At 45.9% G+C, this 85,661-nt stretch carries 61 protein-coding genes; 45 read left to right on the top strand and 16 right to left on the bottom strand.

Translation table 11 applies throughout. From position 1 onward, the window contains the following. Positions 1 to 192: 192 nt before the first annotated feature. Together BC792_RS14725 and BC792_RS14720 are read left to right on the top strand one after the other, a co-directional pair. Entirely contained in the window at positions 193 to 924 is a 732-nt protein-coding gene (locus BC792_RS14725; RefSeq protein WP_211357552.1) for an ATP-binding cassette domain-containing protein, read from the top strand. A gap of 6 nt (positions 925 to 930) precedes the next feature. Further along, entirely contained in the window at positions 931 to 1,851 is a 921-nt protein-coding gene (locus tag BC792_RS14720; RefSeq protein ID WP_148909778.1) for a hypothetical protein, read from the top strand. A gap of 761 nt (positions 1,852 to 2,612) precedes the next feature. Here the strand turns inward: BC792_RS14720 and BC792_RS14715 are convergent. Beyond that, positions 2,613 to 3,029, bottom strand: a complete 417-nt coding sequence (locus BC792_RS14715; protein WP_148909777.1) for a helix-turn-helix domain-containing protein — start codon at positions 3,027 to 3,029, stop codon at positions 2,613 to 2,615. An 856-nt stretch (positions 3,030 to 3,885) separates the two neighbouring features. Here BC792_RS14715 and BC792_RS14710 point away from each other — a divergent pair. The 26 genes from BC792_RS14710 (at position 3,886) to BC792_RS14585 (ending at position 33,159) form a co-directional block, all read left to right on the top strand. After that, on the top strand, positions 3,886 to 5,301 hold the full coding sequence (locus tag BC792_RS14710) for an exopolysaccharide biosynthesis polyprenyl glycosylphosphotransferase (RefSeq protein WP_148909776.1): 1,416 nt from the start codon (positions 3,886 to 3,888) through the stop codon (positions 5,299 to 5,301). Positions 5,302 to 5,329: 28 nt separating this feature from the next. Continuing rightward, the gene (locus tag BC792_RS14705; protein WP_148909775.1) at positions 5,330 to 6,070 is read left to right on the top strand and encodes a hypothetical protein; all 741 of its coding nucleotides are present in this window, start codon (positions 5,330 to 5,332) and stop codon (positions 6,068 to 6,070) included. Positions 6,071 to 6,096: 26 nt separating this feature from the next. Continuing rightward, positions 6,097 to 7,716 carry a hypothetical protein gene (locus BC792_RS14700; RefSeq protein ID WP_148909774.1) on the top strand — a complete coding sequence of 540 codons (1,620 nt, stop codon included), beginning with the start codon at positions 6,097 to 6,099 and terminating at the stop codon, positions 7,714 to 7,716. A gap of 260 nt (positions 7,717 to 7,976) precedes the next feature. Next, entirely contained in the window at positions 7,977 to 8,726 is a 750-nt protein-coding gene (locus BC792_RS14695) for a tyrosine-protein phosphatase (RefSeq protein ID WP_148909773.1), read from the top strand. 50 nt (positions 8,727 to 8,776) lie between these two features. Then, the gene (locus BC792_RS14690) at positions 8,777 to 9,571 is read left to right on the top strand and encodes a polysaccharide biosynthesis/export family protein (RefSeq protein WP_246155103.1); all 795 of its coding nucleotides are present in this window, start codon (positions 8,777 to 8,779) and stop codon (positions 9,569 to 9,571) included. Positions 9,572 to 9,583: 12 nt separating this feature from the next. After that, positions 9,584 to 11,968, top strand: a complete 2,385-nt coding sequence (locus BC792_RS14685; RefSeq protein WP_148909772.1) for a GumC family protein — start codon at positions 9,584 to 9,586, stop codon at positions 11,966 to 11,968. A 15-nt stretch (positions 11,969 to 11,983) separates the two neighbouring features. Then, the gene (locus BC792_RS14680) at positions 11,984 to 12,934 is read left to right on the top strand and encodes a GDP-L-fucose synthase family protein (RefSeq protein ID WP_148909771.1); all 951 of its coding nucleotides are present in this window, start codon (positions 11,984 to 11,986) and stop codon (positions 12,932 to 12,934) included. A 19-nt stretch (positions 12,935 to 12,953) separates the two neighbouring features. Beyond that, a complete protein-coding gene (gene gmd / locus BC792_RS14675) occupies positions 12,954 to 14,069 on the top strand; it encodes a GDP-mannose 4,6-dehydratase (protein WP_148909770.1) in 1,116 nt (371 codons plus the stop codon). Positions 14,070 to 14,075: 6 nt separating this feature from the next. Next, positions 14,076 to 15,347 carry a lipopolysaccharide biosynthesis protein gene (locus BC792_RS14670; RefSeq protein WP_148909769.1) on the top strand — a complete coding sequence of 424 codons (1,272 nt, stop codon included), beginning with the start codon at positions 14,076 to 14,078 and terminating at the stop codon, positions 15,345 to 15,347. 221 nt (positions 15,348 to 15,568) lie between these two features. After that, positions 15,569 to 16,297 (top strand): hypothetical protein, encoded by a 729-nt coding sequence (locus tag BC792_RS14665; RefSeq protein ID WP_211357551.1) that lies wholly within the window; start codon positions 15,569 to 15,571, stop codon positions 16,295 to 16,297. Beyond that, complete coding sequence (locus BC792_RS14660; RefSeq protein ID WP_148909767.1) at positions 16,272 to 17,201, top strand: glycosyltransferase family protein; 930 nt, start codon at positions 16,272 to 16,274, stop codon at positions 17,199 to 17,201. The genes BC792_RS14665 and BC792_RS14660 overlap by 26 nt, the downstream gene beginning before the upstream one ends. Positions 17,202 to 17,368: 167 nt before the next feature. Then, positions 17,369 to 18,475 carry a glycosyltransferase family protein gene (locus BC792_RS14655; protein WP_170250046.1) on the top strand — a complete coding sequence of 369 codons (1,107 nt, stop codon included), beginning with the start codon at positions 17,369 to 17,371 and terminating at the stop codon, positions 18,473 to 18,475. Further along, positions 18,468 to 19,703 carry a glycosyltransferase family 4 protein gene (locus BC792_RS14650; protein WP_148909765.1) on the top strand — a complete coding sequence of 412 codons (1,236 nt, stop codon included), beginning with the start codon at positions 18,468 to 18,470 and terminating at the stop codon, positions 19,701 to 19,703. Before BC792_RS14655 ends, BC792_RS14650 begins: the two co-directional genes overlap by 8 nt. Positions 19,704 to 19,708: 5 nt before the next feature. Continuing rightward, positions 19,709 to 21,040 (top strand): hypothetical protein, encoded by a 1,332-nt coding sequence (locus BC792_RS14645; protein ID WP_148909764.1) that lies wholly within the window; start codon positions 19,709 to 19,711, stop codon positions 21,038 to 21,040. Continuing rightward, positions 21,030 to 22,022: a glycosyltransferase family 4 protein gene (locus tag BC792_RS18740; RefSeq protein ID WP_148909763.1), complete on the top strand. Its 993-nt coding sequence runs from the start codon at positions 21,030 to 21,032 to the stop codon at positions 22,020 to 22,022. The genes BC792_RS14645 and BC792_RS18740 overlap by 11 nt, the downstream gene beginning before the upstream one ends. Further along, complete coding sequence (locus tag BC792_RS14635; RefSeq protein ID WP_211357550.1) at positions 22,015 to 23,178, top strand: glycosyltransferase; 1,164 nt, start codon at positions 22,015 to 22,017, stop codon at positions 23,176 to 23,178. The genes BC792_RS18740 and BC792_RS14635 overlap by 8 nt, the downstream gene beginning before the upstream one ends. 1 nt (position 23,179) lies before the next feature. Continuing rightward, on the top strand, positions 23,180 to 24,157 hold the full coding sequence (locus BC792_RS18810; RefSeq protein ID WP_148909761.1) for an acyltransferase family protein: 978 nt from the start codon (positions 23,180 to 23,182) through the stop codon (positions 24,155 to 24,157). An 8-nt stretch (positions 24,158 to 24,165) separates the two neighbouring features. Continuing rightward, the gene (locus tag BC792_RS14625) at positions 24,166 to 24,723 is read left to right on the top strand and encodes an LbetaH domain-containing protein (RefSeq protein WP_148909760.1); all 558 of its coding nucleotides are present in this window, start codon (positions 24,166 to 24,168) and stop codon (positions 24,721 to 24,723) included. Further along, entirely contained in the window at positions 24,720 to 25,559 is an 840-nt protein-coding gene (locus BC792_RS14620; RefSeq protein WP_148909759.1) for a glycosyltransferase family 2 protein, read from the top strand. The genes BC792_RS14625 and BC792_RS14620 overlap by 4 nt, the downstream gene beginning before the upstream one ends. Before the next feature lie 16 nt (positions 25,560 to 25,575). Beyond that, entirely contained in the window at positions 25,576 to 26,514 is a 939-nt protein-coding gene (locus BC792_RS14615; RefSeq protein ID WP_148909758.1) for a UDP-glucuronic acid decarboxylase family protein, read from the top strand. A gap of 23 nt (positions 26,515 to 26,537) precedes the next feature. Then, on the top strand, positions 26,538 to 27,782 hold the full coding sequence (locus BC792_RS14610) for a WcaI family glycosyltransferase (protein WP_148909757.1): 1,245 nt from the start codon (positions 26,538 to 26,540) through the stop codon (positions 27,780 to 27,782). A 1-nt stretch (position 27,783) separates the two neighbouring features. Continuing rightward, positions 27,784 to 29,223 (top strand): capsule assembly Wzi family protein, encoded by a 1,440-nt coding sequence (locus BC792_RS14605; RefSeq protein WP_148909756.1) that lies wholly within the window; start codon positions 27,784 to 27,786, stop codon positions 29,221 to 29,223. 81 nt (positions 29,224 to 29,304) lie between these two features. Next, positions 29,305 to 30,303: a mannose-1-phosphate guanylyltransferase gene (locus tag BC792_RS14600; protein ID WP_148909755.1), complete on the top strand. Its 999-nt coding sequence runs from the start codon at positions 29,305 to 29,307 to the stop codon at positions 30,301 to 30,303. A gap of 21 nt (positions 30,304 to 30,324) precedes the next feature. Continuing rightward, positions 30,325 to 31,197: an aldose 1-epimerase family protein gene (locus BC792_RS14595; protein WP_148909754.1), complete on the top strand. Its 873-nt coding sequence runs from the start codon at positions 30,325 to 30,327 to the stop codon at positions 31,195 to 31,197. Positions 31,198 to 31,224: 27 nt separating this feature from the next. Continuing rightward, positions 31,225 to 32,607, top strand: a complete 1,383-nt coding sequence (locus BC792_RS14590) for a nucleotide sugar dehydrogenase (RefSeq protein ID WP_148909753.1) — start codon at positions 31,225 to 31,227, stop codon at positions 32,605 to 32,607. Positions 32,608 to 32,658: 51 nt separating this feature from the next. After that, on the top strand, positions 32,659 to 33,159 hold the full coding sequence (locus BC792_RS14585; protein WP_148909752.1) for an adenylyltransferase/cytidyltransferase family protein: 501 nt from the start codon (positions 32,659 to 32,661) through the stop codon (positions 33,157 to 33,159). Positions 33,160 to 33,236: 77 nt separating this feature from the next. Here BC792_RS14585 and BC792_RS14580 read toward each other — a convergent pair whose 3' ends face one another. The 7 genes from BC792_RS14580 to BC792_RS18395 form a co-directional block, all read right to left on the bottom strand. Further along, positions 33,237 to 33,911, bottom strand: a complete 675-nt coding sequence (locus BC792_RS14580; RefSeq protein ID WP_148909751.1) for a helix-turn-helix domain-containing protein — start codon at positions 33,909 to 33,911, stop codon at positions 33,237 to 33,239. A gap of 2,097 nt (positions 33,912 to 36,008) precedes the next feature. Continuing rightward, the gene (locus BC792_RS14575; RefSeq protein WP_148909750.1) at positions 36,009 to 37,430 is read right to left on the bottom strand and encodes an efflux transporter outer membrane subunit; all 1,422 of its coding nucleotides are present in this window, start codon (positions 37,428 to 37,430) and stop codon (positions 36,009 to 36,011) included. A gap of 13 nt (positions 37,431 to 37,443) precedes the next feature. After that, positions 37,444 to 40,638 (bottom strand): efflux RND transporter permease subunit, encoded by a 3,195-nt coding sequence (locus BC792_RS14570; RefSeq protein ID WP_148909749.1) that lies wholly within the window; start codon positions 40,636 to 40,638, stop codon positions 37,444 to 37,446. A 43-nt stretch (positions 40,639 to 40,681) separates the two neighbouring features. Beyond that, entirely contained in the window at positions 40,682 to 41,863 is a 1,182-nt protein-coding gene (locus tag BC792_RS14565) for an efflux RND transporter periplasmic adaptor subunit (protein ID WP_148909748.1), read from the bottom strand. A 100-nt stretch (positions 41,864 to 41,963) separates the two neighbouring features. Then, entirely contained in the window at positions 41,964 to 42,563 is a 600-nt protein-coding gene (locus tag BC792_RS14560) for a TetR/AcrR family transcriptional regulator (RefSeq protein WP_148909747.1), read from the bottom strand. Positions 42,564 to 43,057: 494 nt separating this feature from the next. After that, positions 43,058 to 44,170, bottom strand: a complete 1,113-nt coding sequence (locus BC792_RS14555) for a sensor histidine kinase (protein ID WP_148909746.1) — start codon at positions 44,168 to 44,170, stop codon at positions 43,058 to 43,060. 808 nt (positions 44,171 to 44,978) lie between these two features. Further along, positions 44,979 to 45,119 (bottom strand): hypothetical protein, encoded by a 141-nt coding sequence (locus BC792_RS18395; protein ID WP_170250045.1) that lies wholly within the window; start codon positions 45,117 to 45,119, stop codon positions 44,979 to 44,981. A gap of 183 nt (positions 45,120 to 45,302) precedes the next feature. On the opposite strand from BC792_RS18395, the gene BC792_RS14550 reads away from it, so the two are divergent. The 5 genes from BC792_RS14550 (at position 45,303) to BC792_RS14530 (ending at position 53,531) form a co-directional block, all read left to right on the top strand. After that, positions 45,303 to 47,252: a polysaccharide biosynthesis protein gene (locus BC792_RS14550; protein ID WP_148909745.1), complete on the top strand. Its 1,950-nt coding sequence runs from the start codon at positions 45,303 to 45,305 to the stop codon at positions 47,250 to 47,252. A gap of 772 nt (positions 47,253 to 48,024) precedes the next feature. After that, a complete protein-coding gene (locus BC792_RS14545) occupies positions 48,025 to 49,410 on the top strand; it encodes a 3-keto-disaccharide hydrolase (protein ID WP_148909744.1) in 1,386 nt (461 codons plus the stop codon). Between the two features lie 22 nt (positions 49,411 to 49,432). Then, positions 49,433 to 50,848: a Gfo/Idh/MocA family oxidoreductase gene (locus tag BC792_RS14540; protein WP_148909743.1), complete on the top strand. Its 1,416-nt coding sequence runs from the start codon at positions 49,433 to 49,435 to the stop codon at positions 50,846 to 50,848. 458 nt (positions 50,849 to 51,306) lie between these two features. After that, entirely contained in the window at positions 51,307 to 51,981 is a 675-nt protein-coding gene (locus BC792_RS14535) for an HAD family hydrolase (protein WP_148909742.1), read from the top strand. Between the two features lie 734 nt (positions 51,982 to 52,715). Further along, positions 52,716 to 53,531 (top strand): ZIP family metal transporter, encoded by an 816-nt coding sequence (locus BC792_RS14530; RefSeq protein WP_148909741.1) that lies wholly within the window; start codon positions 52,716 to 52,718, stop codon positions 53,529 to 53,531. A gap of 1,435 nt (positions 53,532 to 54,966) precedes the next feature. On the opposite strand, the gene BC792_RS14525 is transcribed toward BC792_RS14530, so the two are convergent. Beyond that, positions 54,967 to 55,752, bottom strand: coding sequence for a response regulator transcription factor (locus tag BC792_RS14525; RefSeq protein WP_148909740.1), 786 nt, complete (start codon positions 55,750 to 55,752; stop codon positions 54,967 to 54,969). Continuing rightward, positions 55,745 to 58,912: a ligand-binding sensor domain-containing protein gene (locus BC792_RS14520; RefSeq protein ID WP_170250044.1), complete on the bottom strand. Its 3,168-nt coding sequence runs from the start codon at positions 58,910 to 58,912 to the stop codon at positions 55,745 to 55,747. Before BC792_RS14520 ends, BC792_RS14525 begins: the two co-directional genes overlap by 8 nt. Before the next feature lie 271 nt (positions 58,913 to 59,183). On the opposite strand from BC792_RS14520, the gene BC792_RS14515 reads away from it, so the two are divergent. From BC792_RS14515 to BC792_RS14485, 7 genes are all read left to right on the top strand, one after another. Further along, complete coding sequence (locus BC792_RS14515; protein WP_148909738.1) at positions 59,184 to 60,266, top strand: family 43 glycosylhydrolase; 1,083 nt, start codon at positions 59,184 to 59,186, stop codon at positions 60,264 to 60,266. After that, positions 60,263 to 61,354, top strand: a complete 1,092-nt coding sequence (locus BC792_RS14510; protein WP_148909737.1) for a glycoside hydrolase family 43 protein — start codon at positions 60,263 to 60,265, stop codon at positions 61,352 to 61,354. Before BC792_RS14515 ends, BC792_RS14510 begins: the two co-directional genes overlap by 4 nt. A 316-nt stretch (positions 61,355 to 61,670) precedes the next feature. Then, positions 61,671 to 64,841: a SusC/RagA family TonB-linked outer membrane protein gene (locus BC792_RS14505; RefSeq protein WP_148909736.1), complete on the top strand. Its 3,171-nt coding sequence runs from the start codon at positions 61,671 to 61,673 to the stop codon at positions 64,839 to 64,841. Between the two features lie 2 nt (positions 64,842 to 64,843). After that, positions 64,844 to 66,658 (top strand): RagB/SusD family nutrient uptake outer membrane protein, encoded by a 1,815-nt coding sequence (locus BC792_RS14500; RefSeq protein WP_148909735.1) that lies wholly within the window; start codon positions 64,844 to 64,846, stop codon positions 66,656 to 66,658. A 64-nt stretch (positions 66,659 to 66,722) separates the two neighbouring features. Then, entirely contained in the window at positions 66,723 to 67,397 is a 675-nt protein-coding gene (locus BC792_RS14495) for a DUF3823 domain-containing protein (RefSeq protein ID WP_148909734.1), read from the top strand. Between the two features lie 46 nt (positions 67,398 to 67,443). Continuing rightward, entirely contained in the window at positions 67,444 to 68,937 is a 1,494-nt protein-coding gene (locus BC792_RS14490; protein WP_148909733.1) for a sulfatase, read from the top strand. A 20-nt stretch (positions 68,938 to 68,957) separates the two neighbouring features. Continuing rightward, positions 68,958 to 70,805 (top strand): glycoside hydrolase family 2 protein, encoded by a 1,848-nt coding sequence (locus BC792_RS14485; RefSeq protein ID WP_317131719.1) that lies wholly within the window; start codon positions 68,958 to 68,960, stop codon positions 70,803 to 70,805. 72 nt (positions 70,806 to 70,877) lie between these two features. Here BC792_RS14485 and BC792_RS18390 read toward each other — a convergent pair whose 3' ends face one another. After that, a complete protein-coding gene (locus BC792_RS18390; RefSeq protein ID WP_170250043.1) occupies positions 70,878 to 71,054 on the bottom strand; it encodes a hypothetical protein in 177 nt (58 codons plus the stop codon). A 273-nt stretch (positions 71,055 to 71,327) separates the two neighbouring features. Between BC792_RS18390 and BC792_RS14480 the strand changes: the two genes are divergently transcribed. Together BC792_RS14480 and BC792_RS14475 are read left to right on the top strand one after the other, a co-directional pair. Continuing rightward, complete coding sequence (locus BC792_RS14480; RefSeq protein WP_246155099.1) at positions 71,328 to 71,954, top strand: uracil-DNA glycosylase family protein; 627 nt, start codon at positions 71,328 to 71,330, stop codon at positions 71,952 to 71,954. Positions 71,955 to 72,031: 77 nt separating this feature from the next. Next, complete coding sequence (locus BC792_RS14475; protein WP_148909731.1) at positions 72,032 to 73,291, top strand: chloride channel protein; 1,260 nt, start codon at positions 72,032 to 72,034, stop codon at positions 73,289 to 73,291. A 283-nt stretch (positions 73,292 to 73,574) separates the two neighbouring features. Here BC792_RS14475 and BC792_RS14470 read toward each other — a convergent pair whose 3' ends face one another. Together BC792_RS14470 and BC792_RS14465 are read right to left on the bottom strand one after the other, a co-directional pair. Further along, entirely contained in the window at positions 73,575 to 74,294 is a 720-nt protein-coding gene (locus BC792_RS14470) for a 3-ketoacyl-ACP reductase (protein ID WP_211357549.1), read from the bottom strand. 81 nt (positions 74,295 to 74,375) lie between these two features. Continuing rightward, a complete protein-coding gene (locus tag BC792_RS14465) occupies positions 74,376 to 75,761 on the bottom strand; it encodes an MFS transporter (protein WP_148909730.1) in 1,386 nt (461 codons plus the stop codon). A gap of 131 nt (positions 75,762 to 75,892) precedes the next feature. On the opposite strand from BC792_RS14465, the gene BC792_RS14460 reads away from it, so the two are divergent. Beyond that, positions 75,893 to 76,381 (top strand): Lrp/AsnC family transcriptional regulator, encoded by a 489-nt coding sequence (locus BC792_RS14460; protein WP_148909729.1) that lies wholly within the window; start codon positions 75,893 to 75,895, stop codon positions 76,379 to 76,381. 157 nt (positions 76,382 to 76,538) lie between these two features. On the opposite strand, the gene BC792_RS14455 is transcribed toward BC792_RS14460, so the two are convergent. The 3 genes from BC792_RS14455 to BC792_RS14445 all read right to left on the bottom strand — a co-directional run bounded on the left by BC792_RS14455 (position 76,539) and on the right by BC792_RS14445 (position 82,628). Continuing rightward, the gene (locus tag BC792_RS14455) at positions 76,539 to 77,504 is read right to left on the bottom strand and encodes a BT_3987 domain-containing protein (RefSeq protein WP_148909728.1); all 966 of its coding nucleotides are present in this window, start codon (positions 77,502 to 77,504) and stop codon (positions 76,539 to 76,541) included. A gap of 148 nt (positions 77,505 to 77,652) precedes the next feature. Next, positions 77,653 to 79,476: a RagB/SusD family nutrient uptake outer membrane protein gene (locus tag BC792_RS14450; RefSeq protein ID WP_148909727.1), complete on the bottom strand. Its 1,824-nt coding sequence runs from the start codon at positions 79,474 to 79,476 to the stop codon at positions 77,653 to 77,655. 23 nt (positions 79,477 to 79,499) lie between these two features. Continuing rightward, complete coding sequence (locus tag BC792_RS14445; RefSeq protein ID WP_148909726.1) at positions 79,500 to 82,628, bottom strand: SusC/RagA family TonB-linked outer membrane protein; 3,129 nt, start codon at positions 82,626 to 82,628, stop codon at positions 79,500 to 79,502. A gap of 210 nt (positions 82,629 to 82,838) precedes the next feature. Between BC792_RS14445 and BC792_RS14440 the strand changes: the two genes are divergently transcribed. Both BC792_RS14440 and BC792_RS14435 read left to right on the top strand, forming a co-directional pair. Further along, the gene (locus BC792_RS14440) at positions 82,839 to 83,492 is read left to right on the top strand and encodes a FadR/GntR family transcriptional regulator (RefSeq protein WP_148909725.1); all 654 of its coding nucleotides are present in this window, start codon (positions 82,839 to 82,841) and stop codon (positions 83,490 to 83,492) included. 49 nt (positions 83,493 to 83,541) lie between these two features. Beyond that, positions 83,542 to 84,771 carry an MFS transporter gene (locus BC792_RS14435; protein ID WP_148909724.1) on the top strand — a complete coding sequence of 410 codons (1,230 nt, stop codon included), beginning with the start codon at positions 83,542 to 83,544 and terminating at the stop codon, positions 84,769 to 84,771. The last annotated feature ends 890 nt before the right edge of the window (positions 84,772 to 85,661 follow it).

Here is an 85,661-nt window from a genome sequence, read left to right as displayed (position 1 = left end):
TGTTTCCATAGCTCCGTCTTTAGTTTTCACTTTGTTGACTTTAAAGTTATGTGAAACTTCTTCCCGGAGCTATACCCTTTCAAACATACAAACTATAAATTACACGCGGGGGAAATTACGTTTGGAACGCTCTCCGCTTTCTTGCAGCTCGTATCCCGGATTCAAGGTCCTGTATTGGTTTTAATGGGGTTTGTGCCCTTATTTGTCCGTTTTCGGGCGTCCCTTGATCGCTTACAGGATATTCTCGGTACGGAGGCCGAGACGGACGTACAGCCGGAACGTTTTCTCCGGGTGGAAAAGATCGTGTTACGTCATATAAGCTTCCGCTACGAAGATAAGGATGTCCTGAACGGCCTCGAAGGAGAACTTTTAAGGGGTAGGCCTACCGCTATTTTGGGGGGCAGCGGCAAGGGCAAGACCACACTCATCCGCCTGCTACTAAGCCTTCTTTCGCCTAACCACGGTACGATAGAGCTCCATGCAGACGGCAAAACCGTCTGTCTAGGGAGGGAACACCGAGTGAATTTTGCTTACGTGCCGCAGGGAGATAAGCTGTTTAGCGGTACAATCCGCGAAAACTTGCAGATAACGGCTGCGCCTATCACGGACGATCGTATACGTTGGGCATTAGAGACGGCGTGTGCATCCTTCGTGTTCGATTTGCCGGAGGGGCTAGACACGCCGGTGGGCGAGTCGGGTTATGGGCTTTCCGAGGGCCAGGCTCAGCGTATAGCGGTGGCCCGAGCCTTACTAATGGACTGTAGCGTCTGGTTGTTCGACGAGGTAACGTCGGCACTCGATCCGGCGACGGCAGCGCGGTTGACGCAGAATCTCCTTGAGGCGGGAAAAAACAAAGTACTCGTTTTTGTAACGCACGATCTGGCTTTAGCAGAGTCGTGTAGCCAAACTATTTATATAAGATAACGTATAATGGATAATCAGCAACATGTTGGAGAATATCGGCCATTTTTTTATAGGATAGCGCGTCATGTGGTGGAGATTCGCGGGGCGACAGACATTGATATAGCCCGCTGTCTTCCCTCCTTCGAGCCTTTTGCAGCGCAACCTGGCGAGGAGGACGACTCTTTGATTGCCGTCCGGCTAACCATTGAGCCGGCTCCGGAGATTGAATCGGCGAAATTGCTGAGCGACATATCGGTGATCTGGGAAGAGCGTTTCTGTTTTGAGGAGACCGATGACAGTTATATAACAACGATACAGGCAAAGGAGGGAGACCGCCCTTGGAAAATGGTCAGTTCCAAAGATTTCCGGGAGTCGGTCATCTATGCACAGGCAGACGAATTGTATAGTACGTTCAAGTGCAACTGGCTGATCATGATTGCTTTCGGACAGGCTGGCTTGCTACGTGATACACTGCTGATTCATGCTTCTGTTGTAGAGAGAGCTGGTAAAGGCTACGCCTTTCTGGGAAAAAGCGGGACAGGAAAGAGCACGCACAGCCGGCTGTGGACCGAACATATCGACGGGACAAAGTTGCTCAATGATGATAACCCGGCCATCCGGGTGTATGATGACGGCCAGGTTTCTATATACGGAACACCTTGGAGTGGAAAGACGCCGTGCTACCGGCAGGTGGAGGTGCAGCTGGGGGCGATCATACGCCTTGAGCAGGCGCCGTTTAACCGCCTGGATTGGAAGCAGGGAAAAGAGGCGTTAGTCGCGCTGTTGCCCAGCGGTTCGGCCATCCGCTGGAACCCCACGTTGTTTGCGTCGATGTTACAGATTTTGGAGGAGATATTGACACGGGTTCCGGTAGGTGTATTGCAATGTTTGCCCGATGAGGAGGCGGCCAGACTGTGCTTTGCAGAAGTATCTAGCATAAGATCGTAGAGGAAGTTAATAGATAGCTAATAGCTGATGGCAGATGGCTATTAGCCGTAAAGTTGTTGATTTGTGAAGTCGTGAAGTGAGAGGCTAATAGCTATTGGCAGATAGCTGATGGCTATTAGACGTAAAGTCGTTGATTTGTGAAGTCGCAAAGTTGCAAATCTGCAAAGTCGCTAATAGCGAATGGCTATAAGCCGTGAAGTTGTGAAGATGTAAAGTCGTGGGCCTAAGCACAACAATTGACCTCGTAGAGGTCATATTTCAATAGAAAACCGTGTATCCAATTACACGACCCTGACGGGGTCGAATAAAAAGCCTGTTGTTTTTGATAGCAACGACCGTCATCCAACCATTCTAATCCATCTAACTATTCTAACTCCTAACCCCTAACCCCTGACTTCTAATATCTAACATCTAACTTCTGATTTCTAATCATTTAAGAACGGAAGATGATCATTAATTGATGATTACGGGACGGATGGCTCCGTCCCATAAACATCTACCTATGAAATTTTTGCCTTTTTGGGAAGGCATTGCAAAGATGCAAATCTCTCCATTTACATTGCGTGTACAGAAATATCTTTAACATGTCAAAATGCTATATAGCGGATCTTATTTTTTGGGTTACACATCAGGAGGGAGCTGATTTACAACTTGTTTGGGCGGGCAAATAGGTAGAGGCATGTCGTCTGTAGCTACGGACGCTGGGTGCTTGTGTTGTTGGGAAGGTGCAGTAGTATGCGTGGAAAGTTAGGAGATAGAGCTTATCGCTGGCGGAATGTCAAAGCCGTTTTTCCCGTATGTTTTTTAAAGAACCGGCGGAAATTGCTTTCATCGGTGAACCCCAATTCGTAGGAGATCTGGGAAATGGATAGGTTTGTGTTGCGGATATAGCGGATGGCCTCTTTGATCACGATATCGGAAATAACGTCTTTTGCACTCTTTCCTAGTACATTAAAACAGATTTCAGACAGTTTCTGGTACGTCATATTCATCAGGTTGGCATAATAGGCAACGGTAGTGTTTTTCCGGTAATGTTTGTTTACGAGTACGGTAAATGTATTGACAACACCTAGATCCGAGAGTTTGCGCATATGTTCTATCTGGGTCGGAGACTCCAGTTGTTCGAACCCTTCAATCAAGAGCTCCTCTATACAATGGTGAGCTACCAGTGCGTACATCTCGACGTCTTTTTCAAACCGACGTACGCGCTCTACGATGAGTCGGCAAAAATCATCTGACGAGCTGTGGGCTTTTGTGGCTGATAGCTAATGGCTATAAGCCGTGAAGTTGTTTTTGATAGTAGCGACTGTCATCTAACCATTCTAACCCATCTAACCCATCTAACTATTCTAACTCCTAATATCTCACATCTCACTTCTGACTTCTAACCAAGGCAATTTTTCTGAAAAATACCTCATTTGTGGTATTTTTATTTAACGCAAATGACTTTAACTTAGTGGCGAAAAATGCGAATTAAACGCATAAAAATATAGAAAAACGTAATCAACCGAAATGACGCCAAACAAGTATTTTCAGCCGCATAACAGCGTAGTTCTTGCCAAAATCGGTAGGATTTCATGAGAAAAATGCAAAATGTGAATAAATTAATATAAAATTAGCCTGAATATAGTTTTTATTTTACAAAAATAGTCTATATTTGTTTCACTACAATCTACAATTACAATACTACACGCGAGGTGCGGCTTCGGTCGCAAAAGGTAAACTGGAATGTATTAACCTAATAACAGAGAAAAGCCAGACCGGTTTACTTAGCGGTAAGAAACAGAGTATTAACTTAAAAAAACAAAACAAATGACTGATCTGATTCAGTAAGTATTTCAAGCTTCAATTGAGAGTTTTTCTCTAACGAGATGCTGGCTATAAACTTGCTGCGTTTCATATGGTTTGTTGTTTTCATTTAACGAAAATGATAAACTGAGAGTTTTATGTCTTTTGTTTGAAGATTACAAATCTTATTAAGGGATAATTCATTCGTTTCTGCTGCTACAGGGTTTGAACTAAAATCATTGTGTTATGCATAGATATGTCCAAAATCGCGTGTTAGCTTGCTTAAAGATGTTACTCGTCTTTACGGACGCTGTCTGTCTAAACGTCGTGTTTCTCGCTACGTTTTCGGTGGTGACGTCCTACGGACTGGTAGACTCGCAAAAAATGGTTTCAACGAATTTTTATTCGCTTCTGACGATGTTCAATTTGGTGTCCGTGATCTCTGCCTTATACCTCCGGCTGTATGCGGACAGTACGATTGAGCGGTTGGAGAATGTGTTTCGGATGACGTTACGGACGGCATTCACGCTCCTTGCTGTTTTCGCGCTCTGCTTGCTTATTGGGCACCGGTTCAGCGGCGTATGGTACTTTTTTGCGGTTCTGGCGATTACCTTAGCTCTGTATGCCGCTATCTCCCGCTTCATCCTGACCTATGTCTACACAGTTTTGCCCCGACGGTTTGGCTGGAGTAAGCAGGTGGCGCTGATCGGTCATAACGATTATTTGCAAACCGTAGCTGGCGCGTTTGGACAGGATCATGCTTTCTATCACGTGAATACTATTCATTACAAAGATGAAGTGCAGGCAATCAGCAAAGAGGAGAAGGTCGCGCAGTTCAGGCGCTATTTTGAAAAGGTGTCGAAATTGGGCATTTACGACGTTTTTCTGGTGAGCTCTCCTGATATATCCGATTGCAGCAGGGAATTGATTATGGCAGCCGACCAGGAATGTGTGCAGCTAAATTTTGTCTCCGCGTCGGCCGCTATTCCCTACCGGGCTGCAAAAGACGGGGCCGTGGCGATGGAACTTCCTGTTCTGCGTTCGCACGAAGAGTCGCTATCCACAATGGAAAACCGTATCAAGAAGCGCATCGTTGATTTGTTTATATCGAGCGTCGTGATCGTCTTTATTTTAAGCTGGCTGGTGCCTATCATTGGACTGATTATAAAAATCCAAAGTCCGGGCCCCATATTTTTCAAGCAGCCCCGCTCCGGCAGGAATAACCAGACTTTTGCTTGTTACAAATTTAGAAGCATGGTGGTCAATAAGGAGTCGGATGCGGCGCAGGCGACAAAGGGCGATAAACGCATTACCCCTATCGGCAAGTTCCTCCGGAAAACCAATTTAGACGAATTTCCCCAGTTTATCAATGTGTTTCTGGGGCAGATGAGTGTAGTCGGGCCGCGCCCTCACATGCTATCCCATACAGAGCATTATAGCAAATTGATCCAGCATTATATGGTCCGGCATTTCGTGAAGCCGGGGATTACCGGCTGGGCGCAGGTGAACGGTTACCGCGGCGAAACGAAAGATCCTGAGCTGATGGCAAAACGGGTGGAATACGACCTGGAGTATATGAGCAATTGGTCGGCCATGTTGGATTTTAAGATTGTATGTATGACTGCGCTGAACATGGTTCGGGGCGAGAAAAACGCTTATTAAGATATTAATGAATTATATAGAACAAATTATGAAGAATAGATTTACCAAAATCGTCTGGGTGTTGCTCGGCATCTTTACCGTCGGGGCCGCCACTACAGCAGCGGCCAATGGAGACAGCCGTGACAGCATTCCCCAGTCGGCCTATACACACGGCTATCCCTATCCGTTTGCGTTAGGCGTGCACATGGGAACGACCGGTGTCGGCGTACACCTTTACCAACCGCTGGGGCAGCAGTTTGGGCTGCGGGTCGGTGTGAGCTATATGCCTTTCGCAACCGATATTGTTGGAACTTACAGTGGGTATGCCACACGCAGCGACATCCGCGCCAAGTCGGGCAACGCGTCGCTAACCTTTGGCTGGACCCCGTTTGCAAAGAATGGAGGCTTCTTCCGAAGCTTCAATGTACAGGCCGGCGGCGCTTATTTCTTCAAGCTGGACGGTGAGCTGACAACAAGGTTGCGGGATCCGTACAAATATGGCGAGATAGATGTCCATCCGGAAAAGGTAGGGACGATTACGACAAAGGTAGACTGGAAAAAGACGGTCAACCCTTACGCCGGAATTGGCTGGAGCAATATCGTGATTGACAGCCGGTTTTCGATGCATGTGGATCTCGGCTGCTACTACCTGTCTAAGCCACGGGTGTCCATGGAGGCGACGGGGCTATTGGAGGAGAACGTGAATAACGCACCTATCATCGAACGTAACATCAAAAATTACCGCTATCTACCGCGTATTGAATTCGGTTTCAGTTATAGGTTTTGGTAGGTCGTATCAATAAAAAAGAAGCAGTTATGAAGATCAGAAAACTAGCAATATATACGTTGGCCGTTGCCCTTTTGGGAAGCGCGGTCTCTTGTGAGAGTCCTTTGAAGGACTTCAACCTACAGATCAGTACGGAGGTTATCCAGCATTATGCCACGTTGAAGGTTGTCGACGCGAATGGCCAGAATATCAGTGGCGTTACTGTCACCTTGGTGTCGGGCGATACGCAGGACATATACAACATGAGCGGATACAAAGATTTTAAGCTGACCGACAATTTAATCACGTTCGGGGTGGATCCGAAGCGCACGCCGACGGCGAGCCAGCCGATCCGTTTCCGGGTACGATTTGCGGCAGCAGGTTATATTACGCAGGAAGTGCCTGTGGCTATTACGGATGTGTCCAGCGGAATACAGACCATTGTTCTCGCACGGCCTACAGAAGTGCCTGACGGCGCGGAAGAGGTAATCGAAAACGTCGACTTAAATACCGACGGTTCGACGGCAGCCGTGGCCACTATAGAAGTGCCATCGGCAGTAGGCGGGGGCGACATGACATTGACCATTCCGGCAGGAACGCAGTTCAGAGATGCTTCCGGAAATGTGATTACCGGTACGACTGTACAGATATCTGTCATGAGCATCGACGCCGACAACGGGGATGCGGTGGTGCTGTTGCCGGGTGGCGATCTAAGGGCCGACCAGGTGGTGCTGGCCGACGGATCGACCGTCGCAGGAACGTTTAGCCCAGCCGCTGTTGCGGACATCAACATGCTGGTCAACGGCATCGCGGTGAAGGAATTTAGCCAGCCGATTGCGGTGAGCATGCCGGTAAAGGCGAGCTATGTAAGTCCGATAGACGGACAAGCTCTTGCAGCAGGCAAAGTGTTCCAGATATTCAGTAGCAGCACGGACGGTATATGGCGCTTTGAGCAGAACAGCACCGTGACCGGATCGGCGGGCAGCGGGTTCCGGGTGGCCTTCCCGATCAGCCACTTGTCCTTTTACATGGCCGCTGAGTTTGGGGTAGCCTGTTCGGAGGCGAGGGTGGTTACATTTTCCGGAGACTGGATGAGTAACAGCTCGACATATCCTATTGTGGTCGAAACATTGTGGGGTGGACGGGTTATCGCTACAGGCGAGTATTCCATCAACGAAAACAATGCCAGCATCAGCCTGACGGATGTGCCGGCTACCGGAGCGTCGATTGTAATACGCAACAGCAGCGGACATATTCTCGAGCAGGCACCGTTGGCGGCCTGTGGTCAGACGACATCCGTGAGGCTGCCGAACCCAGGCGACGCGACCGGAACAACCTCTACGCTACAGCTGTACGTACGGTGTCCCGATAAAACGGATCCGATTACCTTGCTACCTACGTTCCAGATGTTCTACCGTGAATCCGGCACAGCCGAGTTTAAGTTTTTGGGTACGGTGGATAATGGATTCCTGAGAACAACCTTATTGAAAACCGACGGCACGAAGTACGACTTTAAAGCCATCTGGGGAGAACGGGTGAAGATTGTAGGGGGGCATGCTGTCCAGGAGGATAATACCGCTACGGTGGGGATAGCACCGGGCGATATCATCGGAACGAAGGCAGGAGCAACCAATCTGGCCATACTAACGGAGGAGTGTGGTAAGCTCTAGTGTTGAATAACGAGTAGATAGTTCTTCCGAAGCTAAAGGAGTGACTGGGCAGAGGATCGCCTGTTGCTCCTCCGCTCCGGGAAGAGATAAGATATAGAAGACCTCAAGTGTTAACTTGTGATTGTAGGGGAATACTCCGGCCGGGCGCGCCGGCCGGGTATTTCTTATTTACATCACCTTCGGAACGGATGTGTTAACGCACATACGGTTCACGCAGCAAGTTGACCGGAATTAACTAAAAGCAAAAATGAAAAGCAACCATGTTGTCCATTTTTAACCGAAAACCCGTACATCACGATCTGCGCTGGGTACAGGCGGATATGCATTCGCATCTACTGCCCGGAATCGACGACGGATGTGCTGCGGTGGAGGAAAGTGTACAGCTGATTGAACGTTTAGCCCTGCTTGGTCTATGGTATTTTCATTTTACGCCACACGTATTTCAGGAAATGTATCCGAACACCAGAGAGACTATTGCAGCCTCCTATCAGAAGCTGAAAGGAAAGGGGGTAGATAGCCTGCTGGGCGGATATGCAGCGGAATACATGGTGGATGCATCCTTTGAACGGACGTTCGCGCAGAACAAGAACACGTTGCTCGTGCTGCCCGGCGGTTATGTACTGGTAGAGATGTCGTACATGCAGGAGAATAGACAAATCGAGCGCATGCTATTTGATCTTCAGATCGAGGGGTATATCCCTGTTTTGGCGCATCCGGAGCGTTATGTCTACTATCATAACGATCCAAAAAAAATACAGCGGTTTCAGGACGTCGGGTGTCTGCTGCAGCTTAATCTATTGTCGGTCTTAGGTTACTATGGGGCAAGGGAAAAGAAAGTTGCCACGTACCTGCTGGAAAAGGGAATGGTGAATCTGGTCGGAACAGACGTACATCACGAGCGCCACGTCAAAGCCCTAGAGGCAGGGATGCAGCGGGAGGATTTGCGGAAACTGTTTAAGCATTGTACCATACAAAATGAAGAGCTGTTTGCCAACACAACGGGAGAATAAAAGCAAGATAGACAAATACAATACAACCTACAATTAACAAGTGTAATAACATGAAAAAATTAATGAAAAGACAAACCTTTTCGCGGATGGGATTCTTCCCACTCGTGCTATTGCTGCTAGTTAGCAGTTGCTCGGTGAAGAAGAGCATTTATTTTAACGACCTTCCGCTCGATTCTACCCGTATTTTTAAGCAAGCAGCAGCATTTACCGAACCCGTCATTCAATGTGATGATATTTTGAATATTACGATCCAGACCCTAGATCCCTCTACCGCATCCCTTGCCAACCAAGCGGCAGACATGCAAACGACAGGAGCGGGTTCTAACCAAGTTATTTCCGGTTTCTTGGTGGATAAGGAGGGATTCGTCAACATGACGTTGTTGGGCAAGGTAAAACTTTCAGGACTAACCACCTACCAGGCTCGGGAAAAGATTACTGGTTTGGCGGCACAATTTTACAAAGACCCTACGGTACAAGTTCGTTTCGCTAATTTTAAAGTAACCGTACTTGGTGAGGTTGCTCGCCCGGCGAGTTATACTGTACCAAATGAAAAAATAACGGTGCTAGACGCGTTGGGTCTAGCCGGTGATCTCACCGTATATGGAAAGCGAGATAATATTCTCCTGATAAGGGAAAATGGCTCGGAGCACAGAGAACTGGTTCGATTAGACCTGAACCGTGCAGAAACCCTATCTAGCCCTTACTTCTATCTACGGCAAAACGACGTCATCTATGTCGAGCCAACTAAGGCACGTGGTACCGTCAGGAGTGCACCTACCGTGCAAGCTATAGGTGTCATTACTTCTGTGATTTCGGTAGCGGTTTTAGCAATTTCAAGATTATAATAGTATATAGTGATGAGTAACAATCATATGGATTGGGAGGAAGAGTTCAGTTTCGAAAACAAGAAATCAGAGAGCAACGAATTTCTTCGGTTTATCGGACGTATCATGCGGAATTGGTACTGGTTTGTAATTTGCGGCTTTCTTGGCTTCTTCGGTGCTTTCTTGTATCTGCGCTATAGTATTCCGGTCTATAAAATCCATGCGAAACTATTAATTTCGGATGAGAGTAAAGGTGGAGGCTCGTTATCATCCTCAGCGCTGGGAGACCTTTCGGGTTTCGTAGGCGGAAAGAGTTCCGTTGATAACGAGGTCGAGATACTGCGAACGACCGATCTCATGCGGAAAATGGTGCTAGCGGAAAAAGCGTATATTTCCTATTTTAATAAAGGAAGAGTGCATGATGTACCGGTGTCCACAGCGCCCTTTCGCATCGATCTATTAACCGATCCCGACTCTATTGCCCGTTCTTATACTTTAGAAGTGCAATTTAAGGAGCGAGATAAGGTTCAGCTATTAGCTCCAGATACCTCCTATCAAGTAATATTAAGCCAACCTTTTACATTACCCGGTGTCGGTGTATTAACAATACAACAAACGGAAGGGGAAACATTCAAAGAGAACTATGGTTTTCGTATATCACCTGTGCGGGCTATTACAGCCTCTTTCAGCTCCCGTCTTTCCGTAAGCACCACCAATAAAAGCGTGTCGACTATAGACCTTGGTTTCGAGCATAACTCGCCAGAATATGGCGAACAACTGTTGACGACATTCATTGACAAGTATGTGGAAATGAACTTGCATGATAAAAATGTGATTGCTGATTCTACGCTAGCTTTCATCAATGTGCGATTACGTAAGATTACAGATGAATTGGCTAGGGTTGAAGACCGTATTTCCGGTTACAAGCGTAGAAATCAGTTGGCTGATATATCACAGCAGGGAAAAGTATTGATAGAGAGCTCCGTTAGTTTCACGAAAAGCTTGGCTGAGGTAGAGACACAATTGGCGGCTTTAGATGTCATTAGTGCTTATTTGCAAGATACCAACAATCCGCGTGTGGTGCCTTCGGCCGTGATGCTCCAGGACGGTGGTTTCGATGTTCTTATCCAACGCTATAATGAATTGGTTTTGCAACGAGAGCGGCTGTTACTGGCGAACACGGAAGACAACCCCTTGGTGCAAAACATCACTTCTCAGATCGCTGGCGCCCGGCAAGACATGATCGCGAATCTATCCTCTACGCGTCGCCAATTGGAACTCATTAAGCAAAGTCAACAAGGATTGGCCAATAACGTAACCTCCCAAATTACGCAGGTACCGACTATTGAACGCGGGTATATCGACCTAGCGCGCCTGCAACAAATCAAACAGGCTCAATATATCTTCTTACAGGAGAAATGGGAAGAAACTGCCATCGGCCGTACGGCAAATGTGTCCAATTCCAAAGTGATCGACTCGCCGAAAGCACAAACTTATCCGTTTCTTCCCAAGCGGAATATGGTGTACAGTATCGGTTTGTTTCTGGCTCTGCTTGTTCCTTTAGCTATAATGTTCATTAAAGAACTGTTTAATGTCCGTGTACGTGGAATGGAGGATATCGATAGGCTGAACCAGTTACCCGTCCTTGGCATGATAGCCCATTCTACAGAAAAAGAGCAGGTGGTTGTTTCTAAAACGTCCCGCTCGCCAATTGCTGAGCAGTTCCGAGCGATGCGGACGAATCTAGAATTTGCCTTAAACGGAGGCAAGCGAATACTCTTTACCTCTTCCATGTCTGGGGAAGGAAAATCCTATGTTGCGTTAAATCTAGCGGTGTCGCTGGCTTTGCTAGACAAGAAGGTGCTCTTGATGGAGCTGGATTTGCGTAAGCCGTCCGTGACAGCGAAGCTTGGTCTACCGGCAGGTAAAGGATTTTCCCACTATGTAGTTCGTTCGGAGATGAAGGTAGAAGAAATCTTGATGCCATCCGGAGTACATGAAAATGTGGATTTGTTACAGGCAGGGGCAATCCCTCCCAATCCAGCGGAGTTATTAGTTCATCCGCGGGCGGCTGAACTCATGGAAGCTTTAGCAGCGCGTTACGATTATATCCTGATGGATGCCCCGCCAGTGGGTATGGTTACAGATGCGCAACTGCTGTCCCGTTACGCCGATTGCTGCCTGTATCTGGTGCGACAAGACTATACGTACAAAGAGCAGATCCGCATCCCGAACGACCTCGCGGCTACGAACAAGATCAAACCCATACAGCTGATCATTAATGATGTGAAGGCGCGGAATGGGTATTACAGTAACTACGGTTATGGATATGGTTACGGCTACGGCTATGGCTACGGTTATGGGGAGTATGGACTCGCCTCCAGAAGGAAGTGGTGGCAGATATTTAAACGAAAATAATAAGTCAGTCAATATATGAATAAGCATCGCAAGATATTTATTGCAGGACACCGGGGAATGGTCGGTGGAGCAATTAAACGTCATCTTGAAAAGATCGGGTATGCTAACCTGTTGGTAAGGACATCTGGAGAACTAGACTTACGTAATCAGGAGCTGGTATATGATTTTTTTGCGTCGGAAAGACCTGACGTGGTTATCGACGCGGCCGCGCGCGTTGGCGGTATCTTAGCGAACAACGATTTTCCTTATCAGTTTTTGATGGAAAATATGCAGATTCAAAACAACTTGATTGATGCTTCGTTGCGGCACGATGTGGACAAGTTTATTTTCTTAGGTTCGTCCTGCATCTATCCCAAGTTTGCGCCACAACCTCTAAAAGAAGAATACCTACTCACGGATAGCTTGGAACCGACAAACGAGTGGTATGCTATCGCCAAGATCACGGGCGTAAAGGCTTGTCAGGCTATCCGGAAACAATTTGGTAAAGATTATGTCAGTTTAATGCCAACCAACTTATACGGTACACATGATAATTTCGATCTGCAAACATCGCATGTATTACCTGCGATGATCCGGAAGTTCCACGAAGCGAAAGAAAACGGTGATCTTCCTGTTACACTATGGGGATCGGGAACACCGATGCGGGAATTCTTATTCGTGGACGACTTAGCGGAGGCGGTCACGTTTGCTCTAGATAATACTTTACCAGAACACCTTTACAATGTGGGGACAGGTGAAGATTTGACGATCAGGGAACTTGCTGAGACGATACAAGCTGTTGTGGGGCATCAGGGCGAAATCGTATGGGACAGTAGCAAGCCAGATGGTACCCCGCGTAAGTTGATGGATATTTCGAAGATGCATGCTTTAGGGTGGAAACACAACGTGCTATTAAAAGAAGGAATAGAAAAAACGTATACATGGTTCCTTAAGAATCAGGATGGTTATAAAGAGGTAAAACTATAAGAATACACCATAGACGACTATGAAAACAGCATTAATAACAGGAGTGACGGGACAGGATGGATCCTACCTTGCTGAACTCCTATTGGAAAAAGGCTATATGGTACATGGGATAAAGCGTCGTGCTTCATCCTTTAACACACAACGTATAGACCATTTGTACGTGGATCAGCACGAGCAACATGTGAACTTTAAGCTTCATTATGGTGATCTAACAGACTCAACCAATCTCATCCGCATCATTCAAGAGACACAGCCCGATGAGATTTACAATCTCGGTGCCATGTCGCATGTCAAGGTTTCCTTTGATTCTCCCGAATATGTAGGCAATGTGGATGGGCTCGGCACTTTACGTATTTTGGAGGCTGTCCGTATCCTCGGCCTAGAACAAAAGACCCGTATCTATCAGGCATCGACCTCCGAATTATATGGCGGACTGGCAGAAAATAAGAATGAAAAAGGTTTTTACGACGAAAACTCACCTTTCTATCCACGTTCACCTTATGGTGTAGCCAAGATATATGGATTTTGGATTACGAAAAATTATCGCGAAGCCTATAATATGTATGCTTGTAATGGCATTCTATTTAATCATGAATCACCGAGACGAGGAGAAACCTTCGTTACACGTAAAATTACGATGGCTGCTGCTGCCATTGCCTTGGGTAAACAGGATTGTCTTTATTTGGGCAATCTGAATGCACTTCGGGACTGGGGACACGCTAAGGACTACGTGGAGGCCATGTGGCGTATCTTACAACAAGACGAGCCGGAAGATTATGTGATTGCAACCGGCGTTACGGCCTCGGTAAGAGACTTTGTGCGTTTGGCGTTCGCAGAAATAGGTGTTGCATTAGTATTCGACGGAGAACAAGAAAATGAAGTTGCACGTGTAAAATCTTGTTCAAACCCGGACTACCAGCTGGAAATTGGGAAAACTGTCGTAAAAGTGGATCCGACCTATTACCGTCCAACCGAAGTAGACCTCCTTATTGGTGATCCGACAAAGTCTAAAACGAAGTTAGGTTGGGAACCAAAATATAACTTGCAAGGGCTAGTGAAGGACATGATGGAAAGTGATCTTAAAAGTCAAATGAAGAGTTTCACACGTCCAGATATTCACGTAACCGCAGTTTAATATTCTATGCAAGCAGTACAAATAGCAAAAGCCAAACGGTGGGCGAAACAAATTTCCATTACGGGCGCCGCACAGATTATTGTGCAAGCCGTTGGCTTTCTGTCTGGTATTTTAGTAATACGTCTGCTACCAGTAGAACAATATGCCTATTATACTATCGCTAATACCATGCTCGGGACGATGACTATATTATCTGACAGCGGAATATCGTCCGGTGTGATGGCGCAAGGAGGCAAGGTCTGGCAGGATAAGAAAAAACTTGGTGCCGTACTCAATACAGGACTGTACCTCCGCAGACGCTTTGCTTGGGTAGCTTTGTCTATTACCATACCGATTTTATCTTATTTACTTTGGAAACAAGGTGCAGATTGGATTACCTGCGTACTCATAACAGCCTCTTTGATTCCAGCTTTTTTTGCAGCTTTATCCGACAATATACTGCAGATCGTGCCCAAACTGCACCAAAACATCACTCCTCTTCAACAGAACCAGGTGACTGTAGGTATAGGACGTCTATTATTAAGCGGCCTTACCCTATTTGCTTTCCCTTGGGCTTTTGTGGCTGTTTTTGCATCTGGAATACCGCGGATTTGGGGTAATGGGAAGTTGAAGAAAATTGCTGAGCCTTATATAGATCGTTCACAAAGGGCAAATACATCGGTACAAGTCGAAATTATGCGCATGGTAAAGCGCATTCTACCTAGTTCTATGTATTTTGCCCTTTCAGCAGAGATTACTGTTTGGTTATTGTCTATTTTTGGAACAACCACAGCGGTAGCTCAAATAGGAGCATTGGGACGTTTTTCATTGGTATTTTCAATAATAAGTTCCATAACATCAATAGTAGTATTGCCAAGAATAGCTAGGCTTAATCCGAAAAGCGAAAAGAAATTGTTTTTTATTGGAATGTCAATACTATCAACCTTTTTTGTTTGTCTAATTGCTGTCAGTTTACTTTCTGTTTTGTCCCCATACGTTTTATGGATATTAGGGGACAACTACTCTTCCCTAAAGCAGGAATTTGTTTTAGTGTTAATTGCGGGTGCGCTAAAAATGGTGAGCGGTCTTGTGTTTGGAATATCTACTGCACGGGGGAAGCCCACTAACTCTATGCATATAATAGCAGGCAATATAATGGCCATTACCATAGGGGCACTTTTTTTTTCCTTGAACGAATTAGCGGGCATTTTGTCTCTTTCTATCTTAATCGGTTTTACTTCTTTAATCATTAATGTTCTGAATCTATTCCTAAATCTTAAATTTTTTATCAACAATTGATCATGACCTTGGGAACTCTATATTTAAAATTAAAAAAGCATTGGAGGGCATGGCTCAAAATGTTTTACTTAAAAACTTTTGAAGGCTATTATCTAACTAGTCCTCAAAATATCAACGAAGAAATCATAATCAGTTTTACAACTATTCCGAGTAGGATTTCATCTACAGAGTTTATGCTGAGGTCAATATTGGCCGGAAGACATCTACCTAAAGTTTTCCTAATGAATGTTGATATCAAAACCTCAACGCTACTCAAAGACAACAGGTTTTTAAACGTATTGGTTGAAAGAGGACTTTTAGAGGTTAATATCGTGGACGACTTAAAGTCTTATAAGAAGCTTGTTTACTCAATGAAGAAATATCCAAATCACAATATAGTCATTTGTGATGATGATGTCTTGTACCCGAAAAATTGGTTTAAATCATTTTCTGATTATCAAATGGGCAATAGAGATTTGAAAAAAATAGTCTGTCATAGGGGGCACAATGTTAAACTTAATCAGAACGGACAGCTTGAAAGCTATAAAACCTGGGACTTTGATGTAACGACCCCTTCTAAGATTACCACAATGTTATTTCCAACTGGTACGGGCGGTGTTTATTATCCAAAAAACAGCTTACCTCCGGTTGCATTCAACTCTCGTCTTTTTACAAAATTTGCACCTCATGCAGACGACATCTGGTTTTGGCTAAGTGCAATAAGTAATAACTGTCATTTTGGCCTGTTAAAAAATAAAGTGAACTATCGAGACATGTATGAAATACCCGATTCTCAAACCTTTAACTTATGGAGTACGAACGTAAATGAAAACAAGAATGATATTCAACTAAGAAAATCGATTAAGTATTTTTTCGAAAGTAACTTGATTAATGAGAGTAACATTTATTACTCACTATTATTTCCTACCTACAATAAAATCAAAGATGATAGTTTTTACCACATTAGCTGAAAATGATTATTTCTATGGAGTAGCAGCATTATTAAACTCGATAGTGAAAAACGGAACTTATGGCGACAAAATAATCATCGGTTATAGGGGTCAGCTGCCCAAGTGGTTGCCCGTACTTTCTACAAGTAAAAATGGACTATCGTTTACCTTGAATAGCAGTTTTGAAGTAGAACTAGTAGAAGTGCGAGGCGATCTCCATATGGTCCACGAGAAACCAAAATGGTTTCGCTACCTAACGGAAGAATTAGAGCCGGACGCCGATGAATACTTTTTCTTTGATTCCGACATTATTGTCATTAATAGGATGAGCTTCTTCGGAGAATGGGTCAAACAGGGGGTGGCTTTATGTGAAGATGTTAATTATGACATGAGTGCCGATCATCCGATTCGTAAGCAATGGGGCCGTATTTTATTACAACAAGGTTTTTCTGTTGAAAATCAATTAAGTAGATATTATAATAGTGGTTTTTTGGGATGGAGAAAAGAGACTAAAGAGTTCGTGAATCTTTGGGACAAGTGTTCTCAAATATTGGAAGTGTTCAGTGGAGATATGAAAAAATTTAGGGTAAATGATAGAACATCTATCGTTTTAAGTACAAACCAGGATTCATTGAACTTAGCTACAATGGCTACTAGTCTTCCATTGTCGACTATAGGGCCCGAAGCTATGGGGTTTCATTATGGCTTTCCTTTGATGGTTCACCCATTGGGACCCAAACCATGGAAAAGAGGTTTTTTAATCGATTTTTTGAACGGAACCCCTCCAAGATATGCTGATGTTCTATTTTGGGACTTGGTTAATTCAGATATATTAAATCCTTTTTCAAAGAGTAAGATCATAAAAAAGAAAATAATTGTGAGACTTTGCAAGTTTCTGTCGAGATTTTATAAACGAAGGGAGTAAGCAAAAAATTAAACCTTGAATTTTGTGTATTGAGAAATATTTAAAACAACATATGGAAAGAACGTTAGCACGTCATTTAAGTTCAGCGTGTATGGAACGATCAAGAAGCTCCGTATTCTTATATGAATTATTGGAAGTATATCTGCAAAGAAAATAGAGAAAGAAAAATGAAAGTACTCTTTATCTGCGGTGCATTGGAAAAAGGCAAAGACGGCGTAGGCGACTATACACGCCGCCTGGCAGGAGAACTAATACGCCAAGGCCATCATGCCACGATTATAGCCTATAACGATAGGCATATTGTTTCCGAAATAAATAGCGAGCAAGAGGATGAAGGTACAACAATCTCAGTTTTACGCCTTCCTTCTATTTTAAAGACAAGAGAAAAAGTACGACTGGCGCGCAGTTACGTACGACACTTTCAACCTGATTGGATTAGTTTGCAGTTTGTGATCTACTCGTTTCACCCGAAAGGTCTGCCTTTCTTTTTGGCAGGACAGCTAAAACAGATTGGGGAGGGGTATCGGTGGCATATTATGTTTCATGAACTTTGGCTGGGAATTGACCAAGAAGCCAGTTTAAAACACAAGATATTGGGGAAGATACAGAAGAAAATTTTAGAACAACTCATTTCCCATTTGAGTCCCAAGAGGTGCCATAGTCACGCCGATATATACGTAAGCCTGCTTAATAATATTGTTCCCCGTCTTAGCAAGAAGCTGCCTTTGTTTAGTAATATTTCAAAGTATAGGGGAGACCAATGTCTTGAGATTAAGCCTGGTTTCGTGAATCTAATAATGTTTGGTTCCATTCAGCCGAATAGTTCGGTTGCCGAATTTATACTTGATCTAAAGAAGTACGAGTTACAGCACAATTTGAAATTTCAGGTTATTTTTATCGGTAAAAACGGCGTATACATTTCCGACTGGATAAAAGAGCTTATAAAATGTGATATCCTTTACAAACAACTAGGGGAATGCAAAGATTATCAGATTTCATCGGTCCTACAAAAATGTCATTGGGGTATAACAACCACTCCGCTTTATCAGATCGAGAAAAGTGGCTCAGTAGCGACTTTGTTAGATCATCAACTTCCGATTTACGTGGTTGCAAGAAAGTGGACGCCTAAATATATGTTGTCTAGACAACAACCTAATTTTATACGTCAGTTTATCCCGGGAAAATTAAATCTGGAGTTCAAGGAGCGGAACACTATTGCCTCCAACTCTTTAAGCCAAGTAGGCTCATCTTTTTTAGCGGATTTATATGAATAAAGTACTTCTCTCACACCCCACAGGCAATGCGAATGTACGAGCGGCTCTGGACGGATTGCATTCAGCCAATATGTTACATAGTTTCCATACTTCGGTAGCTACCTATCCGAATAATATTTTTGGTTTGTTAAGTAAGCTTCCGGGTGGCAAGGAGTTTTTAAAAAGATCCTACCCGGTTTATAATCAACAATTTACAAAACAATATCCCTATAAAGAGTTAGGACGTATGCTATGTAGTAAATTAAAGCTTCGTTCGCCAATCATCCATGAAAAAGGAATATTTTCCGTTGATGAAATCTATCAAAGCATTGACCGAGAGGTAGCGAACTATATCGATCGACAAAATGATATGGCAGGGATATATGCTTATGAGGACGGGGCTTTGGCCTCATTCCAGGCGGCCGGGAAAATGGGAAAAATTTGCTTATACGATCTTCCTATTGGTTATTGGCGAAGCATGCGTCGATTTTTAGAGAAGGAGAAGGAAGAAAAGCCCGAATGGGCGATGACCTTGGGAGGGTTTAAAGATAGCGAGGCAAAACTGCAACGCAAAGACCAAGAATTAGCCTTAGCCAGTCGTATCTACGTCGCGAGTTCGTTTACTAAAAAAACACTAACTGAATATCCCGGCTTATTAGCACCCGTCGAGGTAATTCCCTATGGATTTCCCATGGCAAACACCGGGAGGGAGTATATATCTCCGAGCGATCGAAAATTAAGGTTATTGTACGTAGGTGGTCTTTCTCAGAGAAAAGGTATTGCTTATCTCTTTGACGCAATCAAAGGGTTAGAAGCATATGTAGAACTGACGGTAGTAGGACGGGGCGATATTGAAAAATGTCCAGCACTACAAAAAGCGTTGTTACAACATCGATATATTTCGGCATTACCACACCAACGGATATTAGAATTGATGGCTTCACACGACGTTTTGGTGTTTCCGTCTTTATTTGAGGGATTTGGACTGGTGATTACTGAAGCAATGTCCCAAGGCACTCCAGTTATAACGACAGACCGAACTTGTGGCCCGGATATCATCCAACATGGTGAAAACGGCTGGTTAATCGATGCCGGAACTGCAAATGCAATTAGGGAGCAAATCATGTATATCTTAGAGTCACCGCAAGAAATAAAGCGTGTAGGCGAGAACGCCCTGCACACAGCAACATTACGGTCGTGGCTACAGTACGGAATAGAACTAATAAGTTCGATACAAAGAAACATGTAGTAGAAATGGCAAAGACGGAAGATACACTAGGCTGGTACAAGAAATCCATTTGGATCTATTTTATTCTTCTCCTGTTCGAAGGCGCTTTGCGCAAGTGGCTTATACCAGTGCTGGCAACACCGTTACTTTTGGTCCGCGAGCCGATCGTAATCGTAATTACAGTCATCGCTTTCAATAAGGGATTGATAAAAGTGCCGTATGTGTTGACCTTGATAATTGTATCCACGCTTTCTTTTGTTCTTAGTATTACTCTTGGCCATCAAAATCTTTTAACTGCTATATACGGTTGGCGTATTTACCTGCTGCATATTCCTTTTATATTTGTCATTGCCAAGATACTTAATCGCGGAGATATTCTCCAAATGGGGCGTTTCATGCTATATCTTTCTATACCGATGACACTACTAATTATTGCACAGTTTTATTCGCCTCAGGCCGCATGGATAAATCGGGGCGTAGGAGGCGACATGGAAGGTGCAGGTTTTTCTGGTGCGATGGGATATATGCGGCCCTCTGGGACTTTTTCTTTTACAGCAGGCTACGTTATGTACCAGCTTATAGTAGCAGTATTTCTGTTTTATTATCTTGTTAACAACCGTTTTTTACCAAAGGAAGCTCAGATAAGACCATCGCTATTATATGCCATGCTGGCTTGCTATGCATTGACTATTCCCTATTCTATATCGCGAAGTCACCTATTCCAAACTATAGTAGTCATCGCCTTTATGTTTGTCGGCGTTCTTTTGCACCCTGTGAGTTACGTTCGCATAAGGTTGTTAAAAACTCTGCCCATAGCTATACTTTCAATAGGAGTCATCATGTGGATGGGGATTGCGGGTGATAGCTTGACAGCTTTCGAAGAACGTTTTGAATCGGCCAATGAAACGGAAGGTGGCATCGAAGGTGTAGTTGGAAGCCGTTATTTCGGTAGTTTCATTAGAGGATTGGTTAATGCAGACGCTCCTTTTTTTGGATACGGGCTGGGTTTAGGCACTAACGTTGGTGCTAATCTAGCGGGAGGATCGGATGGTCTTTTTTCCTTTTTTAATGGAGAAGAAGAATGGGTACGGATGACTAGTGAATCGGGTCTGTTATTAGGATGGGTGCTAATCGGTTTGAGACTATATTTATCTGGATGGATTGCCTTCAATACCTTGCGTCGGTTGCGCCAACAAAAAGATATGCTACCCTGGATGCTAACTGCGGGGGTGCTTCTAACGCTACCCCAAGGACAAATAGGTATGCCTACAAATTTAGGCTTTATGGTGCTGTTGTCGGGCTTGGCTTTGGCAAGTTTACGATCACACAAAAAAAGGAAGTTGCAGTATGGAGATTAAATATTTCTTTCGGCATAAAAGCGTCGGATTTTCTATACAACATGTATTTGGAACATTAATGACGGAAATGGAAAAGCGCGCTACGGTGGATAAAACTCATATGCCATCCTCTCGGTCTATGCCTTGGGATGTCGTCCGAAACAGCGTCTATGCTTATAAGCATCGCAATAAAAAGGGAATTAATCATATTTCGGGGCATGTACATGAAATATTATTGGGTTTAATAAAGCAAAAAACGATACTGACGATTCACGATTTGGTGTTTATAGACAATGTACGAAATCCGGTTAAACGACTCTATAAATGGTTATTTTGGCTGTATCTACCTATTAAAATAGCAGATAAGGTAACCTGTATATCCGCACATACGAAGGAGAACGTGCTCCGACATATAAAAACAGACAAAATAACTGTAATCCACAATCCCCTTAACATAAGATATCAATACGCTCAGAAAGCTTTTCGTTTGTCTAAGCCAGTCATACTACATGTGGGTACGGGCTGGAATAAAAACTTAAAGCGCACTATCACGGCGCTGAAAGACACTCCTTGTCACCTACGTATTTTAGGAAAGATAGACGAAGATATGAAGACCTACTTACATAAGGCAAAAATAGAATTTTCTAATGTATATAATTTGAGTGATGAAGAAGTGCGCCAGGAATATATCGACTGTGATATTGTTAGCTTTCCGTCTCTATATGAGGGTTTTGGTATGCCGATTATTGAAGGGCAAGCAACGGGTCGGGTTGTTCTGACTTCGCGGATTAAGCCGCTTACAGAAATCTCGGGAAACGCGGTACAGTATGTAGATCCGACCGATGTAAATTCCATACGTATGGGGTTCGAAAAGATTATTAAAGATGAGGCGTATAGAGAGGGGCTAATTCGAATGGGACTCAAAAATATAGAGCGATTCCGCGTAAAGGAAATCGCAAAGCAGTATCTTGAAATTTATAAGGAGGTAATGAATAATGGATAGAAACGCTGTAACCGTCCTCCGCGTCATATCCAGTATGAATCCGCAAGGAGGCGGCCCTAGTCAGGGGATTCGTTATTCCATTCCGGCGTTAAGAGCTTTGGGTTGGGAAAACGAAGTAGTCTGTCTAGACAGTCCCGATGCGCCTTTTCTTGGGCAGGATAATTTCATTATACATGCTCTTGGTGCAGGACGGGGACCTTTGCATTATCATCCACAACTTATCCCTTGGTTAAAGCAACATATTGTACAGTACGATGTCCTTATTATTCACGGATTATGGTCTTTCACTAGTCATGCGGTTACTAAAGTGGTGCAACAACGGAAAGGACAAGGGTTAGCTGTCCCAAAGGTATATATCATGCCACACGGTATGTTAGACCCTTGGTTTCAGCGAGATAAATCCCGTAGATTAAAAGCATTGCGCAATGAAATCTATTGGCGGTTGATTGAAAAGAAGACGGTCAACCAGGCCGATGGCTTACTCTTTACCTGCCAACAAGAATTGCTTCTGGCAAGAGAAACTTTCAAGGGGTATAAGCCGAAGCAAGAACTCAATGTGGGCTATGGTATACAAGCTCCGCCAGCCGATACAGAGAAGTCGACGCCACCTGCATTGACGGATAAGCCTTATTGGTTATTCCTTAGCCGTATCCATCCCAAAAAAGGGGTTGACCTTCTTATTCATGCTTATAAAAAACTATGCTTGCAATACAGTAGTGTGCCCGATTTGGTCATAGCCGGTCCAAAAGATAGTGATTATGCAAGGCAGATGATAGAATTAGCAGAAAGTAAACCTAAAATTCATTTTACAGGCATGCTGCAAGGCGATGCTAAGTGGGGGGCACTTTATGGCTGCGAAGCTTTTATACTACCAAGCCATCAAGAGAATTTTGGGATCGCTGTCGTAGAGGCGTTGGCCTGTGGCAAACCTGTCTTGATATCTGATCAGGTGAATATTTGGCGGGAGATCGAAGCAGGCAAAGCAGGATTGGTTACACCTGACACAGAAGAAGGGGTTTATCAATTATTGGATGATTTCTGTACAATGCACAGTTCTGAGAAAAAGGAAATGGGCATTAAGGCCTATCAGGTCTATCACCAGCACTTCACGATAAAAGAAGCCGCTAATAAGCTGATTGAAATATTGGAAAAATAATATGAGGGACAGGAATTTAAATATAGACGTTTTAAAATCCATTTCTATTTTCGGAGTCGTTTTTATTCATGGGGGGCATCTTTTGGGATGTGAATTCGATATGACAGAAATCATGAGGCAATTATTTCGATTTGCTGTTCCCTGCTTTATAATAATATGGACCATGTTTCTCGAAAAAGGTTTACTTAACAAGAATAAGACAAATGAATTTTCCTATTTAAAAAAGAGGTTTGTCAATCTTTTTAGGGTATATTTTATCTGGTCAATATTATATTTCATAATATTAGCCGATTTTAGTAATCTCACATTAATAAAGATCGTTACTACCCACTTTTCAGGATATGGATGGGCTGGGCAATATTTTTTTGTTATTCTTTTTCAATTATTGTTTATTTACCCATTGATCAGATATTTATACACTCATAAGGTTTTCCGGCTAATTATTTTAGGGTTATCGATATTTCTTTATCTTTTATACGCTGTTTACTATGACCTCCCTATTCTATCAAAACTAGGTGATCGACCATTTGTTTTTTGGATTCTCTATGCTTTTATCGGTATTGGTTTGGCTAGAGATAGCATAAAGCCCGTAAACGTAATATGGGTATTGCTCTTATTTTTGGTGCCAATAGAATTCTACATTAAAGGTTCTTACGCGGGGTCGCCATATATTTTATTTTCATTGTTGTTATCTTCTTTATTAATAAGTATTTATTTTACAAAATCTGCCACTTTTGAAATACGCCCTACATTCTTGCAAAAGGTAATAGCAGTAGTAGGAAAAAACACAATGACCATTTTTGTTGCTAATCCGTTAGCAATACTATTGTCGGATAAAATAATTAGGCACAATGATTTAAATTGTTCTCTAATCCCAAGTATAGTCTATCCATTTTTATCAACAACGATTATTATTATAATATGTCTGACCTTGGCATATTTTCTTCGATTAACAAGGCTTACTAAAATCATTACATGAGTTTTATTATGAGGCAGAAAGAAATTCCCAAGTACATTGACACCATCCCCAAATCGGACAAGCTAAGACGTTTAGTGTGGCAAATAATGTCGTACGTGCTCTTCAAACCTTTTTCCTTGCCGTTCTTCCGGGCATGGCGGATCGCAGTTTTACGTTTTTTCGGAGCCAAACTCCACAAGACCTGTAATGTCTACGCGTCAGTCTATATTCCATCGCCATGGAATTTGGAAATGGGGGAACAGTCTACACTAGGTCCAGAAGTAAAACTACATTTGGGAAAGACGGTGATCGGACGTAAAGTGCTTGTATCACAGCGGACCTACCTTTGCAGTGCAACCCATCAAATAGATTCGCTCAATACGCCTTTAGTGATAGGGGCGATATACCTTCAGGATTTTGCTTGGATAGCCGCCGAAACATTTATTATGTCTGGCGTAACGGTTGGCGAGGGCGCAGTAGTTGGTGCAAGGGCCGCAGTATTTAAGGATGTCACACCATGGACGGTGATCGGAGGCAATCCCGCAAAACTTATCAAAAAACGAGCAATAAGGAACATTAACCTATGAATACATCCAACAAGATTCCCTTAACGGTAGTCGTGCCGGTTAAAAACGAAGAAAAAAATCTCCCGAAGTGCTTGGAGCTATTGGAAGATTTTGATGAAGTCATCATAATCGACTCCAACAGTACAGACCGTACACCCCAAATTGTAGCGGAATTCGGTTACCAGTTAGTAAACTTCAATTGGAATGGCCAATTTCCTAAAAAGAGAAACTGGCTACTACGCAATGTTCCCTTACGCAATGAATGGGTGTTGTTTCTGGATGCGGATGAGTTTGTGACCGACGATTTCAAAAATGAGGTTCGAGAACGCATACAAGATGTCAGTTATAATGGTTATTGGTTGGCCTACAATAACCATTTTATGGGTAAGAGTATGAAGCATGGTATTAAGTTCAAAAAGCTTCCGCTGTTTCGCGTAGGGACGGGCGAATATGAGTTTATAGACGAAAAAGCTTGGTCCCATCTAGATATGGAAGTCCATGAACATCCGATTATCGACGGGCAGGTAGGCGAAATTAAGTCTCCGGTGACACACCTCGATTTTAAAAACCTAGCGCATTATATCGGCAAACACAATGATTACTCCTCTTGGGAGGCGAACCGGTACTTAAAATTAAAACAAGACAAGGCGGCGTGGGCCAAATTGAATTGGAAGCAGAAAATAAAATATAGCCTGCTGGATACCTGGGGTTTTGGTTTTCTATATTTTCTAACGAATTACTTCCTATACGCAGGGTTCTTGGACGGAAAGATCGGTTATATATTTAGTGTTTACAAGATGCAATACTTCTTTAATATTAAGGCTAAAATTTACGAACTAACACAAAACAAACTTTAATCTTATCTATTTTTTTATGAATCGTAAACGTATATTGGTAACAGGAGGGGCAGGTTTTATTGGATCCCATCTATGCGAGCGATTGCTCAACGATGGACACGAAGTGATCAGCGTCGACAATTATTTCACCGGGAATAAGCAAAATATCATCCATCTTTTAGATAACCCATATTTTGAGATCGTACGGCATGATGTCATTGAACCCTATTATGCAGAGGTAGACGAAATTTATAACTTAGCCTGTCCGGCGAGCCCGATCCATTATCAATACAATCCTATTAAGACCATAAAGACCTCGGTTATGGGGGCTATCAATATGTTGGGGTTGGCTAAACGGGTAAATGCACGTATTTTACAAGCGTCTACGAGCGAGGTCTATGGCGACCCTGATGTGCATCCGCAACCGGAATCGTATTGGGGCAATGTAAACACTATTGGGATACGGTCTTGTTACGACGAAGGTAAACGCTGTGCCGAGACACTCTTTATGGATTATCACCGTCGGAACAATGTAGACATCAAGATAGTCCGTATCTTCAACACTTATGGGCCGCACATGCATCCTGCTGACGGCCGGGTGGTATCCAATTTTATTATTCAGGCGCTGAAAAATCAAGACGTCACTATTTTTGGGGATGGCACACAGACCCGGAGTTTCCAATATGTAGATGACTTGGTAGAAGGTGCAATCCGTATGATGGCTACAGAAAAAGACTTTATAGGTCCGATCAATATCGGCAACCCTAATGAGTTCACGATGTTGCAACTAGCCGAAAAGGTAATTGAACTGACGAACTCGTCTTCTAGGATCGTGTTCAAGCCTTTACCGCAGGATGACCCTAAACAACGACAGCCCGACATTTGCTTGGCAAAAGAAAAGCTTAAATGGGAGCCATCCGTCCAATTGGAAGAAGGGTTAGGAAAAACAATCGCCTATTTTGAAAAAATCTTGTGAAGCGAAGAAGGCGGTCAACGAATATGAGAATACTGATACACGGCATTAATTATGCTCCGGAACTGACGGGAATAGGTAAATATACCGGCGAGATGGCGGAATGGCTGGCGCAGCAAGGACATGACGTTCACGTGTTGACAGCACTTCCATATTACCCTGAATGGATGGTTCATGAAGGTTACCAGGGAAAAAAATGGCATACCGAGACTTTGAATAATGTCAAGGTGCATCGTGTTCCCTTATATGTGCCAAAGAAGGTCAGCTCAGCGAGTCGTATTATACATGAATTTTCCTTTCTGCTGTCGACCATACCGTTCTGGATAAAGGCGATTTTTTCGAAAAAATTTGATGTGGTTTTTTGCATTGCGCCACCGTTCCATCTCGCATTCTTTCCCTGGATATACAAGAGCCTAAGAGGAAGCGTATGGATTAATCATGTGCAGGACTTACAAGTGGATGCGGCGAAAGATTTAGGAATGATTCGGAATAAAACTTTATTGAAAGCCATGTTCGGTCTTGAGCGCTTTTTCCTTTTAAGAGGAAACCGTGTGTCTACGATTTCAATGGGGATGCAGGATAAAATTCTAAAAAAGGGGGTGGCAGTGGAGAAGATGCTATTCTTTCCGAATTGGGTGGACAGCGAGGTCGTTTTTCCCTTGCCTAAAGAGGAATCGTTACGCTTAGAGATGGGATTCTCGGCAGCAGATAAAATCGTTCTTTACAGTGGGAACTTAGGTGAAAAGCAAGGCTTGGATGCGGTTATAAAAGTAGCAAGTCGTTTCAAAACAGACAAGACGGTCAAGTTTGTTATTTGTGGTTCAGGAGGAGGTAAAGACAAGCTCGTACAATTAGCGAAACAGCACCAATTATCGAATGTTTTCTTTTTTCCATTGCAGCCCTACGAAAAATTATCGGCATTACTCGCCATGGCCGACTTACATTTGGTTCTGCAAAAATCTTCTGCAGCCGATCTCGTGATGCCGAGTAAGTTAACCGGTATCCTGGCAGCAGGGGGGTGCGCGTTGGTTACGGCGGACCAAGGAACAACATTATACGATGTCATGCACGATTTTCAAATGGGCATTCTAGTGGCTCCTGAACATGACGATGAATTGGAACGCGGAATAAGACGGGGTTTGTTTGAAGATACGACCGTTTTTAAACAACATGCCCGAGACTATGCTAAGCGGTATTTAGAAAAAGAGCATATACTTCAAAAATTTGAGCAAGATGTCGAAGCGCTCTTTTTATCGAATAAAATAACTTAATATGATGCGTTTATCTCTATTCTTTATCTTCTTCGCCACAGTGTTTGTCACAAAGGCACAAACGCGGTACACGGACTCCCTCGAGATTAGTCTCGGCTCAGAGTTTCAAGGGGCGTCCGAACGGTTTCAGCCTTTGTGGATGAAAGCGAATCGTTTTGGAATGGGCAGTAATGAGCAGTTCGATCAGCTCACGTGGATAGAAGCAAAGAATGCACATCATCTTGCTTCGCTGCGTCTTATAAGTGATACGGCGTCTTTGTTAAAACTTAGTTACGGGGCAAGACTTTTTAATGCCGAACACTATGGCCGAACCGTACTTCAGGAGGGTTTTGCGCAGCTGAAATATAAGGAATGGTTTATTCGTGGGGGACGGCACCGGGATCTGTGGGACGATATTGATCCTGAACTTTCGGTGGGATCGTTCGGAATAAGCAGCAACGCTTTGCCTATTCCGAAAGTGACGATCGGTATCGATGATTATATTAATATTCCATTTACAAATGGAAAGCTACAGTTTAAAGGAATGATAGGGCACGGTTGGTTTGGAAATAACCGATTTATGGAATCGTGGCTACATGAAAAATCATTTTACGGTCGGATAAATTTAGGCAAATGGAAGCCATATGGAGGCATACAACATTATGGAGAGTGGGGCGGCAATAGGCCGTCGGAGGGAATTTATCTAGATCGATCCTTTAGCGGATTTATGGATGTTCTCTTTGTAAAGGAAGCCAATGACGGTAGTGTACCTGATGGAAAGAGACCGAATCGAGCGGGGGATCAGCGTGGATTGGCAGAGGTCGGTTTGCATTATGAACACGAGAAATGGAAGCTCCATATCTATCATCAAACGCCTTTTGAAAGCGGTACGGGCTTGGACATCCGAAATATAGATCGTTTATTCGGCGTGCACTGGATAAATAAACGAAATGATGGGAAATTAAAAAATCTTCTATTAGAGTTTATCTATACTAAGCAAATGGAAAGTTTTGGTCGAGAAAGCCAAAGCTATTACGATAATGGAGCATATAAGACCGGATGGGAGTACGAAGGAAATGTAGTCGGGGTGCCGTTGTTCACCAATCGGAAAGAGGCGAGCAATTACCTTCCTATTCAGCCATATGATTGGAAGGGCACAGAGCCGATTCAAGGTAACACGAATATTATTAATAATAGGTTGATTGGAGGAAACCTTGCGGCTTCTCTTAGGTTCACCCCTCGTTTATCGATGAAGCTAAAAATGACACCTGTGGTAAACTTCGGTGCCCGGCACGCTGAAAAGCTCTATGGAGATGGAGAAGGCCTCTTTCAATGCTATTCTCTAGCTGGGTTGTCGTTTCGACACAACAGATGGCTTTTTAATGCAAGTTTGGCGGGCGACTTTGGCCAATTGTATAATAATATGGGGGGCAGAATAGGTTTCAATTACCAAATTAAATAAGAACGAAACAAGGTGATTAAGTAGAGATAACAAAAGAGATTTAAATATACACGAGATATAAAAAAGCCAAAAATTAACATTATGAGTAACATTACACACGTTATTTTATCAGGAGGAGTCGGAAGCCGGTTATGGCCTTTATCCCGCAAAAGCAACCCGAAGCAATATTTAAATTTATTTAAGGAAGGATCGCTTTTTGGTATGACAGTCTTACGCAACAAAGCATTGTGCGATAAGGTGACAGTGGTTGGAAACTGTGATAACTATCAATTGAGTAAAGAGGTATTGGATAGCCAAGGTGTGTCTTATACGGATATTGTGGAAGCTACGCCGCGCAATACAGCAGCGGCAATTGCTTTTGCCGCTTTCGCCGCTGACCCCGATGATATTCTCCTTATAACCCCCTCCGATCATGTTATTGTTGGAGAAGAAGCCTACGCACAGGCTATAGAGCAGGGGATTGAAAAAGCCAAGGAAGGCTACATCGTGACTTTTGGTATCCAGCCGACACGGCCAGAAACAGGATATGGCTATATTGAATATGAAGAAGATCGTGTACTTTCATTCCGCGAAAAGCCAAATCAAGATACAGCAGAAGATTTTATTGAACGCGGTAACTTTTTGTGGAACTCCGGCATGTTCTGTTTCCGTGCTGACACGCTTTTGGAAGAATTACAACAGTTTGAGCCAAAAGTCTACGCCACGGCCTTAGCAGCCTGGAAGCACCAATCAAACGGTAAACTCGACGAGGCACTTTCCAAAAAAATCCCATCCATCAGTATCGATTACGCCGTGATGGAACGCTCCAAAAAAATTCGGGTGGTCGCGACAGAATTCGAATGGTCTGATCTAGGGTCATTTGAGGCATTGTACGATTATTTAGTATCAACAGGTTACGCTGTAGATGAGCAAGGGAACATGATTATCGGATCAGAGATGTATACCGCTTTTGTTGGACTGAAGAATACCATAGTTGTATACACGGATGATGCCCTGTTATTTGTGCAAAAGGAAAAATCGCAAGATGTGAAGAAGGTTTATAATACGTTAGATAAACACCAATCTAAATTGATTGATTAAGTTAAAAATCAACAAGAAAAGATGTACGCGCTAGAAAACGGTAGGTTACGTATTGAGATTCATCCGAGAGGAGCTGAGTTGCGCAGCATGTATGACAAAAATAAGGACAGAGAGCTGATATGGCAAAGGGATACTACTTTTTGGGAAAGATCATCTCCTATATTGTTCCCTTTTGTTGGGGTGTTGAAAGAAGGGACTTACTATTACGAAGATCGAATTTTCAACATGTCAAAGCACGGTTTTGCACGGGATTGTGAGTTTGAAGTAGTGCATCATACGGAAGATGAAATTTCTTTTTTGTTGTGTTCCAATGAGTTCACGTTAGCGGTTTATCCCTTTGCGTTTAAATTGTATTTGCATTACAAGTTGCATCACACACGGCTTTCTTGTACGTACGAAGTTCGGAATGAAGGAAATCAGGAGATGCTGTTTTCTATTGGAGGCCATCCTGCTTTTCAGCTCGACTTTTCAGCTTCTAATGGTTTGCCAGACTATTATTTGGAATTCCCCGAAGACAGAATGATAATCCAGTATTCCCTTAATGAGGGATTGCTGCGTGTTCAGCCCCAAAGCGTATCACTAGAGAATGGACGGTTGTATTTAAAGGGCGATATGTTTATGAATGATGCTTGGGTATTGAAAGACCTATGTTCCACAGAAGTACATTTGAAAAATAAACATGATGATTATTATATCCGTCTTCGTTTTGTCGATTTTCCGTATCTGGCGCTTTGGGCATCCGTTGGAGCTCCTTTTTTATGCCTAGAGCCTTGGTGCGGAGTGAACGATTCAGAAACGCATACCGGAGAACTGGAGAAGAAGGAGGGAATTGTGCGTCTGCACGCATTTACATGTTGGGAAAGGACTTGGGACGTGACAATCGTAGAAAGTTAGGTTTTAAGAAAAGACAAAGAATATCAAATGAAAACAATAAAAAAAATTACATGTATCGGCGCAGGTTACGTAGGTGGTCCTACGATGTCCGTTATTGCGCAGAAGAATCCGGATGTGCAGGTGACTGTCGTCGATTTAAATCAGGCACGCATCGATGCGTGGAACGATAGCGATTTAAACAACCTGCCGGTATATGAACCCGGACTGGATGCCGTTATTGCCGAGGCGCGGGGCCGGAACCTGTTTTTCTCGACCGATGTGGAGCGGGCGATAGATGAGGCCGACATGATCTTTATTTCGGTCAATACACCCACTAAAACCTATGGTAAAGGCAAGGGACAAGCGGCCGATCTGAAGTTTATTGAGCTGTGTGCCCGTCAGATCGCTGCGGTGGCCAAGGACGATAAAATTGTTGTCGAGAAATCGACACTTCCGGTACGTACAGCCGAGGCGTTGAAAAGCATATTGGATAACACCGGTAATGGCGTGAACTTCCATATCCTCTCGAACCCCGAGTTTTTGGCGGAGGGAACAGCCGTTACGGATTTACATAACCCAGACCGCGTATTGATTGGCGGCGAGGACGAAACGGCTATTGAAGCGCTGGTGAACATCTACGCTGCATGGGTGCCGCGTGAACGTATCCTAACGACGAATCTATGGTCTTCGGAACTTTCCAAACTGGTGGCCAATGCTTTTTTAGCGCAGCGTGTTTCGAGTATCAATGCTATCTCGGAGCTGTGTGAAATGACGGGAGCCAACGTGGACGAGGTAGCCCGCGCGATCGGACAGGATTCCCGCATCGGGCCGAAGTTTTTGAAAGCATCAGTGGGCTTTGGGGGGTCGTGTTTCCAGAAGGATATTTTGAACCTGGTGTATATCGCACGCTCTTACAATTTAACTGCGGTCGCGGATTATTGGGAACAGGTGATCATCCTGAATGACCACCAGAAGACGCGCTTTGCGGAGAAGATCATCCAGACCATGTATAATACGGTTAACGGAAAACATATAGCGTTTCTGGGCTGGGCGTTTAAGAAGGATACGAACGATACCCGCGAGTCGGCGGCTATTTATGTAGCAGACCACCTGTTGGACGAGGAAGCCAATATTGTGGTGTACGATCCCAAAGTGTCAGCTGAGCAGATATACAAGGATTTGGACTACCTCGGTACGCGTACACCGGAGGAGAACCGCCGTCTTGTAAAAGTGGTGGACAACCCGTATGGGGCGCTGGATGGTGCACACGCTGCCGCTGTACTGACAGAATGGGATGAGTTCAAAACCTACGACTGGGCGAAGATCAAGAAAGGCATGAAGAAGCCGTCTTTCGTATTTGACGGACGGAAATTGTTGGATAGGAAGGAACTAAACAGATTAGGTTTTGCCTATTACGCGATTGGGGAGTAATCCATAGCTCCTCCACCGTTTACATGCAATATTGAACCAACAACAATAATTATGAAAGAAACAGTAGCAAAAAAAAGAGAAGACTACAACCCTGGGCCCCGTGTTGGCATCACTTTTTCGACATTCGACCTATTGCACGCCGGACACATTATGATGCTCGCTGAAGCGAAGCGGCAGTGCGACTACCTCATCTGCGGTCTTCAGATGGATCCCACCCTAGACCGGCCGGAAAAGAATGCACCCACTCAGACCGTAGTAGAGCGGTACATCCAATTGCGGGGGTGCCAGTACGTGGACGAAATTGTTCCTTATTCGACTGAACAGGATTTAGAAGATATCCTCCGTTCCTTCAAGCTGGATGTGCGGATCGTCGGAGACGAATACGCGAACAAAGACTTTACCGGACGAAAATATTGCGAAGAAAAAGGTATTGAGCTGTATTTCAACAGCCGCGATCACCGCTTTTCGAGCTCTGGACTCCGGAAAATTGTAGCAGAAAAAGAAGCGTCCAAGGCTAGATTGCTTAGCGAGAGTAACGGCGAAGAAAAATAAGAGGCAGGGAGGCCCCGAGACAACCGCACCGGGGTGCATGATTTCTCCGCTAGAGAAGCGGTAAATATAAACTTCTCTCAGTTTACATCGAAAAGGTCGACTAGTTGAGCCAGCTCTGAAACTTTCCTGACGTGGAGCTTCTTATAGATGTTTTTTGTGTGGGTGACTACGGTTCCGGGAGAGATAAACAGCTTGCCGGCGATTTCCTTCTTACTCAGGCCGCCTACCAGGAGGGTAAGGATCTCCCGCTCCCGGTGGGTCAATGTCGAGAAATTTTCGTAGGCTGAGGGGCGCAGTTCTCCTGCAGCTTCCTTCATCACCGTGAGCGCAACCTTAGGTTGGCCGCTTCCGTTTCGTATGATAGTTGTGGTGGAGCCAATCGTGTGTTTCCACTCGCCCTGCCCATGACGGAGTTTATATTTCAGATCAAGGTGTCCGGGCCGGTTTTTCCGGAAGAAGGCCATCGATTCAATTAATGTATGATAAGTGGATGTATGTATCGTCTTTAAGTAGTAAAAATGGTCCCACCCCGTAAGTATCGACTGTTCAAAGCCGTAGAACCTGCGCATAGGCTCGTTTATACAGATCGGGCGGAAAAACTCCACGTCGTGAACCGTGATATAATAATCCGATTGATTTATAATATTTAAAAAAGGCTGCTGCCGGCAGGCATCCAGATTAAGCACATTGGACTTCAGCAATTCGGTATACACGCGATCCAATTCCTGATATAGTTCTTGGTAATCATTCATGTGTTGTTAGGTTAGTAGGCGTCTATAGCAAATGTAACAGAAAACTACGAGACGGTCAAGGACCGACGTCGGCAAAACGTCATTCTGGGCTTTGACGGCGCTTGTACTGAACTTGCCGGAGTGCCTGTGCTGAGGTAGTCAGGTGAGGTTGGGAAAGCCGTAAAAGATGTAAAGTTGTTAATTTGTGAAGTCGTGAAGTGAGAGGCTAATAGCTAATGGCTATAAGCCGTAAAGTTGTTGATTTGTGAAGTCGTGAAGATATAAAGGCATGGGTCTAAGCGTAAAGATTGACCCTGTAGGGGTCATATATCCATAGAAAAATGTGACATCCATCAGACGACCCTGACGGGGTCGAATATATTCGCGATAGGGGGAGAGTCGTAAAGTCGTTGATTTTTGAAGCCGTGAAGTGGGAGGCTAATGGCAGATAGCAAATGGCTATAAGCTGTAAGGTGTTAATTTGTAAAATCGTAAAGTGAGAGGCTAATGGCTAATGGCAGATAGCTGATGGCAAATGGCTATAAGCTGTAAAGGTGTTAATTTGTAAAGTCGTTGAGGGAAGCTGATGGCTGATAGCAGACGGCGATAAGCCGTGAAGTTGTTTTTGATAGCAACGACCGTCATCTAACTATTCTAACTCTTAACTCCAAATTACTCATATCTCATATCTCAATACTAACTACTCACATCTAGTCTCTCACTTTTTTATAGCCCCTCAACCCGGGGCGGGGTTTTACTTGGAAGGACCCAAGTAAACAAGGTCCTCCGGCCGAGGTTCTTGATGCTACCGTGCCTTATGCTAGCCTAAACCGTTCCAAACTCACTTCGTTCAGACAAGGAACGGTTCTTCACGGCTATTATGGCGGCCCGCTGACGCAGTCGAACCGATGCCGGTCCTTTCCGACGCACAGGGCTGCCGTGGAATAGGGTTTAGGTGTAAAGTCGTAAAGGGAGAGGTTAATGGCTGATGGCAGATGGCTAATGGCAGATAGCAGATGGCTAGTGGCGGATGGCTATAAATCGTGAAGTGGTTTTTGATAGCAACGAGCGTCATCTAACCATTCTAACCCATCTAACTACTCTAACTCCTAATAATAGCTGTAAAGGTGTTGATTTGTGAAGTCGTAAAGTGAGAGGCTGATAGCAGATGGCGAATGGCAGATAGCTGATGGCTATAAGCCGTAAAGTTGTTGATTTGTGAAGCCGTGAAGATATAAAGCCGTGGGTCTAAGCGTAAAGATTGACCCTGTAGGGGTCATATATCCATAGAAAAATGTGACATCCATCAGACGACCCTGACGGGGTCGAATATATCCGCGATAGGGGGAGAATCGTAAAGTCGTTATTTGTAAAGCCGTGAAGTGGGAGGCTAATGGCAGATGGTAGCTAACCTATAGGCTAACAGCATAAACCTACACTCTCAAATCTCAAATCTCAAATCTCACATCTAGCATCTAATATCTCACTTTTTTATAGCCCCTCAACCCGGGGCGGGGTTTTACTTGGAGGGACCCAAGTAAACAAGGTCCTCCGGCCGAGGTTCTTGATGCTACCGTGCCTTATCCTAGCCTAAACCGTTCCAAACTCACTTCGTTCAGACAAGGAACGGTTCTTCACGGCTATTATGGCGGCCCGCTGACGCAGTCGAACCGATGCCGGTCCTTTCCGACGCACAGGGCTGCCGTGGAATAGGGTTTAGGTGTAAAGTCGTAAAGGGAGAGGTTAATGGCTAATGGCAGACGGCGAATGGCAGATAGCAGATGGCTAGTGGCGGATGGCTATAAATCGTGAAGTGGTTTTTGATAGCAACGAGCGTCATCTAACCATTCTAACCCATCTAACTACTCTAACTCCTAATAATAGCTGTAAGGTGTTAATTTGTAAAGTCGTAAAGTGAGAGGCTAATAGCGATGGCTAATGGCAGATGGCGTATAGCAACTATAAGCTATGGGCCATTAGCCATTAGCTAAAGCCGTAAAGATGCGTCAATGCGGGGAGGAGGGGCGACGATGACGCAATCTAATCCCTAGTTTCTCACTTCTCCATACTAACTACTCAAATCTAACTTCTCCCAATGGGCGGCGCTCTTAATACATATTACTCAGCACTCCATCCGCCACCCAGCGACCGGTATAAGTCTACCACGGAAGCCAGTTCAGCCTGCTGTATCTGTACGAGTTCGAGTTCGCTTTGCAAGGCATTACTCTGCGCGGTGATAACGTCGAGATAGGAAGCGGTTCCTGTCTCGTAGAGCAATGCGGCCTGTTGAACGGCGTTTTTAAGTCTGCTGGCCTTGTCGAAAACCAGCTTCTCCCGTTCTTTCAACTTCTGTATGGAAACCAACGCGTTCGAGACTTCCCCCACGGCGTTAATTACAGCCTGCCGGAACTGGATAACACTGTTCTCGTAGTCTATTTTTGCTATTTCGTACTGTGTCTTCAACGCCCGCTTCTGGAGGAGTGGCTGGGTGATGCCTCCCGTTAAGGCGCCAAATACCGATGCTGGAATGTTAAACCAGTTGCTCGCTTTGAACGCATTGACGCCGGCCTGTGCACTAATGGTCAATGAAGGATACATCTGTGCCCTGGCTACGTGGCGGTAAGCCTGGGCCGCGGTGACAGACAACTCTGCCCGTTTGACATCGGGACGCTTGCTGAGCAGCTCAGCCGGAATGCCGGCACCCAGCGTGGCCGGAATCGCGATGTCAGACAGCTTGCCCTTAATGCGTATCGCTTTGGGAAATTCGCCGGTTAGCATACGTAACGCATTCTCCTGTAGTAATATCTGCTGCTGGAAATCCGGAATTAACGAAGCTGCTGCCAGACGCTGGGCAGATAGCTGCTCCACCGCCAAAGAGCTGATGTCACCTACTTCGTATTGCAGCCGGACCAGTTGCAGGGTGCTGTCGCTTAGCCGGAGATTCTGCTCGGCAATCTGTTCGAGTTCATAGAGCATTAACAACTGATAGTAACCCTTGGCGATCTGGCTAACCAACTGTGTCTGGATGGCTTTCCGGGCTTCTTCCGTCTGCAGGTAAGCGGCAAGCGCCTGCGCCTTGCGGCTTTTGATCTTCCCCCAGATATCGGCCTCCCACGATAAGCCAACAGCGGCACTGTAGTCTTCAATATGGTTCTGTCCGAGAAATTGTCCCAAACTTAATCCGTTTAAACTATTGTTCGACGGATTGGTTGTGTTTGCCTGAACCTGCAGCTGCACATCTGGGAGCTGGCCCGCTTTGGCCTGACGTAGAAGCAGACTGGCCGATTCTATATTGTTTAAGGCAAGCTGCATGTCTACGTTTTGTTGTAATGCGGTGTCGATTAGGCGTTGTAGTAGGGTGTCCTGGAAGAAATCCTGCCAGGGGATGCTACCTATGCTGCTGTCTACATTCACGGCCTGTTCGCTGCGATAGCTGAGCGGGAGGGACATCGTTAGATCCCCGCTCAGCTTCTGGGTCTGGCAGGCCCATAAAGAGGCAGAGATAGCTAAAGAGAAAAGAAAATTGCTTTTTAATTTCATGGATAAAATGTAATTAATTTAAAGGGATGCTTGTCTTGATCAACGTTTCCTGCCGCTTGCCGGCCGGAGGCATAAGCCGTTTGTCCGATCTGCTGACACGTTCATGGAGAAACTGGAAAACAACAAACAGGACGGGAATGATAAAGATACCAAGCAGGACACCGGAGAGCATGCCGCCGGCCGCCGCGATACTGATCGCGTGATTTCCCTGAGCCGATGGCCCTACAGCACTCATCATCGGCACCAGACCAACAATAAACGCGAGGGAGGTCATAATAATTGGCCGTAGCCGAAGTTTTGCAGCGTCGAGGGCTGCTTTAACAATCGACTGCCCCCGTTTCCGCCCCTGCGCGGCAAACTCCACAATCAGAATTGCATTTTTTGCCAATAGGCCGATCAGCATGACGAGTGCAACCTGCACATATATATTGTTTGATATGCCTGTAAGTCCTATCGCTGCAAATACACCAAATACACCTGTCGGGATGGATAAGATCACCGCTAAGGGGATGATATAGCTTTCATACTGCGCAGCTAATAAAAAGTAAACGAAGACAAGGCACAATATAAATATCAGGGTCGACTGTCCTCCGGATACAAGCTCTTCTTTGGTCATCCCGGAGAATTCATACGTGTATCCGGTCGGCAGATGTTGGCGGGCCACTTCCTCTACCGCCCGTATGGCGTCACCGGTGCTGTATCCCGGCTTTGGTATGGCGTTGATGCCGATGGAGTTAAATAGATTGTATCGGGAGGCCGTTTCAGGGCCGTAGACCCTGGTCAGCTGAACCAGCGTATTGATTGGCACCATGTCTCCTTGTCGGTTCTTTACATAGATCCCATCCATGGCCGAGGGCTCCGCCCGATTGGTGAAATCAGCCTGGACCATCACCCGGTAGTACTTACCGAACCGGTTAAAGTCGGAAGCCTGCGCGCTACCAAAATAAGCCTGTATCGTCTGCAGGATGTCCCGCGTACGCACCCCGAGCTGCTCGGCTTTTAGGTCGTCCACTTCAAGCTCATATTGAGGGTAGTCTGCTTTGAATGTCGTGAAAGCCATGAGAATTTCCGGGCGCTGCATCAACTCTCCTATGAATGACTGCCCAACTGTGCTGAACTTGCTGAGCTGCCCGCCCGTACGGTCCTGCAGCACCATGTCCAGACCGTCCACATTGCTGAAGCCGGGGACTGTCGGGAAGGTGAAAACAAAGAAGTTAGCGCCTTTTATCGTGGACAACCGCTGATTTACGTCTTCCATAATGGCATTAATGTCCTTAATCGCCCCACGTTGATCATGCGGCTTGAGAAGGATGAATGCGACGCCGGCCGAGGGGCTCGTCGATTGCGTAAGAATATTAAAGCCCGCTAACACGTTGAGCGTCTGGGTAAAATCGGCATGCTGAAGCTGTTCTTCGGCTTCCTTCAGTGCCAGTGAAGTTCTGTCCAATGACGCTCCTGCGGGCATGGATAGGGAGATCGCTATGAACCCCTGATCTTCCGAAGGGATAAAGCCTGTCGGCGTTTTGCGGACCATAAATACCGTGCCGGCTACCAACAGGAGAAGCAGCGACAGCCCCACCCATTTGCGGCGCACTAAAAAGCGGAGGCTACCAAGATAATTATTTGTCAGTTTCTCGAAGCTGACGTTGAACCCAGTAAAAAACTTCTCCCTGAAGCTTAGCTTTTTCGTCTGTGTGCTTCCATGGTGCATGGGTTTTAGAAAAAGAGCGCAGAGCGCCGGGCTGAGCGTCAGCGCGTTGACGGCCGAAATTACAATTGCTATGGCCAATGTGAACGCGAATTGCCGATAGAATACCCCTGTTGAGCCCTCCATAAAACCAATGGGGAGAAACACGGCCGACATGACCAGCGTAATGGAAATGATGGCGCCTGTGATCTCGCCCATCGCCGACGTTGTTGCCAGCTTTGGGGGGAGATGGTCGTGTTCCATCTTGCTATGTACCGCCTCGACCACAACGATAGCGTCGTCGACGACTATACCGATGGCCAGCACCAACGCAAACAAGGTAAGCAAGTTGATGGAAAAGCCAAACAGCTGCATGAAGAAAAAGGTACCAATGATGGCCACGGGTACTGCGATCGCCGGAATTAAGGTTGACCGGAAGTCCTGAAGAAATAAAAACACCACCAGGAACACGAGTACGAAGGCTTCGACCAATGTGTGCTTAACCTGATCGATCGATTGGTCTAGGGCATCTTTTGTGTTATAGAGAACAAGGTACTTGACGCCTTTCGGAAAGCTCAACGAAGCCTTATCCATAAATTCCTGAATGGCGATCTGAATTTCGTTTGCGTTGGAACCTGCCAATTGCATGATCCCAATATTAAGTCCCACTTTGCCGTTGATACGTGTGTGGCTGGCATAGGTATAAGAGCCCAGTTCGACACGGGCAACATCTTTCAGCCGAAGGACGGAACCGTCGGCATCGGAGCGAATAATGATATTTTCGTAGTCTGTCGGCTGATTGAGCTTCCCTTTATACTTAATCACGAACTCAAACGCTTCCTGGCTGTTCTCTCCGAATTTTCCGGGTGCTGCTTCGACGTTTTTATCCTGAATGGCCGCCATGACGTCGGCAGGAGTGAGCTTGTAGGTAGCCATCTGGTTCGGGTCGAGCCATACGCGCATGGAATAGTCTTTGCTCCCGCCGAAGGCCATGGCCTGACCGACGCCGGGAATGCGTTTTAGCTCCGGTATAATATTGATTTGCGCATAGTTGGTAATAAAGGTTTGGTCATATTTGTCTTCATCCTCGGTATAGAGATCAACGACCATGATCAAACTGTTCTGTTGTTTCGCTGTCGTGATGCCTGCCTGCACGACCTCTGCGGGGAGCTGGCTCGTCGCCTGCGCTACCCGGTTCTGCACGTTGACGGCGGCTTGATCCGGATCAGTTCCCAATTTGAAGTAGACCGTGATCATCAATGAACCGTCGTTACTGGCCGTCGAGCTCATGTAGCTCATATTTTCGACACCGTTGATCGACTCTTCCAAAGAAGGTGCCACGGCGCGGAGCACCGTCTCCGCGTTAGCGCCCGGATAAAGAGCTGTTACCTGCACAGCAGGGGGGGCTATATCGGGGAATTGCTGCAGGGGGAGTTTCAGTATACCAATGACGCCCAGAATCACCAACAGAATGGAGATAACTGTCGCCAGGACGGGCCGTTCTATAAATGTCTTGAACATGTCTTGCGTAATATGTTATGTTGATTAATAAGTAGAAGTGTAACTATTTTTCTGAGGCCGGCTGGGGCTTGATGGTCTGTCCCTCCTGTAGAAGGTCGAACCCTTTGTAAACGATGCGGTCGCCCGGATTGACTCCTTTTTCTACGAGGTAGTTCTCTCCACTTTTTCCGATGACAGTGATAGCTTGCTGAGTTACAGTGTTGTCTTTTGCCACGGTATAGACAAAGATCTTGTCCTGCATTTCCATGGTTGCCGCCTGGGGAACCAACAACGCGTTGCTATACTTTTTTTCTAGGCGGATTCTGCCTGTGTTACCATTCCTAAGTATGCCAGCGGGATTCGGAAAGGTTGCCCGGATAGTAATGGCGCCGGTATTTTTATCAAACTGCCCGTCAACCATATCGATCCGCCCAGTGTGCTCAAAGGTGCTCTGGTCGGAGAGTATCAGGGATACCGGCGGTATACGCGCCAGCTTCTGTTCCAGATTTTCTCCGTCAACGCTGTTCTTAAACACCACAAAATCCTTTTCGCCCAGCGAGAAATACACGTGTAGTTGGCGCGTATCGGAGAGATGGGTGAGCGCCTGTGTATCCATCGGGCCAACCAGACTGCCTTGCTTCTTTATCAGTCTTCCGATATATCCGGCTGTGGTCGCCCGGATTTCGGTATAGCCGACATTAATTTTCGCTGTCTCTACGGCCGATTTAGCCTGTTCCACGTTAGCCTTAGCCATATCCCTGGCGCTTATTGCGGCCTTTAATTGGAAGTCCGTCAGTACCTTATTTTGTACCAGCCGCGTTTTTTTCTCCACTTCGAGCTCGGCATTTTCCAGCGCGGCTTTAGCGGCCTGAAGATTTGCCCGCGCCTGATTGAGCTGTTCCTGATAGGGGCGGTCATTAATCTTAAAAAGTAACTGCCCCTTTTGCACTTTGGCTCCCTCGTCGACATAGATACGTTCCAAAAGGCCTTCCACCTGCGGGCGGATTTCGATATCCGCGACGCCTTCGATGGAAGCGGGGTATTCCTGGTAGATGGTCTCGTCACGGCTCTCCACGGTGACGACCGGAAGACTCGGCGGGACGGCGGTGACCGGCGTTCCCGCTCCCGTCGTGCAACCATACCACCATATGGAGCCGACTACAAAAAGAATTTTTACGTAATTAAATGATTTAACAGTGTTAAGTATCGGGCGAATAAGACCTGCTCCGGATTGCATTTTTTTCATATGATATATTAACTTTGGTAGTGGATGTTTGTTTATGTTGTTCTTGAATTATCTAACGGTGTTAAAAAATCTTACAGTGTATTAAATCGGCCAAAAAAATTTAGTCTGTTAACGATCGGGTGATTCCTTGAATGGCGTCCCTAAGTACTTCCTGATTAGTTACGTCTCCCACTCCCTTATCGACGAGATTGATCGATATCAGGCCATGGATTACCGACCAGTAGGTGAAGTATTTTCTACATATAAGGTCTTCGGATGGCTTTTGGGGAGCCATGACTTCGCGGATTACATCTGCAATCATGTCGCCGAACGAGGGTTTCCCCTTTTCGGATTTGTCGCCGCCGCAACAGGCCGTTCCTACGCCAAACATCAGCTGATAAAGTTCCCGCTCTTCAAACGCAAACCGCCAATAGCTAAACCACATAGCTTCGAGCTGCTTCTCCGGCGTACTTTCCATGGACTTTGCCTCCTGCACGCGTCTGGCAAGTAGCGTATGCCCCTGTTTGGCCAACTCATTGAGAATAGCCTCCTTGTTGGCGAAATATTCATAGATCATTGGTGCGGTGTATTCGATGATATCTGCAATTTTACGCATACTCAATGCCTGCCACCCCTCTTCTTTCACTATCTGAAGGGAAGCTTCGAGAATGTTAATTCTATTCTCCTCTTTAAGCCGTTGAATGCGTTCCTTACTGCCCACGATCTAATTCTATAAAATCATTTAACAATGTTAGGCAAAGTTGCGAGTTTTTATGTTTTCAAGTGACATATAAATGTCATCAATTAAAATCACCGGATTAGCCTGCTTAAAGACGATCTATGGGCTTACGCTTGTCTTCTTTTATTTTTTTAAAATGGCTGGTCAGGGTCGTGTAATTGGGTACACGGTTTTCTATTGAAATATGACCTCTATGAGGTCAATTGTTGCTTTTACGGCCGTTAGCCAACAGCCATCTGCTATCCGCCATTAGCTTCACGTAACGACTTTACAAATGTACGACTTTACGACTCCCCCAGTCACGAATATATTCGACCCTGTCAGGGTCGTGTAATTGGGTACACGGTTTTCTATTGAAATATGACCTCTACGAGGTCAATTGTTGCTTTTACGGCCATTAGCCAACAGCCATCTGCTATCCGCCATTAGCTTCACGTAACGACTTTACGCGTTCTCACGCCGTTACAGCGTGGTGGTCAGGAGTTGGAGGGCTTTCCGTCCTTCTTCGCCGGAAAGGATAACAGGACCGTGGTGCCTGAGCCTACTGTGCTTTCTACCGTTATATCCCCCGCTAACCGATTGATAATCCTTTTAACCAAACAGAGGCCGACACCGGCGCCTGTATACCCCGTCGCGTTCGACCCGCGGCTGAACATCGTAAATATGTTCGGCAGATCGCCCGAAGGAATACCTATGCCGTTGTCTTTAACTGTATAAACGATCTGATCGTCGATGGAAGTGCTCGATATGATGACACGTGGTTGCGGAGCCTGTGAAGAAAATTTGACCGCATTGCTGATAACGTTCAGGAAGATTTGGTACAATATGCTTTTCTCTCCTGGCAGGGGCAGAACTGTGTCCAGCTCAAAAATGCAGGATGCACTTCCGTGTAACTTTTGACTCTCTTTGCAAACCGACCGGAGGATCTGCTCCATAGGTGTCGGCGTAGAACTGAATCCGTAAAGCCGGGCGCGGTTTAACTGAACGGTATGCTCGATGATATTTTCCATATTGGAAGCTGCGTTCAGGATTGTGTCGCACCAATTATTTTTATCGTTTTGCTCCTGATGTTCTTTTGCGCGCATAAATTGGGCGGCCATCTTGACGATCGACAGCGGATTTTTTAAATCGTGCGACAACGTTTGTGTGAGGACTTCCAGTTCGTTGTTGAACGAAATGAGCGCATCTTGTTCTTCGATAATATGCCAGGCAGACATCCGGCTGGATACATCGGAGGCAGTATGGAGAATGGCGATTGTCTTTCCGTCCTCATCCAGTATACCTTTGTATTCGAAATCGAAATAGCGGGTCTCCGTGATGCCATCGATCGTGATATCGGCTGGGTGTTCCGTGGCACGATAGGTTTTTCCCGTCTGCCACACATCGAGCAGCAGATCCGTGAAGCCCTGCGCGGTAAAATCGGGAAACACGTCGCCAAAAGTTCTGCCGATAATATCCATCTTGCGCCCCCAAATATCCAGCATGGCTTGGTTAACGAAGGCAATATGAAGTTCCGGCGAATCGTAAACGGCCGTTGCTTCGGAGGAATGGGACAAAATCGTAAGAAGCGTTTCCGCCGTGTTTTCCATGAAATCCTAGTTGTAATTATAAAGGTAAACTATTATTTCTAAAAATGGCTTTTTCGCGCAAATATTTCACAGATTGGGAGCCGGAAAACGGAGGGCGAGAAGTTGGAAGTTAGATGACAAGTCAGAAATTAGGGATTAGATTGCTTCATTGTCGTCCCTCCTCCTCGCAACGACGTTTTTTTGCGGTTCATCGTAGGAGTTCAGACCTTTACGAATTTACGTCTTTTAGCTAATAGCTGTTGGCTGATAACTTATGGACATCCGCCATTAGCCCACTTAACGACTTTACAAATCAACGACTTTACGACATTAGCTTGTAGCCATCTGCTATTCGCTAATAAAAAAAGGTTTTCAAACGGGGAGAATGAAAACCTTTAGCTAACCAATTATAAACCTAAATTATGATACCACAAATATAAACACTGTTCTCCGATTTGCAAAACCGTTTTAGTATTGTGACAAACCTTTTACAAAGAGTAGCGAACGATCAAGTGATTTCCATTTTGGAATCCCTAGCTTTTAATTCATGTTTTATTGACAGAAAAAGAATATTCGGCACGCTTATTGAGTAACCGAGTCAGAATTCGATGAATTAATATTCAATAGAAACTGGAACTACGGAGGAAGAGGAAAATGAATAGACTTAGAGACAAATATCTCCGCGCTCCTTTTGCGGAGCGCGCATTTTGGATGGTAATCCTATTTGCAGTCATCGTGGTGTTACAGCTCTATACCCTTCAGCAGTTCTCCTGAAGTTGCCGGTGAAACACATCCGTGTTTGACGAAGGTCTTTTAGGACAATGTGTATCTAAAATGATACATTTCTGTCCTCTTTAAATAAGACGACGGAGCCACCAATCTTTCCGTCCGTCGAATATAACGAACTATTTTGTTTCTGTAGAATATGCTGTCCTTCGAGCCGCTGAAGGACTTCGTGCTTCGAATTCATTTTTAGTCAGTTATTTACAGCCGAACGGCCGGGGTACAAAGAGAAAGCTGTCTATTATTATTCCCGTGTTCACGCGCTGACCATATATTCTAACAACGCGTGGCAGGATAGTTGCTCAGTGGATAATGCATATATTCGCAGCAGAAGTTTTGAAGCTTCTGAAGCTATAAAAGTTGTCCGAGAATGGATTTAAGTTTACTGAAAAGAAAATTAAGAAAAGACAATCCCCGCTGGGTGATCTTGATGATCGACCTGATCATCGTATTCGGTTGTTATTTGGCCTCACATTTCATAGTAAACAGCTTTCGCGGCGTGTTCGACGTCGAGCTGATGATAAAAAAGAACTTTTTGATCGTGGGGGTTTATCTTGCGGCCTTTTTATGGATGAAAACATATCGGGACATCGTCCGCCATACCGGGCTTAGCGAAGCTATCCGGATTTTTAAAACCGTATGGCTGGCGTGTATGGTACTCTTTGGTATTACACTCGCGATCCGTGCGTATATTCCCACGGAGTCGGCATGGAGTGATTACCTTCGCCTTTCTTATGCGCTGATTTTTACGCATGGCTTTTTCACGATGGTCATGCTGGTGGCTGCACGCGTGGCATATCGGCAAATCTACGAGATGTTGTTCTTTACCAAACGTAAAAGCAAACATGTGCTCATCTTTGGAGCTTCACGTCCCGGATTGGTCGCGTATGCCATGCTTCAGGACGACATCCGTGCAAAAAATAAAGTGGTCGCTTTTGTTGAAGATAAGGCAAATAGGGTAGGGAAAAACTCCCGAGGAATACGGATTATCCATATTGCAGACATAGACGAGAACTTCGTTCACAAACATGATATAGAAGAAGTTGTTATTGCTGTTGAAAACAACGACCCGGAACGATTGTCCAGGGTTACTGACCATTTTCAGCAGTTAAATCTGGAGCTGAAAATTATGCAGCCCGGCCGTTCGTTATTAAATGGTGGGGTCAAGCGGCAGATCCGCAAGCTACGTATTGAAGATTTACTGGGAAGAAAGCCTATCAAACTGGATAATCCGGTCGTCGAAAGTGAGATGAAAGGTCGGACAATACTTGTAACGGGAGCAGCAGGTTCTATCGGCAGCGAGCTGGCGAGACAGATCGCAAGCCTTCCTTACGGAAAATTGGTTCTGCTGGATCAGGCGGAGTCTCCGTTGTATGACGTACAACAGACTATACATCTGTCGAATCCTTCTGAAGCCTATTTCGTCGTTGGCGATGTGCGGGACAGGGCGTTTATGCACCGGCTGTTTGAGAAATATCGGCCGGACGTTATCTTCCACGCTGCAGCCTACAAACACGTGCCCTTAATGGAGGACAACCCCTACGAGGCTATTTGGACAAACGTATATGGAAGCCGGATCATGGCCGATTTGGCGTCAGCATTTAAGGCGTATAAATTTGTAATGATTTCAACGGACAAGGCTGTTAATCCAACCAACGTGATGGGCGCCTCAAAGCGCGCCGCGGAAATCTACATCAATTCCTGCAATGCCCGCAGCGAGACCAATTTTATTATTACCCGGTTTGGCAATGTGCTCGGATCGAACGGGTCGGTCATCCCTCTGTTTGAAAAACAGATGGAGCGCGGCGGACCGTTGACGCTGACGCATCCCGATATAACACGCTATTTTATGACAATTCCGGAGGCCTGCCAGTTGGTGCTGGAGGCCGGAACCATGGGGAATGGCGGGGAAATATTTGTATTCGACATGGGGAAATCCGTAAAGATTATCGATCTCGCCAAGCGCATGATCAAACTTAAAGGATACCGGTATCCGCAGGATATTGACATTCAAATCGTCGGCCTGCGTCCGGGAGAGAAGATCTATGAGGAGCTGTTGGCAAACAACGAGAATACAATGAAGACGCATCACCCCAAAATTATGATCGCAAAGGTATGTACGGAAGATCTGCTGGAGAAACGTCTGTTAATAGAAGCGCTGTGCGCACATGTTGAACACGGCGATTTTACAGGTATAGACAGTGATCTGGAGGCGGTCCGTAAATTAAAGGAGATCGTCCCTGAATTTGTATCCCAAAATTCGGTATTTAGTCAGCTCGACAGGCAAGCCGCTGAAGTTCCTGAATCGCTTAGGGAATAGAAGTGAGAAGTCGGTTAGCTGTAAAGTCGTGAAGTGAGAAGCTAACAGCTAATGGCAGATAGCAGATGGCTATAAGTCGTGGAGCTTAAGTCTACGATTGACCTCGTAGAGGTCATATTTCAATAGAAAACCGTGTACCCAATTACACGACCCTGACAGGGTCGAATATATTCGCGATTGGGGAAGTCGTAAAGTCGTACATTTGTGAAGTCGTGAAATGAATCTAATGGCCGATAGCAGATGGCTATTAGCTATAACCAACAGCCATAAGCTAAAAGCCGTGAAGGCACGTCTTTGTGAGGAGGAGGTAACGGACGACGAAGCAATCTGATATCTTACCGTGAAGACGTAAAGTCGCTGATTTGTGAAGTCGTGAAGGGAGAGGCAAATGGCAGATAGCAGATGGCGGATGGCAGATAGCTAGTGGCGTACGGCTATAAATCGTGAAGTGGTTTTTGATAGCAACGAGCGTCATCTAACCATTCTAACCATTCTAACCCATCTAACTTTTCCAACTACTCAAATCTCACTTCTAATCTTTTATTTCACCTTACATCTCCACTTCTCTAAAACGTTTTCGTAAATAACGACTTTTTTACTGGCGTCCAACTGAAATTATTGATATTATTGTATTTAGCCGCGCGTTATAAACCGCTATATAAAGACATTGTTGTGTACGTCATGCGACGGGCTCGTTAGCTTAGTCTTTCCGAAGAAGACTAATAATGCGCACATAAACCGGATAAAAATAGTATTTGACACCATGAAAAATATGAAAACGTTTGTAAAGCAGTTGCCAGTATATGGCATGATGTTCCTATTCGCCTTGCCGGGGAAGCTTGCCGGCCAACAAAATAAGCAAGGTTGGAAAGATCTTTTTGACGGGAAGTCGCTTCAGGGCTGGAAAGCAGTAGGAGGGGAAGCTCCTTATACCATCGAAGATGGCGCAATCGTAGGTAGGATGACAAAGGGGACACCCAACTCATTCCTTATTACGGAAGAAGAATATGGTGATTTTATTTTGGAACTGGATATTAAGCTGGAAGGCGATCAAACAAATTCCGGGATACAGACACGAAGCCATCTGGATCCGAATGCAAACCGCGGGCGGGGAAGGGTATATGGACGTCAGGTAGAAGTCGATCCTAGTGCGAGGGCTTGGACAGGGGGGATATACGATGAGGCACGACGGGGATGGCTGTATCCGCTTGACTTGAATGAACAGGCAAAGACTGCCTACAAGCCCGAGGCCTTCAATCGGGTCCGCATTGAAGCGATCGGCGACGAACTGAAGACCTGGATAAATGGTGTGCCCGTGGCCTATGTCGTTGACACGGTCGATGCGAAAGGGTTTATCGGCTTACAGGTGCATAGTATCCCTGACGCCCTTGATGGCAAGAAGGTTTATTTTAAAAACATCCGTATTCAAACGGAAAACCTGAAGCCCCAGACGTTTCCAAAAGATATTTATATCGTCAATCTAAAGCCGAACAACCTCAGCAGTGCGGAAAAGAATGCCGGCGTCAAACTACTCTTTAATGGTCAGAACGCAGACGGGTGGAGAAGCGTAAAAGGACCTGCGTTTCCAGCGAAGGGTTGGCAGATACAGGACGGAGAGATCACGGTTTTGCGCGCTGACGGTGGCGAGTCTACCAATGGAGGCGACATTATTACGAAGGACAAGTACGCGGTATTTGATCTTTCCTTCGAATTTAAATTAACGCCCGGCGCGAATAGTGGAGTCAAATACTTCGTAACCCTGAAAGAGAAGACAGCAGGGTCGGCAATTGGTCTGGAATATCAGGTATTGGATGACGAGAAGCACCCTGACGCAAAATTGGGGAGGGACGGTAACAGGACATTGGCCTCCCTGTACGATTTGATGACATCAAATAAAGATGGACGGGCGAGACGGCCTATCGGTGAATGGAATAGGGGCCGTATCGTTGTAACTGCGGATAACAAAGTGACCCATTACCTCAACGGGATCAAGATGTTAACCTACGAAAGGGGCTCCCAAGCCTTTAAGGATCTTGTAGCAATAAGTAAGTATAAAGACTGGGAGAATTTTGGAGAAGCATCGTCCGGCCATATATTGCTGCAGGACCATGGAGATAACGTATCGTTCCGGAGCATCAAGATTAAGGCAAAAAAGTAACCGACAAAAAACCATAAGGAAGATGAACCATTATTTATCACGAAGAAGCTTTATTACCAAAGCCGCTGCGGCAGGGGGAGCGGTGCTGCTTTCAAATAGCGTATTTGCCAATGTAAAGCTGGCTAATCCGAACGAACGGGTAAACCTGGCCTGTATCGGGATCGGAAACCGTGGAGCAGATATCATAAAAGACCTCTATAAAACGGGACTCTGTAACATAGTTGCTTTATGCGACGTGGATATGGGAGCCAAACAGACGCTGGACATACTCAAGATGTTTCCGAATGTTCCGAGATACCAGGACTTCAGGAAGATGTTCGATGAGATAGGAAATCAGATCGATGCGGTTTCTATAGGGACGCCCGATTTTGCCCATTTCGCGCAGACGATGATGGCGATCGACCTCGGAAAGCACGTGTACGTGGAGAAGCCGATGGCACGGACGTTCTGGGAAGTGGAACTGATGATGCAAAAGGCTAGAAAATTTCCGAAAGTAGTAACGCAGATGGGAAACCAGGGACATTCGGAGGCAAACTATTTCCAGTTTAAGACCTGGAAGGAAGCAGGCATCATCAAGGACGTGACGCGCATTGATGCCCATATGAATATGCCCAGAAGGTGGCACGGCTGGGATCCTAACATAAAGGGATTCCCTTATCCGGAAAGAATTCCAGACACGCTGGATTGGGAGCTGTGGCAGATGCAAACCCTAGGCCACGACTACAATAAAGACTATATCAACGGGCAATGGCGCTGCTGGTTCGATTTCGGAATGGGAGCCCTCGGAGACTGGGGAGCACATATCCTGGATACGGCGCATGAATTTTTGGACTTGGGACTGCCCACAGTTGTAGAAGCTAAGTCGCTGGAAGGACACAATTCTTTTTTCTTTCCGATGTCGTCTACCCTGAGATTTCATTTTCCAAAGCGGAAGAATATGCCTGCCGTTGATATAAACTGGTATGATGGTCTGGATAACCTTCCTCCTATCCCAGAGGGATATGGCGTTTCAGGGCTGGACCCCAATATTCCGCCGCCAAGTACAGGAAAAATTGAGCCGGTAAAGCTCAACCCCGGTAAGATCATTTACGGTAAAGATTTAACATTTAAAGGCGGTTCCCATGGCAGTATCTTGCACATTATTCCAGAAGGAAAAGCCGCAGAAATAGCTGGAAGATTACCGGACGTACCTGAGAGTCCGTCGAATCATTTCGCGAACTTTCTGAAGGCATGTAAAGGGGAAGAGAAGACCCGCTCGTCATTTGAGATCGCAGGTCCGCTGAGTCAGGTATTTTGCTTGGGTGTTATTACACAAAGGCTCAACTCGAAAATTGATTTTGATCCAGTCAAAAAGGAGGTTGTGGGGGATCGGTTCGCCCAGTCTTTGCTGGTGGGCCCGCCTCCTGCTAAAGGGTGGGAACAATATTATAGGGTTTAGCCTAAGCATTCATTTATAGTAAATACGGATACCATTATCCGTATTTTTTTTGCCTGTCGCGGCCCTGTTTTAGCCACGACGCAGTCTGCCCAGCAGCTCCCTGGCAAACGCCAAAGAGCCCCGAGCATACTTTCTATAACTAAACAACATATATGAAAAAAGTAGACCGACTAACTACGGCCCCTACTTTCCTGGGAAATAAGCGAGAAATGTTACTGAACACTTGTTCAAGTCTTCTCACGGTATAATTAATGCTATATAACAGCAGGTTCATAATGTAGCTAATCCGCTACAATGTCTATAAAGATACTATTAATTTTTGAATAGCAAAAATTTTGCGTCATTTATTAAAAATATTTTAAGTTTTTTAGTGTTTTGTTATTATCGAGGCAAAATAAATCAAAGCCACTGCTCTTAAAGCTAGCCAAATTAAGGGAAATGAGTTAGTTTTGTAATGTATGAAAGCAGTCATTTTCGATTTAGATGGTACACTTATAGATACACTACAGGATCTGGCCGTAAGCTGTAACCATGTCTTAGCACAGTATGGCTATCCGGTTCATCCTGTCAACTCTTATAAGCTTTTTGTTGGCAACGGTGTTCGGAAGTTGGTTGAGCGCGCCCTTCCAGCTGACCATAGGACAGAAGCCACGATAGACGCGGTAAAACAGACTTTTATAAGTTATTATCAGCTACATGCACAGGATAATACAAAGCCTTATGCGGGTATCGAAGAACTGCTACAACAGCTAAAGGTACAGAATTTTCTTCTTGGCGTAGCATCGAATAAATATCACGAGGCTACTATGGCGCTGGTGGCGCACTATTTTCGTCCGGCAACCTTCGATCTGGTCCTCGGACATCGGGAAGGCCGTCCTGCGAAGCCCGATCCGGATATCGTCTTAGAAACGCTAAGCACATTTGCTGTTGATAAGCAGGAGTGTATTTATGTAGGCGATTCGTCTGTTGATATGCAGACAGCGACCCGCGCCGGAGTGACTGCTGTCGGGGTGACATGGGGATTTCGGACGGAAGCTGAATTGCGTGAAAACGGCGCGGATTATATTATTCACAGTCCGCTGCAATTGTTGGCTGTTCTGGAGAACGCATGTTCTTTCCCTAAGGGCTTGTAGTCTTATGGCTACATATTTTTTATTTGATATTGTTTATTTCGCCGTAAACTACGACATTTGCAGCATCATAATTTAGGTTTATAATTGGTTAGCTAAAGGTTTTCATTCTCCCCGTTTGAAAACCTTTTTTTATTAGCGGATGGCAGATGGCTCTAAGCTGTAAAGTTGTTGATTTGTGAAGTCGTGAAGTGAGAGGCTAATGGTAGATGGCTAATGGCCGTAAAAGCAACAATTGACCTCGTAGAGGTCATATTTCAATAGAAAACCGTGTGCCCAATTACACGACCCTGACGGGGTCGAATAAAAAGCCCGTATTTGCGAGGAGGAGGTACGATGACGTAGCAATCTCATGGCAGATAGCAGATGGCTATAAGCCGTAAAGTTGTTGAGTTGCTGATTCGTAAAGTTAACCCCTAACCCCTAATTTCTGACTTCTCACTTCTAAATGGCAAATGGCTATTAGCTATAAGCCAACAGCCGTAAGCTAATAGCCAATAGTCGTTAAAATTTGTTAAACCGGAAAAGAAGAAACACTATTTCGAACGCTGCTGCGTTTTAAAGACAACAATAGAGTAATTTTTTTTCATAAATTTGGTTAATTAATAATTGGTTAGTAGCAAATCCTGAAGTTCCCCGCTTCAGGATTTTTTTTCTACCTTGAGGACTCGCATTTAATATTCGCGATCTTTTAACTGTGTTTCGAACTTTTATTAACTTCGTAACATATAACAACCATGGAAGAGATCATAGATTATTTATCAGGCATCAATCCAATTCTGGCAGCATTCTATGCGGCGATGTTTACCTGGGCCGTTACTGCGCTCGGTGCATCTTTAGTTTTTTTTATAAAAACGATGAACCGCAATTTTTTAGATGCAAGTCTAGGATTTACAGGAGGGGTGATGGTTGCAGCTAGCATTTGGAGCTTACTGATACCTGCAATCGACATGAGCGAGGGCGAAGGCTTTATGCAGGTGGTTCCGGCTATAGTGGGGTTTTTATTAGGCGCGGGATTTCTCTTCGCTTTGGATAAATCGCTTCCGCATTTTCACGTGAACTTTAAACAGGTGGAAGGGGTTAAGTCGCCTTGGCAAAAGACTACATTGTTGATTCTGGCCATTACCCTGCATAATATCCCTGAAGGTTTGGCCGTCGGCGTATTGTTCGGAGCGGTTGCCGTGGGCATTCCCGACGCAAGTATCGGTGGCGCGGTGGCCTTGGCATTGGGTATCGGACTTCAGAATTTTCCGGAAGGGATCGCCGTAGCCATGCCGTTGAGGCGTATGGGGATATCGCGTCGCAAGAGTTTTTTTTACGGTCAGCTTTCTGCCATTGTAGAGCCGGCTTCGGCCGTTCTCGGTGCCGTAGCCGTTGGGATATTTGCACCCATGTTGCCCTATGCACTTTCGTTTGCTGCAGGCGCCATGATATTTGTTGTTGTGGAAGAGGTTATTCCTGAAGCTCAGCAAAACAAGAACTCCGATCTTGCTACATTAGGTTTTATTATCGGCTTTATTGTGATGATGACCCTGGATGTTGTGCTGGGGTGATTTGTTGCTTGTGAAGTGAAGCTAATGGCAGATAGCAGATGGCTGTTGGCTAATGGCCGTAAAAGCAACAATTGACCTCGTAGAGGTCATATTTCAATAGAAAAACGTGCACCCAATGACACGACCCTGACGGGGTCGAATATCTTCGCGATTGGGGGAGAACCGTAAAGTCGTGAATTGAAGCTAATGGCAGATAGCTGATGGCAGATGACAGCCATAAGCCTACGATACTAACTACTCTAACTCCATCTAACTATTCTCACTACTCAAATCTCAAATCTCACTTCTAATATCTAACATCTCACATCTTTATAGCCCCTCAACCCCGGGGCAGGGGTTTTACTTGGAAGGTCGGAAAAAGTAAAAATTAAAATGTAAAAATTAAAAAGGAAGTTGGAAATAATTTGTGAAGTCTCTAATCACGACCTAATCCCTAACTCCCAACTACCAATCAGTAGAAATGCTGACGCAGTCGAACCAATGCCGGTCATTTCTTCCGCGCAAGGCCGTCTTTGCATAGAGTTTCGGTGTAAAGTCGTGAAGTGAAGCTAATGGCAGATGGCGAATAGCAGATGGCAAATGACAGCCATAAGCCTACGATACTAACTACTCTAACTCCATCTAACTATTCTCACTACTCAAATCTCAAATCTCAAATCTCACTTCTAATATCTAACATCTCACATCTTTATAGCCCCTCAACCCGGGGCAGGGGTTTTACTTGGAAGGTCGGAAAAAGTAAAAATTAAAATGTAAAAATTAAAAAGGAAGTTGGAAATAATTTGTGAAGTCTCTAATCACGACCTAATCCCTAACTCCCAACTACCAATCAGTAGAAATGCTGACGCAGTCGAACCAATGCCGGTCCTTTCCTCCGCGCAAGGCCGCCTTTGCATAGAGTCTCGGTATAAAGTCGTGAAGTGAAGCTAATGGCAGATGGCAAATGACAGCCATAAGCCTACGATACTAACTACTCTAACTCCATCTAACTATTCTCACTACTCAAATCTCAAATCTCACATCTAATATCTAACATCTCACATCTATATTGCCCCTCAACCCGGGGCAGGGGTTTTACTTGGAAGGTCGGAAAAAGTAAAAATTAAAATGTAAAAATTAAAAAGGAAGTTGGAAATAATTTGTGAAGTCTCTAATCACGACCTAATCCCTAACTCCCAACTACCAATCAGTAGAAATGCTGACGCAGTCGAACCAATGCCGGTCCTTTCTTCCGCGCAAGGCCGCCTTTGCATAGAGTTTCGGTATAAAGTCGTGAAGTGAAGCTAATGGCAGATGGCTATTAGCCAACAGCCAATAGCTAAAAGTCGTAAAGACGCGTCTTTGCGAGGAGGAGGTACGACGACGAAGCAATCTAACCTTCTTACTTCTGACTTCCAGCTTCTCCCTTCTAACTCCTAACCACGAACCGGCTCGGTTAAGCGCTCGTCCGATGCTGATCTGCCCATTCCTTGGGACTAATACCAAACTGTTTTTGAAAATTGCGTATAAAGTGGGAAGAAGAGCTAAATCCTACCAAAGAGGATATTTCGTAAATCCGGTAATGTCCCTCTTCGAGCAGCTGAGCAGCCTTTTTTAATCGCGTGATATTGATGAGCTCATTTGGCGAGAGATCAGAAAGGGCCTTTATCTTCCGATATAAGGTAGGTCTGCTCATATGCATTCTGTCGGCCAAAAGGTCAACGCACAAGGAGGCCTCGGTAATATTCTCCAAAATCAATTGGTTCAATTGATTTAAGAATGCTTGATCCGCTTGATTTAAAGCTATGCTTTGCAGCGGGCTCGTGGGGGAGTGGTTGTAGTGAGCACGTACATTCTGTCTGTTTCGCAGTAAACTGGAGATTTGAGCTTGCAGAAAAGTGGGCGAGAAAGGCTTTTCAATATAGGCATCGGCCCCGTATTCCAGGCCCTCAATTTTAGATTGCAGGCTGTTCTTAGCTGTCAGCATGATAAAAGGGATGTGGCAAAACCGTATGTCTTCTTTCAGGCGCGTACAGAGGGCATATCCATCCATGTTTGGCATCATAATATCGCTTATAATAACGTCCACCGGTTGTTCCGTTAAGAGAGTCAACGCGCCGACGCCGTCTTTAGCCTTTAAGACATGGTAGCTGTCACACAGGTCATCCGCAATGAAGTCAAGTATCTCCTGATGGTCGTCCGCCACCAAAACAGTCGATTTACGTGTTGCTGCATTAGTCATAGGTCCCTTCTATTGGTATCTGCAATACGAATATATTTAAATTCTCCGAGTTATTTAAAAAAATTAAAGAGCCGCGGTGGAGTTCGGCGAAGGAATGTGCCAGGGCAAGTCCCAGTCCCGAACCTTCAATCTGCAGATGCCTAGAGGTGCGGTAAAAAGGCTTAAAAACCGCGTTGATGTCCTGCTCAGATAGCTGGCGTCCGTCGTTTTTAACGACAAAGGAGAAAAACCGCCCGTTGCTATCGGCCTTGAGTTCGACGGCCACGATTTTGTCGGCATACTTGACAGCATTGGTCAACAGGTTATCGATGATCTTGCAGACGATTTCCGCGTCGATATAGGCGTCTATCACCTGGTCGCACCGGTAGCTAAAAGACAGGTGGCGTTGGTTGAACGCCGGCTGGAATTCGAGGAGGCGGTCAGAAACCAACTGGTTAACGCTGAGCCGTTCGAGCTTTAAATTATGTTCGCTGCTTTCAATTTTCCGAAAGTCAAGTAGCTGATTGGTCAGGCCGACGAGCTTTTCCGTGTTATTATGCATGGTATCCAGAAGCCGGACGGTGCGCGGATCAGATTGAGGCTGATGACGTAGCCGTTCCAAGGGCGCTTTAATAAGTGTGAGCGGTGTTTTGATATCGTGCGCCACACGGGCTAAAAAATCCATTTTAACTCTGAATAGTTCCCGTTCCCTATGTGTCTTAATAGCTTCTAAGCGCCGTCTGTTTTTTTCTTTGATCCGGCGGTCGTATGTGGTTACCAATAAGTAGATGAGAATCGATGCCGCAATGAAATACAAGATGAATGCTGCGGTACTCGCCCAGATAGGAGGATCAACTTCGATATCCAACGATAATTCGTTGGATATCGCCTGTCCGCTCACGTCGACCGCCTTCACGCGGAACCGGTACGAACCCGGCGGCAGCTTTGTAAAATGGGCCGTATGGGATTGACGTAACAACGTCCACTCTTTGTCGAACCCTTCCAGCAGATACATGTACGATGTCGATTTGGAAGTTACAAAATTTAAGGCGGCGAAATCCAAAGAAATCGTGGATTCATCGTGCTTGAGTTTGATCTTGTTGATGTACGTGACTGCCGTATCAACAGCCAGACTTCCATGCCCGACCCTCAGATCTCTCTGTAGTATCTGAATCCGCGTTATATATATAGGTACCGGCGGTTGCGGAGAGGACAAACTCCTTATCGAATCCGGGTGAAACCGTATTAGTCCGGTTGACGATCCAAAATAGAAATGTCCTTTGCTGTCTTTATGTACCGAATTATAATTGAACTGCAAGTCCAGGAGTCCGGACTCTTTGTCGAAAATCCTGATCTGTTGGTCTTGCAGACGTAGCCGTACGAGCCCCCGCGTGGTCGATATCCATAGATTGCCTTCGTTATCTTCTTCCATTGCCAAAATAAGATTGCTTGGCAGTCCGTCTTTCTTCGTGATGCGCCTAACAGGCGTCCCATTAGCGGACCACTGGGCCAGCCCGTTCTCCGTCGCGATCCATATAAAGTTATTACTGTCCTGGTATACGCGGTTTACACGATTGCTGTTTAAGCTTTTCGGATTGTTTCGATCGTGCCGGAATATTTGTATACGCCCGTCTTTCGGATCAATACGATAAAGCCCGTCGCGCCACGTCGCCAGCCAGAGCACGCCGTCCTTATCTTCAAAAATTGATGTGTAAAAAATATAATCGGGAGCTTCTTTCAACAGGACGACCCGGTCCGTGCCGGGAAAAAATTCGCAAAGTCCCCGCGCCGTAGCCAGTAGCACGCGTCCTTGTCGCGTGCGATAGATATGAAATACGAAATTGTTGCTAAGCCCCCCGTGTGTGTTGTCTGTGTTGAGATGTCGTATAATTTTACGGGTACGAACGTCGACGATGTCCAATCCCCGGTCGAAGGTGCCCACGAGCAAACTGTCGCCGACCAGCGCGAGACCATGAATGTTGGTATGAGACAGGCCGGAAAGGAGGGTAAGCGTGCTGAAAATGCCATTGCTTCGGTTCCATACACATAGACCGTTATCTTCTGTTCCCACCCAAAGTTGCTGATATGAATCTTCCACAATTTCGCGGACGGCATGCCCTTGGATAGAGCTTCGTGAGAACCGGGGGAAAAATTTTTGAAAAAGATCATGTTGGGGATGATGATAATTGACACCGCCGAAGAATGTCCCCACCCAAAGGCCCCCCTGATGGTCGCCACAAATCGTATAAACGGCATTGTCGGAAAGGCTCCAGGGGTCATCTCCCTGATGTCTCAAGACCCGGTACTTTCCGTTATGACGGTTGTAAATAACGACTCCGCTTTCTGTGCCAATCCAAAGATGGTTTGGATCTGGCTGGTAAATGTCCCGCACAAACAACGGGTTATTTCCGATCGAAGGCAGGACCTGCTTTATTTGTCCTGTTTTCGGCTCTAACGTATAAACGCCGTGTTTAGAGGTGCCTATCCATAACAATCCCTGGCTATCTGTATATATCTTTTCGATCCACTGGGGCGCCGTATTCAACTTTGGTAGGCGATAGGATACGTTTGTATTTAAGCAGGTGATAAAATCGCCGCTTCCCATCCATACCCGCCCGGCCTGATCGAAGCCGAACGCGGATACGACATGCTCATGTATACTACTTCGCTGAACCAGTTCCTTGGTCTTGGGCAGAAAGCAGAAAAGGCGGTTGTTTGATATAAACCAGATGTTACCATCCCCATCTTCCTCGATCTGCAGTATCTCAGCTTCTTTCTCATGGGAAAAAGGAGTGAATCGCTCTAAAAACGGATTAAAAATATAGATCCCCTGATCGGTTCCTGCCCAGATATTTTTTTCCCTATCTACCAATAAACTGTGAATAAAGTTGCTCCCCAAACCATTATTGCTGTCCGTATCGCTATAGTACTGCTTAAAAGTATAACCGTCAAACCGATTAAGCCCATCCTTTGTACCAAACCAGAGGAAGCCATCTTTATCTTGGACGCTGCATAGAATAGCGTTATTGGAAACACCCTCGTCGACACCATAATGGTTAAAATAGGGTTGCCCCGATACCGACCCAGACAAAAGGCATAGAAAAGTGCTGACTAACAGTTTGAGGGTGAGGTTAATCGTTTCTTTTGGAATGGTCGGTAGTAGGCTTCGTGCTGGTTTCATACATCGCTGCGGATAAATGCTCATGAATGAGACAAAATAGTAATTTATTGAGAAAATTTGGCAACTGTTTGTGAAAGAGAATACGCATATTTGAAAATGCGTCTAACTGGGCCGGCTGAGGGAACACGGAAAATCGTCGGAGGATAACTCAACGTTTCCAATACAGATCGAAGACCGTGAACGTAAACAAACCGTAAAAAACGAAGCTGCAGTGTAAGCGGCGAATTAAAATCCAGCGTAACAAAATGACTAAGAGACTTCAAGAAACGATATGTATCATATAAAAAGGAGATATATTTTTTGGACATTCCTTTGCCTACTGTTTTTCTGCGTGTGCTGCCGCGGAGGACGTCAACTGGGTGTCCACTCGGCAGACAGCTATGTTAATCCTGTTTTCGAGCCGATATTAGCGGATCCAACGTTGATCAGGGATCCCCACACCGGTTATTTTTATGCTTACGGTACACAGGACGATTGGGGTGACGGGCAGGGGCAGCGGCTAATGCCCATCATAAAATCCAAAAATCTGATGGACTGGGAATATGTCGGAGAGGTGTTTCAGGATAAACCTACATGGAAGGACGGCGGAGGACTGTGGGCACCCGATGCAAATATCGTGGAAGGCAGGTACTACCTATACTACGCATACTCCAAGTGGGGTGACAGTAATCCCGGTATAGGACTCGCTATCGCAGGTGGACCGGAAGGGCCTTTTGAGGATCAGGGCATGTTGTTTGACTCCGAAAACACCGGCGTACCAAACTCCATTGACCCCGCCTTTTTTCAGGAGGGAAGCAAAAAATACCTGGTATGGGGCAGCTTTGGCGAAGGTCCTAATCAGGGCATCCATCTCATAGAGTTGTCGGCCGATGGCAGAAGGGTCGTCGACGTCAATAGAAAAATCCAGCTGGCGGCCGGTGATTGGGAAGCTCCGATGATTCACAAAAAGGGAGGCTATTACTACCTTTTTGGTTCAAAAGGTAGCTGTTGCGAGGGTGCGGACAGCCAGTACAAAGTGTGGGTTGCGAGATCTTCTGCTTTAGAGGGGCCTTATGTTGATAAAGAAGGCGAGCAGGTTACCCAGCGCGGGAGGGGTGCATTGCTTTTGGAAGGCAATGATCTGATCGCCGGGCCGGGGCATCACACCCGATTAATTCGGGACGATGACGGTCAGGACTGGTTTCTCTACCATGCTATCTGGAAAGACAATCCGAAGGTGCGCAGCGGGGCAAGCCGCCGGACGTTGATGTTGGACAAACTCATATGGGAAAATGGATGGCCCCGGATGGAAACTCAAAACCCCAGCCATACTGAACGTGTAGGCCCAAGATTTTTTGAAAGGAGGAAACAATGAACTACAGATTTTTAGTCCTTTGCTGTCTATTGGTCCAGGTGGCCGCGGCTTTAGCGCAGAAAGGTATGCCATCAAACCCATTGAACGTACCTTTGGGCGATCCGTACATCATCTACGATGAAAAAGCAGACAAGTATTACCTTTACGGCACCGGAGGCACTCCTAACAGGTTTGTCGTTTATTCGTCTGCCGATCTCAACGACTGGACCAACGAAGGGGTTGTTTATGAGTCGTCCCAGCCTGAAGCCTGGGGAGTTAAAGACTTTTGGGCCCCTGAAGTATATTTCTTTAATAATAAATACTACCTGTTTTACAGCGCGCATTGGAAAGATAATCCCCATAATGAACTGGAAAACTACCGGATAGGCGTTGCTGTTGCGGACAGTCCGACGGGGCCATTTAAGGATTTGACAGGCAAACCGCTTTTCGATCCGGGCTACCCGATTATCGATGCGAACGTTTTTTTCGCGGATGATGGTAAGTTATACCTGTATTATTCGAGGTGTTGTTATAAGCATCCCGTATCGTCGGAAATCGCCGACTGGGCGAAGGCTAAAGGGTTGTTTCCGGAGATTGAAGAGAGCTGGGTATACGGCGTTGAGCTATCTCCGGATTTCTCTGGAGTGATCGGAGAGCCCGTACTATTGTTGCGCCCACCTTTGAAGATGAATGACCCGCAGTCGGAATGGGAAAGCAGGTCGGTTACTTCGGGAGAAATCAACCGGAGGTGGACAGAGGGGTCATTTCTTTTTAAGCAAGGTGACACCTATTACATGATGTATTCCGCGAATCATTTTGCAGGAGAAAACTATGCAGTAGGGTATGCCACAGCTACGGGTCCGCTGGGACCGTTCCGCAAATCGGCCAATAATCCGGTCTTACAGAAGAATACACAAAATGGAGGTGTGGTGTCGGGAACGGGGCACAACAGCCTTTTACGGGGGAAGGACGGCAGATGGTGGTGCGTTTATCACGGGCGAACCACTACCGGCGGGGATCAGCGATTTGTGTTCATTGACGAAATGAAAATCCTGCCTGACGGAACCCTCGTGGTCGATGGCCCGACTACCGGAAAAAGAAGGTTTTAGTTTTACAGCCGACTACAGCGAATTCATTGTATCCTATTTGTAGCTATCCGTAGCGTGGTCTTTTATGTGAGGACAGTCTAGGGGGCTAAGGCGGGTTGTATCGGCGTCTATTCGTCGCCCGGCGCTGCGCTTCGTACTACTGTGGCCATGTCTCCTCGCTCGAATGCTGCCATGTAAGCGAAATCAGGGGGCGGCGGGAACACTGTCGGACCGCGGATTGAGACGATTTGGCAATAAAATGAGATGATTTGGAAACCTATTACAGTCAGGGGCAACTAACTTTGGTTATCGATTATAAACATAACTAAACTTACCTATGATTGTCAAAAGGATTACATGCATATCATTGCAGTGCATTGTGCTCACCGGACTGCTTGTCGGGGCTGTTCCGGAGGGAGGAGCGGCAGCACATAGCATCCCTTTCGTATGGGAGTCGCAACAACAAACGGTGCAAGGAACGGTTAAAGACGCCCAAGGAAACCCGCTACAAGGCGTGACGGTACAGTCAAAGCACAATCCGGCAGAGGGAACCACAACAGACCAGGACGGTAGATTTAACTTTACCATATCTGCAGTCGATAAAACGATCGTTTTTCGCTCCGTAGGTTACACGACGCTGGAAGTCCAGGCACAAGCCGGAGCGATGGAAATAACACTGCAGACGGACGACGCCAACATCGAAGAGGTTGTCGTGGTTGGATACGGAACACAAAAGAAGGAATCTGTTACGGGTGCTATATCTTCTGTACAATCGGAGGATCTGGCCCGTTCGGTGGCGACGACAACGTCAGGCGCACTGGTGGGGAAGCTCGCGGGCGTAAATAGTAGGATGCCCGACGGCAGGCCCGGCGCTGCGACCAATATAAATATCCGTAATATGGGCAACCCCCTTTACGTGATTGACGGCGTACAGAAGGATGCCGGACAATTTAATAACCTAGACTTCAACGACATCGAGTCTATATCCGTTCTAAAGGATGCATCAGCAGCCATTTACGGGGTACGGGCGGCTAACGGTGTTGTTGTCGTGACGACAAAAAAAGGTAAGAGGGGGGATCAAAATCAATTCAGTATAAATAGCTATTACGGGTGGCAAAGTATGTTTCGCTTCCCCCGGCCGGCCAGTGCGTCGACGTATATCAAAAGTTATATCCAGTCTGACGCTATTTTGGGAACGCCTGAACCTCGGTATACGATGGAAGATCTGGCTAAATGGGAGGAAGGTACAGAGAAGGGCTACAGGCCCTTTGATTGGTATGATTATATACTGGAAACGAGTCCGCAAACATATATTTCCGGAGCAGCGAGCGGCGGTTCGGACAAGATAAACTACTATCTTAGCGCAGGTCACCTCAATCAGAAGTCTATCATACGAAACTATGGAGGCTTTAATAGAACAAATGTTCAGTTCAATTTAGATGCCGATATTTCCAGTAGGTTGAAAGTGGGTGGAAACCTAAACGGGCGGATTGAAAAGCGCCGCCAACCGGGTGTACCGGGCGCCGATGATACGTGGCAGGCCCTATTTGCTATTTATAGAAATCTTCCGACAGCTCGCCCTTTTGCCAATGACAATCCGCTATATCCTGCCCGGACGGCCGCCAATACGGAAACAAATTTCGGCATGTTAAACTATGATCTTTCCGGAGAATATCAAGAGGCTTGGCGGGTTATGCAGCTGAATTTTAATGCAGAGTATAAGCTAACAGACAACTTAAAAATCCGGGGATTGGTAGGCTATTATTTGGCGAATAAATGGATGGATAATCAAGAGTTTACCTATAAGCTTTACGATTACGACGAGGCCACTGATACCTATCCTGTCGTATTTACAATGGGTAATCCATGGCGTGAACGGGATATCCGCCAAGTCGAAGAGCTTAGTTATCAAGCCACGTTGAACTATACAAAAAGTATCGGCAAGAACAATCTGAACGCCGTCTTAGCGGCCGAAGCGATACAACGCGACGAACCGGGATTCTGGTTGCACGACCGGCCGGCATCAAACAGTTTATCCCTAATCTACTTTCAGACAATGGACCAATTTGACGACACGGGGATTGACACGCAGGCACGGGCAGGCTTCGCCGGACGTTTTAATTACGACTACGACGGTAGGTATCTTTTGGAGATTGCAGGGCGCTACGACGGCTCATGGAAGTTCCCCCCGGGAAGCCGCTGGGGATTCTTCCCATCGGTATCTGCTGGTTGGCGTATAGCGCAGGAAAGCTTCCTTAAAGATTCATTTATTGGGAACGCCTTTCAGGATCTGAAACTTCGTGCGTCGTATGGTGCGTTAGGCGATGATAACCTAGATGATTGGCAATATTATGCTTTCGGCTTTTTACCCGGCTATCTCTATAACCAGGGAGGATCTACTATCGGGGGTAATTACGTGGTTGGAGCCCAGCCGCGCGGTCTTCCCGTTACATCGCTTTCCTGGATCCGTGCGAACACATTTGATGTGGGGATTGACTTTGCTCTGCTCGGCGGGAAACTATCGGGAGCACTGGACTATTTTAATCGTAAACGCACCGGGCTTCCCGCATCCAGGGATGATATTTTAATCCCCTGGGAAATGGGGTTCAGTCTGCCATACGAAAACCTAAATTCGGACATTCACCGCGGTGTTGACGGAAGTATTATGTGGAGGAGTAACGCGGGAAATGTCAACTACTTCGTTGGCGGAAACTTTACCTATGCGCGTCAGTTGGACGGCAGACAGTACAAACCACGATTCGGTAACGCCTGGGACGAATATCGGAACTCCATCACCGATCGATACGCGTTCTTAAATTGGGGGCTGCATGCCATAGGACAGTTCCAGAGCTGGGAAGAGATTGAAAATTATACGATTGACAACGATAGGGAAGGAAATACAACGCTCCGTCCGGGGGATATCAAGTATGAAGATGTCAATGGTGACAAGGTTATTAACCACTTGGACGAACGGCCGATAGGCTACCGTCAAGGCGGGTTGCCGTACCTGAACTTTGCGCTCAATCTTGGAGTACAATACAGAGGTTTTGATATTGCCATGGATTTGACAGGAGCTTCTTTTGCATCATACCGGGCAAACTGGGAAGGTATGTTACCGTTCCACGACGGAGGTAACAACGCGGCATACTATATGGAAAATCAGTGGATGCTAAGCGATATCACCGATCCTAATAGTGAATTGATTCCCGGCGAGTTTCCAACGCTTATTCTTGGACGTCAAAACCATAGTAACTATTGGCACAGCGATTTCTGGCTGATGAATGTTACGTATTTAAAGCTAAGAAACTTGCAGATAGGCTATTCGCTTCCTTCATCATTGACGCAACGATGGGGGCTTAAAAACCTTCGCATATATTCGATGATGCAGAACCTATTCAGTATTGACAACTTGGGGAAGATGAAGATAGATCCCGAACTGACAGCCGACTCGGGAATTCAATATCCAACAAATAAGGTGATTAACGTGGGACTCAACATAACTTTTTAATCATGAATAGATTTTTTATTTATATATATATGGTCGGTACTATGGTGCTGATCAGCAGCTGTTCGAAGTTTTTGGAGCGGGAATCTCAGTCGATCTTGCCCGAGGATCAGGTGTATTCCGACGAAAAGATGATTCTGGCAGTTCTGGCAAACTATTATGGGCGAATGGATTGGGGACAGCATCTAGGCGACCCAGGTTCCTTCGCACTGCTCGACGAGGCGGCTTTTTCTTCCGGCGGGCCTAACAATATGCAGAATTATGCTGACGATATCTGGCGGATGTATGATTACACCCTCATACGCAACCTGAACGAGTTTATCCAAGGTGTCAAAGGATCGACATTGGAAGAAGAGACGAAACGTAATTATGAGGGCGAAGCACGGTTTATCCGGGCATGGGTCTATTTTAATATGGTGAAGAGGCTAGGCGGTGTACCATTGGTAGGCGACAAGATCTATGGTTATCAACCGGGTATGAATCCCGAAGAGCTCCAGATCGCGCGTGCAACGGAGCAAGCGTCCTACGAATATATTATCGACGAATGTACAGCCGCTGCCGATATACTAACGACTGATAAGAATGCCAATTCAGCCCGGGCAAACAAATGGGTCGCACTTGCACTAAAAGCAAGAGCTGCTTTGTATGCAGCCTCAATAGCGAAATACGGCGCGCGGACGCCAGATGTAAAAACAGCAGGAGGGGAAGTGGGGATTCCGGCATCGGAAGCTACACGCTTTTACCAGATCGCATATGAAACGGCGCTGACGATCATACAGGACAGTCCATATGTGCTTTATCAAAAAAATGCCGACAAAGGTAGAAATTTCTACGAGGCGACGAGCAGCAAGGGAAGTGAAGAAGTTATCTGGGCGAGAGATTATAAATATCCAGGGCAAACTCACCCCTTTACGAACAACGTGGTAGCCTCCTCTGTAAGAGGTGATATCGATGCCAATATCGTAACGCCTATACTCAATCTTGTCGAGGACTTTGAGTATATAGATCGCCGTAATGGAGCATTGAAACTAAGAGACGAAAGTGGTGACTTCATTTACTATACCAATCCGCAGGATGTCTTTGCGAACAAGGATCCAAGACTTTATGGAACGGTCATCTACTCCGGGGCAGATTTTGGTGGAACGGCAATAACCTATCAGGCGGGAGTGCGTTATCTTGAAAATGGAGAATGGAAGGTAAGAACCGGCACCCCGGGGGCTATAGACAATACTTATGGTCTCGTAACAAGTCAAGACGGTCCGACGACATCTAACGACCAGTTTATCAATAAAACAGGCTTTAATATACGTAAGTTCGTCGAAGAGAATCGCGATGCTTCGACCCGCGGGCGCGGCAGTGACATGTGGTTTGTACGCTTTCGTTTTGCCGAATTTCTCATGATCGCAGCTGAAGCTGCGTTGGAACTGAACAGGCCTCAGGACGAAGTTGCCGGATATATTAACGAGATTCGAGCAAGGGCGGGCATCCAGCCTTTAGAACAGGTTACCTTACAGGATATCGTCCGCGAGCGGCGGGTCGAGTTTGCTTTTGAAAACCATCGCTATTGGGATTTGAAACGCTGGCGTATTGCCCACGAAGTGTGGAATGGTCAGGATACGCCTACAGCAACGCATTACGTGCTTTTTCCATATAAGGTATACGCGCCCGGGACAGAATATCACGACAAATGGGTGTTTGAGAAGCGCAAAGCCAGCCATACGATGTATCCCCGCTATTTTAGATATCAGAATTATTACAATTTTATCAACCAAGACTGGATTAATGCTAACCCGAAGCTTGTCCGGAATCCATATCAATAAGATAACAGAAGGGGAAAAGCGATAGATTAATATTAAAAGCAGCATCTTAAAAATATAGAGATTAATGAAGACATTTTTTGTTAAACCGGTTCTTTTATTCCTCTTCAGTGTGCTGATTATAGCATGTGGAAAGGACAATTACGAAGCACCTTCGTCGATGTTGACGGGGGTGGTAACCTACAACGGGAAGCCCGTTGGTGTTCGTGGGTCGAATGCCTCCGTCCGGCTGCAACTGTGGCAAGACGGTTTTCCGGTAAAGACTCCGATAGATGTATTTGTTTCGCAAGACGGCTCGTTTTCCGCGCAGCTTTTTGACGGAACGTACAAACTGGTGACGGTGCCGGGGAACGGGCCGTGGGAACACACGGCCGATACACTACAGGTGGAGGTCAGAGGCGATACACATATCGATTTTTCCGTCAGGCCGTTCTTCTCGCTATCGGAAGTCGATTATAAACTGGAAGGGCAAGAGCTCGTGGCGACCTTCGATCTCGAAAGAATAAGCGAGATCAGAACTATCGATGACGTCAGTTTATTAGTCAACGACACATACTTTGTCGATCTCGGCCACTTTACCGCACGGGAAACCCTCACCGGTATAGATGAAGGTACTATTACTATCCGGTTAAATGTAGGTAGTCAACTAGCGAGCTCAAACAGTGTTTTCGCGAGGGTGGGCGTCAAAATTAACGGAATAACAGAGGCTATATATGATAGCCATGTGGAAAAAATAAAGTAAATTAAAGCGATTGTTTTGACGTGTTAGACGGATGACGTTATAATGAATGATGAAATACCATAAAACTGTATTAATATCAATAGTGTGGCTAGTAGCGGGGAGACTGTCTGCCCAGCAGCCGTATAACGTGCTGTTTTTGCTGGTTGACGACCTTCGTCCGTCTATTGGCGCCTTTGGCGATAAGTTTGCCCATGCCCCCCAAATAGACCGCCTGGCGCAGACAGCACATGTCTTTCATAGAGCTTATACCAATCAGGCTGTATGTGTTGCATCACGCTATAACCTGCTGCTCGGCTCCCGATCGACATCAACCGGATTGTACGATTTTGGCCGCGCTTTTCGCGACTTCTATCCGGGCGCGGTGACCATGCCGGAGCACTTCAAGAGACAGGGGTATTATACAGCGGCAATAGGGAAGGTGTTCCACGTGGGGCACAACACCTACAATGACGAACAATCCTGGTCAGTGCCTCATGAATATGATCTGGTGGTCGAGTATGCGGATAAATCCAACGTAGGTGCGACACGGGAAGAGGCATTGTTCGCCAACGTTCCGTGGAACCAGGCAAACCAGCTGATGAAAGGTAAGGCATGGGAGTGCTTGGACGTAAGCGATGAAACTTACGCGGATGGCCGCGTGGCCCAGAAGGCGATGGAACGTTTAACGACCTTAAAAGCGCAAAATCAGCCCTTCTTCCTTGCCGTGGGTTTTGCCAGGCCGCATCTTCCGTTTTCCGTGCCCAAGAAGTATTGGGACTTGTATAATCCCGACGAGATCCCGATGCCGCAGGATCAAAAGAATCCGAAAGGATCGCTACCTTATGCAAATAAACGCGATGGCGAAATAGTGCAGTATCTCGAAATACCGTCGGCAGCTGAGTCCGATCCTTTTCCGGATAGCTTGACGCGGAGGCTTATCCACGGGTATTACGCAGGTGTCAGCTATGTAGACGCCCAGATTGGGAAGGTGCTGGCAAAATTGCGGGAGACTGGTCTCGACAAAAATACGATCGTCGTCCTATGGGGAGATCATGGCTACCTCTTGGGCGAAATGGGCATGTGGACAAAACACGTAAACCACGAGCTGGCCAACCGGATTCCGCTTATTATCCGCCTCCCGGGTACAGAAGGGCGCGTAGACACAGAGGCGCTGATAGAAACGGTAGATATATATCCAACGCTAACCGCGCTATGCGGTCTTCCGCGGCCGAATGGCGACCAGCCCATGGACGGGAAAAGCTTTGCCGATTTTCTTGCGCACAGGGGTGCGGAGCCACGGCAATATATCTATCACTGTTTTCCGCGGGAGGGGAGGCTAGGCCGAGCGATCCGCGATGCCCGCTACCGGCTAATAGCATGGAAGCCCCTCCATGGACGGGAAGACGAGCAATACGAGTTATATGATTATAAAGGCGGGCTCGTCGAAAAAGAGAACATCTGGTCTGCAGATAGCCCGATTTTTTTGCGCTTGAAAGCCCTGCTGGATAGTGAGCCAACGGCAGCGCCGTTCCGACCGGAAAGTAAAATCAAATACAAATAATGAAGCAAAAACCGAAAACAATGATGAAAAAAACAATGGCCCTGTTTTGTATGGTGGCAACCTCCTTATCCCTGGGCTACGCTCAGCAGTGGAAGCCCGCTGGAGACAAAATTCTTACAGGCTGGGGAGAACAGCTGGATCCGGCGAACCCTCATCCGGAATATCCGAGGCCGCACCTAAAGCGGGACGGAAACTGGCAAAACCTGAATGGATTGTGGAAGTATAAAATCACATCGAAAGAGCAGGGACAAGCACCGACATCGTGGGACGGCGATATTCTCGTTCCGTTCGCCGTAGAATCGGCCCTGTCAGGTGTCGGAAAAAGCGTAGGGAAGGACCAGGCATTGTGGTACCACAACGAAATAAGTGTCGACAAAAAGTTACAGAAAGGAAAGCTGCTGTTACATTTTGGAGCCGTGGACTGGCAGTGTGACGTGTATGTCAATGGCCAGCATGTGGGACAACATGAAGGCGGTTTCGATCCATTTTACATGGATATTACTGCAGCTCTAAAGAAAGGAGCTAAGCAGCTGGTAACCATCCGTGTCTGGGATCCGACGAGTGAAGGCCCCCAACCCCGGGGTAAACAGATAAACAACCCTCACGGGATATGGTATACGCCTGTTACGGGTATCTGGCAAACCGTATGGTTAGAATCTGTGCCGCAGACGTACATTGTCGCTACCAAACAGACGCCAGATGTCGACGCTTCTTCTTTGACGGTGTCCGCAAAGGTAGATGGAGCACAAGCTGGAGACCAGCTGTTGGTCGAGGCCTTTGATGGCGCAAGAAAGATAGCAGAGGCGTCTGCAGCGGTAGGGTCCGATGCAAGTCTGAATGTAGCGAATCCCCAATTGTGGAGTCCGGATAGCCCCAAATTGTACGATTTGACGGTTAAGGTGTTACGCAAAGGGAAAGTCATCGACCAGACGCAGAGTTATTTTGCAATGCGGAAAATAACGGTAAAAAAAGACGGGAAAGGTGTTCAGCGGATGTACCTGAATGATAAGTTTGTCTTTCACTATGGTCCATTGGACCAAGGCTGGTGGCCTGACGGTCTACATACCGCCCCGTCTGATGAGGCGTTAAAGTTTGATGTGCTGAAAACAAAGGAGATGGGGTTCAATATGATCCGTAAACACATCAAAGTGGAGCCTGCCCGCTGGTATAGGCACTGCGACAGTATTGGAATCTTAGTCTGGCAGGATATGCCGAGCGGCGACCTGGGAGGAAACATCTGGGATATGCAGCCCGGCAAAATATCGAATGGCGTGCACGACAAGCAACGAAGCCCGGAGTCAGAAGCCATATACAGAAAAGAGTGGAAGAACATCATGGACGCTTTGCATAACTTCCCAAGTATAGTGGTGTGGGTTCCGTTTAACGAAGCTTGGGGGCAGTTTAAAACCAAGGAAATTACCGAATGGACGATGAAGTACGACCCGTCGCGGTTGGTGAATAGCGCGAGCGGCGGAAACTTCGCTTATACAGGGCATATTCTGGATATTCACAACTACCCGGACGCGGCAATGCCTGATCCCAAGATTTTTGGAGATAAATTCGTTCTGGCTTTAGGCGAGTTTGGCGGGCTGGGATTACCTGTGGAGGGACATACGTGGCAGCAAAAGGACAACTGGGGCTACCAGTCGTTTAAAAACAAAGAGGAACTTCAGCGCCGCTATGAGGAAGTTGTACATAACTTACAAAGTCTCATTCCTCTGGGATTATCTGCCGGTGTATATACACAGACTACCGATGTAGAAGTAGAAACCAACGGTCTGATGACCTACGATCGTAAAGTGATTAAGATACCTGAAGCAACGTTGAAAAGCATTCACGACAAGTTGTATAATGTAGTTATAGATTAGTTGAATGATAGGATCTCCGGGGAGCAGCCTCGCTTCTCGGATCCTTCTATACGTCGCTATGAGTGGCGATTATTAAAATCCTCCACGTTCGTCCAACAACCGGGCGATGTCCCGCAGGATGCTGTTTTGTTCCCGTTTAACTTCTAAGTAGCGGTTCAGAAAATGATCAATAAAACGGTATACAATAAGCAATCCGGAAGCTACGAGCACAATCCAGAACCCGTAACCAGTAAAAAACTCAGTCAGCATAATTATAAATTTAGGTGGTCAGTTGTTAGTTTTCTTTCATAGTTTAAATCACTATATAAATATAATAAATATTGAAATAGAAACAACGGCGGCTAATAAATAAAAATAACTTTCGCTTATTTCTTCGGGGATAGATCTACTTCGCAGGCAAGAGCAGAAATTTTGACTAATCGCTAGCGGAGGCGGCGTAAAACGGTGCGCTCTCAAGGTCAACGGCAAGTCAAGAATAGCGGATTTCAGTCGGGTTAGTCGGGAAAACGCTAACTTAGCGCAGTGGCACATGGGACAGCGATGCTGAAGATGGAAGAACAGAATGTAGATTCAATATATAGTAATATACTCGAATGCAGGCATTGCGAGGCTCAGCTTCCCTGTGGAGCAAATCCGGTGCTAACATTGGGTGCTAATGCTAAAATTCTTATTATCGGCCAGGCGCCGGGCCTGAAAGTGCATCAGTCAGGAATTCCGTGGAACGATCAGAGCGGCCGCGAACTTAGAAGCTGGCTGGGCGTTTCGGAAGCAGAATTTTACAATGTAGACAATTTCGCCATCTTGCCGATGGGATTCTGTTATCCGGGGAAGGGAAAAAATGGCGATCTGCCCCCACGGCCGGAATGTGCTGCGTTATGGCACGGTGCCGTTCTTCCTCTGCTGAAAAATATTAAACTTACGTTGCTGATCGGAAAATACGCACAACAGCATTACCTGTCGGCTGCAACGAACGAAAGCCTGACCGGGAATGTACGAAATTTCGAAAAATACCTGCCCGACGTCCTTCCCTTGCCACATCCATCGCCCAGGAACTTCATCTGGAAAGCTAAGAATCCGTGGTTTAAAGAAGAAGTATTGCCGGTACTGCAGACCCGTGTGAAAGAAGTGCTGTACGGGGAGAGGACGTAACATATCCGTGTTTTGTGGCCGTTTCCGCAACCTTGTACTGATTTAGTTGTTACCTTTGCAGGCAATCTGGGATCATAATGCGGCGAAAAATTCTTTTTTATAGTTACCTAAAACTGATAGCAGCATCAACGATTATAGCGGTTGTATGCTGTCTGCTTGCGTTTTCGTTGAAACATTTGACGGAGCGTGCGCAGCACCTTTTGTTTACGGGAACGAGCAATATCAATGCTTTGCTTTTGGTTGTGTTACCCTCGGTGGGGATTACAGCGATTTATTTTCTGCGGAAATATCTATTCAAAAATCGGAAGAACAAAGGTATCAAAGAAATCTATACGACATTGGAAACGCGAAAGGATCACCTCCCGTTCTTTAAAATACCTTCCCATTACATAAACGGTTTCTTGACGGTGGTATTCGGAGGATCGACGGGCGTAGAAGTATCGACGGTCGTTGCTACGGCGACTGTTGGAAACCAGGTGTATAAACAGCGTTTTATACCGCTGGCATTTAAGAGGGAATTAATTTGCGCAGGTGTCGCGGCGGGCGTCACCGTATTATTCGGCAGTGCGCTGGGTGGATGGTTGTTTGCAGTAGAAGTCATTGCCAAAAAGCTACATAAAACCGTGTTGCTAAGCTGTACTGTAGCTACAGTGGTTGCATACGCTTTCGTTCAACATTTTGATAGGGGATTCCTGGTAGCGATGCCTGCGACGGAATGGCGTTCTGCGACGCTTCCTTTTATCCTGGCACTGGGCTGCCTGGGAGGCCTGTTGGCGACGTACTTCACCCATGCTGTCATCCGGTGCAAGACATGGTTCGGCAAGATTAAAAGTAACTTTGTGCGCGTCAACCTCGGCGCACTGATCGTCGGAGGGCTGATCTTTTTTTTTCCATTTCTCTATGGCGACAGCTATCACGGGCTGGCGTCTATGCTGGAACGTTTCTCCGCGGGCAACACATCCTCCCTTTTAGTGGGAACGCTGGCGGCGCTGGTATTTTTGAAGCCCTTGGCGGCCTCGTTAACACTGGGCGCAGGTGGAGATGGGGGCGTATTTGCGCCGAGTATAGTATCGGGTGCGTTCCTCGGCATATTGGTGGCTTATTGGGGCAATAGCCATTTCGGCGCAGACCTGTCGATCATCAATTTTGCCCTGGTCGGCGCTGCGGCCACGCTGTCGGCCGCCATCCACGGTCCGGTTACTTCCGTATTTCTAATAAGCGCCGTTGCTCCTCACGGGGAACGGCTTTTTATACCTTTGGCGATCGCCGCGCTGATCTCCTATATGCTCTCAAAAGCGCTTTATCCCTATAACGTTTACACCTATCCGGAGAAATAATAGCTTCAACTGAGATGTATATTTTTCTGTACATAATGAGGAATCGGAGGAGGAAGGTGTTAGGATGGTAAAAGAGCGAGCAGTGAAATAGCTGTCATTAGCGCCCCTAGCTTGTCGGCTGCTAGTCACGAGAATAAACAACGAATCTTAACAGCTCTAAAAAACGGAAGCCCAAAGTCGGGCGACTTTAGGGCTTCCAAACCAATTATTAACCTAAATTATGAGTTAATGCATGTCCAAACACTATGCCAAAAATTATTTTGCTTCCCGATTTTCTAAAAATTTATGGGTTTGTAGAGAAAATAGATGCATTTGCAATTAAAGCCCTTTTATTGAATTTCAAGATGTCGGTAATCAGTTCCGCGAAATCTTCCGGCTGCAACACTTTCTCCGGATTCCCGTCCGTGATCTTTAGATCAGACATCGTCATATCAGTAGCGATAGTGCTCGGGGTTAAGGTTGTTACGCGGATATTCTCCTTTCTCATCTCATACATTAATGACTCGGAAAAGCCGATTACAGCCGACTTAGAGGCGCTATATGCCGATGAGTTTGCACTGCCTTTTAAACCAGCTGTGGACGCAATATTGATAATGTCCCCACTGCCTTGTGCCTTCATAAACGGGATAATGGCCTTCGCCACATAATACGCGCCGAGCACATTAACCTGAATAATTCTTTCCCACTGCGCTGTGGGCATCTCTTCAACCGTTCCAAACGCAGCAATTCCGGCATTGTTAATCAAAATGTCTATCTGATGGAATGTATTCTTTATTTTTTCGATACCTGCTTGGACTTCAGCTTGGTTGCCCACGTCGAAAACAGCATAAGTCACTTTTACTCCGTAAGCTTCCAATTCTTTTACGGCTTCTTGTAACCGTTGCTCATCCCGCCCGCTTATCGCGACATGTACTCCTTCTTTAGCCAGCGCGATAGCTGTAGCTTTTCCCAAACCTCGGCTGCCGCCTGTTATTATTGCTGTCTTACCTTTTAATTCGATCATGTTACGTTGTTATTTGTTGTTGACGAGGTAAAAATAAGTAAATGTATGCTGTCGTTGCCGTCATTTTTTAGTAATCTTCACTCATACTGTCGCCACGATGGCGTGCTTTCGCTTGTCGGCGATCCCAAGATATACTAGTAGGCCACCGGCGACCGCCGCATATCCCGCAAGTATACAAAGGGCTAGCGGACCAACCGAAGTAGAACCTGGAACAAACTGGCCTGCGAAACTCAATACAGACAGTCCGATCCCTGCGCCCAGAAAGTAGGTGGTGCTTGTCAGACTCGACGCCACTCCGTAATGTGTCGCTGGCACATTCCGTACGCCCAATACAGACAGGCTGGTAAAACAGAGGGTCATACCTATTCCGGATATACAGGCGGCACCGAATAAAACCAGCGGCAGCGGATGCCCTAGATACAAGGCCGCAAGCAGCGCTATGGCTCCGGAGAACATAAAAAACATTCCTAAAATGCCGATGGTGACGGTCGATAGCCTATCGCTGATTTTAGGGATAGCAAATTTGGCTATCAGCGCCGATAGCATACTAAACGGAACAAGTAAAAGACCCGCCCCCGCTGCGGAGTACTCCATATCCTGCTGCAGCATAAGCGAAATCAGAAATAGGAAGCCAATAAAAAATGCGCCAAGCAAGAAAAAAGAAAGATTGGAAACCACCAATGACTGATTGCTGAAAAGCGCGGGATCGATTAGTGGATGTTTCTGCGTGAGAAGACGGGAAACGAATGTCGCGAGCAGGAGGAAGGATAAAAGCAGTAAACCTATAATGGAAAAGGGACGCTCTTCAATATATGGAAGATCGTGAACCCCAAAAGTCAACAGTAGTAACCCCGATACCAGTAGCATAGATGCAACGACATCGACGTTATTTTTCTTTTCCGCGACGGGATCTTTAGGAAAGTGGTATAAAGCGGCGAAAAAAGTAAATAATAAGATGGGAACATTGATTAAGAAAACCCAGTTCCAACTTATATAGGTGCTAATGAGACCCCCAACCGACAGCCCGCTTCCGGAACCTATAGCGGCAAACGAACTAAAAATCCCGAGTGCACGGCTCCTTTCCTTCGGCTGTCGGAAGGTATGGGTGACGATAGCAAGGGAGGCCGGCATGAGCAGAGCGGCTCCGAAGCCTTGGATGGCACGGAAAACGGCTAACAATATGAAATTTGATGACAATCCGGCACCAAGAGAGGAGAGAAAAAACAACACGGTTCCCCACATAAAGATTTTCTTCTTCCCTATGTGGTCGGTGAGTTTTCCGCCTATAATAAGAAAGCCTCCAAAAAATAGTACATATAATGTCTGTAACCATTGCACCGTTTCCTTATCAACCTGAAACTGCTGCTGTATAGCTGGGATGGTAAGGTTGATGATGGCAATATCCAAGGCTTCCACAAACGTACCTATAGAAGCTAAAATCAAAATAGTATTTTCTTTTCTGGTCATTCCTTCCTGCTAAATTTTTTGCCAAAGCTAGTTTTTGTGCATAAACGTCTGGTATAATTATTTAAAATTGGAACATTTGTTTTATTTTATGCGTTTTTATGTGTCACTTGTTCTTTTGTGTATCTTTGAACATGCCGAAAAAAGAACAACACGAAACGCCCGATTTTCTTGTCGATAGGAAGGACCTCGAAATTTTGCGCTTAGTGCAGCAGGATGCTAAGCTCAGTGTACGTGAAATTGCCAAACGTATACATCTGAGCCCAACGCCGACGCACGAGCGGATTAAACGATTGGAGCAGCAGGGGGTTATACGTGAATACGTAGCAATCGTCGACCGCCGAAAGGTAAACAAGGGAATTATGGTGTTGTGTATGGTGGCATTAAGCGTACATAATAAGAAGTCTGCCGGAAATTTTATCAATGAGGTAATCAAGCTTCCCGAGGTGATTGAGTTTTATAATATCAGCGGCGATTTTGATTTTATGCTTAAAATCGTGTCGTCGAGCATGGACGATTTTCATGACTTCTTTGTGAATCGTCTATCAGAGATTGAGGGCATTGGTCAAACGAAGAGTATTTTTGTGATGAATACGATGAAAGAGTCACATCAATTGCTGTGATACCCGTTCCAGCGACGTTTATATTTTCTTGTCACGCCGCCCTACATGGTGGTATCGGACCAGAGCGTCTAACTTCGAAAACAGGAGTTAATAAAAAATGGCCGAGCGAACGCGTCGGCCATTCACGGATGGAACTAATTGTAAATATCGTATCTGTTTAATAATATTCGATCACTCTCCATTCGCTTTGTTGGAATAATGATGCGCCGTTATTCGCAACGATGACAATGCGATAACGGGAGAAAGCCGTATTATTTTCAAACTCGAAGCGCCGCGTCTGTGTACGGGCAGTGAACACCTCATCTGTCCGGGTATCAAGGACCGTCCAGTTCGTCCCGTCGTTCGATCCCTCCAGTCGCCACGTTCTTGGATCTCTTCCCTCGGCATCGTTTCCGGAGGTGAAGGTATAAGCTCCCAAAATCTTTGCACTTGGAAAGGTCAGTTGAAACCACATTCCAGAGGTATAGTTTTGCGTTAGATATTTAGTGCCTACATCGCCATCAACTAGCTTTGGAGATCCTTCTCCAGCCCCGGCGCCGCCGTTGTTCTCATGGCTAACAGCGAGGGTAGCGAGTCCGGTAACATCTCGTTCGCGCCGGATCAGCGAATCGATGCGAAAATACGCTATAGATAGCTGGTCGTTAACAGGATTTGTGGCGGCACTGACTAGTTTGATAGGAAGCATATAGCTTGTCCCCAGTTCGAGCGCGGAGGCGGAAACGATTACCTTCAGGGGGTCCGAGTCTACGACGCCAGCACGGATAACGGATTGCAATCCTGATATCGTATAGGAGTTTTCCGGGAAAGCGATGAAATTTGTCCCGTGTGCTTGGTTGTATGCTGATATTAAACTCGGATCAGCTTCAAACTCCACCGTGATGTTGGACTGGGGGTAGTTGATGCCCCCATAGGAAGCTCCAAAGTGGATGTCCTGCAATGTATCAATAGCATATAGCGTTAACGCCGCACGGTTTTCATACGCCTGGGCCATATAAATATGTCCTTCGTTCTCTACTTCATAGACGACGTCCTTTGTGCAAGAAGTTAAGGCAAATACTAGCAAGCTCAGTGATAGTATAGCTTGCTGCATGTTATTGTATGTAAGATAAATAGGATTTTTCATTTAATTATATATTGGGGAGTACCTATTTTAATGGTATTAATGAGGCTCCTTGACGGGAACCCTCGGGTCCCCTGTTGTGGCGTTAAATCATTGTCCATCTTGGATTGGTACTCCATTGTGTAGTGACTTGTGATCAATTTATTTTAAACTACCATCCGGGATTTTGTACCAAAAGCTCATTTTTTAAGATTTCGTTGTCGGGAACTGGCCATAGATAATCCCGTTGACGAAACGTCCTGCTTTCGATTAGCGTTCTTTCGTAGAATGCGTTGCCATCTTCGTACATATTCATTCCGAATACTTCTCCGCTGAATTCGGTGTCAGCAGTTTTCCACCGCCTGCAGTCGAAATAGCGAGCGTTTTCGAAAGCTAGCTCAACTTGACGTTCCTTGCGGATCGCTGTTCTCATGGCCTGTTGTGAAGAAGGAGCTGGTATTTGATCTGTTCCGCTGCCATACGTCGGTATTCCAGCCCGTGTCCGGATAAGATTTACATACTTTAATATATCACTGTTACCTGGATCATATTCGTTGAGAGCCTCAGCATAGTCTAGATATATTTGAGCTAAGCGTAGCTGAACAGATCCTCTCCCGCTACCGTTCGCAACGACGTTTTTTCTTACTATGTATCCGGTGGGAGAAACATCAGAGGTACTTTGTTTTCTTCCGGAGTTCCCCGATAGTTCCATGACGGTGATGACCTCGTTTGTGTTCGACCCTTGGTTTAGCCAATAGCTTCTGTTATAGGTGATCCCCACGTAAAATCGAGGCTCTCTATTGGTCCAAGGCGCAAAGGTACTGCGCGCTTTCGTGTCGAACGGCGCTTTATATTCCGGAAAGCCGGACGGCTGGTATCCGGAACTGGGGTCAGCAATCGACTTTCCGTTAGCCATAAAGTATGCGTCGACCATTTTTTGCGTGGCTCCGAGTGCGCCACCTCCCTGTACGTCCGTGGTAAAACCGACATGTTTAGGTGTCCGATCGTATTGCGTATAGTTGTCCGAAGCAGGTCTTGCGAAGATCCATTCCTTATTCCACTCAATAGACATAACGTATCGTGTCGAGTTGTAGGCTTGCAAAAAGGGGTCAGCGTTCGGTTGTACGTAAAGGTCGTATGTCGTTGGAACAAACTCGTCAATAAAATCCTTAGCAGCTTCAGCAGATGCCCGCCATTTATTGATGTCGTACGTTTGGTTAATAAGGTGGGTGCCATCTGTGTTAATCAATCCCGATAGGTCCCTGTTTCCATTGAACAGTGGGCTGGCAGCTAAGTGGAGGGCCTGCTGTTTGAATGCTTTTGCCATACCTTTGGTGATTCTGCCGTATTCGTCGTCGACAGGGGTGACAGGAAGGTCTGTGTAGGCAATATCAAGCTCGGTTGTAATGAAGGTTATACATTCATCGAAGCTATTTCGCGGCAAGAGGACGTCGTTTAGCGGAGCATCTACCGGCAGGACTTCGTTGACTAACGGGACTGGGCCGTACAGGCGTACCAGCCAGAAGTAATACATAGCACGCAGTGCTCTTGCTTCCGCCTTGTACCTCGTTTTCATCGCGTCGGTAACTTCAGCCGGGTTAGCGGAATCAATCTTATCGATAAAATCAGTTGCGTTTCGAATAGACTTATAGTAGTTATCCCAAAAGGTCGCAACCGTCCCGTCTGTTGTCGCCCACGTACTTTTGTTTAAGTTGTTGGCGTAGTTAAAGTCCCAAGTATATTTTGCCTCGTCCGAACCGGCAGTCCATGCTCCCGAATATTGCGTACCGACAAATCGTTGAGCGAGTTCATTGGGTATATTTGCGTAAATCTGCGTGAGGTAGTTATCTACATAGGTCCTCGATTTAAAGATATCGTCAACGGTCAAGACATTGTCGGGCACTTGATCCAGAAAGCCTGAGCAAGAACTCGAAAGAAGCAAGCCTCCTAGGGAGATTGCAAGAAATATATTCGATTTAAATTTTACGTTTTTCATCGTCACTTGTTTGTTAATGGTCGTTAAAAGTTAGCTTGAATACCGATGGAGTATGTGCGCGTGTTAGGGTAACTTGAACCGTTACCGGTGTTAAGTTCTGGGTCCCAAAGCTTAAATTTGCTCCAATACAGGAGGTTTAATCCCTGGAAATATATACGTGCAGTTGTTACTCCTAGATTTTTAAGCTTGTCACCTTTAAAGTTGTATCCCAAGTCTACCGTCTTCAGCCTAATAAAGTCGATGTCTTTTACCCACCATGTGGAGGCAACCGAGTTGTTCCGGTTGATGGAGTTGCCGTAGCCTAAGCGGGGATAAAAGACGTCATTGGAGGGATTGTCTGTTGTCCACCTGGATTCTGCAATGGCGAATAGGTTGCTGCGCTCGGCACCTGTGCTATTGTTAAAGGGAAGGATGCCGTCTCCTGATATGAGTCTTTCCGCACCGTTCACACCTTGAAAAAAGGCCCCGAGATAAAAGCCTTTATAACTAACATTAAACCCTGCTCCGTATACCCAGTTAGGGACATCGCCGTTGCCAATTTTCGTTTGGTCATATGTGTTGATCACTCCATCGCCGTTTAGGTCTTTATAACGTATATCGCCTATACGTTGAGTCCCTAAGGCAGATTGATCAGCGTGATTGTCAATTTCGGCTTGACTTTGGAAGAGCCCGTCGGCAACATATCCATATGTTGCTAGAAAATTGCGTCCCCTTCTTTCTAAATAAGGAAACAGTTGTCTGGGGTTGTCATTGTCAATAACTTGATCTTTATTATAGGAGAAAGTTCCGTTAAAAGACCAGGTTGTCTCGCCAAGTTGCGCTCCTTCCAGAGACACGGTGCCGTCGAAGCCCTGGTTTTTGATTATGCCGAGGTTTCCATAAGGTTGATTTTGTAGTCCCAGATAATTTGGCAGGCTCGCCCTTTGTAAAAAAATACCGGTTCTATTCTCCTTGAACCAATCGACTACAACGTTTAGCTTTCCCTTAAGTGTTGTAAATTCGAGACCGATGTCATGCTTATGTGATTCGGCCCAAGTAACGTCGTATCCATAATCAGAGATAGCGACGCCGCCATATGATCTGTTTCCAGAGCCGGTATAAAAGGAGTAACCGGTAGCACCGGTTGTTACGATCGTCAAATAGCCGAATCTCCTCCCCCCTCCTCCAGAACCGGTAATTCCATTGGAGTAGCGGAGCTTGATCATTTGAAAGGTCTCTTTCGCCGGTTCAAAGAACTTTTCGTTTGACAATATCCATCCCACACCAAAAGAAGGGAAGAAGCCATATCTGCGACTCGGTACAAAGTTCTCCGATCCGTCGTATGCAAAGTTGATTTCCGCCGCATATCGGTCGTCGAAAAGGTAGTTCCCGCGACCAACGATGCGTTGCGTACGAAAAGGTAAGGAACTGGTTAAATTAGTCGCAAACGCGCTAACCTCGTCAGTTTGCGTGTACAAAAGTAGGCCTGTTACGCTATGTTTCCCGAATTGTCTGTTGTAATTAACGCCACCCTCAAAATAAAACTGACGATCGCCGGAATTTGCCCGCCGGTATCCAAGATCTTGGGAGCCGTTGGACATGACAACAAGGTTTAGTGTCCCATCTTCATTGTAAGGATTTCCTTGATCTATGGCATAAGTACTAGGCATCCGGTATCGGGAAATGCTGTGGGAGTTGAAGGTGTCGAACGAAAACATTCCGTAAGCCGCTAGTCCTTCAGTCAGAAAATCCAATTGCTGTGTAATTTTTGCATTTGAATAAATCTGGCTACGCACATCGTTAATGTATCCGGTTTGGGTAGCCAAAGCGTACGGGTTGGGTTGCGCGTCGGTAGATTGGTTGACCGAGGGTATCAGATTTCCAGGATACATGACGGGGTAGAGTACGGGTGTTGTTTGCATCACCCGGTTGAAGATCGACTGTACGCCCGCCGCCGGATTGTTGTTGCTGGAAGCTGTGATATCGGTCTGGGCATTCGGATAGTTTGTATTTGAGATATAACCTTGTACGCCTAGAGAAAATTTGGTTGTTTTTGTCCAGTTCATGTCCACGTTCGAGGTAAAATTATACCTTCGGTAGCGTGAATCCGCTTTGTATGCTTGCAAAGCATCCATGTTTAATAGGCTGGACTCATCATAATAGGCGGCTGAAGCATAGAACTGGGTGCTCTCAGACCCTCCTCGCGCGCTAAAGTTGGCGCGACGGTTGTAGGATGCATTTTTAAAAATGACGTCCATCCAGTTTACGTTGGGATAGAGATAGGGATCGGTCCCAGCCAGAGTGTTTTGTATATACTCTTCGCTGTATTCAGGACTTAGGCCAGACGCGACCATAGCTTCATTTCGTAGGCGCATGTATTGTTCTGCATTTGTCAACGCTGGGGTTTTCGTGAAATTGACGATGCCCTGATTGTAATTGAACATTAACGTGGGCTTTCCGGTGCGACCTTTCTTTGTGGTTATTAAGATTACACCGTTTGCACCTTGAGCACCATATACGGCTGTTGCAGAGGCGTCTTTCAAGATGGTTAAGCTGGCTATATCCTCGGGATCAAAAGCGTTGAGATCGCGTCCCTGTACACCGTCGACCACTATTAACGGGGAGGCGCTGTTCTGTGAGTTGAACGTTGATATACCGCGTATCCATACATCGGCGGAGTTGCTTCCAGGAAGTCCGGTGCGCTGCACCCCTACGAGTCCGGCTATTCGCCCTGCTAATGTTGCGCTTAAGTTGGCCACGGGCTGTTTTAAATCTTCAACTTTAACGGTGGATTGCGCCCCTACCATGTTGATCTTTCGTTGTTGGCCATATCCAACGACCACCACTTCGTTCAGGGAGTTATCTTCCCCCTCCATAACTACATTAATCTCGATAACATTAGAGACTAGTTGGACGACGGATTTATAACCTACATAACGATACTGCAATGTGTCGCCTTGTGAAGCCTGAACTGAATACTTGCCGGATTCGTCCGTTGAAATTGTTTGTCCGGTGGCGAGATTCGTAACTGATACGCCCGTCAGGGATTGGTTTAAGTTGTTTGTTACCTTTCCGGTTATTGTAAGTGCCGACTTCTGAGCGACGGCTACATAACAGGTGAGAAAGCAACATACAACTACTGCGATTTTGTAAAATAATGGTTTGTTCTTCATAATTCTAATAGTTGCTTGTTTGAGCTGGATAGTTATTTTTAGCAGAGGCTAAGTTGAGAGTGAAATTATAGAGTATTTTAGTGTTAAGCTGTTAATAACTTCCTAACGGAATGTTAATGGTTTGTTAATGATTTTTGTGTTGTTGCTGGTTGGCACTTGTCTGTGTCTATAAAATAGCTACCTTTGCATCATCATATCATCAGATGAATTATGAAGGTAATCAAAAGAATGTCCCTGGCGGAAGAAGTAGCGGAGCTGATCCGCGGAAAAATTAGATCCAGTGAGTACGTAATTCAGTCTAAATTGCCAACCGAGCCTGAATTGATGAAAGCTTTCGGAGTAGGGCGGTCGAGTGTTCGCGAAGCCATCCGTATCCTTGTAAACTGTGGGTATTTGCGCGTTCAGCAAGGAGTGGGCACATTCGTCATAAGCGTTGACGGAAACGAACCGTTGGATAGGGCCTTCGAGCGCGGCCAATTTTCGGACTTATTGGAAGTGCGTCTGCTTTTGGAGACCCGTATTGCCGAGAAGGCGGCCTTAAATAGAAGATCTGTAGATTTGCGTAAGATGCGTGACGCATTATCGTTGCGGAAAAAGTATGTGGAGGAAGATAACTTGAAGGCTTGTATAGAGGCCGATATTGCGTTCCATCATGCTGTTGCGGAAGGGTGTGGAAATAGCATCTTGGTCGAACTGTACGGAGCGTCTTCGAAGTACGTTTACGAAGCCTTTTGTCAAATGTATACGTCAACCAAAGTCTTTGCGGAGACGCAGGATGCACATGAACAATTATATCTGGCTATCGAAAAACAGAATGTGGGCCAGACACGGAAGGTGTTAAACGCCATTATCGAGGCGGTATAGCCTATTTGCCTGATCAAAATATTTTTTAGAGAGTCTCCATTTCCATTTTATGAAAACAACTATAAATCCACCAGCAGGTCCGGCGGTAAAAGGAACGGTGTATAGCGTCTTATTTGCTATCAGCTTCGGACATTTGCTAAATGATCTTCTTCAGTCGGTAATCCCTTCTGTTTATCCCATGCTAAAGGACAACTTTAAGCTTAGTTTCGCTCAGGTTGGACTTATCACACTGGCGTTCCAGCTTTCAGCGTCTATTCTGCAGCCTTTCGTTGGGCATTATACGGACAGAAGACCTAATCCGATGTCGTTGGCTATAGGCATGGGGTTTACCCTGATTGGGTTGACGTCTTTATCAATGGCGTCAAATTTTGCTTTTATCTTACTCAGCGTTTGTTTGGTAGGTGTGGGGTCTTCCGTTTTCCACCCTGAGGCGTCCCGCGTGGCTCAGTTAGCGTCGGGAGGAAAAAAGGGGCTGGCGCAGTCGATATTTCAGGTAGGGGGGAACGCCGGAAGTGCTATTGGCCCGCTGATGGCGGCGCTTATCGTTATTCCGCATGGTCAGGCTTATATCCGATGGTTCGCCTGTTTCGCTATTCTCGGGATTGTTCTTCTCTCCGCTGTAGGTAAATGGTATAGACGGAACATGGGAGAACGAAAGACGCGCGTGGACGGGGGGAAAAGAGCCGGGGAAGTGCAGCCGTTGGGGAAAACGAAGGTCGCGTTGTCGATAGCGATACTGTTGATACTTATTTTTTCGAAATACTTTTATATGGCCTCCATGACCAATTACCTAACGTTCTATCTAATGGATAAGTTCGGTGTCAGCGTACAGGAGTCCCAATTTTATTTGTTCGCGTTTCTGGCTGCGGTTGCGGTTGGGACTATTTTGGGAGGTCCGATAGGAGATCGGTATGGCCGAAAACTGGTGATCTGGGTTTCTATTTTGGGAGCTGCGCCCTTTACGCTGCTTTTGCCGCATGTGGGATTGTTAATGACGGCTGTGCTGGCTATTGTTATCGGAGTGATCATCTCATCCGCCTTTTCGGCTATTTTGGTGTATGCTACCGATCTGGTGCCAGGCAAAGTTGGAACCATTGCAGGACTGTTCTTCGGTTTTGCGTTCGGCATGGGAGGGATTGGTTCGGCACTTTTAGGGTGGTTGGCCGACCATACGAGTATTGAGTACGTTTTTAATGTATGTGCCTATTTGCCGCTCATTGGTATTGTGACGGGCTTCTTACCGAATGTAAAAGGTGATCGACGGGTTGTTAAGCAGTAAAATGGTGAAGCGTCGTTGATTCGCAGAGCCGTTGTAAAGTTGTAAAGTCGTTAATCCGTAAAGCCGTGACCGGTGGAGATCAGCCTTCGGTACATGGCCGGTCTATGTGCGGGGCAGAAGCCGGTCAGCGGTAAGAATAATAGAGGTTTAAATGAGGGTTGACAGAGGGTTGATAGAGGGTTTATAGAGGTAAAACTCTATATACCCTCTGTTTTCCCTTAAGGAAGACTATGGCAGGACAGCAGGAAAGGCGCCGCAGGGGCGTCCTATGTGCGAAGCTTATAGCTTATATGATTTATGCCATTAGCCATTAGCCATCCGCTATCTGCCATTAGCCATTAGCCATCAGCTATCTGCCATTAGCCATTAGCCATCCGCTATCTGCCATTAGCCATTAGCCATCAGCTATCTGCCATTAGCCATCAGCTATCTGCTATCTGCCATTAGCCATTAGCCATTAGCCATCAGCTATCTGCTATCTGCCATCTGCCATCTGCCATCTGCCATCTGCCATCTGCCATCTGCCATCTGCCATCAGCCATCCGCTATCTGCCATTAGCCATTAGCCATTAGCCATCAGCTATCTGCTATCTGCCATCAGCCGGTTTAAAAATATCGTTCAGGTTTACAGGGGTTTGCGGTTTTTGGTCCGGAAAAAGGGGCGCAGGACTTGCACGGCGGTGTATAAAGTTCTATCTTTGCACCACTCCGCGAGGGAGGGACAGCACTGAAAGGCAGAAAAAGGGGGCCGGAAGGGGGATACCGTAAGGGGTTCCGCCGGCAGGAAGGGGAAGCAGGAAATTATTTTAAAATAAATTTTGCGGAAACGGAAAAACCTTTTACCTTTGCATTCCCGAACGGAATCGGGGAAAACAGAAAAGATAGTAATT

It is taken from the genome of Sphingobacterium allocomposti (assembly GCF_008124885.1).
GTDB classification, from domain to species: Bacteria; Bacteroidota; Bacteroidia; order Sphingobacteriales; family Sphingobacteriaceae; genus Sphingobacterium; species Sphingobacterium allocomposti.
Note: the sequence above shows the minus strand (reverse complement) of the source record. Positions and strands in the feature narration are given on the sequence as shown.

Bases quoted from the DNA above. Each gene is read 5' to 3' on its own strand.
- BC792_RS14720 (WP_148909778.1), top strand. From the start codon at position 931: ATGGATAATCAGCAACATGTTGGAGAATATCGGCCATTTTTTTATAGG.
- BC792_RS14715 (WP_148909777.1), bottom strand. From the start codon at position 3,029: ATGTACGCACTGGTAGCTCACCATTGTATAGAGGAGCTCTTGATTGAA.
- BC792_RS14710 (WP_148909776.1), top strand. From the start codon at position 3,886: ATGCATAGATATGTCCAAAATCGCGTGTTAGCTTGCTTAAAGATGTTA.
- BC792_RS14705 (WP_148909775.1), top strand. From the start codon at position 5,330: ATGAAGAATAGATTTACCAAAATCGTCTGGGTGTTGCTCGGCATCTTT.
- BC792_RS14700 (WP_148909774.1), top strand. From the start codon at position 6,097: ATGAAGATCAGAAAACTAGCAATATATACGTTGGCCGTTGCCCTTTTG.
- BC792_RS14695 (WP_148909773.1), top strand. From the start codon at position 7,977: ATGTTGTCCATTTTTAACCGAAAACCCGTACATCACGATCTGCGCTGG.
- BC792_RS14690 (WP_246155103.1), top strand. From the start codon at position 8,777: ATGAAAAAATTAATGAAAAGACAAACCTTTTCGCGGATGGGATTCTTC.
- BC792_RS14685 (WP_148909772.1), top strand. From the start codon at position 9,584: ATGAGTAACAATCATATGGATTGGGAGGAAGAGTTCAGTTTCGAAAAC.
- BC792_RS14680 (WP_148909771.1), top strand. From the start codon at position 11,984: ATGAATAAGCATCGCAAGATATTTATTGCAGGACACCGGGGAATGGTC.
- gmd (WP_148909770.1), top strand. From the start codon at position 12,954: ATGAAAACAGCATTAATAACAGGAGTGACGGGACAGGATGGATCCTAC.
- BC792_RS14670 (WP_148909769.1), top strand. From the start codon at position 14,076: ATGCAAGCAGTACAAATAGCAAAAGCCAAACGGTGGGCGAAACAAATT.
- BC792_RS14665 (WP_211357551.1), top strand. From the start codon at position 15,569: ATGAATGTTGATATCAAAACCTCAACGCTACTCAAAGACAACAGGTTT.
- BC792_RS14660 (WP_148909767.1), top strand. From the start codon at position 16,272: ATGATAGTTTTTACCACATTAGCTGAAAATGATTATTTCTATGGAGTA.
- BC792_RS14655 (WP_170250046.1), top strand. From the start codon at position 17,369: ATGAAAGTACTCTTTATCTGCGGTGCATTGGAAAAAGGCAAAGACGGC.
- BC792_RS14650 (WP_148909765.1), top strand. From the start codon at position 18,468: ATGAATAAAGTACTTCTCTCACACCCCACAGGCAATGCGAATGTACGA.
- BC792_RS14645 (WP_148909764.1), top strand. From the start codon at position 19,709: ATGGCAAAGACGGAAGATACACTAGGCTGGTACAAGAAATCCATTTGG.
- BC792_RS18740 (WP_148909763.1), top strand. From the start codon at position 21,030: ATGGAGATTAAATATTTCTTTCGGCATAAAAGCGTCGGATTTTCTATA.
- BC792_RS14635 (WP_211357550.1), top strand. From the start codon at position 22,015: ATGGATAGAAACGCTGTAACCGTCCTCCGCGTCATATCCAGTATGAAT.
- BC792_RS18810 (WP_148909761.1), top strand. From the start codon at position 23,180: ATGAGGGACAGGAATTTAAATATAGACGTTTTAAAATCCATTTCTATT.
- BC792_RS14625 (WP_148909760.1), top strand. From the start codon at position 24,166: ATGAGGCAGAAAGAAATTCCCAAGTACATTGACACCATCCCCAAATCG.
- BC792_RS14620 (WP_148909759.1), top strand. From the start codon at position 24,720: ATGAATACATCCAACAAGATTCCCTTAACGGTAGTCGTGCCGGTTAAA.
- BC792_RS14615 (WP_148909758.1), top strand. From the start codon at position 25,576: ATGAATCGTAAACGTATATTGGTAACAGGAGGGGCAGGTTTTATTGGA.
- BC792_RS14610 (WP_148909757.1), top strand. From the start codon at position 26,538: ATGAGAATACTGATACACGGCATTAATTATGCTCCGGAACTGACGGGA.
- BC792_RS14605 (WP_148909756.1), top strand. From the start codon at position 27,784: ATGATGCGTTTATCTCTATTCTTTATCTTCTTCGCCACAGTGTTTGTC.
- BC792_RS14600 (WP_148909755.1), top strand. From the start codon at position 29,305: ATGAGTAACATTACACACGTTATTTTATCAGGAGGAGTCGGAAGCCGG.
- BC792_RS14595 (WP_148909754.1), top strand. From the start codon at position 30,325: ATGTACGCGCTAGAAAACGGTAGGTTACGTATTGAGATTCATCCGAGA.
- BC792_RS14590 (WP_148909753.1), top strand. From the start codon at position 31,225: ATGAAAACAATAAAAAAAATTACATGTATCGGCGCAGGTTACGTAGGT.
- BC792_RS14585 (WP_148909752.1), top strand. From the start codon at position 32,659: ATGAAAGAAACAGTAGCAAAAAAAAGAGAAGACTACAACCCTGGGCCC.
- BC792_RS14580 (WP_148909751.1), bottom strand. From the start codon at position 33,911: ATGAATGATTACCAAGAACTATATCAGGAATTGGATCGCGTGTATACC.
- BC792_RS14575 (WP_148909750.1), bottom strand. From the start codon at position 37,430: ATGAAATTAAAAAGCAATTTTCTTTTCTCTTTAGCTATCTCTGCCTCT.
- BC792_RS14570 (WP_148909749.1), bottom strand. From the start codon at position 40,638: ATGTTCAAGACATTTATAGAACGGCCCGTCCTGGCGACAGTTATCTCC.
- BC792_RS14565 (WP_148909748.1), bottom strand. From the start codon at position 41,863: ATGAAAAAAATGCAATCCGGAGCAGGTCTTATTCGCCCGATACTTAAC.
- BC792_RS14555 (WP_148909746.1), bottom strand. From the start codon at position 44,170: ATGGAAAACACGGCGGAAACGCTTCTTACGATTTTGTCCCATTCCTCC.
- BC792_RS18395 (WP_170250045.1), bottom strand. From the start codon at position 45,119: ATGAATTCGAAGCACGAAGTCCTTCAGCGGCTCGAAGGACAGCATATT.
- BC792_RS14550 (WP_148909745.1), top strand. From the start codon at position 45,303: ATGGATTTAAGTTTACTGAAAAGAAAATTAAGAAAAGACAATCCCCGC.
- BC792_RS14545 (WP_148909744.1), top strand. From the start codon at position 48,025: ATGAAAACGTTTGTAAAGCAGTTGCCAGTATATGGCATGATGTTCCTA.
- BC792_RS14540 (WP_148909743.1), top strand. From the start codon at position 49,433: ATGAACCATTATTTATCACGAAGAAGCTTTATTACCAAAGCCGCTGCG.
- BC792_RS14535 (WP_148909742.1), top strand. From the start codon at position 51,307: ATGAAAGCAGTCATTTTCGATTTAGATGGTACACTTATAGATACACTA.
- BC792_RS14530 (WP_148909741.1), top strand. From the start codon at position 52,716: ATGGAAGAGATCATAGATTATTTATCAGGCATCAATCCAATTCTGGCA.
- BC792_RS14525 (WP_148909740.1), bottom strand. From the start codon at position 55,752: ATGACTAATGCAGCAACACGTAAATCGACTGTTTTGGTGGCGGACGAC.
- BC792_RS14520 (WP_170250044.1), bottom strand. From the start codon at position 58,912: ATGAAACCAGCACGAAGCCTACTACCGACCATTCCAAAAGAAACGATT.
- BC792_RS14515 (WP_148909738.1), top strand. From the start codon at position 59,184: ATGTATCATATAAAAAGGAGATATATTTTTTGGACATTCCTTTGCCTA.
- BC792_RS14510 (WP_148909737.1), top strand. From the start codon at position 60,263: ATGAACTACAGATTTTTAGTCCTTTGCTGTCTATTGGTCCAGGTGGCC.
- BC792_RS14505 (WP_148909736.1), top strand. From the start codon at position 61,671: ATGATTGTCAAAAGGATTACATGCATATCATTGCAGTGCATTGTGCTC.
- BC792_RS14500 (WP_148909735.1), top strand. From the start codon at position 64,844: ATGAATAGATTTTTTATTTATATATATATGGTCGGTACTATGGTGCTG.
- BC792_RS14495 (WP_148909734.1), top strand. From the start codon at position 66,723: ATGAAGACATTTTTTGTTAAACCGGTTCTTTTATTCCTCTTCAGTGTG.
- BC792_RS14490 (WP_148909733.1), top strand. From the start codon at position 67,444: ATGATGAAATACCATAAAACTGTATTAATATCAATAGTGTGGCTAGTA.
- BC792_RS14485 (WP_317131719.1), top strand. From the start codon at position 68,958: ATGATGAAAAAAACAATGGCCCTGTTTTGTATGGTGGCAACCTCCTTA.
- BC792_RS18390 (WP_170250043.1), bottom strand. From the start codon at position 71,054: ATGCTGACTGAGTTTTTTACTGGTTACGGGTTCTGGATTGTGCTCGTA.
- BC792_RS14475 (WP_148909731.1), top strand. From the start codon at position 72,032: ATGCGGCGAAAAATTCTTTTTTATAGTTACCTAAAACTGATAGCAGCA.
- BC792_RS14470 (WP_211357549.1), bottom strand. From the start codon at position 74,294: ATGATCGAATTAAAAGGTAAGACAGCAATAATAACAGGCGGCAGCCGA.
- BC792_RS14465 (WP_148909730.1), bottom strand. From the start codon at position 75,761: ATGACCAGAAAAGAAAATACTATTTTGATTTTAGCTTCTATAGGTACG.
- BC792_RS14460 (WP_148909729.1), top strand. From the start codon at position 75,893: ATGCCGAAAAAAGAACAACACGAAACGCCCGATTTTCTTGTCGATAGG.
- BC792_RS14455 (WP_148909728.1), bottom strand. From the start codon at position 77,504: ATGAAAAATCCTATTTATCTTACATACAATAACATGCAGCAAGCTATA.
- BC792_RS14450 (WP_148909727.1), bottom strand. From the start codon at position 79,476: ATGAAAAACGTAAAATTTAAATCGAATATATTTCTTGCAATCTCCCTA.
- BC792_RS14445 (WP_148909726.1), bottom strand. From the start codon at position 82,628: ATGAAGAACAAACCATTATTTTACAAAATCGCAGTAGTTGTATGTTGC.
- BC792_RS14440 (WP_148909725.1), top strand. From the start codon at position 82,839: ATGAAGGTAATCAAAAGAATGTCCCTGGCGGAAGAAGTAGCGGAGCTG.
- BC792_RS14435 (WP_148909724.1), top strand. From the start codon at position 83,542: ATGAAAACAACTATAAATCCACCAGCAGGTCCGGCGGTAAAAGGAACG.